This window comes from Pseudomonas sp. B392_1p, from assembly GCF_052245235.1.
Lineage (GTDB): Bacteria > Pseudomonadota > Gammaproteobacteria > Pseudomonadales > Pseudomonadaceae > Serpens > Serpens gallinarum.
Map to the genome: position 1 here is coordinate 167462 of NZ_JBQPXM010000005.1, position 111432 is coordinate 278893.

117 protein-coding genes, 1 tRNA gene and 1 pseudogene (2 of these 119 only partly in view) are annotated in these 111432 nt (G+C 61.7%); 80 read left to right on the forward strand and 39 right to left on the reverse strand.

The annotated features are described in order from the left end of the window. From cmoA to ACTV8E_RS09375, 3 genes are all read left to right on the forward strand, one after another. Positions 1–107, forward strand: the 3' end of a protein-coding gene (gene cmoA, locus ACTV8E_RS09365) for a carboxy-S-adenosyl-L-methionine synthase CmoA (RefSeq protein WP_443199295.1). 637 nt of this gene lie to the left of the window's left edge; the window shows 107 of its 744 coding nt (coding positions 638–744); its start codon lies off the left edge, out of view; it ends in the stop codon at positions 105–107. Further along, positions 104–1063, forward strand: coding sequence for a tRNA 5-methoxyuridine(34)/uridine 5-oxyacetic acid(34) synthase CmoB (gene cmoB, locus ACTV8E_RS09370; RefSeq protein WP_443199296.1), 960 nt, complete (start codon positions 104–106; stop codon positions 1061–1063). Before cmoA ends, cmoB begins: the two co-directional genes overlap by 4 nt. Before the next feature lie 129 nt (positions 1064–1192). Next, positions 1193–2269, forward strand: a complete 1077-nt coding sequence (locus ACTV8E_RS09375) for a GGDEF domain-containing protein (RefSeq protein WP_443199297.1) — start codon at positions 1193–1195, stop codon at positions 2267–2269. Between the two features lie 32 nt (positions 2270–2301). Here the strand turns inward: ACTV8E_RS09375 and pdxJ are convergent, their stop codons facing one another. The 12 genes from pdxJ to rpoE all read right to left on the reverse strand — a co-directional run bounded on the left by pdxJ (position 2302) and on the right by rpoE (position 12677). Further along, a complete protein-coding gene (pdxJ, locus tag ACTV8E_RS09380; RefSeq protein ID WP_443199298.1) occupies positions 2302–3048 on the reverse strand; it encodes a pyridoxine 5'-phosphate synthase in 747 nt (248 codons plus the stop codon). Beyond that, positions 3041–3724 carry a DNA repair protein RecO gene (recO, locus tag ACTV8E_RS09385; RefSeq protein WP_443199299.1) on the reverse strand — a complete coding sequence of 228 codons (684 nt, stop codon included), beginning with the start codon at positions 3722–3724 and terminating at the stop codon, positions 3041–3043. Before recO ends, pdxJ begins: the two co-directional genes overlap by 8 nt. Before the next feature lie 57 nt (positions 3725–3781). Next, entirely contained in the window at positions 3782–4678 is an 897-nt protein-coding gene (era, locus tag ACTV8E_RS09390; RefSeq protein ID WP_251835038.1) for a GTPase Era, read from the reverse strand. Continuing rightward, the gene (gene rnc, locus ACTV8E_RS09395) at positions 4671–5360 is read right to left on the reverse strand and encodes a ribonuclease III (protein ID WP_251835037.1); all 690 of its coding nucleotides are present in this window, start codon (positions 5358–5360) and stop codon (positions 4671–4673) included. The genes era and rnc overlap by 8 nt, the downstream gene beginning before the upstream one ends. Beyond that, the gene (locus tag ACTV8E_RS09400; RefSeq protein ID WP_251835036.1) at positions 5357–5734 is read right to left on the reverse strand and encodes a DUF4845 domain-containing protein; all 378 of its coding nucleotides are present in this window, start codon (positions 5732–5734) and stop codon (positions 5357–5359) included. Before ACTV8E_RS09400 ends, rnc begins: the two co-directional genes overlap by 4 nt. An 80-nt stretch (positions 5735–5814) precedes the next feature. Then, positions 5815–6672, reverse strand: coding sequence for a signal peptidase I (gene lepB / locus ACTV8E_RS09405; protein WP_251835035.1), 858 nt, complete (start codon positions 6670–6672; stop codon positions 5815–5817). 5 nt (positions 6673–6677) lie between these two features. Further along, the gene (gene lepA / locus ACTV8E_RS09410; RefSeq protein WP_443199300.1) at positions 6678–8477 is read right to left on the reverse strand and encodes a translation elongation factor 4; all 1800 of its coding nucleotides are present in this window, start codon (positions 8475–8477) and stop codon (positions 6678–6680) included. Positions 8478–8618: 141 nt separating this feature from the next. Then, positions 8619–10049, reverse strand: a complete 1431-nt coding sequence (locus tag ACTV8E_RS09415; protein ID WP_443199301.1) for a DegQ family serine endoprotease — start codon at positions 10047–10049, stop codon at positions 8619–8621. Positions 10050–10077: 28 nt separating this feature from the next. Next, positions 10078–10533, reverse strand: a complete 456-nt coding sequence (locus ACTV8E_RS09420) for a SoxR reducing system RseC family protein (RefSeq protein WP_443199302.1) — start codon at positions 10531–10533, stop codon at positions 10078–10080. Continuing rightward, complete coding sequence (locus ACTV8E_RS09425) at positions 10530–11465, reverse strand: MucB/RseB C-terminal domain-containing protein (RefSeq protein ID WP_251835031.1); 936 nt, start codon at positions 11463–11465, stop codon at positions 10530–10532. The genes ACTV8E_RS09420 and ACTV8E_RS09425 overlap by 4 nt, the downstream gene beginning before the upstream one ends. A gap of 12 nt (positions 11466–11477) precedes the next feature. Beyond that, entirely contained in the window at positions 11478–12062 is a 585-nt protein-coding gene (locus ACTV8E_RS09430) for a sigma-E factor negative regulatory protein (RefSeq protein WP_251835030.1), read from the reverse strand. Between the two features lie 30 nt (positions 12063–12092). Then, a complete protein-coding gene (gene rpoE, locus ACTV8E_RS09435) occupies positions 12093–12677 on the reverse strand; it encodes an RNA polymerase sigma factor RpoE (RefSeq protein ID WP_251835029.1) in 585 nt (194 codons plus the stop codon). Positions 12678–13039: 362 nt separating this feature from the next. On the opposite strand from rpoE, the gene nadB reads away from it, so the two are divergent. Beyond that, the gene (gene nadB / locus ACTV8E_RS09440) at positions 13040–14659 is read left to right on the forward strand and encodes an L-aspartate oxidase (RefSeq protein WP_443199303.1); all 1620 of its coding nucleotides are present in this window, start codon (positions 13040–13042) and stop codon (positions 14657–14659) included. Here nadB and ACTV8E_RS09445 read toward each other — a convergent pair. Further along, positions 14628–15080, reverse strand: a complete 453-nt coding sequence (locus ACTV8E_RS09445; protein WP_251835027.1) for a protein YgfX — start codon at positions 15078–15080, stop codon at positions 14628–14630. The two genes, nadB and ACTV8E_RS09445, sit on opposite strands and share 32 nt — an antisense overlap. Beyond that, a complete protein-coding gene (locus ACTV8E_RS09450; protein WP_443199304.1) occupies positions 15064–15318 on the reverse strand; it encodes an FAD assembly factor SdhE in 255 nt (84 codons plus the stop codon). The genes ACTV8E_RS09445 and ACTV8E_RS09450 overlap by 17 nt, the downstream gene beginning before the upstream one ends. A gap of 119 nt (positions 15319–15437) precedes the next feature. On the opposite strand from ACTV8E_RS09450, the gene ygfZ reads away from it, so the two are divergent. Together ygfZ and ACTV8E_RS09460 are read left to right on the forward strand one after the other, a co-directional pair. After that, positions 15438–16379, forward strand: a complete 942-nt coding sequence (ygfZ, locus tag ACTV8E_RS09455) for a CAF17-like 4Fe-4S cluster assembly/insertion protein YgfZ (protein WP_443199305.1) — start codon at positions 15438–15440, stop codon at positions 16377–16379. Positions 16380–16407: 28 nt separating this feature from the next. After that, positions 16408–17244: an HDOD domain-containing protein gene (locus ACTV8E_RS09460; protein WP_251835024.1), complete on the forward strand. Its 837-nt coding sequence runs from the start codon at positions 16408–16410 to the stop codon at positions 17242–17244. An 18-nt stretch (positions 17245–17262) separates the two neighbouring features. Here the strand turns inward: ACTV8E_RS09460 and ung are convergent, their stop codons facing one another. After that, positions 17263–17979: a uracil-DNA glycosylase gene (gene ung / locus ACTV8E_RS09465; protein ID WP_251835023.1), complete on the reverse strand. Its 717-nt coding sequence runs from the start codon at positions 17977–17979 to the stop codon at positions 17263–17265. Between the two features lie 122 nt (positions 17980–18101). Between ung and ACTV8E_RS09470 the strand changes: the two genes are divergently transcribed. The 5 genes from ACTV8E_RS09470 (at position 18102) to mmsB (ending at position 24045) form a co-directional block, all read left to right on the forward strand. Beyond that, positions 18102–19595: a CoA-acylating methylmalonate-semialdehyde dehydrogenase gene (locus ACTV8E_RS09470; RefSeq protein WP_443199306.1), complete on the forward strand. Its 1494-nt coding sequence runs from the start codon at positions 18102–18104 to the stop codon at positions 19593–19595. A 143-nt stretch (positions 19596–19738) separates the two neighbouring features. After that, entirely contained in the window at positions 19739–20905 is a 1167-nt protein-coding gene (locus tag ACTV8E_RS09475) for an isobutyryl-CoA dehydrogenase (RefSeq protein ID WP_443199307.1), read from the forward strand. A 41-nt stretch (positions 20906–20946) separates the two neighbouring features. Next, the gene (locus tag ACTV8E_RS09480; RefSeq protein WP_443199308.1) at positions 20947–21765 is read left to right on the forward strand and encodes an enoyl-CoA hydratase; all 819 of its coding nucleotides are present in this window, start codon (positions 20947–20949) and stop codon (positions 21763–21765) included. 107 nt (positions 21766–21872) lie between these two features. Further along, positions 21873–22976 carry an enoyl-CoA hydratase/isomerase family protein gene (locus tag ACTV8E_RS09485; protein WP_443199309.1) on the forward strand — a complete coding sequence of 368 codons (1104 nt, stop codon included), beginning with the start codon at positions 21873–21875 and terminating at the stop codon, positions 22974–22976. A 133-nt stretch (positions 22977–23109) separates the two neighbouring features. Continuing rightward, the gene (gene mmsB / locus ACTV8E_RS09490) at positions 23110–24045 is read left to right on the forward strand and encodes a 3-hydroxyisobutyrate dehydrogenase (RefSeq protein ID WP_443199310.1); all 936 of its coding nucleotides are present in this window, start codon (positions 23110–23112) and stop codon (positions 24043–24045) included. A gap of 232 nt (positions 24046–24277) precedes the next feature. On the opposite strand, the gene ACTV8E_RS09495 is transcribed toward mmsB, so the two are convergent. Genes ACTV8E_RS09495 through ACTV8E_RS09505 form a run of 3 tightly spaced genes read right to left on the reverse strand, consistent with a single transcriptional unit; the run spans position 24278 to position 29203 of the window. Next, positions 24278–25630 (reverse strand): HlyD family type I secretion periplasmic adaptor subunit, encoded by a 1353-nt coding sequence (locus ACTV8E_RS09495; RefSeq protein ID WP_443199311.1) that lies wholly within the window; start codon positions 25628–25630, stop codon positions 24278–24280. A 7-nt stretch (positions 25631–25637) separates the two neighbouring features. After that, entirely contained in the window at positions 25638–27794 is a 2157-nt protein-coding gene (locus tag ACTV8E_RS09500; RefSeq protein WP_443199312.1) for a type I secretion system permease/ATPase, read from the reverse strand. A 59-nt stretch (positions 27795–27853) separates the two neighbouring features. Then, positions 27854–29203 carry a TolC family outer membrane protein gene (locus ACTV8E_RS09505; RefSeq protein ID WP_443199313.1) on the reverse strand — a complete coding sequence of 450 codons (1350 nt, stop codon included), beginning with the start codon at positions 29201–29203 and terminating at the stop codon, positions 27854–27856. Positions 29204–29511: 308 nt separating this feature from the next. Here ACTV8E_RS09505 and ACTV8E_RS09510 point away from each other — a divergent pair, with 308 nt between their 5' ends. After that, positions 29512–32193, forward strand: coding sequence for a retention module-containing protein (locus tag ACTV8E_RS09510; RefSeq protein ID WP_443199314.1), 2682 nt, complete (start codon positions 29512–29514; stop codon positions 32191–32193). On the opposite strand, the gene ACTV8E_RS09515 is transcribed toward ACTV8E_RS09510, so the two are convergent. The 3 genes from ACTV8E_RS09515 to ACTV8E_RS09525 all read right to left on the reverse strand — a co-directional run bounded on the left by ACTV8E_RS09515 (position 32146) and on the right by ACTV8E_RS09525 (position 35239). Continuing rightward, positions 32146–34188, reverse strand: a complete 2043-nt coding sequence (locus ACTV8E_RS09515; RefSeq protein WP_443199315.1) for a bifunctional diguanylate cyclase/phosphodiesterase — start codon at positions 34186–34188, stop codon at positions 32146–32148. The two genes, ACTV8E_RS09510 and ACTV8E_RS09515, sit on opposite strands and share 48 nt — an antisense overlap. A 9-nt stretch (positions 34189–34197) precedes the next feature. Next, the gene (lapG, locus tag ACTV8E_RS09520; protein WP_443199316.1) at positions 34198–34863 is read right to left on the reverse strand and encodes a cysteine protease LapG; all 666 of its coding nucleotides are present in this window, start codon (positions 34861–34863) and stop codon (positions 34198–34200) included. A 106-nt stretch (positions 34864–34969) separates the two neighbouring features. Beyond that, on the reverse strand, positions 34970–35239 hold the full coding sequence (locus ACTV8E_RS09525; protein WP_443199317.1) for a hypothetical protein: 270 nt from the start codon (positions 35237–35239) through the stop codon (positions 34970–34972). Positions 35240–35399: 160 nt separating this feature from the next. On the opposite strand from ACTV8E_RS09525, the gene ACTV8E_RS09530 reads away from it, so the two are divergent. The 17 genes from ACTV8E_RS09530 (at position 35400) to ACTV8E_RS09610 (ending at position 51648) form a co-directional block, all read left to right on the forward strand. Next, positions 35400–35609 (forward strand): cysteine-rich CWC family protein, encoded by a 210-nt coding sequence (locus tag ACTV8E_RS09530; protein WP_443199318.1) that lies wholly within the window; start codon positions 35400–35402, stop codon positions 35607–35609. 3 nt (positions 35610–35612) lie between these two features. After that, positions 35613–36305 carry an RNA pseudouridine synthase gene (locus ACTV8E_RS09535; protein WP_443199319.1) on the forward strand — a complete coding sequence of 231 codons (693 nt, stop codon included), beginning with the start codon at positions 35613–35615 and terminating at the stop codon, positions 36303–36305. Between the two features lie 370 nt (positions 36306–36675). Continuing rightward, positions 36676–37533, forward strand: a complete 858-nt coding sequence (locus tag ACTV8E_RS09540) for an alpha/beta fold hydrolase (protein WP_443199320.1) — start codon at positions 36676–36678, stop codon at positions 37531–37533. Between the two features lie 82 nt (positions 37534–37615). Continuing rightward, a tRNA-Gly gene (locus ACTV8E_RS09545) sits at positions 37616–37689 on the forward strand. A gap of 239 nt (positions 37690–37928) precedes the next feature. Next, the gene (locus tag ACTV8E_RS09550; protein WP_443199321.1) at positions 37929–39794 is read left to right on the forward strand and encodes a tyrosine-type recombinase/integrase; all 1866 of its coding nucleotides are present in this window, start codon (positions 37929–37931) and stop codon (positions 39792–39794) included. Positions 39795–40142: 348 nt separating this feature from the next. Then, a complete protein-coding gene (locus tag ACTV8E_RS09555) occupies positions 40143–41042 on the forward strand; it encodes a LysR family transcriptional regulator (protein WP_443199322.1) in 900 nt (299 codons plus the stop codon). A gap of 487 nt (positions 41043–41529) precedes the next feature. Continuing rightward, positions 41530–41739: an AlpA family transcriptional regulator gene (locus ACTV8E_RS09560; protein WP_443199323.1), complete on the forward strand. Its 210-nt coding sequence runs from the start codon at positions 41530–41532 to the stop codon at positions 41737–41739. 32 nt (positions 41740–41771) lie between these two features. Beyond that, positions 41772–42632: a ParA family protein gene (locus ACTV8E_RS09565; protein ID WP_443199324.1), complete on the forward strand. Its 861-nt coding sequence runs from the start codon at positions 41772–41774 to the stop codon at positions 42630–42632. Next, the gene (locus ACTV8E_RS09570; RefSeq protein WP_443199325.1) at positions 42619–42852 is read left to right on the forward strand and encodes a type II toxin-antitoxin system HicA family toxin; all 234 of its coding nucleotides are present in this window, start codon (positions 42619–42621) and stop codon (positions 42850–42852) included. Before ACTV8E_RS09565 ends, ACTV8E_RS09570 begins: the two co-directional genes overlap by 14 nt. Further along, a complete protein-coding gene (locus ACTV8E_RS09575) occupies positions 42845–44521 on the forward strand; it encodes a ParB family protein (protein WP_443199326.1) in 1677 nt (558 codons plus the stop codon). Before ACTV8E_RS09570 ends, ACTV8E_RS09575 begins: the two co-directional genes overlap by 8 nt. 12 nt (positions 44522–44533) lie before the next feature. After that, on the forward strand, positions 44534–45094 hold the full coding sequence (locus ACTV8E_RS09580) for a DUF2857 domain-containing protein (protein WP_443199327.1): 561 nt from the start codon (positions 44534–44536) through the stop codon (positions 45092–45094). A gap of 3 nt (positions 45095–45097) precedes the next feature. Beyond that, complete coding sequence (locus ACTV8E_RS09585) at positions 45098–46273, forward strand: STY4528 family pathogenicity island replication protein (protein ID WP_443199328.1); 1176 nt, start codon at positions 45098–45100, stop codon at positions 46271–46273. Positions 46274–46543: 270 nt separating this feature from the next. Next, complete coding sequence (locus tag ACTV8E_RS09590; protein WP_443199329.1) at positions 46544–47329, forward strand: PFL_4669 family integrating conjugative element protein; 786 nt, start codon at positions 46544–46546, stop codon at positions 47327–47329. Continuing rightward, positions 47326–47853 (forward strand): DUF3158 family protein, encoded by a 528-nt coding sequence (locus tag ACTV8E_RS09595; protein WP_443199330.1) that lies wholly within the window; start codon positions 47326–47328, stop codon positions 47851–47853. The genes ACTV8E_RS09590 and ACTV8E_RS09595 overlap by 4 nt, the downstream gene beginning before the upstream one ends. Beyond that, positions 47850–48791 (forward strand): DNA-methyltransferase, encoded by a 942-nt coding sequence (locus ACTV8E_RS09600; protein WP_443199331.1) that lies wholly within the window; start codon positions 47850–47852, stop codon positions 48789–48791. The genes ACTV8E_RS09595 and ACTV8E_RS09600 overlap by 4 nt, the downstream gene beginning before the upstream one ends. A gap of 44 nt (positions 48792–48835) precedes the next feature. Further along, complete coding sequence (locus ACTV8E_RS09605) at positions 48836–49231, forward strand: single-stranded DNA-binding protein (RefSeq protein WP_443199332.1); 396 nt, start codon at positions 48836–48838, stop codon at positions 49229–49231. Between the two features lie 404 nt (positions 49232–49635). Beyond that, positions 49636–51648: a DNA topoisomerase III gene (locus ACTV8E_RS09610; RefSeq protein ID WP_443199333.1), complete on the forward strand. Its 2013-nt coding sequence runs from the start codon at positions 49636–49638 to the stop codon at positions 51646–51648. Positions 51649–52177: 529 nt separating this feature from the next. Here ACTV8E_RS09610 and ACTV8E_RS09615 read toward each other — a convergent pair. Next, positions 52178–52606, reverse strand: coding sequence for a winged helix-turn-helix transcriptional regulator (locus tag ACTV8E_RS09615; protein ID WP_443199334.1), 429 nt, complete (start codon positions 52604–52606; stop codon positions 52178–52180). Between the two features lie 100 nt (positions 52607–52706). Between ACTV8E_RS09615 and ACTV8E_RS09620 the strand changes: the two genes are divergently transcribed. From ACTV8E_RS09620 to ACTV8E_RS09770, 31 genes and pseudogenes are all read left to right on the forward strand, one after another. Continuing rightward, on the forward strand, positions 52707–53558 hold the full coding sequence (locus tag ACTV8E_RS09620) for an SDR family oxidoreductase (protein ID WP_443199335.1): 852 nt from the start codon (positions 52707–52709) through the stop codon (positions 53556–53558). 701 nt (positions 53559–54259) lie between these two features. After that, complete coding sequence (locus ACTV8E_RS09625; RefSeq protein WP_443199336.1) at positions 54260–55744, forward strand: hypothetical protein; 1485 nt, start codon at positions 54260–54262, stop codon at positions 55742–55744. A 295-nt stretch (positions 55745–56039) separates the two neighbouring features. Further along, positions 56040–56291 carry a hypothetical protein gene (locus tag ACTV8E_RS09630; protein ID WP_443199337.1) on the forward strand — a complete coding sequence of 84 codons (252 nt, stop codon included), beginning with the start codon at positions 56040–56042 and terminating at the stop codon, positions 56289–56291. A gap of 24 nt (positions 56292–56315) precedes the next feature. Further along, entirely contained in the window at positions 56316–56708 is a 393-nt protein-coding gene (locus ACTV8E_RS09635; RefSeq protein ID WP_443199338.1) for a hypothetical protein, read from the forward strand. An 88-nt stretch (positions 56709–56796) separates the two neighbouring features. After that, the gene (locus tag ACTV8E_RS09640) at positions 56797–57264 is read left to right on the forward strand and encodes a hypothetical protein (RefSeq protein ID WP_443199339.1); all 468 of its coding nucleotides are present in this window, start codon (positions 56797–56799) and stop codon (positions 57262–57264) included. 165 nt (positions 57265–57429) lie between these two features. Beyond that, positions 57430–58110, forward strand: a complete 681-nt coding sequence (locus ACTV8E_RS09645) for a hypothetical protein (RefSeq protein ID WP_443199340.1) — start codon at positions 57430–57432, stop codon at positions 58108–58110. An 81-nt stretch (positions 58111–58191) separates the two neighbouring features. Beyond that, on the forward strand, positions 58192–58905 hold the full coding sequence (locus ACTV8E_RS09650) for a DUF5983 family protein (RefSeq protein WP_443199341.1): 714 nt from the start codon (positions 58192–58194) through the stop codon (positions 58903–58905). Between the two features lie 335 nt (positions 58906–59240). Beyond that, entirely contained in the window at positions 59241–59597 is a 357-nt protein-coding gene (locus ACTV8E_RS09655) for a DUF3085 domain-containing protein (RefSeq protein WP_443199342.1), read from the forward strand. A gap of 191 nt (positions 59598–59788) precedes the next feature. After that, positions 59789–60034, forward strand: coding sequence for a hypothetical protein (locus ACTV8E_RS09660; RefSeq protein ID WP_443199343.1), 246 nt, complete (start codon positions 59789–59791; stop codon positions 60032–60034). A gap of 317 nt (positions 60035–60351) precedes the next feature. Beyond that, entirely contained in the window at positions 60352–60720 is a 369-nt protein-coding gene (locus ACTV8E_RS09665) for a DUF3085 domain-containing protein (RefSeq protein WP_443199344.1), read from the forward strand. Between the two features lie 132 nt (positions 60721–60852). Next, positions 60853–61695 (forward strand): annotated as a pseudogene (locus ACTV8E_RS09670) (phosphoadenosine phosphosulfate reductase domain-containing protein). A 301-nt stretch (positions 61696–61996) separates the two neighbouring features. Next, positions 61997–62887: a DUF3577 domain-containing protein gene (locus tag ACTV8E_RS09675; protein WP_443199345.1), complete on the forward strand. Its 891-nt coding sequence runs from the start codon at positions 61997–61999 to the stop codon at positions 62885–62887. 196 nt (positions 62888–63083) lie between these two features. Further along, complete coding sequence (locus ACTV8E_RS09680; RefSeq protein ID WP_443199346.1) at positions 63084–63911, forward strand: DUF932 domain-containing protein; 828 nt, start codon at positions 63084–63086, stop codon at positions 63909–63911. A gap of 73 nt (positions 63912–63984) precedes the next feature. Then, entirely contained in the window at positions 63985–64650 is a 666-nt protein-coding gene (locus ACTV8E_RS09685; protein WP_443199347.1) for a DUF3275 family protein, read from the forward strand. 89 nt (positions 64651–64739) lie between these two features. Continuing rightward, entirely contained in the window at positions 64740–65087 is a 348-nt protein-coding gene (locus ACTV8E_RS09690; RefSeq protein WP_443199348.1) for a hypothetical protein, read from the forward strand. A 103-nt stretch (positions 65088–65190) separates the two neighbouring features. Continuing rightward, positions 65191–65589, forward strand: a complete 399-nt coding sequence (locus ACTV8E_RS09695) for a hypothetical protein (protein ID WP_443199349.1) — start codon at positions 65191–65193, stop codon at positions 65587–65589. A 76-nt stretch (positions 65590–65665) separates the two neighbouring features. Then, the gene (locus ACTV8E_RS09700; protein WP_443199350.1) at positions 65666–66007 is read left to right on the forward strand and encodes a hypothetical protein; all 342 of its coding nucleotides are present in this window, start codon (positions 65666–65668) and stop codon (positions 66005–66007) included. Between the two features lie 103 nt (positions 66008–66110). Then, positions 66111–66758, forward strand: a complete 648-nt coding sequence (locus tag ACTV8E_RS09705; RefSeq protein WP_443199351.1) for a hypothetical protein — start codon at positions 66111–66113, stop codon at positions 66756–66758. Positions 66759–66825: 67 nt separating this feature from the next. Beyond that, positions 66826–67932, forward strand: coding sequence for a DUF6094 domain-containing protein (locus ACTV8E_RS09710; RefSeq protein WP_443199352.1), 1107 nt, complete (start codon positions 66826–66828; stop codon positions 67930–67932). Positions 67933–67988: 56 nt separating this feature from the next. Beyond that, positions 67989–68306 (forward strand): methyltransferase, encoded by a 318-nt coding sequence (locus tag ACTV8E_RS09715; protein WP_443199353.1) that lies wholly within the window; start codon positions 67989–67991, stop codon positions 68304–68306. An 88-nt stretch (positions 68307–68394) separates the two neighbouring features. Then, the gene (locus ACTV8E_RS09720; RefSeq protein ID WP_443199354.1) at positions 68395–68700 is read left to right on the forward strand and encodes a hypothetical protein; all 306 of its coding nucleotides are present in this window, start codon (positions 68395–68397) and stop codon (positions 68698–68700) included. Positions 68701–68852: 152 nt separating this feature from the next. Continuing rightward, entirely contained in the window at positions 68853–69098 is a 246-nt protein-coding gene (locus tag ACTV8E_RS09725; RefSeq protein WP_443199428.1) for a hypothetical protein, read from the forward strand. 101 nt (positions 69099–69199) lie between these two features. Then, on the forward strand, positions 69200–71485 hold the full coding sequence (locus tag ACTV8E_RS09730; RefSeq protein WP_443199355.1) for a helicase-related protein: 2286 nt from the start codon (positions 69200–69202) through the stop codon (positions 71483–71485). 233 nt (positions 71486–71718) lie between these two features. Continuing rightward, positions 71719–72669 (forward strand): hypothetical protein, encoded by a 951-nt coding sequence (locus ACTV8E_RS09735; RefSeq protein WP_443199356.1) that lies wholly within the window; start codon positions 71719–71721, stop codon positions 72667–72669. Between the two features lie 342 nt (positions 72670–73011). Continuing rightward, on the forward strand, positions 73012–73524 hold the full coding sequence (gene pilL2 / locus ACTV8E_RS09740; protein WP_443199357.1) for a PFGI-1 class ICE element type IV pilus protein PilL2: 513 nt from the start codon (positions 73012–73014) through the stop codon (positions 73522–73524). Further along, positions 73521–74159 (forward strand): hypothetical protein, encoded by a 639-nt coding sequence (locus ACTV8E_RS09745; protein ID WP_443199358.1) that lies wholly within the window; start codon positions 73521–73523, stop codon positions 74157–74159. The genes pilL2 and ACTV8E_RS09745 overlap by 4 nt, the downstream gene beginning before the upstream one ends. 44 nt (positions 74160–74203) lie before the next feature. Beyond that, on the forward strand, positions 74204–74899 hold the full coding sequence (locus tag ACTV8E_RS09750) for a TIGR03759 family integrating conjugative element protein (RefSeq protein WP_443199429.1): 696 nt from the start codon (positions 74204–74206) through the stop codon (positions 74897–74899). Further along, complete coding sequence (locus ACTV8E_RS09755) at positions 74884–75465, forward strand: transglycosylase SLT domain-containing protein (RefSeq protein WP_443199359.1); 582 nt, start codon at positions 74884–74886, stop codon at positions 75463–75465. The genes ACTV8E_RS09750 and ACTV8E_RS09755 overlap by 16 nt, the downstream gene beginning before the upstream one ends. After that, on the forward strand, positions 75462–76007 hold the full coding sequence (locus tag ACTV8E_RS09760; RefSeq protein WP_443199360.1) for an integrating conjugative element protein: 546 nt from the start codon (positions 75462–75464) through the stop codon (positions 76005–76007). The genes ACTV8E_RS09755 and ACTV8E_RS09760 overlap by 4 nt, the downstream gene beginning before the upstream one ends. Positions 76008–76017: 10 nt before the next feature. Continuing rightward, positions 76018–78189 (forward strand): type IV conjugative transfer system coupling protein TraD, encoded by a 2172-nt coding sequence (traD, locus tag ACTV8E_RS09765; protein WP_443199361.1) that lies wholly within the window; start codon positions 76018–76020, stop codon positions 78187–78189. Next, the gene (locus ACTV8E_RS09770; protein ID WP_443199362.1) at positions 78186–78935 is read left to right on the forward strand and encodes a TIGR03747 family integrating conjugative element membrane protein; all 750 of its coding nucleotides are present in this window, start codon (positions 78186–78188) and stop codon (positions 78933–78935) included. The genes traD and ACTV8E_RS09770 overlap by 4 nt, the downstream gene beginning before the upstream one ends. Before the next feature lie 16 nt (positions 78936–78951). Here ACTV8E_RS09770 and ACTV8E_RS09775 read toward each other — a convergent pair whose 3' ends face one another. Together ACTV8E_RS09775 and ACTV8E_RS09780 are read right to left on the reverse strand one after the other, a co-directional pair. Beyond that, the gene (locus tag ACTV8E_RS09775) at positions 78952–79329 is read right to left on the reverse strand and encodes a hypothetical protein (RefSeq protein WP_443199363.1); all 378 of its coding nucleotides are present in this window, start codon (positions 79327–79329) and stop codon (positions 78952–78954) included. 28 nt (positions 79330–79357) lie between these two features. Further along, positions 79358–80398, reverse strand: coding sequence for a DUF6710 family protein (locus tag ACTV8E_RS09780; RefSeq protein ID WP_443199364.1), 1041 nt, complete (start codon positions 80396–80398; stop codon positions 79358–79360). Between the two features lie 149 nt (positions 80399–80547). Between ACTV8E_RS09780 and ACTV8E_RS09785 the strand changes: the two genes are divergently transcribed. The 10 genes from ACTV8E_RS09785 to ACTV8E_RS09830 are packed head-to-tail and all read left to right on the forward strand — an operon-like array spanning position 80548 to position 88555. Then, positions 80548–80910 carry an integrative conjugative element protein, RAQPRD family gene (locus tag ACTV8E_RS09785; protein WP_443199365.1) on the forward strand — a complete coding sequence of 121 codons (363 nt, stop codon included), beginning with the start codon at positions 80548–80550 and terminating at the stop codon, positions 80908–80910. Next, entirely contained in the window at positions 80907–81140 is a 234-nt protein-coding gene (locus tag ACTV8E_RS09790; protein ID WP_443199366.1) for a TIGR03758 family integrating conjugative element protein, read from the forward strand. The genes ACTV8E_RS09785 and ACTV8E_RS09790 overlap by 4 nt, the downstream gene beginning before the upstream one ends. 12 nt (positions 81141–81152) lie before the next feature. Further along, positions 81153–81512, forward strand: a complete 360-nt coding sequence (locus ACTV8E_RS09795; protein WP_443199367.1) for a TIGR03745 family integrating conjugative element membrane protein — start codon at positions 81153–81155, stop codon at positions 81510–81512. Positions 81513–81516: 4 nt separating this feature from the next. After that, entirely contained in the window at positions 81517–81918 is a 402-nt protein-coding gene (locus tag ACTV8E_RS09800) for a TIGR03750 family conjugal transfer protein (protein ID WP_443199430.1), read from the forward strand. Then, a complete protein-coding gene (locus ACTV8E_RS09805; protein WP_443199368.1) occupies positions 81915–82589 on the forward strand; it encodes a PFL_4703 family integrating conjugative element protein in 675 nt (224 codons plus the stop codon). Before ACTV8E_RS09800 ends, ACTV8E_RS09805 begins: the two co-directional genes overlap by 4 nt. After that, positions 82586–83482: a TIGR03749 family integrating conjugative element protein gene (locus ACTV8E_RS09810; RefSeq protein ID WP_443199369.1), complete on the forward strand. Its 897-nt coding sequence runs from the start codon at positions 82586–82588 to the stop codon at positions 83480–83482. Before ACTV8E_RS09805 ends, ACTV8E_RS09810 begins: the two co-directional genes overlap by 4 nt. Further along, positions 83472–84884 carry a TIGR03752 family integrating conjugative element protein gene (locus tag ACTV8E_RS09815; RefSeq protein WP_443199370.1) on the forward strand — a complete coding sequence of 471 codons (1413 nt, stop codon included), beginning with the start codon at positions 83472–83474 and terminating at the stop codon, positions 84882–84884. The genes ACTV8E_RS09810 and ACTV8E_RS09815 overlap by 11 nt, the downstream gene beginning before the upstream one ends. Further along, positions 84865–85296 (forward strand): TIGR03751 family conjugal transfer lipoprotein, encoded by a 432-nt coding sequence (locus ACTV8E_RS09820; protein ID WP_443199371.1) that lies wholly within the window; start codon positions 84865–84867, stop codon positions 85294–85296. Before ACTV8E_RS09815 ends, ACTV8E_RS09820 begins: the two co-directional genes overlap by 20 nt. Continuing rightward, the gene (locus tag ACTV8E_RS09825; RefSeq protein ID WP_443199372.1) at positions 85296–88175 is read left to right on the forward strand and encodes a conjugative transfer ATPase; all 2880 of its coding nucleotides are present in this window, start codon (positions 85296–85298) and stop codon (positions 88173–88175) included. Before ACTV8E_RS09820 ends, ACTV8E_RS09825 begins: the two co-directional genes overlap by 1 nt. Beyond that, positions 88172–88555, forward strand: a complete 384-nt coding sequence (locus tag ACTV8E_RS09830; RefSeq protein ID WP_443199373.1) for a hypothetical protein — start codon at positions 88172–88174, stop codon at positions 88553–88555. Before ACTV8E_RS09825 ends, ACTV8E_RS09830 begins: the two co-directional genes overlap by 4 nt. 15 nt (positions 88556–88570) lie before the next feature. On the opposite strand, the gene ACTV8E_RS09835 is transcribed toward ACTV8E_RS09830, so the two are convergent. The 4 genes from ACTV8E_RS09835 to ACTV8E_RS09850 form a co-directional block, all read right to left on the reverse strand. Further along, positions 88571–89590, reverse strand: a complete 1020-nt coding sequence (locus ACTV8E_RS09835; protein WP_443199374.1) for a nucleotidyl transferase AbiEii/AbiGii toxin family protein — start codon at positions 89588–89590, stop codon at positions 88571–88573. Then, a complete protein-coding gene (locus ACTV8E_RS09840) occupies positions 89583–90194 on the reverse strand; it encodes a DUF6088 family protein (RefSeq protein WP_443199375.1) in 612 nt (203 codons plus the stop codon). Before ACTV8E_RS09840 ends, ACTV8E_RS09835 begins: the two co-directional genes overlap by 8 nt. Before the next feature lie 131 nt (positions 90195–90325). Beyond that, positions 90326–90895: an RES family NAD+ phosphorylase gene (locus ACTV8E_RS09845; RefSeq protein WP_443199376.1), complete on the reverse strand. Its 570-nt coding sequence runs from the start codon at positions 90893–90895 to the stop codon at positions 90326–90328. Further along, positions 90846–91049, reverse strand: coding sequence for an antitoxin Xre/MbcA/ParS toxin-binding domain-containing protein (locus ACTV8E_RS09850; RefSeq protein WP_443199377.1), 204 nt, complete (start codon positions 91047–91049; stop codon positions 90846–90848). Before ACTV8E_RS09850 ends, ACTV8E_RS09845 begins: the two co-directional genes overlap by 50 nt. Positions 91050–91425: 376 nt before the next feature. Between ACTV8E_RS09850 and ACTV8E_RS09855 the strand changes: the two genes are divergently transcribed. From ACTV8E_RS09855 to ACTV8E_RS09885, 7 genes are all read left to right on the forward strand, one after another. Then, complete coding sequence (locus ACTV8E_RS09855; protein WP_443199378.1) at positions 91426–92139, forward strand: DsbA family protein; 714 nt, start codon at positions 91426–91428, stop codon at positions 92137–92139. A gap of 412 nt (positions 92140–92551) precedes the next feature. After that, positions 92552–92977, forward strand: a complete 426-nt coding sequence (locus ACTV8E_RS09860; protein ID WP_443199431.1) for a JAB domain-containing protein — start codon at positions 92552–92554, stop codon at positions 92975–92977. Positions 92978–93143: 166 nt separating this feature from the next. Then, positions 93144–93584 (forward strand): TIGR03757 family integrating conjugative element protein, encoded by a 441-nt coding sequence (locus tag ACTV8E_RS09865; protein ID WP_443199379.1) that lies wholly within the window; start codon positions 93144–93146, stop codon positions 93582–93584. After that, positions 93581–94516 (forward strand): TIGR03756 family integrating conjugative element protein, encoded by a 936-nt coding sequence (locus ACTV8E_RS09870; RefSeq protein ID WP_443199380.1) that lies wholly within the window; start codon positions 93581–93583, stop codon positions 94514–94516. Before ACTV8E_RS09865 ends, ACTV8E_RS09870 begins: the two co-directional genes overlap by 4 nt. An 8-nt stretch (positions 94517–94524) precedes the next feature. Beyond that, positions 94525–95922, forward strand: coding sequence for an integrating conjugative element protein (locus ACTV8E_RS09875; RefSeq protein WP_443199381.1), 1398 nt, complete (start codon positions 94525–94527; stop codon positions 95920–95922). Between the two features lie 679 nt (positions 95923–96601). Continuing rightward, the gene (locus ACTV8E_RS09880; protein WP_443199382.1) at positions 96602–96943 is read left to right on the forward strand and encodes a hypothetical protein; all 342 of its coding nucleotides are present in this window, start codon (positions 96602–96604) and stop codon (positions 96941–96943) included. Positions 96944–96955: 12 nt separating this feature from the next. After that, positions 96956–98488 (forward strand): conjugal transfer protein TraG N-terminal domain-containing protein, encoded by a 1533-nt coding sequence (locus tag ACTV8E_RS09885; protein ID WP_443199383.1) that lies wholly within the window; start codon positions 96956–96958, stop codon positions 98486–98488. A 13-nt stretch (positions 98489–98501) separates the two neighbouring features. On the opposite strand, the gene ACTV8E_RS09890 is transcribed toward ACTV8E_RS09885, so the two are convergent. The 7 genes from ACTV8E_RS09890 to ACTV8E_RS09920 all read right to left on the reverse strand — a co-directional run bounded on the left by ACTV8E_RS09890 (position 98502) and on the right by ACTV8E_RS09920 (position 105012). Next, complete coding sequence (locus ACTV8E_RS09890; RefSeq protein ID WP_443199384.1) at positions 98502–98858, reverse strand: DUF3742 family protein; 357 nt, start codon at positions 98856–98858, stop codon at positions 98502–98504. 108 nt (positions 98859–98966) lie between these two features. Continuing rightward, the gene (locus ACTV8E_RS09895; RefSeq protein WP_443199385.1) at positions 98967–99248 is read right to left on the reverse strand and encodes a PIN domain-containing protein; all 282 of its coding nucleotides are present in this window, start codon (positions 99246–99248) and stop codon (positions 98967–98969) included. A gap of 356 nt (positions 99249–99604) precedes the next feature. Beyond that, positions 99605–100432, reverse strand: coding sequence for a hypothetical protein (locus tag ACTV8E_RS09900; protein WP_443199386.1), 828 nt, complete (start codon positions 100430–100432; stop codon positions 99605–99607). Beyond that, the gene (locus tag ACTV8E_RS09905) at positions 100429–100971 is read right to left on the reverse strand and encodes a hypothetical protein (protein ID WP_443199387.1); all 543 of its coding nucleotides are present in this window, start codon (positions 100969–100971) and stop codon (positions 100429–100431) included. Before ACTV8E_RS09905 ends, ACTV8E_RS09900 begins: the two co-directional genes overlap by 4 nt. A 198-nt stretch (positions 100972–101169) precedes the next feature. Next, positions 101170–101508 carry an MBL fold metallo-hydrolase gene (locus ACTV8E_RS09910; protein ID WP_443199388.1) on the reverse strand — a complete coding sequence of 113 codons (339 nt, stop codon included), beginning with the start codon at positions 101506–101508 and terminating at the stop codon, positions 101170–101172. A gap of 64 nt (positions 101509–101572) precedes the next feature. After that, positions 101573–103837, reverse strand: coding sequence for a Mov34/MPN/PAD-1 family protein (locus tag ACTV8E_RS09915; RefSeq protein ID WP_443199389.1), 2265 nt, complete (start codon positions 103835–103837; stop codon positions 101573–101575). Next, on the reverse strand, positions 103834–105012 hold the full coding sequence (locus tag ACTV8E_RS09920) for a metallohydrolase (protein WP_443199390.1): 1179 nt from the start codon (positions 105010–105012) through the stop codon (positions 103834–103836). The genes ACTV8E_RS09915 and ACTV8E_RS09920 overlap by 4 nt, the downstream gene beginning before the upstream one ends. 126 nt (positions 105013–105138) lie before the next feature. Here ACTV8E_RS09920 and ACTV8E_RS09925 point away from each other — a divergent pair, with 126 nt between their 5' ends. Together ACTV8E_RS09925 and ACTV8E_RS09930 are read left to right on the forward strand one after the other, a co-directional pair. Then, complete coding sequence (locus tag ACTV8E_RS09925; protein WP_443199391.1) at positions 105139–105978, forward strand: WYL domain-containing protein; 840 nt, start codon at positions 105139–105141, stop codon at positions 105976–105978. A 755-nt stretch (positions 105979–106733) separates the two neighbouring features. Further along, complete coding sequence (locus tag ACTV8E_RS09930; RefSeq protein ID WP_443199392.1) at positions 106734–107201, forward strand: hypothetical protein; 468 nt, start codon at positions 106734–106736, stop codon at positions 107199–107201. A 53-nt stretch (positions 107202–107254) separates the two neighbouring features. Here ACTV8E_RS09930 and ACTV8E_RS09935 read toward each other — a convergent pair whose 3' ends face one another. Continuing rightward, positions 107255–107503 (reverse strand): hypothetical protein, encoded by a 249-nt coding sequence (locus tag ACTV8E_RS09935; RefSeq protein WP_443199393.1) that lies wholly within the window; start codon positions 107501–107503, stop codon positions 107255–107257. A gap of 452 nt (positions 107504–107955) precedes the next feature. On the opposite strand from ACTV8E_RS09935, the gene mobH reads away from it, so the two are divergent. Then, positions 107956–109770: a MobH family relaxase gene (gene mobH, locus ACTV8E_RS09940; RefSeq protein ID WP_443199394.1), complete on the forward strand. Its 1815-nt coding sequence runs from the start codon at positions 107956–107958 to the stop codon at positions 109768–109770. An 87-nt stretch (positions 109771–109857) separates the two neighbouring features. Here the strand turns inward: mobH and ACTV8E_RS09945 are convergent, their stop codons facing one another. The 3 genes from ACTV8E_RS09945 to ACTV8E_RS09955 all read right to left on the reverse strand — a co-directional run. Beyond that, the gene (locus ACTV8E_RS09945; protein ID WP_443199395.1) at positions 109858–110052 is read right to left on the reverse strand and encodes a DUF7740 domain-containing protein; all 195 of its coding nucleotides are present in this window, start codon (positions 110050–110052) and stop codon (positions 109858–109860) included. Positions 110053–110322: 270 nt separating this feature from the next. Further along, positions 110323–110490, reverse strand: a complete 168-nt coding sequence (locus tag ACTV8E_RS09950) for a hypothetical protein (RefSeq protein WP_443199396.1) — start codon at positions 110488–110490, stop codon at positions 110323–110325. 13 nt (positions 110491–110503) lie between these two features. Next, on the reverse strand, positions 110504–111432 hold the 3' portion of the coding sequence (locus ACTV8E_RS09955) for an Lnb N-terminal periplasmic domain-containing protein (protein ID WP_443199397.1). The gene runs 97 nt beyond the window's last position; the window shows 929 of its 1026 coding nt (coding positions 98–1026); its start codon lies beyond the right edge, outside the window; it ends in the stop codon at positions 110504–110506.

Sequence of the window (111432 nt, forward strand, 5' to 3'; positions counted from 1 at the left end):
CAGACAGCCTGGAGCAACATCGTGAGCGCTTGCTGGCAGCCGGCTTTACCAAGGTCATCCCCTGGTTCCAATGCCTAAATTTCGCCTCACTGATTGCCCTGCCATGATTGACCTGACGTCCCTGATCCAGCGGCTGTCCGGCACACCCCTGTCCGGTTGGGCAAGCACCCTGCAAACACAGCTCGACGCCAAACTGACCATCGGCCATGGCGACCTGCAACGCTGGCAACGGGCACTGGATGCCCTGCCGGCGCTAAGCCCGAGCCACGTTGAACTGGCAGAGGCGTTCCGGCTAGACGCCGGCTGCGAAGCACCTGTACGCGCGCAGTTGCGTGAGGCCTTGCTGGGCCTGTCGCCCTGGCGCAAGGGGCCCTTTGAGCTGTTTGGCGTGCACGTTGATACGGAATGGCGTTCGGACTGGAAGTGGGCGCGTGTTCGTCCGCATCTCGACCTGACCGGCAAGCGCGTCCTGGATGTCGGCTGCGGCAATGGCTATTACATGTGGCGCATGTTGGGCGCTGGCGCTGACAGCGTGATCGGCGTGGACCCCAACTGGTTGTTCTTCTGCCAATTCCTGGCCATGCAGTGCTACCTGCCGGATCTGCCCGCCTGGCATTTGCCTTTCGCCCTCGAAGAGTTGCCGGAGAAGCTGCAAGGCTTCGACACGGTATTCTCTATGGGGGTGCTCTACCATCGCCGCTCCCCCATTGATCACCTGCTGGCGCTCAAGGACTGCCTCGTCAAAGGGGGTGAGCTGGTGCTGGAAACCTTGGTGGTGAAGGGCGACGCCAATCAGGTGCTGGTGCCGGAAGACCGTTACGCACAAATGCGCAATGTCTGGTTTTTGCCTTCTGTGCCGGCGCTGGAGCTGTGGTTACGCCGCGCGGGCTTTGAAAACGTGCGCTGTGTCGATGTCAGCCAGACCAGCCTCGATGAACAACGCAGCACCGAATGGATGCGCTTTCAATCGCTGGCCGATTTCCTCGATCCTGCCGACTCATCCCGCACCGTTGAAGGTCTGCCGGCCCCGAGACGTGCAGTACTGATTGCACGCAAACCTTAAGCAACACATGTGGCGCATCGCTCAATTCGAGCTGCCTGATAAGCCACTAATAGCACACGGCTAGTAGCAAGCATTGCGAGGCCAGGCGAAGCGCGGCATCCTTGATGCAAAAGCTCGATATAAAAAAACATGGATCGATTTTTTGCACGCTTTTTACAGCGCTTGCGCACTGATTTTCAGCTTTCGATCATCAGTCTGATGGGCCTATTCGGTGTTTTGGGGATTTCGCCCTACGCCGTATACCGCCTGTTGGAGGGCAATTATCTGGTTGGAATCTCTGACCTTGTGATTGTCCTGTCGACCGTGGCCGCCGTCATATTTGCCTGGGTAACCGGCAATACGACCAAGGCAGGCCTCTACGTGTGCTGCGTATTTACCTGTCTGGCCACGCTGATCGCCATCAATCTGGGTGTGAATGGCCTGTTCTGGATCTATCCCTTGATCCTGTTCAACTTCTTCATGGTTTCGCCAGGCAAAGCCAGCATTGCCACCCTGCTGGTGTTGGCCGGCCTGATCGGCCATTCACTGTGGCAACCGGGTACCGTCTTCGAAAGTTACTACCAGATGGGCTCTTTCCTGGTCACCAGCCTGATGGCGTGCATCCTGACCCTGATATTTGCCTATCGCACTCAGCTTCAGCGCGAACAATTGCAGGTTCTTGCCATCCAGGACGGGCTGACCGGCGCCCGTAATCGCCGGGCGATGGATACAGATCTGAAAATCGCTGCCTCACGCAAACGTCGCCACGGTAAACCGCAAGCACTGCTCGTCATGGACCTGGATCATTTCAAACAGATCAACGACCGTTTTGGCCACCCTGCCGGGGATCAGGTCTTGATCGACTTTGTCCGCTTGATCAAACGCTCATCCCGTCAGGAAGACCTGCTCTACCGCTTTGGTGGCGAGGAGTTTCTCCTGCTTCTGCAGGACACCGAGCTCAGCGGCTTGCAAAGTGCTGCCGCACAGTTGCATCAACAGGTCCGCAGCGGTCTGCTGGGTCCCGGTGGACCGGTTACCGTATCCATGGGTGGCGCCGTCTTGCAGTCGTGTGAGCCCTGGACCAGTTGGCTACAGCGCGCCGACCGCTGCCTTTATCAGGCCAAAAGCACCGGGCGCGACCGCATCATCATCGATACCCAGGAAAGCCAGCCGCAGGCTTACGTCGATCCGCAATCCACACCACTCGTAGCCTCGACCGATACCTAAGGCTGGCTCCACAGTTCGCTTTACTTGAGAAATTAACGGTGCGCTGCAGCAGCGAGAATCAGCGCTTTCATTTCCTGAACCGCCGGCTTGAAACCGACGAACAAGGCATGAGCGACAATCGCATGACCGATGTTGAGTTCGTTGATTCCCGGGATTGCCGCCACGTCGTGTACATTGTGGTAATGCAGACCATGCCCGGCATTGACGATAAGCCCTAGCCGGCGTCCCAATGCTACGCCCTGACGAATCCGCTCCAGCTCCAAGGCCATTTCGGCGGGTGTGGTGGCATCGGCATAGCGCCCAGTGTGCAACTCGATGGCCGGTGCGCCGATGCGGGCAGCCGCTTCGATCTGCCGGGCGTCGGCATCGATGAACAGCGACACTTCACTGCCCAGTTCGGCCAGCATGGCCACCGCATCCCCAATTCGCTCCTCTTGGCCAACCACTTCGAGGCCACCCTCGGTGGTCAATTCTTGACGGGTTTCCGGCACCAGGCAGATATGCTCCGGACGGATGCGCTCGGCAAATGCCAGCATTGCCTCGGTCACCCCCATCTCGAAGTTCATGCGGGTTTGCAGGCACTCCTTGAGCAGGAGCACGTCGCGGTCCTGAATGTGCCGCCGGTCTTCACGAAGGTGCACGGTAATGCCATCGGCACCGGCTTCTTCGGCGTCCAGTGCGGCCTTGACCGGATCCGGATAGCGCGTCCCGCGTGCCTGACGCAAGGTCGCCACATGATCGATATTCACACCAAGCAGAATGCGCTGATTGTCAGACACGAGGAGGCTCCTTGATATTCATGAACAACTCGCGGCTGACCAGTGGTCGGCCGCCCAAATGTGGGGCGAGCGCCTGACGCATCAGGCGTTTGGCAGCCGCCAGCACTGCAGGGTCATTCCAGTCAACGGCGGCCATGGCCAGCAGATCGTGACCATGGAACACGCCGGGCTGGAATTCAACTGTACGCTCCAGGCCTGCCTCCGGCTTCAAGCGATAATAGGCTTCGGCTTCTATGGGTTGGCCGTGACGATCGAGGTCCAGGGCAAAGCCATAGCCAAGCTGCTCAAGCAAGCGCCACTCGAATGCGCGTAGCAGGGGTTGCAGCGCATGGCCGGCGGCCAGGGCCTGAAGAGTCAGGGCATAGTGCTCGAAGATGATTGGATGAGGGTCTTGCATCGGCAACAGACGAATCAGCAATTCATTCAGGTAAAGCCCGCTGAACAGTGCATCGCCGTGTAGCAGGTTCGGAACGCCTGCCGACTCCAATCGTGCCACGGTCTTGAGTTCGCCGCGCCCGCGCAACTCGATATCCAAGGGTAAAAAGGGCCGCGCCTGACTGCCGGACTTGCTTCGAGCGCCGCGCAGCACGGCCCGCAGACGACCCTCTGGGGTAAACAGGTCCACCAGAGCGCTGGTTTCCTTGTAAGCACGGGCGTGCAGGACAAAGGCAAGCATCAGGGGTTGACAGCCCGGGCAACCCTTGGGACGTTGGCTTGCCCGGCGCCGCTCACATCACTGTTCTCGGTAACCGAGCGAATGCAGGGCTCGCTCATCATCGGACCAGCCGCCCTTCACCTTGACCCACAAGTTAAGCATGACCTTGGAGTCGAACAGCACCTCCATGTCCTTGCGCGCGTCCTGGCCGATCTGCTTGATCCGCTCGCCTTTCTCTCCAATGAGAATTTTCTTCTGCCCGTCACGCTCCACCAGAATCAGCGCATGGATATGCAGAATGCGCCCTTCCTGCTTGAACTCTTCGATCTCCACGGTGATCTGGTAGGGCAACTCGGCGCCTAGCTGACGCATGATTTTCTCGCGCACCAGCTCGGCGGCCAGGAAGCGGCTGGAGCGGTCAGTGATCTGGTCTTCCGGAAAGAAATGCTCGTTCTCGGGCAGGTGCTCGGCCACCAGACGCTCCAGGGTGTCCAGATTGTGCCCGTGCAAGGCCGAAACCGGTACGACCTCAGCGTTGGGCAATTGCTCGGTCAGCCACTGCAAATGCGGCAGCAGTTCGGCCTTGTCTTCCATACGGTCGGCCTTGTTGACGGCGATGATCAGCGGGCCCTGGACATACTGCACACGGTCCAGTACCAACTGATCTTCGTCGGTCCAGCGCGTACGGTCGACCACGAACACCACGACATCCACGTCCTTGAGCGCAGAGGCCGCACTCTTGTTCATAAAGCGGTTTAGCGCTTTCTCGTTGTTCTTGTGCAGGCCGGGGGTATCGACGTAAATCGCCTGCACCGCGCCCTCGGTCTTGATTCCGAGCATGTTGTGGCGTGTGGTCTGCGGCTTGCGCGAAGTGATCGCCAGCTTCTGGCCGAGAATATGGTTGAGCAGCGTGGACTTGCCCACGTTGGGGCGACCGACGATGGCCACGTAACCGCAGCGACTGATATCAGTCATGAGCATTCTCCACGCCCAGGGCAATCAGCGCAGCGGCGGCGGATACCTGCTCGGCGATCCTCCGACTGGCGCCCTGCCCGCGGGTCTTGTCATTCAGCAGACTGATCCGGCACTCGACGAAGAACGTCCGGCAGTGCGGATCACCTTGTATATCCACCACCTCATATTGAGGCAGTTCACAGCCGCGCGATTGCAGAAACTCCTGTAGCCGGGTCTTGGGATCCTTGTTGGTATCCACCAGCGTCAGGCTTTCAATCTCAGCATCCAGCCAGGCCAGCACGCGCTCGCGCGCCGGCTCCATGCCGGCATCCAGGTAAATCGCGCCGATCAATGCTTCGACCGCATCGGCCAGAATAGAGTCGCGCCGATAACCGCCGCTTTTCAGCTCTCCCGACCCCAGGCGCAGGTATTCGCCCAGCTCGAAGCCACGTGCCAACAAGGCTAGGGTCTCGCCCTTGACCAGGCGGGAGCGCAGCCGGGAAAGCTGTCCCTCGCGTGCCTGAGGAAAGCGCTCGAACAGCGCCTCACCTGCCACGAAATTGAGGATGGCATCGCCGAGAAATTCCAGACGCTCGTTGTTGCGACCGGCAAAGCTGCGGTGTGTCAGTGCCAGGACCATCAGATCCTGATTGATGAAGGTGTAGCCGAGCTGACGCTCGAGACGGCTTAAAGGTGAGCTCACGGGATTCTTACGCGAAATTCTTTATCGAAGTGAACCACAAGATCGAGACTATCAATCAACGGTTCGCGCTTTTCATATTTCAACCGAGCATGGAACTGGTTATTTTCCACCCGCACGGTCAGTGCTTTGTCCATGTCCAGGTCGCGAATGTTGTTTACTTGCATGCCTTTGCTGACATGCCGGTAAAAATCGCCCACGGTACGAATATCTGCCGCCTGATCAGTCTCGACCGAGGCTATGATTTTTTCCATCGACAGATTGTCGAGATAATGCGGGATGACCTTGAACGCAGTGCTGGCAATAAACGCCACCACTGCCAGTACTACCATCCAGCTCAGCAGCGAAAGTCCTTTCTGCGAATGCGAGAACGTCATGAATCGACCTCATGTCGGAATTATCGGCAGCCAAGCCTATATAAAGCGGGCGATACCGTATTGCACGGTACCGCACAAATTCAATGGATCAGGCCGACACGAGAGAGGTTGGGCAGGTTGCCGCCCTTGGGCTCAGGCCAACTAAGCCACACAGCAAAGGCCTTGCCGACGATATTGCGGTCGGGAACCATGCCACGCAATTCCACAGCAAGGGCCGTATCGTTCCAGTAACGGCTGTCGTTGGAGTTGTCGCGGTTATCGCCCATCATGAAATAATGGCCATCCGGCACAGTCCATTCGCGGCTGGGTTCGATGCGATACCGCCCCATTTCCTTGCGAATCATATGCTCGGCAGCGCCCAGCTTTTCCTGATAGAGCCCAGCGTTGCCCAAGGTGCCCGGCTCTTCGCCCAGCCATTTCTCAGCTACCGGCTCGCCATTGATGAACAAGCGCTTTTCACTGCTGTAGCGCACCGTGTCACCCGGCAATCCCACAACTCGCTTGATATAGTTGATATTCGGATCGCTGGGGTAGCGGAATACCATCACATCGCCGCGCTGCGGATCACCAATATCGATCACCTTGGTATCCAGCACAGGCAGACGGATGCCGTAAGCGAATTTGTTGACCAGAATAAAATCACCCACTTCCAACGTCGGCTTCATCGAGCCAGACGGAATCTGGAAGGGCTCAACCAAAAATGAGCGCAATACCAGCACAATGGCTAACACCGGAAACAGTGATTTTCCGTATTCGACCAGCATGGGCTCCTTGCTGAGTTTCTCAACCACCTGAGGATCAGGCTCGCCCTGCAACTGGCCCTGGTAGGTGCTGATCACCGCACGCCGACGAGGCGCCAGCACCAGCATATCCAGCAGGGCCAAGGCCCCGCATACCGCAACGGCAATGACCAGTAACAGCGGAAAATTGATCGACATGGGTCTTAGCTATCCACCTTGAGAACGGCAAGAAACGCTTCCTGAGGAATTTCCACGTTGCCGACCTGTTTCATCCTTTTCTTACCAGCCTTCTGCTTTTCCAGCAGCTTGCGCTTACGGCTCACGTCGCCGCCATAGCACTTGGCCAATACGTTCTTGCGCAGCGCCTTCACGGTCGTACGCGCAACCACCTGACCGCCAATGGCTGCCTGGATTGCCACGTCGAACATCTGTCGTGGAATCAGCTCTTTCATCTTTTCGGTCAGCGCGCGGCCTTTCTGGTTGGCACGGTCGCGGTGCACGATTAGCGCCAGGGCATCCACCTTCTCGCTATTGATCAGCACATCCAGGCGGACCAGATTCGCTGATTGGAAGCGATCGAAGCTGTAGTCCAGTGAGGCATAGCCGCGGCTTACTGATTTCAGGCGATCGAAGAAGTCCAGCACCACTTCGTTCATCGGCAAATCGTAGCTGACTTGTACCTGACTGCTGAGAAATTGCATGTCGCGCTGCACGCCGCGCTTCTCGATGCACAGGGTAATTACGTTACCCAAGTGCTCCTGCGGGACAAGGATATTGGCGCGCACGATGGGCTCGCGCATATCGTTGATCGCCGCTGGATCAGGCAGCTTGGACGGGTTGTCGACATAGATCGTCTCGCCGCTCTTCAGTTCCACCTCGAATATTACGGTAGGTGCGGTGGTGATCAGATCGAGATTGTACTCGCGCTCCAGTCGCTCCTGGATGATTTCCATGTGGAGCATGCCGAGGAAGCCAATGCGGAAACCGAAGCCAAGCGCATCGGAGCTTTCCGGCTCGTATTGCAAGGCGGCATCGTTAAGGGTCAGCTTCTGCAAGGCTTCGCGGAAGGCCTCGAAATCATCGGAGCTGACTGGAAACAGGCCGGCGAACACCTGCGGCTTGACGCGCTGGAAGCCAGGCAGCATCGCCACATCCGGCGTGGCAGCCAATGTCAGCGTATCGCCCACCGGCGCACCGTGAATATCCTTGATGCCAGCAATGATGAAACCCACTTCGCCAGCTTTCAGGTCGGCGGTTTCGGTGTGCTTCGGACTGAAAACCCCCACGCTGTCCACCTGGTGCAACTTGCCCGTGGACTTGACCAGAATCCTGTCACCCTTTTTCAGCCGGCCATGCTTGACCCGCACCAGCGACACTACGCCTAGGTAGTTGTCGAACCAGGAGTCAATGATCAACGCCTGCAAAGGTGCGTCGATCTCGCCTTGCGGCGGCGGAATCACCTTTACCAGACGCTCCAGCACATCATCCACACCCATGCCGCTCTTGGCGCTGCAGGCCACGGCATCCGTAGCGTCGATTCCGATGATATGTTCGATTTCGTCTTTGACCTTGTCCGGATCGGCCTGGGGCAGGTCCATCTTGTTGAGCACCGGCATGACTTCCAGGCCTTGCTCGATGGCGGTGTAGCAGTTGGCGACCGATTGCGCTTCGACACCTTGGCCCGCGTCCACGACCAGCAAGGCGCCTTCGCAGGCGGCCAGGGAGCGGCTGACTTCATAGGTGAAGTCGACGTGGCCGGGGGTGTCGATGAAATTCAGCTGATAGGTTTTACCATCCCGTGCGGTGTAATGCAGGGTAACGCTGTGCGCTTTGATGGTAATGCCGCGTTCACGCTCCAAGTCCATGGAGTCCAGAACCTGGGATGCCATTTCGCGCTCGGACAGGCCGCCGCACATCTGAATGAAACGATCGGCCAGGGTGGACTTGCCGTGGTCAATGTGGGCAATGATGGAAAAATTGCGGATGTGGCTAAGATCACTCACAGATCAACACTCGAAAGGGGCTGCGGGAACTCCCGCCGAGAAATAGCAGGGAATTCTACCCGAAGGCTGCACCCAGCGTCACGTCTACCTGCAGCGAACAAAAAAGGGCGATTGCTCGCCCTTGCTTTGGTTAGACAAAAACTATTCCGACAACTTGAAGGTAATAAAGCTGGCGCGACCCTGACGCAGCACACGCATGGATACCGAGCGATTCTTTGGCAGTTCCTTGGCCACCTGCGTGAAATGCTGAGCGGATTTGATTGCCTGATTGCTCAAGTGGGTGATGACATCGCCTGGTCGCAGGCCGATCAGCGCGGCCGGGCCGTTGCTTACTTCCTTGATCAGCACACCGCCTTGCAGGTCCAGCGCTTTTTTCTGCTCGCTGTTCAGGTCCACGACCGTGACACCGAGCCGATTGCTGCTGCTTTCGACTCCACTCCCCGGCGTGCCAATGGCAATCTCCTCGCCCTCTTCTGGCAAGGCGCCAATCACTACCTCCAGCGTCTTTCGCGAGCCGTCACGTACCACTTCCAGCTTGGCCTTGTCACCAGGCTTGATGCCGCCCACCAAGTGGGGCAGATCGGCCGACACGACGATCTGTCGTCCATTAAGGGTGAGAATTACATCGCCGACCCGCAGCCCACCCTTGGCCGCCGGACCTTCTTCCAGAACCTGCGCGACCAGCGCACCTGCCGGCTTGTCGAGACCGAAGGATTCAGCCAGGTCCTTGTTGACCTCTTGAATCACCACGCCTAGCCAGCCACGGCTGACCTTGCCGGTATCTTTCAACTGGTTGGCCACGTCCATCGCGACATCAATCGGAATGGCGAAAGACAACCCCATGAAGCCGCCAGACCGGGTGAAAATTTGTGAATTGATGCCGACCACTTCACCGTTCAGATTGAACAACGGACCACCACTGTTACCAGGATTGATCGCCACATCGGTTTGGATAAACGGTACATAACTTTCATTGGGGAGGCTGCGACCTTTGGCACTGACAATGCCTGCCGTCACCGAATAGTCGAAACCGAACGGTGAGCCAATGGCTAGCACCCACTCCCCGACCTTCAGGTTGTCAGACTTGCCCAGCTTGACCGTGGGCAGGTTGCGCCCTTCGATTTTCAACAACGCAACATCACTGCGCGGGTCGGCGCCGATCAGCTTGGCTTCCAGCTCACTGCGATCGGACATGCGAACGAGAATTTCATCCGCATCGGCAACCACATGGTTATTGGTCAGCACATACCCATCCGCAGAGATGATGAAACCAGACCCCAGCGATTGAGCTTCCTGCTGCCGACCGTTGGGCGAGCGCGGTATTTGTGGAATATTGCGTTCAAAGAATTCACGAAACAGTGGTGGCAGGCCTTCCAGATCCGGAATCAACTGCTGCCCAGCCTGATTACGCTCCGGTAATTTCTGCCGAGTGCTGATATTGACCACTGCCGGCCCAGCCTGCTCCACCAGCTCGGTAAAGTCAGGCAGATCTGCCTGCGCTACCGTTGCCAGGGCCAGCATTAGCATAGCCATCAGACCACTCAGATAAGACTTGACCTTCACTTTTGACATAAGACTCCCCTGCTAGCAGCAAAACTGCTCAGTAGACACTCGAAGTGCCTGCGAGCAGAGCACGCAGCACGACAGGCTGCAGTGCTGGATCATCCGCCGTGCGCCGACTGCGCCAGCGAATGTATAACCAGGAACACAGTAATCCGCCCAGACTGGCCATAATTATGTGCGGTTCGGAACCACCCAGCGCCTGCACCAACAAAGCACAGAGAAAGAGGCTGAGCAAAGGCAATAAATAAACCAACAGGGAGCCGCGTAACAAGAGCTCTTCACGTACGCCAATAGCCACGCTATCGCCAACATCCAATTGCAAATCGGTGAGAGCCCGCACATGCCCTCGGCGGCTTCCGACCCCCAACTTGTCCATCATTCCCTGACCACAACCGGCATTGGCCGAACAAGTGGAACAGGTGCTTTTGCGCACGGTCTCAACCCAAACCGCGCCAGGCTCGACTGCAACGACCCGCCCTTGCTCTTCGATCACTGCGAACTGTTCCCTGACTCCGAACGCATCGATAGCGCAATCCGCTCGGCAGTGCCGACAGGAATCTCGCCGACTACGGTAACCATCAAATCACCGTTTGCCGTGGAAAGGCGGCGCGAGACAGTTGCAGTCGGCCCCAACTGGCTGCGCACATCGGCGATTTGCGCATCGCCCAATGGCTCGAGGAAAATTGAAAATCGCGCCAAACCATCGCCGTACATCAGCCAGGCGACAGGGGCGGCTTCGGCAGAGGCACGCTGCTCGACAATCTGATTGAGAACAAACCCGGCAGGCAGCCAATCAGAACGCCAGGACTTTTCGGACAGCTGACGCGAATCGCGAACTTCCACCGGCTCGCATTGCTGGCTGGGCTGCACCATCGCCAACGATGCACCTTCCTGGAATTCAACATACTGGAAGCGCTCCAAAGGCTGGCCCTTTTCATTGAGCAACAACGACTTGAGCGGTAATGCCGTTTCGCGATCCAGATGAAGCTCAAAACCATAGCGATGCTGATCGCGCGGTATCAGCGCCAGCACCACAGCAGCGCGACCGGCAACCCGGGAATTGCCCGCCACACGCATCTCATACCATTGATTAAGCTGGCGCGTGTCCAGATTGCGTACCGACCACCGCTCTTCGATCAATGGACTGACCAAGCTGCCATTCATACAGGTGAGTCGACCATTGGTACGCAATGTTTCGTGAGCGGGGCCATCCAACTGCAACATACGTTCCTGAACGCTGTTCGAGGCGACATGACGCCAAATTTCATGGCTGGAAAAACTGCCATTGCGCTCATAAACGAAGGCTCCATGGAAGCCTGTTTGTTGTTCCGCTGCTTGTAGCCGTAGCAACCAATCCTGAGCATCTGCCCAAGCCGATTGCCCAAGCAGCGCACTGACTCCAAGCGCAAATGAAAGAAAACGCATGAGGTTCCTTTTTTAGCGATTTTCCAGACTAGCAGCCCGAGCGGAAGGCAAAGCACTTTCCTCGCCACGCCCCGATTGCTGTACATGCTGACGCAGGTAGTCGGCCAGACGCTGGTCATGCCAGCTCGGCTGCGCTCCTTGCTCAGCCATTACAGCTCCGGACTCACCCTCGGCGCTATACCCGGCCAGCACGGCAGGTCCCTGCACATGCGGAATGATTAGATTATTCGATGGAGCAGTTTGCTGCGCCATTTCAGCACCCGTGATCTGGTCCTGGTTGTAAAAGCGCACGCCTGCAAGGACGGCCAGCGTCACCGAAGCGGCAATAGCCAGACGCCCCAGTCCGCTCCAGCGCGACCGAGACCCAGACGGCTCTGGCATCTTTTCATCTGCCAAAGCAGCCATCACACCCGCTGCGATATCCAGCCGCGGCTCTTGCAGTTCCTTATGTATGACAGCGCGCGCGATTTGATAACGCGACCAAATGGCTCGCAACTCGGACTCGTCACTGGCGGCGAGCACTCGATGCAATTCCAATTCGTCCGCTTCGTTATCCATCACCGCGGACAGCGATTCCCGCAGAGACTCACGATTCATGGTTTCCTCTCTTGGCATTTGGCCGCCATCTCAGGCTTGTTCATGCAACAGGGGTTGCAAGGCTTTATCGATAACCTCTCGCGCCCGAAAGATGCGCGAGCGTACGGTTCCTACAGGGCATTGCATGACACTGGCTATGTCTTCATAACTCAGGCCATCAAACTCACGCAACGTCAGCGCCGTGCGCAAATCTTCCGGTAATTGTTGGATGGTTCGATGCACAGTGGTTTCGATTTCATCTCGCAACATGGCGCGTTCTGGCGACTCGATATCCTTGAGGGCATGATCACCCTCGTAGAATTCCGCGTCCTCAGCACTGACATCGTTATCTGGTGGCCGCCGACCGCGAGCAACCAAGTGATTCTTCGCCGTATTGATGGCGATGCGGTACAGCCAGGTGTAAAAGGCGCTGTCACCCCGGAAATTTCCAAGCGCACGATAGGCTTTTATGAACGCCTCCTGAGCAACATCCTGAGCTTCATGAGTGTCATGCACGAACCGTACGATCAGGCCTAAAATCTTGTGTTGATACTTCAGCACAAGCAAATCGAAAGCCCGCCTATCTCCTCGCTGAACACGCTCAACAAGCTGCTGATCCTGCTCCTGGGTTAGCATGAACGCTCCTCTCTGACCCCGGAGAACTTCCGCACTCGTTGGTGGCCTGGCTTACACAGATAGACCCAAGCGTTACGCAAAAGTTCTCCCCCTCCAAGCAAGCTTCGTGCAGGGTTTATCAATTCGTGGCACAAGCAAAAAGCGCCTGCGCGTGTATAAAAAGTCATCTCTGCACGAAATGCGATATTGAGCCCTCGCTAAAGGCCTCTTGTTTGTAGCCCTGATGCGCTCAGGTCTCCAGCATCCTTCTATGGAAAGCCGCCGTCGGCAAAAGTTCCATGACCCGATGCGACGCCATACAACTATTTTGTCGTTTCAGCCCTCGATATACTAGCGACCGCCATCTCGCCTAAGGCCCAGCCATGCGCCAACACTTGCAGCACGACGTCTTGATAATCGGCAGTGGAGCAGCCGGCCTCACGCTGGCCCTGACCCTCCCCGCGCACCTACGCATTGCAGTGTTGAGCAAGGGTGAGCTGGCCAATGGCTCGACATTCCATGCCCAGGGCGGAGTGGCTGCGGTTCTGGATGACCGCGACACCGTCGAGTCTCATGTTGAAGATACCCTGATCGCCGGCGGCGGACTGTGTCGCCAGGACGCCGTTCGCTTCACCGTGCAGCACAGCCGTGAAGCGATCCAATGGCTGATCGACCAGGGCGTACCCTTCACTCCCGATGATGGCAGCGCCGACAGCGAAGACAATGGCTTCGCCTTTCACCTGACCCGTGAAGGCGGCCACAGCCATCGGCGCATCATCCATGCCGCCGATGCCACCGGCGCGGCCATCTTTACCACGTTACTGCACCAGGCTCGCCAGCGGTCGAATATCGAACTGCTGGAACAGCGCGTGGCCATCGACCTGATCACCGAGCACAAACTGGGTCTGTCCGGACAGCGCTGCCTGGGTGCCTATGTACTCAATCGCGAGAGCGGCGAGGTGGATACTTATGGCGCCCGCTTTACGGTGTTGGCCACGGGCGGCGCCGCCAAGGTTTATTTGTATACCAGCAACTCCGATGGCGCTTGCGGAGACGGCATTGCCATGGCCTGGCGGGCAGGCTGCCGGGTCGGCAATCTGGAATTCAACCAATTTCACCCAACGTGCCTGTACCACCCTCGGGCGAAGAATTTCCTGATCACCGAGGCCCTGCGCGGCGAAGGCGCTCTACTCAAGCTGCCCAACGGTGAACGTTTCATGCCGCGCTTCGACAGCCGTGCCGAACTGGCACCACGGGATATCGTCGCCCGCGCCATCGACCATGAAATGAAGCGCCTGGGTATCGATTGCGTATACCTGGACATCAGCCACCGGCCCACGGACTTCATCAAGAATCACTTTCCCACCGTGTACGAACGCTGCCTGGAGTTCGGCATCGACATCACTCGCGAGCCGATTCCCGTAGTCCCGGCTGCGCACTACACCTGTGGCGGTGTGCTGGTCGACTCGTGCGGACACACCGATGTCCCGAACCTCTATGCCATTGGCGAAACCAGCTTCACCGGATTGCACGGGGCCAATCGCCTGGCCAGTAATTCGCTGCTGGAATGCTTCGTGTACGCCCGCTCGGCGGCTGCCGACATCCTCGAGAAGCTCGAACAGATCAGGTTACCCACCACCCTGCCCAGCTGGGATGCCAGCCAGGTGACCGATTCCGACGAAGACGTCATCATCGCCCACAACTGGGACGAATTGCGGCGTTTCATGTGGGACTACGTGGGCATCGTGCGCACCACCAAGCGCCTGCTGCGCGCCCAGCACCGCGTCAATCTGCTGTTGGACGAGATCGATGAGTTCTACAGTAATTACAAGGTGAGCCGAGACCTGATCGAGCTGCGCAACCTGGCCCTGGTAGCCGAACTGATGATCAGGTCGGCAATGGAGCGCAAGGAGTCCCGCGGGTTGCATTACACCCTGGATTATCCCCACCTGTTACCCGAAGCACGGGACACTATTCTGGTGCCACCCACCTACGTCGAGTGAACTTCAGGCGCAGGCGCAGGCGTCGATGATCATCACGCGCCAACGCATCGCGGGGAATGCACACCCCGCGCCGCCAGCGCTCGCCGGGCAGGCGGTAATGCAGGACGATCAGAACGGGCAAGGCCAGGCTATCAGGGCGCAGCTGCACCGGGCGCCAGCCGGCCTGTGCGCTCCACAGTTGCCAGCCACGCGAATCATGACGCAACCCGCGCACCGCGTGCCTTGAGCGCAACAGGATATGTCGTGGCAGCACCCATAGGGCATGCCCGCCGCACGCGATTACACCGAGCGCGACCCAGCCGCCAGGCAGGTCGGCAAGCAGTAGCGCGACCAGCGCCAGCAGCCAGGCGAACAGGTAGGCCGCCAGCAAGCTCCCAGAGGGCTGCCAGCGACACTCGAAAACGTCACTTGGGTTGGACACGGTCCAGAATGATTTTCACGATGCGGCGCAGATCCGGATCCTGAGGCTCTTCGCGCTGCATGAACCAGCCAAACATGTCCTGGTCCTCGCATTCCAGCAGTTGGCGATAGCGCGCCTGATCTTCGGCATCTAGGTGCGAGTAAGCCTCCCGCACAAAAGGCACCAGCAGCACATCCAGCTCCAGCATGCCACGGCGGCTGTGCCAGAAAAGTCGGTTGAGTTCGATATCGTCGGCCATGGGAGGCTCCTTTCACGTAAGAGCGGCAGTATAACGAGCCGGCTCGCCCTGGACACCCGCTGACAAGCCTCGCGCTGCGCTCTATGATGGTCGTCCCTGCCTTTTTATCAGCGACTGACATGGCCGACTCTGCTTTTTTCTGCCCGCTGCCCCATGAAGGCATCCTTGCCGTACGCGGCCCCGATGCCAGCAAATTCCTTCAAGGCCAGCTGACCTGCAACCTCAACTACCTCGTATCGAGCAGCAGCCTAGGCGCGCGCTGCACGCCCAAAGGGCGTATGCAATCGAGCTTTCGCATTCTGCCCCACGGTGATGGCTACCTTTTGGCCATGGCCCAGGAGCTGCTCGATGCGCAATGCGCGGACCTGAAAAAATACGCGGTCTTTTCCAAGGTACAAGTGCTTGACGAAAGCGATCAATGGTCGCGCTTTGGCCTCAGCCAGGCCGATGCCGTCCTGCACCAACTGGGTCTGGAGCTACCAAATGACGGAGCCGAACCGCTGACCCAGGCCGACGAACTGCTGGCTCTGCGCCTTCGCGACGGCCGTGCCGAACTCTGGGTGCCGGCCGCTCAAGCCCAAACCATCCAGGCGCGCCTTGCCGAACAGCTGCCGCAGGCGCCTCTGAATGAGTGGCTGCTGGCCCAGGTGCGCGCCGGTATCGGGCAGGTGTTCGGCGCCACCCGCGAGCTGTTCATTCCACAGATGATCAACCTGCAGGCTGTCGGCGGCGTGAGCTTCAAGAAAGGCTGCTACGCCGGGCAGGAAATCGTCGCCCGCATGCAGTACCTGGGCAAGCTCAAGCGGCGCCTGTATCGCCTCAGCCTGCCGGTCGAACAGGTACCGGACATCGGCACGGAACTGTTCTCGCCCGTGCATGCCACCAGTGTCGGCAACGTGGTGCTGGCTGCCCAAGCGGACGGTCATGTCGAATTACTCGCAGTGGTTCAGGAAGATGCCCTGTTGGATGGACGCCTGCACCTGGGTACCGCCGAAGGCCCTTCATTGACGTTGTGTGATTTGCCCTATCAGTTGGATGCCGACCGCGAAATCCAGCAGTAAATATCTCTTCTCGTCTACTGAGGAATGCATGAGCAAGCTTGCCGAGAAAGTCCAAGAAGAACTGATCCAGGCCCTAGAAAAGGACGAACTGGTTCTCCCCACCCTGCCTGAAGTGGCCATCCAGGTCCGCGAGGCGGCCGAAGATATCAATATCAGCACGCTCAGCTTGAGCAAGGTGATCGGCCAGGATGCAGCATTGACCGCCCGCCTGATCAAGGTCGTGAACAGCCCCCTGATGCGCAGCAACCGGGAAATCACCGACCTGCAGATGGCCATCGGTCGCCTAGGCATCCTCTATACCTGCAGCCTGTCCATCGGTCTGGCGATGGAACAAATGTTCCAGGCCACCACCGACGCGGTCGACAAAAAGCTACGTGAGGTGTGGAGCAAAAGTACCGAGATTGCCGCTATCAGCCATGTGCTCTGCCGGCATTTCACTAAATTGCAGCCCGATCAGGCGACACTGGCCGGCCTAGTACATCAGATCGGCGTGCTGCCCATCCTGACCTACGCCGAAGAGCGCGGTGACCTGCTAGGCGATCCGGCCAGCCTCGACCATGTAATCGAGCGGGTTCATCCCCTGCTTGGTGAGCGGATCCTGCGTCACTGGGAATTCCCGGCACACATTGCCATCGTCCCCAGCCAGATGCAGGACTTCACCCGCGACTCACCCTCGGTGGATTACGTCGACATCGTGCAAGTAGCAGCACTGCAGAGCTACCTGGGCAGCAGCCATGCCTGCAACCAGTTGGACTGGGCCGACATACCCGCGTTTGCCAAGCTGGGCCTCGATCCCAGTGTGGACGTTCAAGCCGACGAAGACCTCGGCAACGCCACGCTGGCCGCCATGGGCATGCTGCAATAACGCGACCACCGGCGCGCGTTAATCCGGCATGCTCTGCTGCACCGCAACAGGCGGCAAGCGCCAATCAATCGGCTCCATGCCGTTCTGTTGCAGATACTTGTTGGCCCGACTGAAATGTCCATTACCGATGAAGCCTCGATGGGCAGACAACGGTGAAGGATGTGGCGAACGCAGGATCAGATGCCTGGTCGGGTCGATCAGGCGCTGCTTGCTCTGCGCATGGGCGCCCCACAACAGGAACACCAGGTGTGGTCGGCTTGCGCTGACGACTTCGATCACCTTGTCGGTAAACGTCTGCCAGCCCACCTTAGCGTGCGAGCCGGCCTGCCCCTGCTCGACCGTCAACGAGGTATTGAGCAGCAGCACCCCCTGATCCGCCCAATGCTGCAGGTAGCCATGGCCGGGAATGTCGATGTTCAGGTCGCGCTTAAGCTCTTTGTAGATGTTCTGCAGGGATGGCGGCGCGGGCACTCCAGGCTGTACTGAAAAGCAGAGTCCATGGGCCTGGCCAGGGCCGTGATAGGGATCTTGACCGAGGATCACCACCTTTACCTGATCGAGGGGTGTGGAGTTCAGCGCGTTGAAGATCAGCCCCCCTGCGGGAAAGATCGTTTTGCCGGCATTCTTTTCATCCCGCAAGAACGCGCTCAGCTGGCGCATATAGGGCTTGTCGAATTCCTCGCGCAGTGCATTCTTCCAGCCCGCTTCCAGTTTGATGCGATCATCGTTGGTCATTGTTTCTCCACTGCGCTGTCAACAAAGCCGGCACGCTAGATAAGCCCCACCCTCAAGTCAAGGCAACCGCCTACCCTCTTCCTATACTCATGGCAAAAGTATGCGGGTGCGGAGACAGCACAATGAGCAAGGTGATTCCCCAACTGATCGATGGCGAATGGCGCGTCAGCGCGGACGCCGAACCTATCGAAATTCGTGATCCGGCTACACAGGAAGTCATTGCCCTGGCGCCCAGTGCCACCGCAGAAGAAATAGAACTGGCGGTGGCCAGCGCGCAGCGTGCCTTCCAGACCTGGCGCGAAGCGCCGGTGCCCGAACGCGCCCGCCTTATGCTGCGCTACCAACACCTGCTCAAGGAGCATCACGACGAGTTGGGCGAATTGCTCGCCCGCGACACCGGCAAGACTCTGGCTGATGCCAAGGGCGATGTCTGGCGCGGTATCGAGGTGGTTGAACATGCGGCCAACATTGCCAGTCTGCTAATGGGCGAAACCCTGGAAAACGTCGCCCGCGACATCGACACCGCCAGCTGGGTACAACCATTGGGCGTGTGCGCCGGCATTACTCCGTTCAACTTCCCGGCCATGATCCCGCTGTGGATGTTTCCGCTGGCCATTGCCTGCGGCAACAGCTTCATCCTCAAACCGTCCGAACAGGACCCGCTGACGCCCAATCGACTGGCCGAACTGTTTCTTGAAGCCGGCGCGCCCAGGAACATTCTGCAAGTGCTGCACGGCGGGCGCGAAGTGGTCGATGCGCTGCTTGTTCACCCGCAGATTCGTGCGCTGTCCTTCGTCGGCTCGGTGGCGGTGGCCCAGCATGTATATCGCATCGGCACCCAGCACCTGAAGCGCGTGCAAGCATTCGCCGGCGCCAAGAACCATCTGGTGGTGCTGCCGGATGCCAACAAGGAGCAGGTGCTGAGCAATCTGATCGGCGCCAGCTGCGGGGCCGCCGGGCAACGCTGCATGGCCATCAGCGCGGCGCTGTTCGTCGGTGAATCGCGCCAATGGATACCCGAACTGGCCGCCCGCATGGCTGAGCTGCGCCCCGGTCATTGGCAGGACGCCAACGCCGCCTACGGCCCGCTGATCAGCCCGCAGGCACGCCAGCGTGTGCAGCGCCTGATTGCCGCAGGCAAGGCCGAGGGTGCCGAGTGCCTGCTGGATGGCTCGGACTGCTCAGTGGCCGACTTTCCCGACGGCAACTGGGTTGGCCCCACGCTGTTTCGCGGCGTCACGTCACAGATGAGCCTGTACCGTGAAGAGATTTTTGGCCCGGTATTGATCTGCCTGGAAGTGGATACGCTGGCAGACGCCATCGAGCTGATCAATGCCAATCCGTATGGCAATGGCACCAGCCTGTTTACCCGCTCCGGCGGTGCTGCGCGGCACTTCCAGCATGCCGTGGAAGTGGGCCAGGTAGGCATCAACGTACCCATCCCGGTGCCGTTGCCGTTCTTCTCCTTTACCGGCTGGCGGGGTTCGTTCTACGGCGACCTGCATGCCTATGGCAAGCAGGCGGTGCGTTTTTACAGCGAGACCAAAACGGTGACCACGCGCTGGTTCGAAGACGATGCGTCAAGCGACCCGAACCTGACCATCCACCTTAAGTAACGCAACTTGGCAACGCTACCATCCGCTCCCTATGTAAACCTGTACAGAAAACAAACTGCAGGTATCTTCGGAAACGCGCCGTGCTCATGGAGTCCCTCCGGGCATTGCGTGTTCGGCTACCCATCAACTCAGTGAGACAAGCCATGGACTTCGAACCGAGTGACGAACAACGCCTCCTGATCGACAGCGCCCGCGCCTTTGCCCGCCACGAACTGACTCCACACGCCGCCGACTGGGACCGCGATCATTATTTTCCCGTCGAGGTCATCCGCCGTGCCGCTGCTCAGGGTTATCTGAGCCTGTACCTGAGCGAGGCGGATGGCGGCCTGGGGCTGTCGCGACTGACCTCCTCGCTGATCTTCGAGCAACTGAGCGCCGGCTGTGTATCGACCGCCGCCTACCTGACCATTCACAACATGGCATCCTGGATGCTCGCCCGCTTTGCCGACGAGGAACTGAAAGCCGCCTGGCTGCCGCGCCTGATCAGCGGCGAGTTGCTGGCCTCCTATTGCCTGACCGAACCCGATGCCGGTTCGGATGCCGCGCATCTGCGCACTCGAGCGCGCCGCGATGGCGATGAGTATGTGCTGGACGGCAGCAAGTGCTTCATCTCCGGGGCGGGCAGCACCGATGTTTTGATCGTCATGGCGCGCACCGGCGGGGACAGCGGCGCCAAGGGCATTTCCTGCTTTCTGGTCGCTGGCGATGCACCCGGAGTGAAGTACGGGCGCAACGAACTGAAAATGGGCTGGCGCTCCCAGCCGACCCGCAGCATCAGCTTTGAAGGCGTACGCATTCCGGCCAGCCAGCGCATTGGTCCGGAAGGCGAAGGCTTCATCTATGCCATGAAGGGGCTGGATGGCGGACGCATCAACATCGCCAGTTGCTCGCTGGGCGCGGCCCAGGCGGCGCTGGAGCAGTCCCTGCGCTATGTCGAGGAGCGCCAGCAATTCGGCAAACCGTTGAGTGGATTCCAGGCCCTGCAATTCAAGCTCGCCGACATGCTCACCGACCTCACCGCCAGCCGGCAGATGGTGCGCCTGGCGGCTCATCGACTCGACAACAATCATCCCGAAGCCAGCCTGTACTGCGCCATGGCCAAGCGCTTCGCCACCGACCACTGTTTCGAGGTGTGCAACCAGGCCCTGCAAATACACGGTGGCTATGGTTATCTCAACGACTATCCGCTGGAGCGCTGGGTGCGCGACAGCCGCGTGCACCAGATCCTCGAAGGCACCAACGAAATCATGCGGGTGATCATCGCCCGCCGCCTGCTGGCCCAGGGCGGCACCCTCGATCGCCTGCTGTAACTCGACAGATACTCTTCCTTGACGCGGAGAACACCGAAGCCATGAGCCACGCTGTTGAAACCTATCAGTCCGAACTCGTTGAGCTGACCCACAAGCTCACCGTGGAAAAGCACGGCCACACCGCCCTGATCACCATCAACCACCCACCAGCCAATACCTGGGACCGCGACTCGCTGATCGGTCTCAAACTGCTGATCGAGCATCTCAACCGCGACGATGACATTTATGCGCTGGTGATCACCGGTCAGGGCGACAAGTTCTTCAGCGCCGGCGCTGACCTCAAGCTGTTCGCCGATGGCGACAAGGCCCGTGCCCGCGACATGGCCCGGCGCTTTGGCGAAGCCTTCGAAGCCTTGCGCGACTTTCGCGGTGTGTCGATTGCCGCCATCAACGGCTACGCCATGGGCGGCGGTCTGGAATGCGCCCTGGCCTGCGACATCCGCATTGCTGCCAGTCAGGCGCAGCTGGCGCTGCCGGAGGCCTCGGTGGGTCTGTTGCCCTGCGCTGGCGGCACCCAGGCACTGGCCTGGCTGGTCGGCGAAGGCTGGGCCAAACGCATGATCCTTTGTGGCGAACGCGTCGATGCCCAGACCGCCTTGCGCATCGGCCTGGTGGAGCAGGTGGTGGAAAACGGCGAAGCCTGCTCCACTGCCCTGCGGCTCGCCGCCAAAGTGGCGCGGCAAAGTCCGGTCGCGGTACGCGCCATCAAACCGCTGATTCAGGGCGCCCGCGAACGCGCGCCCAACAGCTGGCTGAGCGAAGAACGTGAGCGCTTCATCGACCTGTTCGATGCTGACGACACCCGCGAAGGGGTCAACGCCTTTCTGGAAAAGCGCGAACCTCAATGGCACAACAAATAGAGGGCGGATTCGTTCACACGGGGTTTCAGACAGGCAGGGATGGATGACGCTTTTTTACATCCCTGCGCCCCGCTGCCCAGCGGGTAACGGTATTTACAGGAAGCTGTATGAACGTGCATTTCGAAGAACACACCGGCCAGCATGGTTTCCGCATCGCCGTCGCCAGCCTGGATGCGGAAAAGAGCCTCAATGCCTTGAGCCTGCCAATGATCGAGGCGCTGAATGTTCGCCTGCACGCCTGGGCCGAAGACCCGGCCATTGCTTGCGTGCTGCTGCGCGGCAACGGCGCCAAGGCCTTTTGCGCAGGCGGCGACGTGCGCCAATTGGTCGAGACCTGCCGCCAGCAACCCGGCGAAGTGCCCACTTTGGCGATGCGCTTTTTCGCCGACGAATACCGTCTCGATTATCGCCTGCACACCTACCCCAAGCCGCTGATCTGCTGGGGCCACGGCTATGTGATGGGCGGCGGCATGGGCATGCTGCAGGGTGCAGCGATGCGTATCGTCACGCCCAGTTCGCGACTGGCCATGCCGGAAATCAGCATCGGCTTGTACCCGGACGTCGGTGCCAGTTGGTTCCTGTCCCGGCTGCCCGGCAAGCTCGGCCTGTTCCTGGGCTTGAGCGGCGCTCAGTTGAATGGCCGCGATGCGCTTGACCTTGGCCTCGCCGACCGCTTCCTCCTAGATGGGCAGCAACCCGAATTGCTCGATGGCCTGACGCAGCTGAACTGGCAACTGCAACCGGCGCAGCAATTGCTCAGTCTGCTCAAATCCCTGGAGCAGGAAGCACAGGACCAATTACCACCAGCCCAGTGGCTGCCGCGTCGAGAGCGCCTGGATGCCCTGCTCGATGTTCCCGACCTGCCGGCCGCCTGGCAAGCCATCGTGGCGCTGCACAATGACGACGACCCGTTGCTGGCCCGCGCCGCCCGCACCCTGGCCGAAGGCTGCCCGCTCACTGCTCACCTGGTGTGGCAGCAGATCCAGCGTGCCCGGAATCTGTCGCTGGCCGAGGTGTTCCGCCTGGAATACGCCATGAGCCTGAATTGCTGTCGCCATCCGGAATTTGCCGAAGGCGTGCGCGCCCGCCTGATCGACAAGGACAACAAACCCGATTGGCGCTGGCCCGATGTGGAGCAAATACCCGACGCGGTGATCGAGGCCCATTTTCAGGCGACCTGGGAAGGCCCTCATCCGCTGGCGGACCTGTAGCGGAAACGGACAAGACCAGGCGCTACGCCCCACGGGGCGACCCGTTGGGGTCATTTAACGAGCGCAGGCTTTATTAGCGGCCTGTTAATGCCGGGCGGGCTATCTTGAACAGCACACACCCAAGGAACCCACCATGACCCGCATCGCCTTTATTGGCCTTGGCCACATGGGCCTCCCCATGGCCCGCAACCTGCTCAAGGCCGGTTATGCCGTGCAGGCATTCGACCTGATGCAGAGCGCCATCGACCAACTGGCCGGCGAAGGCGCTCAGCCCGCCGCTTCGGCGCTGGCTGCCACATGCAATGCCGAAGCCGTGATCAGCATGTTGCCGGCCAGTCGCCATGTAGAAGAGCTGTACCTGGGCGAAAGCGGCCTGCTGGCCCAGTTGCCCACCGGCACGCTGGTTCTTGAATGCTCGACCATTGCCCCCGAATCGGCCTGGCGTGTCCACCAGGCCGCCGCGCAACGGGGCATCGAGCTACTCGATGCGCCCGTCTCCGGCGGCACCGCCGGCGCAGCGGCCGGCACCCTGACGTTCATGATTGGCGGCCAGGCCGAGACTCTCGACAAGGCCCGGCCGATCCTCACTGCCATGGGCAAGAACCTGTTTCATGCCGGCGGTGACGGCGCCGGACAGATCGCCAAGGTCTGCAATAACCTGGTGCTCGCGGTACAGATGATCGGCACCGCCGAGGCCATGGCCCTGGGAGTCGCCAACGGGCTGGACCCCAAGGTTCTGGCCGAGATCATGCGGCAGAGCTCAGGCGGCAACTGGGTACTGGAACGCTACAACCCCTGGCCCGGCGTGCAGGAAAACACCCCGGCCTCCAAGGGCTACAGCGGCGGCTTCATGACCGAGCTGATGGCCAAGGACCTCGGCCTGGCCCAGGAAACCGCCCAGCACAGCGGCAACAGTACCCCACTGGGCGCCCTGGCCCTGCACCTGTATCGGCTACTGGTACAACAGGGATTGGGCAAGCAGGATTTTTCCGTGGTGCAGACCCTGTTCCGCCAAGGGGATTCCTCACAACAGCCCGAAAAGCAGCCCGTGGGCGAAAGAGACGTTTAGCAAGCTGTTGAAAAACCGTAGGCAAGACAAGGCGCAACGCAGTAACAACCGAAGGTTGGTCAAAACAGACGAGGAAGCGGACCGGGGCTCTCGTTCGAGTTTAGGCGTTCTAAATGAGCATGACTCACTTCGTTCGCCCTTCGGATCGTGCTGAAGCGCGTTAGCCGTAAGCGGCTTGCCGAGCCTGTTTTTAACGCAGTATTGCCAACGCAGGTAGTTTTTCAACGGCCTGTTAGCGCTCGCGCAACGCCTCGGCCCTGGCCCGCAGGATGGGCTTGAGCAGGTAACTGAGTACACTTTTGCGCCCGGTGATGATATCCACCGAAGCGATCATGCCGGGGATGATCAACAGCGGCTGTTCTTCGGTGCCCAGGTGGCTTTTGTCGGTGCGCAGGGTGATCAGGTAGAAGCTGTTGCCCTCCTCGTCATTCACCGTGTCGGCACCGATCTGTTCCAGGCGCGCCGACAAACCGCCGTACCGGGTGAAATCGTACGCGGTGAATTTGACCACCGCCTCCTGCCCCGGATGAAGAAACGCGATGTCCTGCGGACGAATGCGCGCCTCGATCATCAGAGTGTCATCCAGTGGAACGATTTCTACCAGGTCGCTGCCAGGCTGGATCACCCCGCCGATGGTATTCACTTGCAGTTTCTTCACGATGCCGCGCACCGGAGAGGTCACCAGCGTACGCTTGACTCGATCGAACAGAGCCTTGCCAGTGGAGTGAATCTTGCTCAGCTCGGTACGGGTCTCGTTGAGCTGGGCCAGCGCTTCGCTGCGAAAACGCCCGCGCGTTTCATCGATCTTGCGCTCGACTTCCTTGATTGCCGCTTCGGCTCTGGGAATCGCCAGGCGCGCGGCTTCCAGCTGGCCTCTGTTCTCGATTTCCGTGCGTTTTAGACGCAGGATTTCCACGGGAGAAATCGCCCCCTCGGCCACCAAGGGCTCGGACATACTGATCTCTTCGGTGAGCAGTGCAAGGCCATGGCTGTACTGGCTTTGTTTGGCCTGAATATCGCGCAGCTCCTGCTGGCGCTGGATCAGTTGTTCTTCAAGCCCGGCCACTTCATCGCGCAATTGCTGACGGCGGCTGTCATGCAACGCCTGCTCGCTGCCGGCCAGATGCGGTGCCGCCTCGCTGAGCAGCGGCGAGAAATGTAAGTCACGCCCCTCCACTTCGGCACTCAGCCGCTCCAGGCGCAACGACAGGGCCAGGCGGTCTGCCTCGGTTTCGTCAACATTGGAAGCGAAGCGCGTGTCGTCCAGGCGTAACAACGGGTCGCCGGCTTCGACGATCTGCCCTTCGCGCACAAAGAGTTCGGCGACGATGCCGCCTTCCAGATTCTGGATTTTTTGCAGGCGCGAAGTAGGTACTGCTTTGCCATCGCCCCGGGTGACTTCATCCACGACGGCAAAGTGGGCCCAGAATCCAGCGAACAGGAAGAATCCCAGCACGGCCCAGATGGTCAGCCGCACCACCCTGGGCGCATCGTCCACCAGTGCCTGACCGACATCGGGCAAAGGCGCACCGCTCAAGGCTCGGCCACCGCGAAAATAGCCTCGCTCGCCAGAGCGTGATTTCAAGCGTGGCTCAGCGGACATTGATCTGCCCTTTGGCCAAGGCATCCAACAGTGCATCCCTCGGGCCATCGGCGATCAACCGCCCTTGGTCGAGGATGATAATGCGCTCCACCAGACTGAGCAGCGAGGTGCGGTGGGTGACAAGCACCAGCGTCTTCCCGCGTACCACCTCGACCAAGCGCTGTTTGAGGCGCTCTTCACTGGTGCTGTCCAGGGCGCTGGTGGGCTCGTCGAGCATCAGCAGTGGCGGGTCCAGCAGCAGCGCCCGCGCCAGGGCGACAGTCTGTCGCTGTCCACCCGACAGGTGCTGGCCGCGTTCGCCGACTTGCAGCTCATAGCCCTGTGGATGCCGCTGGGCAAACTCGTGCACCCCAGCAAGCTCAGCCACTTCCAGCACCCGCTCGTCGTCGACGTAGCGGGCGCCACTGACCAGGTTGTCGCGCAGCGTGCCGCTGAGCAGCTGAATATCCTGGGGCACATAACCAATGCCGTGGCGCAGGTCGCTGACATCCAGCTGACGTATATCCAGGCCATCCAACAGCAGGCTGCCGGCATCCGCCTGATAAAGCCCAACCAGCAGCTTGGCCAGGGAGCTTTTGCCTGATCCGCTGCGACCTATGATGGCGACCTTCTCGCCAGGCCGGATACTCAGGCTCAGCCCCTTGAGAGCGAGGCTCTGCTGCCCTGGGTAACGAAAATCCAACTGACGGCATTCGATCGCACCGTTCAGATGCTGCCGCGTCAACGGCCGCTGATTCGCATGCCGCTCCTGTGGCAAGGCCATCATCTGATCGATGTTCAGCTTGGTCAGGCGGGCCTGTTGGTAACGGGTCAGCAACCCGGACAGCTGGCCCAGCGGCAACAAAACCCGACTGTTGAGCATGTAACAGGCGATCAATCCCCCCATGCTCAACTGGCCAGCGATGATCAGATACACCCCCAGTACGATCATCACCACACCGGCCAGCTGCTGGATCAGTTGCGTGAGGTTGAGCGCCAGGCTGGACAGCAGGCGCGCCCGCAACTCCAATCGGCTCAGCGTGCCGATAGTTTGCTCCCAGGCATACTGGCGCTCGCTTTCGGCATTGTTGACCTTGATGCCATCCAGCCCAGCCAGGGTCTCGATCAGGCTCGACTGCCGCTCCGCCGAGAGCGCCATACTACGCGCCAGGGTATCCGCCAGTGGCTTTTGCAACAGCCAGCCCAGCCCCAGCGCCAGCGGGAAGGCCAGCAAGGGTATCCACACCATCGGCCCGCCCAGCCAGGCAATCACCAGCAGGACCAGCACCGTAAAGGGCAGGTCGATCAGGCTCGTCAGGGTCAGCGAGGCCAGGAAATCGCGCAGGCTCTGAAACTCATGGATGTTCTGTGCAAAGCTGCCGACTCGCGCCGGACGCAACTGCAGCGGCATACCCAGGATGCGCTCGAACAGCGTGGCGGAAATGATCAGGTCGGTCTTCTTGCCGGCCAGGTCCAGACACAGCCCGCGCAGGGTCTTGAGCAGCAAGTCGAACAGATAGGCGCCGGCAATGCCGATGGCCAGCACCCAGAGCGTGGCCAGTGCCTGGTTGGGCACCACACGGTCATAAACATTCATCACGAACAAGGGGGCGAACAGGCCGATCAGATTGATCACCAGGCTGGCGGCGATCGCATCGACATACAACCAGCGCGAACGATACAACGTGTCACGAAACCAGGCGCTGACCCGCGGGATCAAGCTACTGCGCTGCAGGTCGAAGGCATGCCGCGGCTGGGCAAAAAAAACTTCGCCGCTATATTCGGCCTGCAACGCCGCAACGCCCAGACTGATTTCCCCACCTTCGCTTTCACTAAGCAGCAGACGCGCCCGACCGGCTTCATCCAGCCCCAGCCAGATGGCTGTGCGCCCTCCCTTGAGCAAGAGCAAGGCCGGCAAGGCCAAAGGCGGAATTGCATCCAGCGACCTACGCAACCATCGCCCCTGCAAACCGGCCCGCGCAGCGGCCCGCGGCAGCAGCTGTGCACTGAGGCGCTGCGCGGGCAACGGCAAGCCCGCCGTCAGCAGGGCTCGGCTGGCCGGGCGTTGATGCAGGGCGCAGAGCAGCAGCAAACCATCCAGCAGAGGGTCGTCATGACGGCTGCGCGGATCGAGGGCAGGCAGCGCGGAGTGGGCATTCACCCCCATATCAACTCTCCGCAAGCCAGTGGATGGCGGGCTGGTTTGCCAGGCTGAACATCAGCACATCACTGCAGGCGCGGTAGCTGGCGTCCATCATCATGAACCGCCAGCGCTTCCAGAGGCGCCACCACTCCCTGGCTCTTCATCAGCTCACCCGTGGCGGCCTTGATGCGGTATTGGCTGTACAGTTCGGCATAGGTGACATCCACCAAACGCCGCTGGGCGGCGAACAATTCATTTTCGTTATCCAGCAGATCGAGCAGGGTCCGGTCGCCGAGGCTGAATTGCTTCTGATAGGCCTCACGCACCCGCACACTGGAACGCACGTAGTTGGCGGCAATGGCTTTCTGCTCGCGGGCATTTTCGAGGGCATTCCAGGCCAGGCCCAGGTCTTCGGTGAGTACGCGCAGGGCATTGTTGCGAATATCGCGGGCCTGATTGACCTCATAGGATCTGGCTTCGAGCTGGGCTCGGTTACTGCCCCCGGCCAGCAGGTTATAGCGCATGCGCAACATCGCCTGCCATTCGTTGGTATGGCCTCGCAGGCCGTCGATGTTGTTGTCGGCACCACGTGACAGTTCAGCATCAAGGCGTGGGTAGAACGCCGCCTTGGCCGCCTCGTACTGCCGCTCGGCGGCCAGCACATCGGCCTCTGCCGAGCGTAACTGGGGATTGTTCTCAATCAGTCGCTGCCGGGCCTCATGGCGGTTGCCAGGCAACTGGGCCAGCACGCCCACAGGCTTGCTCAATCCTTGCGGGGCATGGCCGACCACACTCAAGAAATTGACCTGCGCATCGGCTAGATTGGTCTGCTCGGTCAGCAGGTTATTGCGCGCCTGGGCCAGGCGGGCCTCCGCCTGGTCACTGTCGGCACTGCTGCCCACACCTCGCCGACTGCGCAGGTAGATCTGATCGAATATGCGCTCATGGCTTTTCAGGTTGTCCTCGGCCAGTTGCACCAGCTCCTCGCGGCGCAACACATCCAGATAGACCTCTACCGCCTCCAGCGCTGTGCGCTCGGAGGTGGCCAGCAGACCATAAGCGCGCGCATTGACGGTGGCTTCCTGGCGCCCCACTTCACTGGACGTGGCAAACCCGTCGAAGAGCATCTGCTGGATACGCAGCGACGACTCACCGCGAGTCAGCGTGGTCCAGTGACTGTCGCGAGCGGCCCGGGTGGTCGGATCATCGGTGCCTTCGCGGCCATAGCCGGCGAAGACATCGATGCTGGGCAGGTATCCACCCCGTGCTGCCTTGAGTTGGTAATCAGCCGCCAGGCGACCATTGATGCCGGCCTGCACCTGTGGATGCGCTTGCAGCGCCTGCTGTATAGCCTCGGGCAGGCTCTGGGCATGCGCGTTATGTACGACAGCCGCCAAGGTGAGCGGTAAAAGGCAAAGCAAGGGCTTTCGCATGGTGACGTCCTTTTCAAAATAGAGCATTCCAGTGCTGACTTCGACTTCCGAGCGAATCGACTCTCCTGAGTCTTTTCTCCGACCGCTACGCAGAGCGTTTAGCCCGTCCAAGGATCACCGCAATCAAGCGTCAGCTCGTCGCGAAACATCGAGGTGTTTCAAAACCAAACGCACAAGGCATAGCCAACAAAACAACAGGATGTCAAGGAAGCAGAGCGCAACGCCAACATATTGACTATAAATGGCATGAAGTGCCGCACACCTTGTTCGGCAGGAAGCGCTTTTTCACGTCAAGGAGAGATAGTCCCATGAGCAGTGTCTTCGCCGTTGTCCACACCGTGATCGGCGTGGTTTTCTCCCGCTCTCCCGACGGCTTGCGCCGCCTGCTCTCGGAAGGAGATCGGGTGTACCAGGGCGATCAGATCATCTCCAACGACCACGACACCCGAGGAATGATCACTCTGGCTTTGCCTGACGGACGCATGCTGGACCTGGGCCGCGACACGCAATGGACGCAGCCTCTGGGGCCTCGCAACCCGGACAATATCGGCGAGGCCGTCCAGGAAATGCGCGAGATCTATGTGCCGGATGAATACGCGATGGACCCCAGCCTGTGGTTCGAGCCGACCGCGGCAGGCCCGGAAGCGGTGACCGACGAGCCCGGCCACCTGGCCGGAGGGCGGCGCAAGCTGATCATCCTCGAAACCACTGACGGTCAAGTGGAGGCAAGTACGGGCTACGCCACAGCGCAGACGTTTCAGTCCATACCTGACGCCGCCGATAATGACATCAAAGCCGGCCTGGACACGCAGGGCGCCACCCCGGAAGAGCCGGCCCCAACGCCAACGCCACCCGGCGAGCCTGATTTTCAGGTCAGCGATCTGCATATCACCACGCCTGAGGACACCCCACGCCAGGGGCAACTCGGCACCAGCGACACCGACGCTTCCGCGCTGACCTACAGCCTGATCCAAGGTCCGCAAATGGGCACTCTGGTTCTCAATGCCGATGGTTCCTTCACCTATACGCCGCAACAGGATTACAACGGCCCTGACGTCTTTACCGTCAGCGTGTCCGATGGACGGGGGGGCAGCGACACGTTCACCGTGACCATCGGCGTCACGCCCGTGAATGATGCTCCGACGTCAGCCGATCAGGCCGTCAGCCTGGATCTGTGTGAGCTGTACACCTTCACCCCCAACGACTTTTCCTTCAGTGATCCGGTGGACGCCGCGACCGGCCAGATACATACCGCGTTAAATTTGATCATCAGCGAACTTCCGGCCTGCGGCATGCTGCTTCTTAATGGTCAGCCGGTGAGCACCGAGCAGGTCATCAGCTTTGCCGATATCGCGTCCGGCAAGCTGCAGCACGAACCAGGAGCAGGAAGCGAGCCGGCCAGTTTCAGCTTCCAGATTCAGGATAATGGGGGTACGGCGGACGGTGGCTTGGACACGTCCGGACCCTACACCTTTACCCTGCACCAGGGCGGGCTGCATATTCCAGAACAGCCCAACGAGAACAACGAGGTCATTACCGACGGCGGCAACGATATTGTTCTCGGCGATGCTGGCGGCACCCACTATCCCCCGCTCCCTAGCCAGAACTTCAACATCGCCTTGGTCGTCGACACCTCGGGCAGCATGGCCGACCACGTCAGCACCAGTGACCTGTCTCGCATCCAGGACGCGTTACGCAGCCTGGCCGAACAGCTCAAAGGCTATCAGGGCACGGTAAATATCAGCCTGATCGGCTTCGCCTCCCAGGCCACCCTGCATACGGAGATTGCCGGCCTTAACGCCAGCACTATCGACCCTTTGCTGAGCGCCATCGGCAACCTGCAAGCCTCAGGCGGCACCAACTACGAAGCGGCATTCAACGAAGCCCTGCACTGGTTCGGCAAACAGCCGCAGAACGACTACGAAAACCTCACCCTGTTCATTTCCGACGGCAACCCGACTCAGTACTTCAACGACTATAACGGTAACCTCGCCGGGACTGGGACCGTCACCAGCGCCGAAACCCTGCAGCAATCGTTGGATGCCTTCGCACCACTCAGCGCGATCAGCCATGTGTTCGGCATCGGTGTGGGCCAGGAAGCCGGTCACGACTACTTGCGTTTTTTCGACAATACCCAGGGCGGCGGCATCGAGGAGGTTGTGCTGTTCGACGCCGACGGTGTTGCCCAGACACTGAGTGGCCCGGTGGGCGAAACGAACACACCGCAACAGGTCATCGACTTTGCCAAGACGCTGTATGACAGCCTGGCAACCCCGAAACCCGTCGCGGTGGGTGACGACACCCTGCTTGCTGGTGCAGGCAATGACATCATCTTCGGAGATGTCATCAACGCCGACCACCTGCCCTGGGGGCTCAACGGCAATCCACCCAAACCCACAGATCTGCCGGACGGCTCGGGGCTGCTGGCCTTGCAAGCGTTTCTCCAGCTGAAAAACGGTGCTCCGCCCACCACTGCCCAGCTGTATGACTACCTGAAGAACCACCACGCCAGTTTCAATGTCGAGGGCGATACCCGCGGCGGCGATGACCTGCTCGATGGTGGAGCCGGCAACGACATCCTCTACGGCCAGGGTGGCAACGACATCCTGATCGGCGGCAGTGGCAACGATTTGCTCTACGGCGGTACGGGTGCCGACACCTTTGTCTGGCAGGCTGGAGATGCCGGCACAGCGGGCAAGGCCGACGTCGACATCGTCAAGGACTTCAAGCTGCTCGAAGGCGACCGCCTGGACTTGCGTGGCCTGCTCCAGGGCGAACATGAGGGCAACCTTGAGCAATACCTGCAACTGCTCACAGACAACGGCTCATCGACCCTGCTGGTCAGCTCCACCGGCCAGTTCACGGCTGGCAGTGACTCGGCCGGCCAGGCCGATTTGCGCATTCATCTAGAAGGCGTTGATCTTTCGTTCAGCAGCCTCAATTCACTTATTGCCGGTGCCGACCCAACCATTCGTGTCGATCACGCCTGACTCCGACTGGGCCAGACGAGGTCGAGCGGGCTCATCACCGCTCGGCCTTTCAGCCCAAGGGGCCGGCTCGCCAAACAGTCGCCCCGCCACGCCCTGCATACCAAGTTTTTGCAACACAGCGAGCTCGGCTGGTGTTTCCACCCACTCGGCAATCAGGGGTAATTCAATACTGCTGGCGGCCTGCTGGATGGCCGCGATGAAGAGGCGTTTGTCTTCTTCCCGGTCAATGTCGTGGATATAGCTGCCATCGATTTTCAACCAGGCCAGTCCCAACCGAGACAAGTTTCCCAGCAGGCCAAAACGGCCGCCGAAATGCTGCAATCCCAAGGTGAAGCCAAGCTGGTTCAGGCTGTGGGCCAGGGACTCCAGGCGCGCGGCAGGGAGTACCTGGTTACTCGACAACTCCAGCGTCAAGCGTGAGCTCAGTTGTCCATGGCGACGCAACAAGGCCAGCAGTGCATCCTGGCCCTGAGCCGTTTCCAGGCTCGCGGTAGACAGACTGAGCGCCAGGGGCAATCGGTGCGTGGTCATGTGCTCAAGCACCAGTTCAACCATCAGTTGATCAAATCGCAGCAGCCAGCCAAAACGCTCCAGCCAGGGCAGGAAACGCCCGGCGGTGTAATAGTGCCCCTGACCGTCGGGCAATCGCGCCAAAACCTTGTAGTGCAGCAGATGCTCGGGATCTCGGGCCTCTACCACCGGTTGGAAATACAAGCTGAAGCGCTTGTTTTCCAAGGCGTGCTCAAGGCGCTCACGCCAGCCTTGGCGATCCTCAAGGCCAACCTGACCGGCACTGCGCTCCAGACGCAACCAGTGCTTGCCCTCCCGCGAGTCAATCCGTGATAGCCCTTCATTCATCAGGTGCAACAACTGCTGAACGTTATCGCCCGCAGCAAAAGGCACCAGAGCTATCCACACCACCGGCTCGACATCCGTGGTGCCCGTCTCGTGTAAAACATTGAGATCCTCACTGATCTTTACGGCCCACTGCTCAGCTTCTTCAACCAGCAGCCCGGGCAACATCAGAGCAAACTCGCCTCCTCGTATCCGCGCCAGCAACGGTGCTATCAGGCCTGCGCCTCTACAGCGCTTTTGCAACAGTCGGGCAATCGTCCGCAGCAACTCATCGGCCTGCTCACCGCCCAGGCGCTGATTCAGCCCGGATAGGTCATTGACTTGAACCAGGAACAGAAATCCCCGGCGCACCTCCTCCTCGTCTGACAAGCGCGAACGGACCTGCATATCGAAGGCACGTCGATTGGCCAGGCCAGTCAGGACATCCTGATACGCCTCGTCACGCAGCGCTTCGGTGTGTGCAGCCTGCTCCTGAAACTGCTCGCGAAGCGTGTTGACCATCCGGTTCATGGCCCGCACCACTGGCTGCAATTCGGGAGTGGCAGGCACGGCTGCCAGGCTGTGGAACTCTCGCCGACTGACCGCCTCGGCCTGCCTCACCAGATAATTCAGCGGCTGTAACAGACGGCGCAGCAGCCAGGCGCCCAGCAAGGCGCTGAATACGGCACATGACGTCAACCAAAACAGGCTGGCCAATGTGGTTCGCCATAGCCCTGCCAAGGCGAACTCGGGATTGCTCTGCACTTCGACGCGGGCCGCCTGTTGCCAGCCTCGGCTGACCAGCGCTTCGGCTTGCAGGGGCGGCAAGTTGATCAAAGACACAAACCAGCCCGGCGCAGAAAACGCCTCGACCGGCACGCTGCGCTCGGTCAGGATGTGCCCCGCGCTCGGATCGACCACCCGTATGTGCGTGAAATAGCCGCTGTCAAAGATCGAGCTGACTAGCAACTCAACCACTTGCGGATCATCGACATGACTGCCCAACGACAAAGCCAGCGCGGTAGCCGCATCCTGAGCATGTGCACGCAGCTGATCGACCCGCTGCTCACGGGAACTCTCCAAGCTGACCAGAACATTGCCGACACAGGCGACGAGCAGCACGGCACAGATGGCCAGCAGTAATTGTTTGAACAATGACATCCCTTTCTCCTAGTGCAGCTCCCCGGGGAAGCCCTCAGCTGCCATTTTTCTCAATAGATCTTGCCAGCGGGACAAACGCTTGCTGTCTCCTACCCGACGATTTCCGCTCTCCCCTGGAAACCAAAAGCCTTCGCCATTGAAGGCGTAGACGGGCAATAAATCATCCCGCTGCTCGGCGGGAAGGATCTCGACCTCAAGGTTGTCCAGTACCAGCGGCAACGCTTGCGGACTGGGGTAATACGCCAGCACCATATGGGCCTGGCTCAACTTCAGTGCTTTTACATAGGTAATGCGCAGCTTTTCGCTGGGCACGCCCAAGTAACGCAGGCTGATGTACTTGGCCAGGGCAAAGTCCTCGCAATCCCCCGCGCCTTGGTGCAAGGCCTCGACGGGGGTAGCCCAATAATCAGCCTGGCCCCACAGCCAGTGATCGTCTGCAAAAGCCAGCTGCTGGTTGAAGAAGCTATTCACAGCCTGAAGCTGTGCCGCTTCAGTCTGCCCCACCAGCTCACCCAGCAACTCTTGCCAACCTTCCAGGCGCTGTCGTCCTTCGCCAAGCGGCCCGTAAAGGCGCTCGGCGCTCGGAATGATCCGCGCAAAATTCCAGTCGGCCATTGCCAGGCCGGCCCATCCCCACACCAGTAACCCGAGCCCGGAAAGCCAAATCCTTTTCATGTGCAGCGGCATAGTCCTGCATCGGCGGTTGGTGGCCGTGTCTCCGACACTAACGCACTCAGCAGCATAGACGCTGCCGCCCAGGTCATCGGTTCGCCGTGCAGCTTCATCTGCCGTCAGGTTGTGGCTGGCGCACCCAGTTGTAATGGCTGAACTCGCCCCGTCCGTGATAACGGCGGGTGGGAACGAAGCGGTACTCCATGACTTGTGCGTCATCGAAGCGGGGGCGCACAAGCGGGCGATGATCGTCGTAGCGATAAGGGTTGCGAACCACGGACTCGGATTGATCGTTGATGGAAGCTGAAGGTTTGCTCTGCCCAGCGCATCCCCCCAGCAGCACGGTGGCACTGAGCACGACCATGATGAACGTCTGCATAACAGCTCCCACGTACAAGGACCGGACAATTGAGACTGCGCACAACCCTCGGCGTTTGCCGGCCTGTCACAAAAACGACCAGCGTGCGCCCGTGACGCTGACGCTGTGCCGCGCTAGGATGGCGCCTTTTTCCACAGGCTGATCCACCGCCAGGGCTACCATGACTTCAGATTCGCAATGCTGTCCGTTGTGCGGCCAGACCAACCTGTGCGAGGCCCAACGCGCCATCGAGACCGGGCAGCCCTGCTGGTGCTTTTCCAGCGTCATCGAGTCGGCTGCCGTGCTCCGCGTACCTGCCCAGCAGCGCAACCAGGCGTGCCTATGCCATGCCTGCGCAACCACGGCCGTTACCTGCCCAGGCGAGCGCTAACGGATGCGCCTTGACCGCTTTATTGCTCATCAACCTCACCTCAGCCGCCAGGACGCTAATCTACTGATCAGCGCAGGGCGTGTTCAGGTTGATCATCACGTGCGCCGCGACAGCCGTCTGGAGGTAAATGAATTCAGCCATATTGCGCTCGACGGCACCGTGCTGCAGAACGGCAAACCGGCGCGCTACTACATGCTGCACAAACCCGCCGGTTATGTAAGCGCCACCTGCCACGACGAACATCCCACCGTACTTGACCTGTTCACCGATACGGATACTCAGGACCTGCATATTGGCGGGCGCCTCGACCTGACCACCACTGGCCTTCTGCTGATTACCAACGACGGACGCTGGTCACGGCGCCTGACCCAGCCGGGCAGCGCATTGGGCAAGGTGTATTACGTAGAAACCGAAAAACCCATCGGCCCTGAGTACGCCGAAGCTTTCGCCACTGGCCTGTACTTCGCCTATGAAAACCTCACCACGCGCCCTGCCCAGCTGCAGGTGCTCGGCAGTCACGCCGCGCGCCTGACGCTCTATGAAGGCCGCTACCATCAGGTCAAGCGCATGTTTGGTCATTTCCGCAACCGAGTCACACGCTTGCATCGTGAGCGCATGGGCCTCTTGCAGCTCGATCCATTGCTTGAGTGCGGTAGCTATCGGGCACTCAATAGCGAAGAAATTCGCCAGGTCTGATGACCGCTGGGCGGATTAACCCGTATTTCTTCGACCTGACTTGTTGCCGTCACACTCCATTGCTTCACTGGGAGCGCAAACAAGAAGCGAGCGTAGTTCGCATCGCGTAAGCGAGGTACGAGGCGCAGCACGTCTCAAGCGGGATGCATTCATCGTATGCGGAGTGATCCGCCGATGCCCGTCACCCACCAGCTCCTGACCCGTTCGTCTTTGGTCATCAGGGGCATCTTTCACAAACCTGCCTACCTGTCTGAAGCCTGCGCAACGCCGACGGTCTCCGCTTGCGTCCAGCTCCAGGGGTGAGGCATGCCGGATGAAACAGAGAAATCACCAGATTTATCGCCAGTTGCCATTAAGGGAGGCACTCCAGATGAAAGCGGAAATCGCTGTACTGGATATTCAAGGAATTTACCGGATCTACACGGAGCTACATCGAGCAAAGACGCCAGCGGGCACCATCCTTCTGGTCAACGGCTCGCTCTCCACCCTGGCGTCATTCGCCCAGACAGTTCGCTACCTGCAACCGCACTTCAATATCGTGCTGTTCGATCTGCCCTATGCCGGCCATTCGCGGCGCTACAACACGCACCATCGCTTGCTGAGCCGCGACGACGAGGCGGACATCATCATCGAGCTGATCGAGCATTTCAAAACCGACTGCCTGCTGTCTTTCTCCTGGGGCGGCATTGCCAGCCTCAAGGCGCTGTCGCGCCATCCTCGGCATGTTCGCAAGGCTGCAATCAATTCCTTCTCGCCGCTGATTAACGGCGCCATGCTCGATTACCTCCAGCGCGGCTCGCAGGTTCTGGGTGCCTGCGACCGCGACGGTATCGGCGAGCTAGTCAATAGCACCATAGGCAAGCACCTGCCTTCGCTGTACAAGCGCTACAACCATCGCCATATCAGCTCGCTGGAAATCTACGAATACGCCCAGATGAAGTTCCATGTCGACACCGTGCTCCACCATGAGGGCCGCTCCTGTGTCAGCCATGCCGATGTCATTGAGATTCCACTGTTGTTTATCAACGGCGAGTGGGACGAATACACCACGGCTCAGGATGCTCGCCAGTTCGCCCGGCATGCACGCCACTGCGAATTTCACAGCGTGGCCAGAGCAGGGCATTTCATCGACATCGAGCACAGACAGGCCAACCTGGATACCCGCAACGCCCTGTTGGATTTCCTGTTTGCCCCCGCCATACCGCACCGCCAGGCCATGGCGGTATGAACTGAATCGCCGGGTTTTGAAAAACAGTTACACGCCGGACTTCATTTCTTCAATGCTTTCTGGTACAAAGTCGGCCTCCCAAGCGGGCGTCGTATAATGGCAATACCCTAGCTTCCCAAGCTAGAGCCGTGGGTTCGATTCCCATCGCCCGCTCCACTTCGACTTTCCATGGGGTTCCAGAGACATCCATGGAATGCTGCAAGTGATTGTCACGGTTCAGTTTTTTAGAAAATCTTGATCCAGTGACATCCAGCAAAATCCACTGACGGCCGCGCCCAAGCGGTACATTAAGTGGTACATCGCAATGCGGGGCTTCCCAATTCCGCGTTGTTGCTGGGAGAGGCAGGGGATCGTGCAGATTCTCGCATCCAACTCGCTATCCAAGAGTTGGACTCATGCTCTCAGACCTCATCGTTCGCCAGGCCAAGGCAACCGGAAAACCGTACACGATTGCCGATTCCGACGGCCTCTCGCTTTTCGTCTCAGCCACTGGCTCCAAGGCGTGGCACTTCCGCTTCTCGTGGGGCGGCAAGCGCGACCGAATGTCCTTCGGCAGCTATCCGGCCCTCTCCTTGAAGGACGCCCGCGCGCTTCGTGATGAAGCACACTCGCTGATCGCCAAGGGCCTCAACCCCCACTCCGAACGCAAGCGCAAGCGCCATGCCATCGTCCTGGCGGGTGAGCACACCTTCAACGCCGTCTACGAGCAATGGCTGGCCCACCGCCGGCTTTCACTGGAAGCGGGACGGCAGACCAGCCTGGAGCAGATCGGGCGCGTCTTCAAAAAGGATGTATTCCCGGTGCTGCGCCACCTGACCATCTACGACATCACACGCGCGCACCTGCTGGACATCATCGCCAAGGTGGAAAAGCGCGGCTCGCTGTCGGTAGCCGAAAAGCTCAGGACCTGGCTCTCCCAACTGTTGACCTACGCGACGGTGGCCATACCCAACATGGGCGAGAACCCGGCCAAGGATCTGGATGTGGTGGCAATACCGTTGCCGCCGGTCGAAAACAACCCGTTCCTGCGCATGAACGCGCTGCCAATGATGCTGCAGACGTTGCGCAAGTACCGCGGACGCCTCAACACCCAGCTGGGCCTGCGACTGCTGTTGCTCACCGGCGTGCGCACTGGCGAACTGCGCTTCGCTACCCCCGATCAGTTCGACCTCGATCGCGGCCTGTGGCTGATCCCGGTGACCCGACTCAAACAGCGCAAGCTGCTCACCAAGAAGAGACGCAAGCGCTACACCGATATTCCGCCCTACATCGTTCCGCTGCCCGTGCAGGCGCAGGAGATCATTCGCCACCTGCTAGACAACTTCAAGACCGCTCAGGTCTATCTGATCCCCGGAGACTGGTGCCTGAAGAAGGCAATCAGCGAAAACACGCTCAATGGCGCACTCAAGCGCATGGGCTACGAGGATCAGCTCACCGGGCATGGCATCCGCGCCACGATCTCGACCGCACTCAACGAAATCGGCTACCCGAAGAAGTGGGTAGATGCCCAACTCTCGCATGCCGACCCGGACAAGGTCAGCAAGACCTACAACCATGCCGAGTACGTCGAGCAGCGTCGCGTCATGATGCAGGACTGGGCGGATCGCCTGGATCTGTTCGAGCAGAATCAGGTGGAGGTCGCCAGCATGCACCTCACCATCACACTGCAGGGATTGCCGACCATCGCCGGACAAGCGGCCACACAGCCGCCGGTAGTAGACCTCGCCGCACCACAGTTGATCGTGGCCGCCCCGACCCCGGACATGCCAACCGCTCCGGCGTCGGTACAGCGACTGTCCGCCGTCCATCTGCCCGACTACGCACGGCCACGCCTTTCGCCGGTGCAGCGTGAGCGCCTTCGCCTGCTGGAGATGTTCGAGGCGCCCCACAACCTCTCGGTGGCCGACTACGCCAAGCTGGCGGGCAAGTCCCGCCGCTGGATCACCTACGAGATCCAGGCAGGCAACCTTCTGTCGATCCACATGGGCAATCGCGGGCAGCGAGTGCCGGACTGGCAACTCGAACCGCTCAAGCGCAAGCTCGTCCAGTCGGTGCTCAAGCAACTGCCCCGGGATATCGACAGCTGGGACATCTACCACGCCCTCCTGCGCTCCTACGAAGCCCTGGGATCACGCCCGGCCATTGAGGCCGTCTGCCCGACGAATCTCCACTTGGCCGCGCGGTTGGTTGCCGCCAAGTGCATGGACGCGGCCGATCTTGCGATGCCGACCGGGTTGTCGATGCGGATGGAGCACGCATGAGACGACATACCATCGCTATGCGCCATAGCCTATCTCATCCCGGAAGGGAGCCACCGGGGTGAGCCCCTATTCGACCCGCCTAAACGTAGGGCCCCCGCCCTGTACCCTGCAAAGCGCCTAAATCCCGACAGACGGCATGCTCCAGTAGGCGTCCATTGCGAAATGTCATCGGCAATCGGCGGCGATGTCTGCTTGAGTATCCAATAGGTAAGGGCCAGATATCACAACAAGGAACCTCAATGACTAGTGTTCGGCACACCATGAACCCGCTGATCCAACCGCGAGACCAGATGATGACGTTCTGTCCCTACGGAAATACTCTCAGCACAGTAAGGAGGCTACTGGTATATGAGGATTCGTCACCTTCGCTACTTCTTGATCGTCGCCGACGAACTTAGCTTCGCCCGTGCCGCGGCGAGGGTTCACATCGAGCCCTCGCCGCTGTCACGCGCCATCAAGGATCTGGAGGCCGAACTGGGCGTCTGCTTGCTCCAGCGCAGCCGAGGTCGCGTCAAGCTGACGTGGGCCGGCGAGGTTTTCAGGGAGGAAGCCCGTCGCATGCTGGCATTCATGGAGGGAGCGCGCTCCCGCGTGCAGGCCGCTGCTCGAGGCTACCGTGGGCGGCTACGGATCGGCCTGACGGATAGCCTCGCACAACCGCGACTGACCCGGCTGTTGGCCCGGTGCCGCGAGGAAGAACCGCTGACCGAAGTGAAGATCGTGGAAATGACCGTCAACGAGATGGTCAAGGCGCTGGATCACGATGAAATCGATGCCGGCTTCACCGTACACCCTGAGCGGACCGATGGCTTCGTCAAGGAGGTCGTCTGGACAGACCGCCCAGCCATCGCGATTCCTAGAAATCACCCTCTCCTTAGCCTCGATAAGATCCCCCTCGAAGAAGTCGCCCGGCACACCCTGATTCTGTGTGATCCCGAACGCTGCTCAGGCGGATACGACCTCCTCCGCAGTTGGTTCTGCAAATACGCGCTACCGCTTCCGTCGATCTCCGAATATGTCTCAGGTCACGAGCCGATGATGATGTTGGTCGCGGCCGGTTACGGCATCGGAGTTGGGCTGTCATCGCAAGTCGCCCTGTGCAACCACCCCGATGTGATTATCCGACCGGTGACAGACGATGTTCCCAATATCGCGACATTCCTCACTACGCTCAACAAGCCACGCTCCGACGAGTTGAACAGGTTCATCACCCGAGCCCAGCAAGTTGGTGAGCTGGCCCCCGCCTAAGAACCTCACAAAAGTAATAAGTATGGCCCTGGAAGTATCTACCGGAGCCATTTCTTTTCGTCGGAAATACGACCTCAATTGTCGTTCTGCCACCCACCGATCACAGCTCACCCTCCCCCACACCAAGCTGATCGCCGCCGTAGTCGGCCTCAGCCGCAAGGTGAAATCCCAACTGCAATCCAGAACGACATTTTTCGTCATCACTGCGACAAGAAAACGTACGCAACCCCAACATGTTAGTCGCGTGGATATTTCATCTCGCTTTTGATCTTGATCATGTTCAGGCCACTGCAAATAGTTGAGTGCCTGCGTCGGCTTGACGATGTATGCCATCCAATCAGTACAAAAATCGGTGCCTCCTTATGTAAGGGCATGCCGAAAAAACCGGTGGTCAGCTCGACCGATTGTTTGATGTGCTCAACGGAGTGACACTCATCTACTGCGGTCACGCCTTGCGAGTGCTAGCAAGCATTAAGGAGTGACCACCATGTCTACTGAACACGCCCCTGTTGCGGAACGCCGCATTCTCCGCCGCACCGAAGTTGAAGCCAAGACCGGTATTAAGCGCGCGCACATTTACAACTTGATGAAGGTCGGGAAGTTTCCGAAAGCCAAACGCCTCGGTATCCGAGCGGTCGGCTGGGATTCCACCGAGATCGACGCCTGGATCGCTGAACGTCTCGAAGAGCGCGTTTGACGACGCTCCACTAACACATAGAGGAGCGCGCCATGAACGTGATCGCGATCATTTCGACGAAGGGCGGAGTCGGCAAAACGACCGTCGCGGCCAACCTGGGAGCATTTATTGCCGATGCGGGCCGGCGGGTGTTGCTGATCGACCTGGATGTGCAGCCCACGCTGTCGTCCTACTACCCGCTCAGTCATCGCGCCAGCGCCGGAATCTACGAGCTGCTGGCATTCAACGAGCAAACCCTGACGGAGCTGATTTCGCATACCGCCGTCTCGGGCCTGGATGTGGTGCTGTCGAACGACGAGCACCAGCAGTTGGGAACGCTGCTGCTGCATGCCGCCGATGGACGCCTGCGCCTGCGCAACCTGCTGCCGTTGTTCCGGCCGCACTACGACCTGGTGCTGATCGACACGCAGGGCGCCCGCAGCGTCCTGCTGGAGATGGCCATGCTGGCAGCGGATATCGCCGTCTCCCCCATCACCCCGGAAATTCTGGCAGCACGCGAACTGCAGCGCGGGACACTGCAGCTGGTCGACGCGATTGCACCGTACCGCTACCTGGGCATCCAGCCTCCCCCGGTGTATCTGCTGATCAATCGCGTGCCAGCCATTTCCTCGAATGCTCGACTGGTGCAGCAGACGCTGCGCCTCATTTTCCGCGAGCACAACGAGATTCAGGTGCTTCGCACCGAGATTCCCGCCATCGAGGCCATTCCACGCGCCGCGACGGTCGGGCAACCGGTACACCGCATCGAATACCGCCGTCCGTCCGGGCGCCAGGCACCGGCGGCCCTGGAAACCATGCGCGCCCTCGCCAGCGAACTCTGCCCGCAGTGGCGGGAACAGTTTGCCCATGTGACCGGCCGAGCCGGTGGGAGACAACGCCATGAGCGCACATGAACTCTGCCGCGGCCACAAGCGGCTATTGCCGCTGATCGAATTCGCGCTGAGCGAAGGTTGGGAGGTCAGGCGGACGGGCGGCGGCCACCTGAAGTTCACCAAGGAGGGGTTGCCGCCGATATTCACCAGCTCGACGGCCAGCGACCACCGGTCCAGTCGAAACGCGTGGGCACGCCTACGGCGCGCGGCGCGCAATCTGCCTGGAGGTCCGAATGGCTGACCTCACGCCCCAAGAAATGGCCAGCAAGATGCTGGCCGACGGCTTCTCACGCAGCGGTCCCATCGCGGAGGCCCTCAGCGATCCCATTGCAGAGACGCCGATGGTGGTCACGCTGGACGATCTGCGTCCCTACGAACTTGATCCACGGATCACGCGCAATCCGCTGTACGACGAGATCAAAGCATCAATTAGGGAGCGCGGCCTCGATGCGCCTCCGTCGATTACCCGACGCCCAGGCGCGGATCACTACATCATTCGCAATGGCGGCAACACACGCCTGTCGATTCTGCGCGAGCTGTGGTCCGAAACGAAAAATGAACACTTCTTCCGCATCCCGTGCCTGTTCCGGCCGTGGCCCGAACGTGGCGAGATCATCGCGCTGACGGGGCATCTCGCAGAGAATGAACTGCATGGAGGACTGACCTTTATCGAGCGCGCGCTCGGCGTCGAGAAAGCCCGCGAGCTGTATGAACAGGAAAGCGGCAAACCGCTGTCGCAGTCTGAACTCGCTCGCCGTCTCAGCGGTGACGGCTATCCGGTCCAGCAATCACACATCAGCCGGATGCAAGACACCGTGCGCTACCTGCTGCCGGTAATTCCGAACGTGCTGTACAACGGGTTGGGGCGGCACCAGGTCGAACGGCTGGCGGTGCTGCGCAAAGCGGCGGAGTTGTCTTGGCAACGATGCGCCGCCGGGAAGTCGCTGACCACCGACTACGACACGTTGTTCAACGATGTCCTCGCGCCCTTCGACAGCCAGCCGGAAGCCTTTTCCGTGGCGCGGGCCAGGGACGAGCTTGTCGGTCAGATGGCAGACCTCCTCGGTGCCGACTACAACGTCCTGGAGCTGGAAATCGACAGCACCGAGCATCGCCAGCGTGTTGTGACCAGTGCGCCCTTGACGCTGAGTGACGCAACGCCCGATGCCGGCAAAGCCAACGTCGGAACTGCGCCGAAGCCTCAACCAAAGCCAGCACCAGCAGCGTCGCAGGGCAACGGTGCCGCGGCGCAGCCCCCTGCTGCCGCTACCGACACGCCCTCTTCACCATCAGCCGGGCAGGCGCCGACACCAAGCCCTCCGCCCGAAGGCGAGGCCACGGCTCGCGTGCAGGACCACATTGTCTCTCCCGCCGCCACGACGGAGCGCCTGCAGGCCATCCAGCAACTGGTGGCCGAGCAGACCGGCGACCCCTTGCCGGTGTTCGCGGACACGGTTCTGCAGGCGATTCCCGTGCAAGCCGGCGGCCTGTTTCCCATCACGGATATTTGGTACATCGAGCCGGGGCTGGATTCGCCGGATCGCCTGCGCATCCACATCGCGCAGTTCGCGCACGAAATCGCGGAGGAAGCCGAGCTGACCGACTGCATCGAACCACTCGATGCCGGCATTGGCTTCAGTTGCAAAGCGCCCCAATACACCGCGGCATCCCGTCCATTCGCTCGCATGGTGCTCACGCTGCTGCACGCGCTGAGCGTCCACTACGACGTGGAGCAGAGCGATCAGCGCCTGAGCGGCAACCTCGGCGCGCTGCTGCTCGGGGCCGACCTCGGCGACGCGGAAGCGCCGCCGCGCCTGAGCGACACGGGGCTGGTGAAGCTGTTCCGTCTGGTGAGACTGGCGCGGCGGCGGCTCGACCTGGAAGCCAATCCAGACGTGACCGACGATTGAACGGAGGCAACCATGTCGACACCTCATCCGCTGAATCAAGCTGTCGTTGCCCAAGCGCTGCATGACCTGCGTAACGGCCAGCTGCGCCGCTGCCTGTCCATGGGCTTCAGCGAACGCGAGCTGGATGTACTGAAGCAACCCGCCCTGGTCAGTCTGCTGGCCAACGCCCAGGTGCCGTGGTGCTCGGTGAAGGTGAATACGGATGTCCTGTGGCGTCTGGTCGGGCAGTTGAACGACATCGAGCACGAGATCGCCACCGTCGATCGCATGCTGAGGCTGGGGGCCAGCACGGAGATGGTCAGCCGGTTCTATGGGCTCACCCATCAAGAAGTCGCGCTTCGCCGCGACATCATCGGCCTGCCGAAGCGCAAGGGCCGGCATCCGGTGCTGAACGAAGAACAGGAGCTGACGCTGTGGCGACACTGGAAGGCCGGCGTCGCCGAGCGCGATGTGGCGCTCGACGATGACAGCGCGATGCTGGTATTGACCATGGATCTCGCCGAAGCACTGTCATTGCCCATGTCGGTGATCTGGGCCGCGATACGCAGTTGGATCGCCCAGGGTCTGGTGTGATCCATGGTGCCGCCAAGCTCCCCTTCGGCAGGCCCCACCCCGCTTTCAGCGCTGCTCGACAGCGCCCTGCAGCATTTCGCACCCGGTAGCGGTGCCGCTCCAGCCGGCGATGGTTTCCTGTTCAGCGGCAATCGCCATGAAAGTGTGCCCCGCGCGCTGTTTCTCGACCGGCGCCTCACGCCGCTGGAGCGCAATGCTTGGCAAGTGTTCCGGCTCATGCTCAACGACGACGGCGTGACCGCATTTCCGACCTACGACCAGTTGCGCCCGTATCTCGCGTCGACGCCCTGCGCGGAGCAGGCCTCCCATGAAACCGTGGCTCGGGCGCTGACACTGTTGCGCCTGACACGCTGGCTCAGCCTCGTGCGCCGCCGGCGCGACCCGAAGACCGGACGCATCCGGGGCAACCTCTACGTCCTGCACGACGAACCGCTCACGCCCTTTGAAGCGATGCAGCTTGACCCGGAGTACCTGGGGCTGGTGAGCCACGCGCTCACTCACGCCAGCAAGGCCATCCAGCGAGTCAGTTACCACGCCATCCAGGAACTCGGCGAAGACCCGATGCTGTGCGGCCGATCATTGCCGACGCGCATCCAGGTGCTGGCGCAGCGCATGGCTCAGGGCGGCATGCCCGCCGGCGAAAGTTATCCACAGGCGCAGCCCATTCACGATTCCGAAGAAGGTGCCGACGCCCTTCTTCGGAATCGTGAGGTGCCATCTTCGGATTCCGAAGCAGGCCCGCAAGCCAGTAAAACCGCCCTTCTTCGGAATCCGAAGTGGGACCGTACTGAAGTACATAGTAATCGTATAAATAAATCAGTACGTACAGTACCGCGCGCGCGAGAATTCCAGAATCTCCGGTTGCCCGAGCGATTTCTTTCGCTGAAGAACGAGCAGCAGGCCGGCGCGCTGGTCGCCCTCCAGCAGGTCGAGGCTGATCAGCGACAGGCGGTGCTCGACGAGTGGGATGTGCGTTGCCGCGACAGCGCGGTGCGTAAACCCGCCGGCTATCTGTTCGGCGTGATTCAGAAAGCCATCCGTGGCGAATTCAAGGCATGGGCCGCACCGGAGCAGAACAACGCCACCGCCCCACCACCCGCCACGGCGTATCACCCCGCGGACCCCGAAGTCGTCAAGGCACACCTGGCAAGCCTGCACGCCCTGCTCAACCAAAACTGACGCGAGGCATACCGCAGTGGATTTCCAGAGCGCTATCCCCAGGGGATAGTTGCAACAGCATGCCTTCCCGCGCACCACTGCAGCAGCCCCTCACCCGCCACAGCCCGCGCCAACCGACTGGAACTCCATAGCGCTATCCCCTGGGGATAGTTGCAACAGACAGCCTTCCGGCCAGCAAACGCGGCTGCCATCGGGTTCGGTTTGTTGACTGACCGCCTTCCGCCCGCTCCCCAAGCTGGCGACTCGTTTTCCACAGCGCGAGTCGTCCTCATGGCCAACGAAGAAAAACCACTGTTGCTCAATCTCGGCGCGCTGCGCAGCTCGATGGCGTTGACGCTGCACACGCACCACGCCTCGCGCATCTGGCACGGCCGCGCCGCCAGCGAGGGAAAGCCCGGCATCGTCGGGCTCAACGGTTTCATCGCCATCGCCAACAAAGTCAAACGTGGCGCCGAGCAAGACGATCCGTACAGCGACTGGTGGATGCTGCGCATCGAAGAAAAGCTCGCACAGACCAAAGACACGCTGCAGGTATTGCGTGAACAGGTCGACCAGGCTCTGGCCGATGTGCCGCCTGCCCTGAGCCTCGGCGAGAACATGAACGTACAGCCCGTGAAGTTGCCGTTGTTCGTGAACGCGCAGCTGGGCTTTCTCGCGGTGTACCTGCTGGCCGACTACGACGACCTGGCGCGCAAATTGATCTTGGCGCACCACACCGCGCTGATCGACCGCAGCACCCTCGAACGCTGGCTCAACGAGGGCGCGCACGCGCTGCGCAGCCTGTTCAGCCTGGCCCAGCAATACCGATTCTCCGGCTGCACCCGAGACGACTTCGCCGCGAAAAATGCCGCAGCCCGGGCGGCGATCGAGAAATTCGGCGAACTGCCGCAGGACGTGCTCGAAGGCGTCCGCCGCTCTCGCTATGCGCCACCCATCGTCCGGCGTTCGGCGCTGGCAACCTCTGCAGCACTCGCCGCAGCTGACGACGACTTTCCGATTGAAAGCGCCGATGGCGCGGTGACGGCGGCAGACGCCGGCGGGGATGCGTCGGCATGACCACCACCTCGGCATCTGCGGCAGCCCGCCGCTTCCATCCACTGGAACAGGCTGACTTCCAGCGCCTGGAACACACAGCCTCTCTAAAAGGCCTTTTTCCTTTTAAACCTTTTAAGGGTAAGGGGGCGCTTACCGAGTGGGCCAGCCAGTGCAATAAGTTGCGCGACGATCTGATCGAGCTGGCGCAGCGGCGCGTGCTGGCGCAGGCGATCGCCTACCCCTTCCGACTGTTGCCCGTTCAGCTGGCCCAACAGACCACTGGCGCAGGCACTGTATTTCTGCGCTGGCGCAGGTCCGATCGCTCGGCCATGGGCGTGGCGCTGTGGCAAGAGCTGATCACCAGCAGTTCCACACCCGATGCCCTGATCGACGACATCTACGCGATGGAGGTCCAGCGCATCGTCCTCAACATGCAGATCAGCCTGCTGCACACCCTGGGCCGACAGGCCGAGGCCTGCGCCAGCAAGGTAGCCGAAGCCGAGGCGATCTACCTGCGCCAGACGACTAGGGCGGCCATGCCATGACCGCCCACTGGCTCGACCACACCCACGTCGGCGATTGCCGATGCCTGCTACAGCTCATGCACGCGGCAGGCGTGAGAGTCCAGATGTGCGTGACCAGTCCCCCGTACTTCCGCCTGCGCAGCTACCTACCTGCCAATCATCCCGACAAGCCGCTGGAGATCGGCCAGCAGGATACGCCGCAGGAGTACATCGCCAGTCTCGTACAGGCGTTTCGCGTCGTCCGTGACCTGCTGTCCGATGACGGCACGCTGTGGATCGTCATCGGTGACACCTATGCCGCGCGCCGCTCCTACCAGGTGCCGAGCACTCGCGGCGGTCCCAAGCACGCCACCGCGCAAGGTGCCCTCGGTGCCATGCAGATTGCGCCGGGAGTCAAGCCCAAGGACTTGCTGGGTATCCCCTGGGCACTAGCGTTTGCCCTGCGCGACGATGGTTGGTATCTCCGGCAGGAAATCGTCTGGCACAAGCCAAATCCAATGCCGGAGAGCGTGACCGATCGCTGCACTCGTGCGCATGAACACGTATTCCTGCTCTCCAAGCACCCGCGCTACTACTTCGACCACGAAGCGATTCGCGAGCCATCTACTGATCCCCGTGGCTCCGGCAACCTGCGCCAAGTGCGTCAGCCACCTGGCGAGCGTGGGTCAGGCATCAATGCCAACCTGCGCGGCAGTCTGCACAAGATCGGCACCCGCCCGCTTCGCAACCGGCGCGACGTCTGGACCATTGCCAGCCGTCCCTTCAAGGGCAACCACTTCGCCGTGTTCCCCGATCGGCTGGTGACCCCCTGCATCTTGGCTGGTTCGCGTGTGGGCGATGTCGTGCTCGATCCATTCATGGGTAGCGGCACCACGGCCGCTGTAGCAACTCTCTTGGGACGGCATTTCATCGGCTGCGAACTGAATCGGTCGTTCGTCGACCAGAAACACCTGCTCTGATAGTCGTCGGCGCAGGCCTTTCCTAGCACCACGGAGGTTTCCATATGAGCACGCATTTTAGCGGTGAAGGCAATATCGGCTCAGCGCCAGACTACCGCGAGTTTCCCAACGGGAACGACGAGCCACGCAGGTTGCTGCGTCTCAATGTGTATTTCGACAATCCAGTGCCAACCAAAGACGGCTTTGAAGACCGCGGCGGCTTCTGGGCACCGGTAGAACTGTGGCATCGCGACGCCGAACACTGGAAGACGCTGTACCAGAAAGGTATGCGAATTCTGGTGGAAGGACGCACGGTGCGCGATGAGTGGGAGGACGACGACGAGAACGAGCGCGTGACGTTCAAGATCGAGGCGCGACGTGTCGGCATCCTGCCGTACCGGCTCGAAGTCGTGAAGCTGAGCCCGAAACAGGCTGGTGAACCGGCGCAGGCTACGGGCTAATCCCAACAGCAGACTTCGGTGGAGCTATCCCCAGGGGATAGCGCCACCGAGTTCCACTGAGTTCCAGTGCGCTGGCCTGTACGACGCTTCCGGCGATCGAGCCGCTGACGCATCGGCGACCTCTCTCCGCCACATCAATGTTCCACGTGTTTATCTCCAGCAGCAGACGTCAGTGGAACTATCCCCAGGGGATAGCTCCATGGAGTTCCAGTGCCCGGTGCATGGAGAAGCCGCTGGTGTTCGCCCTCCGCCTCTGAGCACATCGTTCTTCCATCTGGGCACCCTCCGCCAACACCTGCCGCGGTACAACCTGGGGCATACCGCCTCCACGTTGTTTGCTGCCGCGAATCCCGCCGCCGGGAATGCTGACGACCATCCAATGATCGTCAGCACCAGGAGACTTCATGCGCGTGATCTTGTGCGAGAAGCCGTCGCAGGGCAAAGACATTGCCCGCGTCCTGGGTGCCGGACAGCGCGGGGATGGCTGCTACAAGGGCTCCGGCGCTGTGGTCACCTGGTGCATCGGCCACCTGATCGAAGCCGCCCCACCAGAAGCCTACGGCGAGCATTACAAACACTGGTCCATCGACCAGTTGCCCATTCTTCCCGAACACTGGCGCGTCGAGGTCAAGCCCAAGACCGCCGCACAGTTCAAGATCGTCAAGCAGCTCGTCGGCCAGGCCAGCGAGTTGGTGATCGCCACAGACGCCGACCGCGAGGGCGAAATGATCGCCCGCGAGATCATCGATCTTTGCGGCTATCGCGGCCCCATTCAGCGACTGTGGCTGTCAGCGCTCAACGACGCGAGCATCCGCAAGGCGCTCGGCGCGCTGAAGCCGTCAAACGAGACGCTGCCGCTGTACTACTCGGCATTGGCGCGCTCCCGTGCGGATTGGTTGATCGGCATGAATCTCAGTCGGTTGTTCACGCTGCTCGGGCGCCACGCCGGCTACACCGGCGTACTGTCCGTGGGCCGCGTGCAGACGCCGACGCTGAAACTTGTCGTGGACCGCGACCGCGAGATCGCGAAATTCGTCTCCGTTCCGTTCTGGGCGATCGACGTGATGCTTGCCCACGCGGGCCAGTCCTTCACTGCAACCTGGACGCCTCCGGATGGCTGCACCGACGACGCCGGCCGCTGCGTGCAGCGGCCGGCGGCGCAGCAGGCCACCGACCGCATCCGTGCTGCCGGAATGGCGCAGGTGGTTTCGGTCGAGACCGGGCGCATGCGCGAAGGGCCGCCGCTGCCGTTCGACCTCGGTACACTGCAGGAGGTGTGCTCGCGCCAGTTGGGCCTCGACGTGCAGGAAACCCTCGACATCGCGCAGTCGTTGTACGAGACGCACAAAGCCACGACCTATCCTCGTTCGGACTCGGGCTATCTGCCGGAGAGCATGCTGGCCGAAGTGCCGGCCGTGCTCGATGCGGTGCTCGCCACCGATCCCAACCTGCTCCCCTTGATGGGCCAGCTCGACCGGAGCCAGCGCTCACGCGCCTGGAACGACGCGAAGGTCAGCGCGCACCACGGCATCATCCCTACGCTGGAGCCCGCCAACCTGTCCGCGATGAGCGAACGGGAGCTGGCGGTCTACCGGATGATCCGCGCCCACTACCTCGCGCAATTTCTTCCGCACCACGAATTCGACCGTACCACCGCACTGCTGGCGTGCGGCGGCCAGAACCTGCAAGCCATCGGCAAGCAGATCATCGTCACCGGCTGGCGCCAGGTGCTGGCCGAGCCGAAAGAGGAAGACACGGACGGCGAATCGCAGCGCGGCCAGGTCTTGCCCGCCTTGCGCGAGGGCCTGGCCTGCCAGGTCGGCCAAGTCGATCTGAAGGCGTTGAAGACGCTGCCGCCCAAGCCCTACACGCAGGGCGAACTCGTGAAGGCCATGAAAGGCGTCGCCAAGCTGGTCACTGATCCACGCTTGAAGCAGAAGCTCAAGGAGACAACGGGCATCGGCACAGAAGCTACACGCGCCAACATCATCGGCGGGCTGCTGGCCCGCGGCTACCTGCTCAAGAAAGGCCGCGCAGTTCGCGCTTCTGACGCAGCATTCACGCTTATCGACGCTGTTCCATCAGCGATTGCCGACCCCGGCACGACGGCGGTCTGGGAGCAGGCGCTGGATATGATTGAGGCCGGCACGCTGACCCTGGATACGTTCATCGAGAAACAATCCATCTGGATCACCCAGCTCGTGCAGCAGTACCGCGGCACGGCGTTGTCGATCAAGTTGCCCGAAGGGCCACCTTGTCCCCTGTGCGGCAGCGCCACCCGGCAACGCTCTGGCAAGACGGGTCCATTCTGGTCCTGCACCCGCTACCCCGAATGCAAGGGCACCGCCCCCGTCGACGGTCCTCAATCCGGCACCAAACGCCGCTCGGCACGCAAGCCGCGACAACGGCCGCAGTAACGCCGGCCGCTCCTCCCCCCTCGTATTGACCCTGGTCGATACGCATGCCTCGCCCCGGCGGGGAACCCAGCACGCTCATCCTTCTGCAACGTGTGCGCGCTGCCGGCAATCCTCCGGCCGGCGCGAAGGCCTCCTGATCGGCAGTCCGCGATTGCGGATCTCCTGCTCCACTTCTTCCGCTCCCCCGAGAGGTCCCCTGGCGCCTTGCCCTGACCAGCACGCGAGCCGCCAGGAGACCCCTCGGGTCGAACGGTACTCAACGCCGGTGCCCACCGGCGGAACAAAGGGCTCCTTTTGTGTGCGGATGCACGCCGAAGGATTTCGACCCCAGCCACGACAAGGGTCGAGTGCAATCGCTGCGACAGTGGATGGCTCTACCGACGGCCACGCCCTGAACCAGCCCACCGGTGGTTTCCTCTTCGCCAGCCGAAGGCCCGCGCCTTCGGCGCCTTTCTCCTGCCTGCCCGAAACGACGGCTCGACGCGATTCGGTGCCGAGCCCCTGAACAGGAGATGATCGAGGTTAGCCGCTACCGACACTTTTCCGAGGCGAATACCTTCTGGCGGCTCAGAACCTCAACGTAGTGATCTTCCACCCAATCGGCCAGGTCTCGCACCTTCGTGGCCGCGTCCTTACCCAAAGGCGTCAAAGCATATTCCACATGTGGCGGCACGATCTCATAGGCGTGCCTTTCCACAATGCCGTCGCGTTCCAGAAACTGAAGCGTCTGCGCCAGCATCCGCTCGCTTACGCCGCCGATCCTGCGGCGCAATTGACTGAATCGCTGTGTACCGGATAGCAGCGCAATCAGCACCAACACGCCCCAACGGCTGGTCAAATGGTTCAGAATTTCACGCGAAGGGCACAGCGGCGTCAGCACATCGCCACGCCTGAGCTGTTCGGACAATGGCGTCGCTGACGACATGGCCGGCGACCTCAGCGATGAACGTGTGGTCATACACTTACCTTTTTGTTCGTACTTACTAAAAGTTTGTTTAGTTTTTATAGTTGCTCATGACAATTTCTTCAACCCTCTCACTCACCAAGGAGTAACACCCATGGGCATTGCTGTTACTGGAGCCGCCGGCCAACTGGGCCGTCTCGTCATCGAAAAACTCAAGCTAAAGATTCCTGCAAGCGACATTCTTGCTCTTGTGCGCAAGCCGGAGCAGAGCGACATGCTGGGCGTCACGGCCAAGACGATCGACTATTCCAAACCTGAAACGCTAGACACCGCGCTGGCCGGTGTGGATACATTGCTGCTGATCTCCTCCAGCGAAATCGGTCAGCGCGCCACGCAGCACGCCAACGTCATCGCGGCGGCGAAGAAGGCTGGCGTCAGGCGCATTGTCTATACCAGCGTGCTGCACGCCGACGTTTCCGCTCTGCCTCTTGCCGACGAACACCGTGCGACCGAGGCCGATCTCAAGGCATCCGGGCTGGCCTACACGTTGCTGCGCAACGGCTGGTACACCGAGAACTACACCGGCTTCGTCGGTGCGGCACTGGCCAATGGCGCGCTGTTTGGCAGCGCGGGTGAAGGCCGGATTTCGTCGGCCCCGCGCGAGGATCTTGCCGAGGCGGCGGTGGCGGTGCTGAGCAGCGACTGCCATGACAATGCCATCTACGAACTGGCCGGCGATGCGGCCTGGACGCTCGCGGAACTAGCCGCGGAGATCTCCAAGCAGACCGGAAAGGACATCCCCTATCGCAACCTCCCGGAAGCCGACTATGCTACTGCGCTCGAAGATGCCGGCTTGCCGAAGGGGCTTGCCGCAGCCCTGGCGTCCTATGACATCAGCGCCTCCCAGGGAGCACTCTATGGTACCGAGCGTACCCTGTCCGAACTCATCGGCCGGCCTACTACGCCGCTGGCCGTCAGTGTCGAGCGTGCGCTGAAGGCGCTCTGACAGACATATCGCGGCATTAGGGATGGCGAGCCACAGCCTCCCATCCCTGCAACCGATTGGCTACCTCACCGCCATGGTGATGATACTCGATGCCGCCCCTGCGGTCGCCGACAAGAAGCCACATATCAGCGTCATCTAGGGCAACATCCCGGAACACTCAACACAGTGAATGAGTGGCCGCCCTCGATACACGCAGGTGCCGTACCGAGGCAAAGCGACTGCCGACGGGCCACGCTACCGAGCGATCAGCAACTCCATGGCAGTGCCCTGCATCGCCTGGCTGGGACAGCGACTGCTCCAAGCGTTGGCATGAACGAGGCTGGCAGCGCATTCCGATAGTCGGATGACCACGCCGCCCCACCCCGACAACGCTTCTCCCAGGTGCCGCTGAATCTTCAGCGCTCCCCGGCAACCACGGTCTTCAAGGTTGCGCTAACCACAGCGACCGGTCCAGTCCGCTCCGCATCACCTGCGCGGACGCACGCCTTCCCTCGGCGTGGATGCCCCTCTGTTCCTCCGCCATCGGCACCGGGTTCCGCCGGGTCCGCCATCGCCTGTCGCCTGTCGCCTTTATCCATACGCCCTCCGTGGGTATACCTCATACAGGAATCATCCCATAACCACGATTCGTCTCAGAACCAATCAGAACCAATCAGAACCAGCTGATCGCGAACCTGCGGCACGCGTTCACCCAGCACTCGATGCTGGGTGAGCTGCTGCAGAACGCGCGACGCGCCCAGGCCAGCCACATCCAGATCGTCGCCGACGGCGATACTCTGATCGTCAGCGACGACGGCATCGGTATTGCCGACCTGCAGACGCTGATCCACATCGCCGAGTCCGGTTGGGACCCCGCGCTGAAAGAACGCGAAAACGCATTCGGCCTCGGCGTGCTGTCCACCCTCTACTTCTCCACCTATCTGTCCGTGTATTCCCGCGGCCAGGCATTCGACGCCGCAACGGCGACCATCATCCGCGGCGATGCGATTGCGGTGTATCCCATAGCACCGCGTATCGGCACCGAAATCCGGCTGGATGGCGTGCAGTCGCCGATACCCGCCTTCACCCTGCTGCATTGGACCAAGGACCAGCTCAATCGGCTGTGCGAAGCGTTTCCCGTGCGGGTGTCGCTCAACGGTATCGACATCCATCGTCCGCTGGCCAATCCGAGCCTGCCATGGCACGACACGCCGGTGGGACGCATGTTGATCAATCTGGATGCGTACCCGACGCAATGGCGCTGCTTTCTCCAGGGTCTACCCATCGGCCGTGTACCGATTCATTCCAAGCACCAGATCGTGCTGTTGCGCAACGACATGATCGCCCGCCTCCCGGATAGGCAACATCTGCTCAACGAAGAGCAGGATCACCGGCGCATTCAGGCAGCGATCAACGATGCCTACCGACAGGCATTGATCGAAGCCAAAGGGCGGCTGGCTGGTAGCGAATTCGTGGAGCTGTACGCGGAGACCTGCCTGTCCTCGTCGAACACGGATCTGCTCAACGACGTGCCGTTCGCGTTGCGTGCGTGGTTTCGCAACTGGGAAGCCAATCCTCCCGGATACAGCCACTACGGGGAGCGCTACCCGCTCGACGGCATATCAGCCCGCGTTGCCCTGGAGGAAACCGGCGTCTGGTACATCGAGGACGAAGACGAGTTCGCAGCGCAAGCCTATCTGGAGGCACGAGAGGCCTTTCTGCTGGAGGAACATCGCCTTGACGTGAACCACTGGCTGAGGCAGATGCTCAAGACTATCGAGCCGAACCAGATACAGGTCTGGCACGGCGCGATTCTCCACCGCGAGACCCCGGCGTCGCTGGCCGATTGCATTGAGCTGGTCTTGGTCGACACGCTGGACGTCGGCATGCAGGGCGAACGCGGTAGGTATTCGGTGAACGCGTTGCGCCAGAACGACACGCTCTACCTGACGCGACACGCTGGCATCGTCACAGCGCTCGTTTCGGACTACATCTTCGACGACCGCTATGACGAGAACCGCGAAGATGAAGACGCGCAGACGCTCGCCACGTTCATCGCCGTGGGCTGCTCGCAGGTTCCAGGCGAGGTCGTCAAGGCGCTGCTGCCGCACACGCTACGCTACGGCACCCAGCCGAAGCTGGCCGGTGCGGTGGTGCAGCTGGTCTTCGACGTCGACGGGAAGCTGACGGAAGTCAGCTCAACCTGAGCTGAGCTCATCCCACGAACGCTCCTTCGGGAGCGTTCTTTTTTCCACCACAACCCACCACCGCACTACGCAATCGGGACGCCTTCGGCTTCCCATTTACCACTGACGCCATCCCTTCCCGCCTCGATGCTGTTCGCCATGTGTCGCTGACTTCGGTCAGCACCATGCCAGCAGCAAGGGTCCTCTGGCTGCGCCGCGGAATCTCCCGCGTTGATCCGACCAGTCCGTCTCGCACCGCTCCTACGGATGAGCGCCAACTCGGCACCGGTGCTTCCACTTCACTCGGGAGGCTTTCATGTCCGATGCGTCTTCACCCATCCCAATCAGCGCCGATCAGGCTCGCGCCGAATCCATCGGCTACCTGGCCTTGGCTCACCTTGGTGAGCGATGGCCCCTGCAGGTTCTCCGCAGTGCTGCCGGCTACTACATCGGCACCGTCGACCAAGGCGAGCCGGTATCGCGCGAGCCCGTCGAGTACTTCCCCTCACATCACGAAGCCAGACATGCCTTGGAAACCGGGCAGTGGCAGCAGCGGCTAACCCCCTAACTGCTTGTCGTAAGGAGATGAATCATGAGCCAGTCTCTTCCACCCGAACTACTGGACCAGCTCGCACTGGAGGATCTGCACTTCGCCCAGGCTCCCGAAGCGTTCTTCAAGGCCTGGAAACGAGGGGTCGAAATCGCCGGAGCAGAATGGTTCGGCGACGGTACGCGCGAAGGTCTTCAACGCGCCTCCAACAAGTGGCACCTGCGTCCTGACCTGCTGCAACTCAACGACGCCCTGGGTGTTCTTAGCGGCGGCCAGCGGATGTTCCTGTCCAGCATGGTGAGCTTCTACAACGCCCGCGAAGGCGGTGCGATGCTCAGGCGTTGCCAGTTCGAGGGATTCGCTGATCTCAGCGGCCTCGATCTGCAACGTCGCAAGGTCATCGCCGACCTGCTGCTCCACTACAACGGTTGGTGAGTTTCCTCACCCGCCATTCTTTTTCTTACCCCACGAGGGACATCCGTCCCTCGTGGCCTTGTCCCTCCTTCATCACAGGAGCGACAACATGCCCCAAGCCCCTTACATCGCTGTCGTCGTCGAAGGCGGCGTGATCCAAACCGTCATCACCGAACACTGGCCCAGCGATCTTCCGCGGCCGCGGATCGTCGTGGTCGACTACGACAAGGACGGCGCCGGAAAGAACGAGCTCACCGAGTTCTGTATCGGCGACGAAATCCTCGAAGCACTGTGCCACGTCGAAGTGCCGACGCCATTTGAAGCCTTCGACAAGCCCGCGCTATCGCCGCGGGCCGTGCTGACCGCGCTTGGCGAAGCTCAGGAAGATCCCGCTGGACAGTCACCACTGTCCATCGCGCGATCCGTTCGCCAGAGCGTCATCGAGCTTGATCAGCAGCTCATGCAGCAGGAACAGGCACCGACCGGCGACGACTACAACCAGCTGTATGTGCTCGCGAATAGCGGCCTGATCAACGTGCTGAAAGCACTGGGCGCCCCCACCGATTTCGGTGAGTAGCCCGTCGGTGAGGATGCGACCGCGCTATTCCACGGACGCCGACAACCTATAGCGAGGAAATCTACCCAACCACCCACCGCCCGATGCCGTCGGTATCGGGTTTTTCCATGCGGATGCCATCGTCCGCACGGGCCTGGCTCCGCTCATCCATCGAAAGGAGCCACCATGGCCAACAACTACTACGACGCTACCGGCGTCCTCATGCTCGACCGCGTTACACCGGTCATCACCGCACTGTTCGGTGCCTTCGCGCTGGACGAAACCTACCCGGGTGACGGTCGCGCATATATCGCTCGAATATCCGAATCCAACGACGCGCAGTGGTCCGACGTGCTGGATGGTCTCGGTGACCTCGCCGGCGCGCTCGATCTGGCCGTACAGGACGACGAACCGACCATCGAATCCCTGCTGTGGACGCTGGCCGCACACTTCGGCACCGATCAGGACGAAGAGCTCGCGCAGCTCATCGAACATCACTCGTTCGAGGACGCCGCCGACCTGGATGCACTGTTCCTGATCGCGTCGCGGTTCGACGATGGCCATCACCTATCGGCCATTCTATTCGAGGGCTGCTGGCACTGCGGCAAGCCGCGACTGTTCGAGTTCGGCGGAGACGCCTGCTTCCTGAGCCGAGAGGTGTCCCTATTCGGTGCTTCTTCTCACACGTTGGAGCTGGGCGCAGAGCTACGCGCGGCCTACCTCGCCGGTGACCTCGAATCCGCCTGCGCCAGAATCACGGGCGACATCTCGCGACTGATCTCGGCCTTCACCGACCAGCAGTTCCAAGCAAAAGTACGTGACGGCGTTGCCGAGCATCTGCTCAACGCCAAATCACTCGCTACCTGATCGAGGCACTGTCATCCACCCGCTGGGGCCAACCTCCAGTCGGGGATTGGCTCCGTCCACATCCCCTGCAGGAGAAACACCATGTCCCATCATCCGAACCCCTTCCGCCGCGGCTATCAGAATCTCCACATCTGCCGCGAACTGCTCATCACCGGCGAAGACCATCAGCCACCGGTCTGGCGTCCGCTGCATCCCAGCCAGGCGCATCTGCCCGACGACCAGATCACGCGCTGCCCGTGCATTTTCAGCGACGAGTTCGCACTGATCACCGAGAGTCAGCTCATCCCCCATGACCTGGAAGCCCAATGCCGTACCACCGGCGTTATTCAAACCGTGACCTACGCGATCCACGGCGACGACGCCGGCCAACCCATGCACATCGGCGATGCCTGCTCCAAAGAAGCCGCACGTGAAGTCGTACAGCGACTTTCGTTCGAGACCGGCCATTACAGTCGCAGTTGGGAAATCAGCGCCGCGCACGTCGACGAGAAAGCGATTGACTACCTGTTGGAAATGTCCAAGGTCGAAAGACCATCCGACCTGCTGTTCGTCGCCTTCCGCATTCCCGGCTGCCCAGCGATCGGGATGAAGCTGATCGCCACACCCTGGACGACCGCCAACCTGCTGCACATCGAAGGCATCACTGCCGAACAGCTACGCCAGGAGCACGAAGACGGAGGCGTTCCGCCATCGCTGGTAAACGTCCTGCATCAGGCCGCCGATGCCGATGTTCGCTTCCTGGTGCTGGACGCCGACGCCCCTGCGCTCGACGGATTACCGCTGTACGAGACGTAGCTCTGGACGACTGAAGCGTCCCCTGGCCTTTCCCACCAGCCCCTCGTCGAGGGGCTTTTTCTCGCCCCGAGAAAGGTGGTGACCACCGAAGTCGATTTGCCGGGCGCGATCTGATGGCAGTCGACGCATCGTCGCCCACGTGTTCGCTGGTGCCACCAGCAACATCCCAGGCAGTCGAGACCTTCGAGACTGCGGCGCAGGCACTGCGCTGGTCATTCCCTTCCCAGGACACATCGGTGGCCAGCGAGCATGCCCAACCGGCCTTCCTTGCCGGCAGCCACGCCCTGTTCGCTCCACCGCCCCGCTGTCCTCTCATCACCGTAGGAGATACCTCCATGCCTCTACGATTCAAAGGCGCAGACCTGCGCCCCGTGCTTGCCGAATCGATCGCCAATCGGTGCAGCCTGATCCTGGTCAAAGACCAAGGCGTGTACTTCATCGCTGAACATGGCGAACACCGCCCGGAGGACGGACGCCAGAAGTTGGTCGCCTATGCTGACGGCTGTAACCCCGACGTCGACCCGTTCGACGACTGGCGGGTGCGCTCTTGTACCGAACTGGGCGAAAACGACTTCCGCTGGTTCTTCAAGCCACAGCACGAAGTCTTCGACAGAAGCCTGAGCAGCACGGACGACCTGCAGATGGTCCTTGCCGGCCCGCTTCTCACGCTACAGGCGATTTCTTTGGCATAGCGGGCAGCCCCCACTCGCGGGAGCCTCTTCGTTTTCGCGCCATCCTGCGACTGAACCCTTCCCGTATCCAGGCCCGGCCGACCTCCGTCGCCGACCTGCGCCTGGAGAGGCACTTGATCCAGGCACCTTCATCCACCCGCTGGGGCCAAACTCCAGCTGGAGGGCTCCGTTCACATTTTTGGAGAGCGATCATGGCAACAGCCATTGGCACACCCCACCCAGACCTCATGAATCCCATTCGCAACCTCAAATGTTGCTGCTGCGGAGGCCGGTACGAAGGTCGGCAGTTCCACAACCAAGACACCGGCTGGGGCCTGGGCGACTGCTGCGTGGAGTACGTGAGACCGCACATGGATAGCATCGAAGACATGGAACGCACCTACGGGCTCCGTGGCGTCCACTACAACCTCGACCCTGAGCACTCTGAACAGTCCTGAGCCGTAGCTTGGCCCCTCCCACCAGCCCCTCGTCGAGGGGCTTTTTCTCGCCCGAAGAAAGGCGGTGAGCAGCGAAGTCGATTTGCCACACGCGAACCGACTGCAGGCGCCGCATCGTTGCCCACGTGTTCGCTGGCGTCGCCGGCAACATCCCAGGCAGTCGAGACCTTCGAGGCTGCAGTGCAGACACTGCGCCGGTCATTCCCTTCCCAGGACGCACCGGGGCTCAGCGGGCACATCCAACCGGCTTTGCCTCGCCGGCAGCCCTGTCTGCTCCACGGCCCCGCACTGCGCTCACCACCGTAGGAGATACCTCCATGCCTCTACGATTCAAAGGCGCAGACCTGCGCCCCGTACTTGCCGAAGCCGTCGCCAATCGCAGCCGCGTGATCCTGGCCAAAGACCAGGGTGTGTATTTCCTCGCCGAAGGTGGCGAGCGCCGCCCCGAGGACGGACGCCTCAAGCGGCTCGCCTACGCCGTCGGCTGCAACCCTGACGTCGACCCGTTCGACAACTGGTGGGAGCTATCCCGCGCTGAGCTTGGTGGCGACGATTTCGGCGAGTTCTTCGATCCGAACGAACGCGTGTTCACACGCATTCTGAACAGCGAGGACGACCTGGAGCTGTCGGCTACCGCGACGCACCTGAGCTTCAAGCCGGTTCCCCCCACGCCAGACGGCCACTGACCGCCACTCCACCGCCCCCGCTCGCGGGGGCTTCCTCTATTCGCGCTTTCCTCTCGATCGCGCACCCACCGTCTCCAGGCCGCACCGGCCTCCGTCGCCGGCTGACGCCGGCCTGCCCCTGGAGACGTCCGCATGCGCGATCCGTTCAAGATCGATTCCCCCACCTGCATCAGTTTCAGCGGTGGCCGCACCAGCGCGTACATGCTGTGGCGGGTACTACAGGCGAATGCCGGACTGCCGGCGGAGACCATCGTCTGCTTTGCGAACACAGGAAAGGAAGTCGAGGCAACGCTGCGCTTCGTGCGCGACTGCGCCGAGCACTGGCATGTGCCCATCCACTGGCTGGAATATCGCACCACCCCGCCTGGGTTCGCGGTCGTCGATTTCGCCACAGCCAGCCGCGAGGGCGAACCGTTCTAGGCGCTGATCCGCAAACGCCAATATCTGCCGAATCCAGTGGCGCGAGGTTGCACGACCAGCCTGAAAATCCGGCCGATGCACAAGTTCGTGCGCAGCCTGGGTTGGACTTCCTGGGACCAGTTCATCGGTATTCGTGCGGATGAACAGCGCCGCGTCGCCAAGATTCGGGCGAGAGGCCATTCCACGGAGTCGGCCAGCGAGACGATGTGCATGCCCCTGGCCGAGGCCGGTATCAGCGTGCATGACGTAGGTGCCTTCTGGGAGCGCCAACCCTTCAACCTGGAGCTGCTGACCGTCAACGGCAGAACGCTGGAGGGCAACTGTGACTTGTGTTTTCTCAAACCACGCGGCCAGCGGCTTGCGCTGATCAAGGCGCGACCGGAAGCGGCCACCTGGTGGATTCGCATGGAATCGCTGAATCTGGCGAGCAAGCCCAGCGGTGCCCGTTTTCGCGCCGATGGCCCCTGCTATGCCGAGCTGGCGCATTTCGCCGCCAGCCAGGGAGACCTGTTCGATCCCTGCGACGAATCCATCTCCTGCTACTGCGGCGACTGACCAATGCGGTCCAGCGCTATTGCCGATTCCCCCTGGCCCCAACACATATGCAGCGCCAGGCTGACCCCATGTTCCGCTGACGTCGTCAGCGACATGCCAGGCAATCAAGGTCTTCAAGATTGCCGCGCAGCATCTGCTGCGCGACCGCCAGTTCGCACCGCATCCCTTGCGCGAACGATCACCGGCCTGCCGGTGAAGGATGCAGATCCAGCTGTTCGTCAACCCACCGCGGGGTTACTCACCTCCCGCAGTGGGTCGGTGTGCCTCCGCTTTCTTGTTCTCAAGTCAATGGAGAATCGCCATGACCAGTACTGATTCCAATCGGAAGTACTTCGACATCCACACCTCGGGTATCGCCTACATCCAACGCGTCCGCGAAGTGCAAGTGAAGGGCAAGCAGAACATGTCGTTCTTGGCATGCACTGTGGCAGCACTCGTCGGTCCTGCAAAGGACCCGACTCGGCGCTACTTCGATGTACGCGTGTCCGGTGCCGACGCCAAGAAACTCGTCGAGCCGTACATCGGTATCGATGATCACAAGAAGCGGCCTCTGGTTCGCTTTCGCCTCGGCGACGTGTGGATCGATCCGTTCCGCAAGCCTTCGGGTGACCCCGCTGCAAGCATGAAGGCCCGGCTACTCAAGGCCGAATTGCTGGACCGCAGTGCCCTGGAGGAAATCGAGTATCACCAGTTGCTCACCCGCGGCATCGGCTATCTCAAAAACCCGAAAGTGGTTCCCAACGGCGGAGACCCGTTCCTGTCATGCGCCATCGCGGCGCTGACCGGCCCGGTCGACCTTCCGCCCGGTCAGCGGGAATACCGCTACTTCGACACCACCGTCACGGACGATGGCGCCCGGCATCTGGTGCAACGCTGCATCCAGGCCGTTGAAGCGGAGAAGAAGGTGTTGTTGGCCTTCACGCTCAACGACATGAAGGCAGAGGCCTACATCCGCACCAGGGGCGAACACGCCGGCGAAGTGGGCGGCAGCCTGAAGTCGAACCTGATCCAGATCGGCCTGATCAAGGTCGATGGCCAACAGGTCTATCCGCTGAAATCCGAGGCGACTGCCCCCGAAGGTGCTCCGGCACCGGAAGAGACAACTCCCGCCGAAGACGACAACGATAGCCCGCAACCCTCCGCACCCGAGCAGGCCCCTGTCGAGGAGCCAGCGCTGGCTGCATCGTTCTGACCCGCAGGCCACCCCAGGCCTTGCATCCACCCCAGGCCTCCATGCCCCGTCACTTCGGTGTCGGCGGCATGCGTGGCCGGTTCCTCGTCATCGCCCAATCAGCCCTGTCTCTCGGGGTTTCTTTCATCCCATGCAATCACCGCTGCTGGCCTTGCAGGCCCGTGCGCGATTGCCGCAATTCTCAAGGAGAATGGCCATGCAACTCGCCTCTCGTTTCGCTCCCCGCTCGCCAATACTGCGCGCTGACCGTCCGCTGTCCGACGACCAGATTCGTGCGGTGGCCCCCTCCATCTTCGCCGAAGCCGCGCACGAAAGCCGGTCGCAACGCTACAGCTACATCCCTACCGCAGCGGTGCTCGCCGAACTACGCGGAGAAGGTTTCCAGCCTTTCATGGTGTGCCAGACCCGTGTGCGTCATGAAGACCGCCGCGAGTTCACAAAGCACATGATCCGCCTCCGCCACGCAAGCCAGATCAACGGTGACGAGGCGAACGAGGTGATCCTTCTCAACTCGCACGACGGCACCAGTGCCTACCAGATGCTGTCCGGAATGTTCAGATTCGTCTGCCATAACGGTCTGGTTTGCGGCGACACGTTCGCGGATATCCGCGTGCATCACAAAGGCAATGTCGCCGGGCAAGTGATCGAAGGTGCCTATGAAGTCCTGAAGGGCTTCGAGCACGTCCAGGAGTCCCGCGATGCAATGCGCACCATCACGCTTGATGACGGTGAAGCTACGCTGCTGGCCCGCTCCGCCCTGACCCTCAAGTACGACAGCCCCGACAAGCCGCTGCCGATCACCGAGGAACAGGTACTGATGCCACGCCGCTACGACGACAGGCGCAGGGACCTCTGGTCCGTCTTCAACCGTGTGCAGGAGAACCTGGTGAAAGGTGGCCTGTCCGGTCGCTCGGCCAACGGCCATCGCCAGCGCACCCGCGCCGTCCAGGGGATCGATCAGAACGTGCGGCTCAACCGTGCGCTCTGGATGCTCGCCGAGGGCATGCGCCAACTGAAGGCATGAGTGCCACGCAGACCTCGCCCCTGGTGGGCGTGGCCCGCTTTCTTTCATCCACGTCATCACGAGGAGATTCATCATGGAGCCAACCGCTGATCCCTGGTTATTCACCATCACTGTCCCCGGCAAGCTCGCAGTCCGCAAAATCCACGGCCGCAACGGGCCGTTCAACGTCGGGCACCTCGTCACGCCGATCGGCAAGTTCGCCGTCAAGGACGCGATGTTGGAGCAGTACCCCGAAGGAAAATACGACGGGGAATTCGTCATCAGCTATATCGACGTGAAAGCCTATCCCTCCGGGGGCGGCTTTCGTTTGGAAAACCGCGCCACGCTGGACAGCATGGCGCTCTCAGGCATCGACAAACTGAGCAGGGCTGAAGCCCGCGCTATCTCCAATCAGGAAGTCGACCCGCTCGATGAGGAACTGGGCATACAACCGGCGATGCCGGCGACAGCCCCGCCACCAGAACCTGCACCGGTGCAGGCATCGAAGGACCCGCTGATCGATACCACGCCGTTTGGGGTGGAAACGCCATCCGCCGCAGTCGCCGCCTCCGACGGCCCCGACAGCGACGACGCCGCATTGTTCGGCCTGCTGTGGCCGCTGGAAGAGTCGGTGAAACTGGACTCGACCATCGACCGCCGCACATTGCGCGCGCAAATCGCTCGCCTGAGCCAGCTCGGCTACGCGCTCGACTTCAAGTCGCAGCTGTGGAGCGTCGGGGCTGACCAGCAGGCAGCGTAATCCTCATCGCCGCATCCGCGGTGTTTCATGCACCCGCCGGGGTTCCTCCCCATGCGGGGAAGACTCCGGTTTTTCTGGAGGACTCCAGCATGTCAACGATCGTTTGCAATACACCCTCACAACCCACCGGGGATACCTGCTCCACGTTCGATGAATCGGCGTGGCAGGCTGTCTGCAATGCAGCAGCCACACAGGCCAGCGCGGGTTGCGGATCGTCTCACGACCACTACGTCAACCTCTTCAGTTCGGCAATTGATGCGCAAATTGATCAACTGCCCGAACACCAGCGCGCACAGGCCCTGGAAATCGCCAAAGAGGAATGGGACTACGCGACACCTGCCGAAAGACAGGAAACCCGGGACTGGAATACTGATAACGGCTATTGCAGTCACGGGCTCGATCCGGATTGTTGTCCGGCCGGTTGCGGTGAGTATTGATGGCTCGCACTTGAATCCATAGCCGTTCACGCGGCACAACATCACCCGCCGGGGTTCCTACCCCGAAGGGGAGGACTCCGGCCATTTTCAGGAGGCCTCCATCATGGGCTGGCTCTTTTCTTCTTGGTCCCGCTCCGAACTGATCCACCACCTGATCCAACCGGAAGACAATCCGCGCGTCAGCACCCGTGTCATCGCGCATGCTCTGCGCGGCAATGTGCTCTGGTCCGTCGTCGAACTCACCGCGAAGGTCGAAAGCATCCACCAGGATCTCGCCCCTGGCGAGTCCCTGCGCTACATCCGCTGCGACCTGCTGCAACGCAGCGGTCACCAGTGGGGATACAAGGACCTGTGCGAGTCCGTACATCCGTTCTACTACACCTGCCCACTGAGCTATCTCGATATGGTGCCGGTGGCATCTCCCGAGTGGCGTGAACGTGTTCGCGCCTACCATGCCGAGCGGCGCAGGCCGAAGGCCACCGTCGCGGTGCTGACCGCCTGAGCGGTTCCCATCCACCCATAGGGGCGGCATCTGCCCCTTCGGGCGGTGCTGTTCCCGATCCTCCGAGGACATCACCATGAGCCGGCACTACTTCGACACCTTGCACAAAGGATTTCCCGTCACCGTCGTACTCGGCTGGGACCGGCCGATGGCTTATTTCTTCCTGGTCATCGAGAAGCCCCCCGAGCTGATCGACGACACCATGAAGGTCGAGGACGAGGACTTCTTGTATAGCAATCTGCAGGAGAGCGATCCGTTCAGCCATGACCTGGGCTACTACCGTGAGGTCTTACGCCATTTTCAGATCGTTGTGCCGGAGAGCATGTTCATCGAGGTCCAGCGTGACCTCGAAAGGAACATCGGCAACCGCGTAGTCGATCATCAAGCCGACGGATCGTTCAGCGAACGGGAACTGTAACCGCCCACGCGGACGGTCATCTGGTCCGTACTCTTTCATCCCTAACGGGGCATTCGCTGCCCCTGCAGGTAGTGGTGCCCCTCCTTTCATCGAGGACACCACCATGCCTGCACCAACTTCCCAGCACACCTTGTACCGCATCGACGAATGCAGCGACCTGATGGCCGATGCCTGCGTCTGCAGCGACCAGGGCGACCTGATCTTCCTCTCGGTCTGGGCGCGAGACACCGCGATCCAGCAATTCCTGGCCCGGCTCACGTTGGGCCGCGACGAAGATGGGTTGGACCAGTTTCATCTCATCACCGAGCAAGGGGGCTCCGTGCCCGCCTTCATCGGCACCGTCGACCGTCTCGAAAAGCGGTTGACCCGCACTTATCGACGCACGCTTTTCGGCTCGATGGTCAATCTGTGGTTGTTCGACCGTCGCTGCATCCGGCCCGACAAGAGCACGGCCAGCGCCTTGGCGCTGTTACCGCGCTCGGAGACCGATCCCACGCCGCGCCTTTGGCAACTGGTCAGGGACACTTGCCCACTGCCGTTGCTGGACCACTGGCAAACGCCGGTACTGGCACTACTACGCGAGCGCGACATGCTCCAGAACCTGCCGGTGGCCCTCGGTCCGCTGCAGGGCTTCCGCCTGGGACTGGATGTCCCGGTGCTCACCGACGCGCTCGGCGAGCTCATCCGCAGCAATGTCCTACCGGCCTATCCATATCCGACCCGGATCTGGACACAGGAAACGGTGGCCTGACCCACGGCAGATGCGTGCGCTCGGCACGCACTGATTTCTTTCATCCCCGCCAGACAGGAGACTTCTTATGGCACTCATGTTCCCCCGGCTCGCCCGGAATTTCGTCAAGGCGGGATACTTCCCGACCGACGAAGACACGCTCGAAAGAGCACTCAGCGCACTGGCGCCCAGCGATGGGCCAATGTGCATTCTCGATCCGTGCGCCGGCGAAGGCGTTGCCATCGCGGAAGCCGCGCATGCCCTCGGGCAGCAGGTCACCGCGTATGCCGTCGAGTACGACCAGGAGCGCGCGAACCACGCGCGGCTGTTGGTCGACCGGTGCATTCACGGCGATCTGATGGACACGCTGATCGCGCGCCAGAGCTTCGGCCTGTTGTGGCTCAATCCGCCATACGGAGATCTATCAAAAGATGCCAACGGCAACATCGGCTACGACGGCAAAGGCCGCGCACGGCTGGAAAAGCTGTTCTATCAGAAGACGCTGCCCCTGCTGCAATACGAGGGGATTCTCGTCTTCATCGTGCCGTCCTACGTGCTCGACCAGGAGCTGGTCGGCTGGCTGACGCGACACTTCGCCGATCTGCGCATCTACCGAGCGGAGGAGACGCAGTTCAGGCAGGTCGTCGTATTCGGCCGGCGGATTCGCCAACGCGAGTTGGTCGGTGACGACGTGAAGAGCATCCGTGCCCGGCTGCTGCAGATCGGACTCGGCGAACTCGACGCGGAGGAACTTCCGCCCGAGTGGCCCGTGCTCCCCTACGTGATTCCCGTCGCCCTCGCCGAGCCGGAGCACTTCTACCGGCTCAGCCTGGAGCCCGAGCAGTTCGCCGACGAAGTTCGACGCCTGCGAGGGCTGTGGCCATCGTTCGAGACTCATCTCGGTGCCACGCAGCAGTCATTGCGTCCACCGGCACGCAGCTTGTCTCACTGGCACCTGGCGCTGGCCCTCGCGGCTGGCGCGATTTCAGGTGTCGTGCGCGCCAAGAACGGTCGCACCCTTGCCGTCAAAGGCGACACCCACAAGGGCAAGACCACGACCACGGAGTATCGCGAGCGCGACGACGGCTCGATCGCCGAAACCCGCATCCTCACCGACAAATTCGTGCCGGTCATTCGTGCGTGGGACCTGTCCCCCGACTCGGCCACGCTCGGCCGAATCATCACCATCCACTGATCCCACCGGACGGCTTGCCGTCCTGCTGCCTCTCATCCACCCAAAGGAGAACCGCCATGTTTCGTTTTCGCAAGCGGCCTACGCCGCAGACGCCACCACTCTTCGCGATAGGCTCACTGCAACTGAGTGAGAAGGTGTATTGGCTGGCCGCCAAGGGCCTCATCGATCCGTTGCCCTATGTGCAGCGTCATCAGCGCTGCGATTGGGGCGATGTCAGCGAAGCCGAGCGGCAAGCCAACGTCGTTGCCCTCGATCAGGACGCGCCGATGCGCTCTCGTTTTCGGATCACGCACAACCTGACGCTGGACGTGATCACCAGCGATGACCATCGCACCACCATCGTCCAACTGCCCGAGGAAGAATATCTGATCTGACGGCACGCACTCATCGTTTCACCCACCCAGAGGGGCATGAACCCCGATGGGGTCATGTCCCGCGCATTCCACAGAAGGAGCACGAGTCATGACATCCCCACCTCCCAGCGACAACCAACGCCCCCTGCTGTTCATGGTCGGCGCACTGATCTTCAGCCCCGGTATCGACCGCTGCATGCGCGAAGGCCGGCTCGATCCCATTCCGTACTTCCAGCGCCACGCCCGCGCCGATTGGGGCGACGTCAGCGATGAGAAGTGGCAGGCGAACAACGACGCTCTGCAATCGAACGGACGGCTCGAATCGTTCTACGTGGTTCACCGCGAGCTGAGCATCTGCATCTTCACCGAAGCGGATCGCAGCGAAACCCACATCGTGCTGGCTGCCGAGCGCTGACTCGTCCGCCACCGATTTCTTCCACCCACCGGGGTCATGGCCCCGACGGGTGCCATGGCCCCTTCTTCTCCGAAGGAACAAATGCCATGTCAATCGAAGCACTGTCCATCCGTCAGGTTCCCAACGTGCGCTTTTCACCCGGCGCGATGGTGATGACCAACGGCGTGGAGAACCTCGTCGTTACGGGGCGCCTCAATCCCAGCCCCTATCTGCATCGCCATCTCAGCGGTGATTGGGGTGATCTCAGCGAAGACGACTGGCGCCTGAACGACGCCGCGCTGAAATCAGGCGAGGATCGTCTGTTCTCCTCCTACCAGGTCGATACCAACCTCAAGCTCTGGATCATCACCGAGTGGGATCGCAGCGTCACCACGCTGCTGCTACCCAGCGAGTACTGAAACCTCCCTGGCGGCAACACGCCGCCATCTCCCGTTCATCCCCCAGGGGCACGTCATTGCCCCTGGGGGTAGTGCGTGCCCCACCTACCTGGAGCACCACCATGAGCCATCAACTGGAAGCGGCACCCGCCGCAGAAACCTCATCCGACACCGATGATCTGCTCGACCTCGATACGGACAGCGACGATCTGACACTGACCCTTCAGGACTTCGTTCAGGAGTTCGGCGACGAGCTCCTGGATTCTCTCAACCGCGCCAACCCACCGGTCTACAGCGGCGTGCCTCGTGCGAACCGCCAACTGGTGCTGGCCGGCCTGAAGCGTCAGCTGTTTCCCGCCCAGGCCGAGGTTGTGCATGCGGCGGCGGAGCTGCTGGTCAACCACGGCGAGCGCGCAGCATTCGTCAACGGCGAGATGGGCACCGGCAAGACCACCGTCGGCATCGCGCTGGCGGCGGTCCTTCAGGCCGAAGGCTATCGCCGTACCCTGGTACTGAGCCCGCCGCATCTGGTCTACAAGTGGCGGCGCGAAATTCTCGAAGTCGTCCCCTCCGCGAAAGTGTGGGTGCTGAATGGCCCGGACACGCTGCTCAAGCTGATCAAGCTGCGCGAGCGCTTGAATGTGCCGGACATGGGGCAAGAGTTCTTCGTCATCGGCAGGGTCAGGATGCGCATGGGTTTCCACTGGAAACCAGCCTTCGTGCGCAAACACACCCGATATGGCGTCGTGGGGGCCTGCCCGCATTGCGGAGCGGCCGTCAACAACCTCGACGGCGAACCGGTCAATGTCATCGAGCTGGAAGCCGAAGAAACCCGTCGCAAGTGCAGCGTCTGCGAGTCCGCGCTGTGGACGCTGATGCGCCCGCGCACCTTGTCCGGCAGCGACCAATCCGCCGCCGTACTGCGTGCGCTGAAGCGGATTCCCACCATCGGCGAAGCGACGGCCCGCAAGCTGATGAAGACATTCGGCGATTCGTTCCTCGCGTCGATGCTCGGTGACAACCTGCACAACTTCATCAACCTGATGAATGCCGATGGAGAATTGGTGTTCTCGGATCGCCAGGCGCAGCGCATGGAACGCGCGATGTCCAGCATGGAGTTCGGCTTCGGCGAAGGCGGTTATCAACCCTCGGAGTTCGTGAAGCGCTATCTGCCGCAAGGCACGTTCGATCTGCTGATCGCAGACGAAGCCCACGAGTACAAGACGGGTGGATCGGCGCAGGGCCAGGCGATGGGTGTGATCGCATCCAAGGTTCGCAAGGCCTTGCTGCTGACCGGAACCTTGATGGGCGGGTACGCAGATGATTTGTTCCATCTTCTGTTCCGCGCATTGCCTGGTCGCATGATCGAGGACGGTTACCGTCCGAGTGCCAGCGGCAGCATGAATGCCGCCGCGATGGCGTTCATGCGCGACCACGGCGTCCTCCGGGATATCTACTCCGAAAGCGACGGTCCTGCGCACAAGACCGCCAAGGGCAGCAAGATCAACGTCAGGACCGTCAAGGCGCCTGGATTTGGACCGAAAGGCATTCTGCGCTGCATCCTGCCGTACACGATCTTCCTCAAGCTCCGCGACATCGGCAGCGTGCTGCCGCCGTATGACGAAGAGTTTCGCGAAGTCGCGATGGATGACGAGCAGGCCAGTACCTACGGCGAGCTGTCCGCCACCCTGACGGCAGCGCTCAAGGAGGCCCTGCGCAAGCGGGACACCACCTTGCTTGGCGTGGTTCTCAACGTGCTGTTGGCGTGGTCCGACTGTTGCTTCCGGGCAGAGACGGTTCGCCATCCGCGCACGCGTCAGGTTCTGGCCTTCACACCGGCGCAGTTCAACGAGCTGGAAATCATGCCCAAGGAACGGGAGATGATTGACATCTGCAAGCAGGAAAAAGCAGAGGGTCGCAAGACGTTGGTCTACTCGGTCTACACCGCTACGCGCGACACCACCTCGCGACTCAAGATGTTACTGGAGCAGGAAGGCTTCAAAGTCGCGGTATTGCGCGCGAGCGTGGATGCCAGCCGCCGCGAGGACTGGATCGCCGAGCAGCTCGATCGCGGTATCGACGTGCTGATCACCAACCCCGATCTCGTCAAAACCGGATTGGACCTGCTGGAGTTCCCGACGATCGTGTTCATGCAGTCCGGGTGGAACGTCTACACGCTGCAGCAGGCCGCGCGCCGTTCCTGGCGCATCGGCCAGACACTGGCGGTCAAGGTCATCTATCTGGGCTACGCGGCGACGTCGCAAATGGCCTGCCTGGCTCTGATGGCCAGAAAGATCATGGTGTCGCAGAGCACGTCGGGAGACGTACCCGAATCCGGGCTCGAGGTCCTGAATCAGGACGGAGACTCGGTGGAAGTGGTCTTGGCGCGACAACTCGTTGCAGCATGATCTATGCGCCCTGCCGGCGGCCCGTTCGGGTCGCTGGACTCCTTCTGTCCATCCACCAACGGCCCCTCGCGGGCCGTTTCTTTTTCCTCGACACCTACGGTTAACTATTCGTACTGAATCTGGAGTATTGTTGGTAAGTTATTTTCGTGGCCATCCTCTCAGTCTGATGGCCACAGAAATTTCAGGACGAATGAAGTGCTTGTCGTACGAAATAGCTAGCAAGGAGCAGCGTCATGATCTCGGTAAACTCTCTTTCTGGCTCAACCACCAGCTCATCTAGCTCGGTTGAATCCAAGTCAAACAAGTCTTCGGTTACTGGCTCCTCCTCTCAGGAGGCCGCTACTGTCAAAAAACAGGAGTCGGCCACGGTCAGCATCAGCGGGAGAGCCATCATGCTTTCTCGTCTATTTAATTCGGATGGCTCTGTGGAGCCAAGAATTGAAACCACGACCACCACAAGCAACGCTTCTGGCAGTGTTTATAGCTTTCTCACGAAAAGCGACAGGGAAATGCTGGCAACCGTTTATGAGTATGCAAGCGCGAACGGAATAGATCCACTCAAGGTCGATGGTTTGGCTTTTGATCTGGGGGTCTATCGAAGGGCCGGCCCTGGAGGGCCGCTGGACAATGCGGGAAAGGCATATGATCTTCAGGGCACCCCCTTCATTGCTGAATTCAATGCAGAGGATGAGGCTGTTGCACAGAGAGTGTTAACCAGTAAAGCAATGGGCGACACATTGATTGACCGCGGATTTCTGGATGCCGTATTCAGCCCAACCAGAATGTCTGTACATGCGTCGAACTTCGCGTTTCTGGAAGACGTCGCCTATGCCTTCTCGGCATCAGGTTCTGATGGCGCTACGAATCCCGATGCCAAACCTGTTGTCCGATATAAAGCCGAGGATTTCCCACCATTAAAGCTGGATAACCAAGCTGTAGAGTCAGGCGACAAGACGATGTTATCCCGACTATTGGAAAAAGAGCTGACAGGTAATACTGGCGCACTGGGCACATTGTCCGCCAACAAGAGCGCAACCAGACTTCTGGATCTGTTAAGTGCCAATGACAAAGACATGCTCAGCAGGCTTTATGCTATTGCGCAGACCAGAAATGAAGACCTCTCGAAGTTCGATAACATAGCGATTATGCTTGGAAGCTATCGCATGATTGGCCTGCGCTCATAAGCACGACAAGGCATAGAGCGACGAGCTGCCGGGCAGCTCCAATCATCTGCGGAACCTGCGCCGATCGCAGCCGCGCGGGCGCCAGGTCGGGATACAGGCCGAAAAACAGACCTCCCCCCTAGGCCGCCGCGCCAGCACTTACTCACAAAATCTGTGAATAACTCTCTTGATAAACACTGCATTGCAAACAACGCCGGTGGCTCTACACAACTGGCGCTTTTCTGATCAGTGATACGAGCCTGCAGCGCTCATGGAATCGGCAGAACAGCAGTTCCCTTTGTTTACTGATACAGCTTCGCAGAATGGCGATGGTCTCGGCTCGACCTTACCGAGAGCCGAGCCATGCACGCCATCCCTTCCTACTGCAGTTGCCTACTGCTGGCCGCGCTGGCGGCCGGCTGCGCAACACCTCCAGCGCCCTCTCCCGTTGCCGATGAGGTAGCGGCGCCAACACCGGAGTACATCCCGGTCGTTCGCTACGGTCGCTACACCCTGGTCGAGCTGCACCCGACGGCCGGCCAGCAGGACCTGCTGCTGCAGGTCGTCGACGTGTCCATGCCCGACACGCTGCACGCGAGCGTCGGCGATGGCCTCCGGCATGTGTTGCAGCGCTCCGGCTACCAGCTCTGCGACGGGCCGGAAACCGCCGCGCTGCATACCCTCCCGCTGCCGGCGGCGCACTACCAGCTCGGCCCCCTGCAACTGCGCGACGCGCTGCTGACGCTGGCCGGGCCGGCTCGCACTCTCCACGTCGATCACACCGCGCGCCGCATCTGCTTCGCCCAGCCCCTCGATACAGCGGACTCGACACCCGCTGCCAGCGCGGACAGCGCCGTTGTGGAGGGCCAGCCATGACGATGCCCGGACGTGAACGTCGCACGACGCTGATCCGCGTCGCCGCCGTTGCGTGGCTGCTGCTCATCAGCGCCGCCGTCGTGATCGACCATGTGGCGCTTGCGCGCTTGGCCGAGCAGTTGGAGACCGTCGCGACGATTCCTCGCGTCGAGGTCCTGGAGCGACAGCTGGCCGAGCAGATCGCACACGATCGACAACAGCCTGACGCTATTACACAGGCGCGATACGAAGCAGACCGAATCGCGCTGGAGCAGCGACTGGTCGCCATTGAGCAGTCGCTCGGCGACCGCCATGCGGCGGAGAGCCTGCTGCCGCGGCTGGCCCGCATCGAGCAGTTGGAGGCGCGGCTCGCCGCTGCCCGGCCCGCAACGCCGGTCCCGACGCGTCCACGCCAGCCCGTCGCAGCCGCACGGCCCACACCAACCGGACCGCCGTTCGCCATCGTCGGCGTCGAGCTGCGCGCCGATGAACGCTTCCTGGCCATCCTGCCCAGCGACGCGTCGGCGGTCTCGCAGGTGCGGCTGCTGCGCACCGGTGAAGCGGAAGCCGGGTGGCGATTCGACGCCATCGACGGCACGGTCGCGCTGTTCCGGCGTGGCAGTGAAACCCTCCGCCTCGCGATCCCCGTTCGGTAGGAATCGCCGTGAAGCGTCCACGCGCCACCGCCCTCCCGATCGCCCTGCTGCTCGCGGCGTGCTTCGTCGAAGCCGCGGCGGCGCGGGGTGCCGCCTCCGCCCTCGCCCCCAGCCAGGATCGGCCAACGGCCATCGAGCGCAGCGACGAGCAGCGCGCGCAAGACTGGGGCCTGCGTATCGACGAATGGGCGCGCTACCGCGATCTGATGCAGGGGCATCTGGGCACCCACTCGCCGGGCATCGATCCGCTCACCGCGCTCGGCATCGAGGCGCGCTCCGAGGAAGAGCGGCACCGCTATGCGGAATTGCAGGTGCAGGTCGAGGCGCACCGCGTCGAGAAATTGCTGGCATACCAACGAGCCTACGACGAGGCGTGGCGTCGACTGCACGGGGACATGCCGCGCGTCGTCCTGCCCGATGCCGGCCCCGCCCACACCGCCACCGCTACAGCGGCCAGAGAACGGCTCGCGGTGTTCGTCAAGGACACCTGCGCCGCCTGCGAGCAAACCGTCCAGCGCCTCCAGGCGGCCGGCACGGAATTCGACCTCTACGTCGTCGGCAGCCGCAACGACGACGCGCACATCCGTGCCTGGGCGCGCCGCACCGGCATCGATCCGGCCAGGGTCAGCCGCGGCGCGATCACGCTCAACCATGATGGCGGCCGCTGGCTGTCACTCGCGCTGCCCGGCGAGCTGCCAGCCGTAGTGCGGCAGGTGAACGGCCAATGGCAGCGCCAGTAGCGGCATCGCGACGCGTCCTGCCGGCACTGCTCGCCATGGTGTTGGCTGCGGCGGCGCGCGCCCAGGAACTGCCGCCACCCGCGTATCAGGTCGCCGCGCAACGCGCCGGCGTCCCATCCACCGTCCTCTACGCCGTCGCGCTGCAGGAGAGCGGCGCACGACTCAACGGCCGGCTCATTCCGTGGCCGTGGACGCTCAACGTCGCCGGTGCATCACGGCGCTTCCCCACTCGCGCCGAGGCCTGTACCGGCCTGCGACAGGCGCTGCGCGAAGTGCCACCAACCCGTATCGACGTCGGCCTGGGCCAGATCAATCTCGGCCATCAGCGGCATCGCTATCGCAACGCCTGCGACGTCCTCGACCCGTACCGGAACCTCGATCTCGCGGCCGAAATCCTGCGCGAACAGCACACGCCGGGCGACGACTGGCTGCTCGCTGTTGGCCGCTATCACCGCCCTGCCGGCGGCGCTCCCGCCGCGCGCTATCGCACCAGCGTCAGCCGGCATCTGGCCCGCCTGCTCGGCGAATCGAAGCCGGGCGTTCACCCTCGAAGCACCTTGCCATGAAGCCCTACCACCGCCACGCCGCCGCACGGCGTATTGGCGTGCTGTCGCTCGTCCTGACGCAGACCGTCCTCGCGCAGCCGCCGTCGCTGACCGTTGTCGAGGACCGCGGCGGCACTTCGGCCTTGCCGTACTACGAGGCCCTGAAGCTGCAGCCACGCAACGGCCTGCGGTCACCGCGCATCGAAATCCCACGTCCGCCCGCCGAGCCATTCAGCGAGGCCGACATGCTGCCGGTACGGTCGACGCGACTGTCGCCGGGCGAGGTAGCGCGCCGCACGATCGAGGCTCCCGGCATGCCGCCGTTCTTCCTGGTCGGCGACGACGCGCGCTCACGCGACTGGCTGAGCCAGCGGGCACCACGTCTGCGCGAGCTCAACGCGGTGGGGCTGGTGGTCAATGTCGACAGCGCCAGCGCATTGGCCGCGCTGCGTGCGCTCGCACCGGGGCTGTCGCTGGCACCGACACCGGGCGACGACCTGGCCGGACGCCTGGGATTGCGTCACTACCCGGCGCTGATCACAGCGACCGGCATCGAGCAGTGATGCACCGGCCATGGCGCAGCCCCACGCGATCGAGGTGCTGCTGCGGCCAGCCGTAGAGCTGTACACCGTCGCGGTTTGCACCGTCGCCGCGGTGCTGTGTCTGGTGGCGCCGTGGTCGCTCGCACTGAATCCGCTGCTCGGCCTCGGCTCAGCGCTGGCCTTCCTGGCCTTCGGTTCGATCCGGCTGCACGACGCCTGGGTGATTCTCCGCTATCGGCGCAACATCCGCCGGCTGCCGCGCTATGTGATGACCAGCCGCGACGTACCGGTCAGCCGGCAGCGCCTGTTCATCGGCCGCGGATTCCGCTGGGAACAGCGCCACACCCACCGCCTGACGCAAACCTACCGGCCCGAGTTCCGTCGCTACGTCGAACCCTCCCGCACCTATCACGCCGCGCGGCGCCTGGAAGCACGGCTGGAGTTCGCGCCGTTCCCGCTGTCCCAGCTGGCCAGGCTCACCGCCTGGGACATGCCGCTCAACCCGGTGCGTCCGCTGCCGCCCGTTGGCGGCCTGCCGCGACTGCACGGCATCGAACCCCACGAAATCGACGTCGGCCTGCCGCTGAGCGAGCGCGTCGGCCAGTCGCTCGTCATGGGCGCCACACGGGTCGGTAAGACAAGGCTCGCCGAACTGTTCATCACCCAGGACATCCGGCGCCGCAACGCCGCAGGCGAGTTCGAGCCGGTGATCGTGTTCGATCCAAAAGGCGATGCGGACCTGCTCAAACGGATGTACGTCGAGGCGAAACGCGCCGGCCGCGAAGGCGAGTTCTATGTGTTCCATCTCGGCTGGCCGAATATCTCGGCGCGCTACAACGCGGTGGGGCGGTTCGGACGCATCTCCGAAGTGGCGACGCGCATCGCCGGCCAGCTCTCGGGCGAAGGCAACAGCGCCGCGTTTCGCGAGTTCGCGTGGCGCTTCGTCAACATCATCGCCCGCGCCCTGGTCGAGTTGGGTCAGCGCCCGGACTACCTGCTGATCCAACGGCACGTCGTCAACATCGATGCCCTGTTCATCGAATACGCGCAGAGCTATTTCGCGAAGCACGAGCCAAAGGCGTGGGAAATCATCGTCCAGCTCGAAGGGAAGCTGAACGACAAGAACATTCCACGCCACATGGTCGGCCGCGAAAAACGTGTGGTCGCGCTGGAACAATACTTATCGCAAGCCCGGGTGTACGACCCGGTGCTCGATGGGCTGCGCAGCGCGGTCAGGTACGACCGCACCTACTTCGACAAGATCGTCGCGTCGTTGCTGCCCTTGCTGGAGAAGCTGACGACCGGCAAGACCAGCCAGCTACTCGCACCGAACTATTCGGATCTGAACGACCCGAGGCCGATTTTCGACTGGCTACAGGTGGTGCGCAAACGCGCCGTAGTCTACGTCGGCCTCGACGCGCTCTCCGATGCCGAAGTCGCGGCGGCGGTCGGCAACTCGATGTTCGCCGACCTGATGAGCGTGGCGGGACACATTTACAAATTTGGCGTCGACGACGGGTTACCAGGTGCCAACGGCAACACGAAGCTGCCGATCAACGTCCATGCCGATGAATTCAACGAGTTAATGGGCGACGAATTCATTCCACTGATCAACAAAGGCGGCGGCGCGGGTATGCAGATCACCGCCTACACGCAAACGCTGAGCGACATCGAAGCGCGCATCGGCAATCGAGCGAAAGCGGGACAAGTGATCGGGAATTTCAACAATGTGATCATGCTGCGCGTGCGCGAAACCGCCACCGCAGAGCTGCTGACCAAGCAGCTACCGAAAGTCGAGGTGTACACGACCACGCTGGTCAGCGGCGCGACCGACAGCTCCGATATTCACGGCTCCACCGATTTCACCTCGAACGCACAGGATCGGGTCAGCACCACGAGCGTGCCGATGATCGATCCATCGCACGTCGTCGCACTCCCGAAAGGCCAGTGTTTCGCGCTGCTCGAAGGCGGGCAGCTCTGGAAAATCCGCATGCCGCTGCCAGCGCCGGACGCCGATGAGGTCATGCCGGAGGATCTGCAGCAACTCGCGGGGTACATGCGCCAGCACTACACCGAAGCCAGCGAATGGTGGGACAACCACAGCCTGCCGGGCCTGCAGGATGAGCCGCTGCCCGAGGACCTGCTCGATGGCTTCCGCCACCTCTCCGCCACCGAGGTGGCCAACGACGAGATGCGCCCATGAGGGACCCGGCCAACACCGCGCAGCGCCAGCAGATCCAGCAACGAGGGCTGGTCGCCAACCTAATCACGCTGCCGCTGCGCATGCTCGGCGTGCTGCTCGGCTCGCTGCTGCTGTCGATCATCATCGAATGCGGCGGCATGCACCTGTTCTGGCCCGAGCAGGGCTGGAGACACGCGCAGAACATGCTCAACTACGAGCTGAACCATCTGTCCAGCCACTTCGTTCGCAGCGCGGTGGTCCAGGAGCCCGGCCACACCGCACACCAGCTGGTCGATGGCGCCTACGAATGGGTCTTCGTGAAAACCGGCCTGCTCGACTGGATGAGCCAGGCCGCCACCCAGGCCCGCGCGCCCAGCCAGACCGCGACCCGGGACTTCCGCTACTACATCAGCCAGGTCTATGTGTGGAGCGAGAGCTACCTGATCGCCGCGGCGTTCACCGTGCTCACGTTCATCGTGCGTCTACTGGTCCTGGTGCTGACGTTGCCGCTGTTCATCATGGCCGCCTTCGTCGGCATGGTCGACGGGCTGGTGCGGCGCGATGTGCGCAAGTTCGGGGCGGGGAGAGAGTCGGGCTTCGTCTATCACCGCGCGAAGGCGAGCCTGATTCCGCTGGCAGTGCTGCCGTGGATCATCTATCTAACGCTTCCAATCAGCGTTCACCCGCTGCTGGTACTGCTGCCGAGCGCGGCGCTGCTCGGCGCGGCGGTGTGCATTACGGCGAGCAGTTTCAAGAAGTACCTCTAGGCGCGCGCCAACATCGCTACTCTGCCTGCAACTGCTGCAACACCCTCTCCCACGCGACGGTTACTTCGACCTGGGCGGCCGACATCTCCGCCCTGATCCGCTCCACCATTTCGGCATGTCCCGCCTCGGCTTCTTCCCAAATGAAATAGCGGTTCGTGGAGTGGATCTCATCGCCGACGAACACCATTGTCTCGAACAATATGGGATCGCCCGTCGGTAGCGGATTGTGGTCGAGACCGAGAAACACCGTGGAAATCCGCACGTCGTCGATCAGGGTCTGCGCGACGCGGCTATCCGCGCAGGCGTACCACCTGCTCCATTCGAGGGGGTCTTCGCAGGCCACGGCCCGACGGTCGACCAGCGTGTACATCAGAGGGCGCGGTAGACGCAACATGCGATACCTACCTACAGAGAAAAGTGCCTCAATCTTCGCCGCTCGGGAGCCATGGGGCAACTCGTTCCAGGTCATCGACCAGCGGACGCCGGCCATAGTGCGCGAGCACCACCCGCACCGGCTTGCCCGTGCGATCGCGGTGAATGAATTCCGCACCCTCGACGATGACCGCGCGCGCCTCGGCACTGCCGGAGGCAATACCGGCCTGCGCCAGCGCCCGCGTCGCCCCGCTGCTGGATAGCGAGTATCCGGTATCCCGTCCATCGAAGAAGACACGGTAGCAGATGGGGTACTGCTCGCCCTCTTCGTCATTCCCCTCATCGTCTCCCACGGCTGGCGCGTCGTAACGCACGCCGCGCTCCAGCATCAGGCGACCGATCTCGAACAATACCCCCAGCTCTTCATCGAACGGTTCCCACAGCGCGCTGCTGTCGTGCGTCCTGATCATGCTCAGGCCGTCGTAGCGCAGGTGCGCATAGAGCGGCGACAGGTCGGTCACCGATTCCGTCACGACCGAGCCTTCGGCATTGACGATGCCTGCAGCCAGAGAATGATTGCCACCATGCACCAGGGCGAGCCCGAACGGCAGCAGCAGCTCCACCCGATGATTGATATCCGCGCGCCACGCGCCCATGACACGCGAGAAGCCGATATTGGCGAGCGCATTCACCAGTCGCGCACGCGTCCAGGGAACCGCCACGATGGGATCGCGCCCGAGGCGCAGGCGATAACGCTCCGGTCTCGAACGCTCGATCACGCTGTCGACGGAATCCCCCGCCGGCGTCACCCGCGCGGAAGACTCGCCGAAGAAATCGGACAGATCGTAGGCATCGCGCGCACCGTGCGCTGAACGAAACGCCGCGCACGTCAACGCTCGCGCCTGCAACGGCGCCGCCACCAGTCGCACCATGCTGGGCAATCCGAGCGGATCGTCGTCGGCGACGTTCCTCGCCAGCGTCATCACCTGCTCGAAGCGCTCCCGGCGTATCGCCACCTGCTCCTGCACCCGTCCGCGCAACATCCTCCCCAACCATCTCGTCCCCTGAGTTCTCTCCGTATTCACGGTCATCGTTTCGCTCCTTCTTATCCGCTGCACTGGCCGGTGCCACGCACCGCCTTCGTTCCACAAATCCGGTGACGCAGAGTGCCCATTGTTTAAGGCGTCACCACCGCCCCATCGAGAGCATTTCGCCATTCCTCGCATTCGTGGACTGGCAAATGTCGAAGCGCTTTCCCCTCCCAGCCGACAGGCAGCATGCAACGGGTTTGATTGCCGTGCTGACGCTGCTCGGCCTGTGCATGTCGGCACCCGTCGGTGCCGATACCGCAGAGCATGCGCGCCTTGCCACGGCGCTGCGCCAGCTCGATGCCATCGAGCGACTGGTTGCAGAACAGCCCGGCGATGAACGCACCCGCTACCACTTCGACTACGCCCGCCTGCGCGCCGATCTCGACCGCGTGCGCGGCGGCATCCGCGACTACCTGAGCCCTTCCCGCGCACAACCGCGCGACCCCGTGCAGCTGCTCGGCGACTACCGCCAGAGCTATGGCGCGGCCACCGACACGGAGGCCGCGCCATGAATCCCGCGCAAGTCAGCGCCTTCCAGGCCAACAGCGGCTTCACCGCTGCCGACGTGTCGGTCGTGCTCATCGGCGCGGTGTTCGCCGTGCTGCTCGCCTGGGGCGTGTGGGCGATGCGCGCCGCCTACAGCGGCTGGGCGGACGAACAGCTTTCCCACCGTCAGTTCCTCGCCGTCGTGGTCCGCTTTGCCGCGATGTACCTGGCGCTGACCTTTTTTCTGCTCTCGTAAGAGGTCGCCACCATGAAGCCGTTCTTCCGCATCTTCCGTCCCGATCGTTTCACCCGCCTGGCAGCGTTGCCGGTACTCGCCCTGGCACCGCTCGCCTATGCCGACCTGCCCACCATGGAGGACCCGTCCCGCGGCACCGGCTCGGGCCTGATGGAAACACTGCGCAACTACGGTTACGACATCGTGATGCTGGTGGCGCTGCTGGTCGTCGCGTCGATGTTCGTCGGTGTCTGCTATCACGCGTACATCCGCTACGCGGAAATCCACATCGGCCGTTCGACCTGGGGCCAGTTCGGATTGACCGTCGCTGTCGGCGCGATCCTGCTGGTCGTCGGCATCTGGCTGCTGACTCAAGCCACCGGCGTTCTCTAACGCTATCGCCATGGCTGACGGCATCCTCATGGACGGCACGGTGGCGTTCCTGCCCCACCGTCTCAATCGCCACCCTGTCGTCGTGCGCGGATTGACTGCGAACGAGCTGTGGGTCTGCGCCGGCACGTCCGGCGCTGCCGGCTTCGTCGTGGGCATTCCGCTCGCCGCGATGTTCTCCACCATCGCCCTTCTCCCCACCGCCATCGTGCTCGCCGTCGCCACCGGCGTGTTCGTCGGCGGCGGTGCGCTGCGCCGCCTCAAGCGCGGCAGGCCCGACGTCTGGCTGTATCGCCAGATGCAGTGGCGGATCGTGTTCAAGCTGCCGCTGTTCGCTCCCTTCGTGGGCGGCCACGGGCTGGTGACCCGTTCCGGCTACTGGACCACGCGCAGGAGCAACGTGCTGTGAGCCGGTTCAAGAACGAGGTCATGCACCTGCAGGCGCACGTCCGCACGCTGCGTATCGGTGCCGGCGTGTTGGTCATGCTGGCCCTGGTGATGGGGCTTGGCTGGTGGAGCGCGCCGCGCGACCTGACCATCCATGTGCCGCCGGATCTGCGCTCTGGCAGCACGCGGCTCTGGTGGGATGTTCCGCCAGAGTCGGTCTACGCGTTCACCTTCTACGTGTGGCAGCAGCTCCAACGCTGGCCAACCAACGGCGACGACGACTACCCGCGCAACCTCTACGCCCTCTCGAACTACTTCACGCCGGCCTGCCAGGCGTTCTTGCAACAGGACTACGAGTTTCGCCGCAACGCCGGCGAGCTGCGCCGGCGCGTGCGTGGCATCTACGAGATTCCGGGCCGCGGCTACGGCGACAACCCGACGCTGCGCGTGCGCACCGTTTCCAGCCGCGAGTGGGTGGTGACGCTCGATGTCACCGCCGACGAGTACTACGCCTCGGAGCAGGTCAAGCGCGCCCTGGTGCGCTACCCGCTGAAAGTCATGCGCATCGACGTCGACCCGAAGCGCAATCCGTTCGGGCTCGTCATCGATTGCTACGACGGTGCCCCGCAGCGCATCGCCACACCCTCCGACGACAAGACGAAAACCACCCCTCTCCCGGAGGACACGCCATGAAACGCCGAATGCCGGCCATCGCGGTATTTGCGCTGGCCCTGGGCGGGTCCGCCCATGCCACCGAAATCCTGCGCTGGGAGCGCCTGCCGCTGGCCGTACCGCTGGTGGTCGGCCAGGAGCGCATCGTCTTCGTGGATCGCAACGTGCGCATCGGTGTGCCGTCCGCAGTCGGCGCGCGGCTGCGCGTGCAGAGCGCCGCCGGCGCGATCTACCTGCTCGCCAGCGAGCCGATCGAGCCGGCAAGGCTGCAACTGCAGGACGCCGACACCGGCGCGGTGATCCTGCTCGATATCGCCGCCGAGGCTGCGCAGGAGGGTCAGCCGCCGCTGGAGCCGGTGCGCATCGTCAACAGCACATCGGCCGGGACTCGGCAGCACGTTGACGAACAGGAAGCCGACGATGGCGATGCCAGCGCTGCATCGCCTATCAACCGCCAGACACCGGTGCCGGTAGTCCTCACCCGCTACGCCGCGCAGCACCTCTATGCACCGCTGCGCACCGTCGAACCCGTACCGGGTATCACCCGAGTCAACCTTCGCCGCGAGCTGGTGCTCGACACGCTACTGCCCACCCTGCCGGTACAGGCCCAGGCCCTCGCCGCCTGGCGGATGGACGATCTGTGGGTCAGCGCGGTGCGGCTGCGCAACACCGCCGCGCGCTGGCTCGATCTGGACCCGCGTGCGCTCCAGGGTGCCTTCGCCACCGCCACCTTCCAGCACCCGACGCTCGGCCCCGCCGGTACGCCTGAAGACACCACCGTCGTCTACCTCGTCACCCGCGGACACGGGCTGGCGCAGGCCCTGCTGCCCGCGGTTGCCCCCATCGACGCGGCGCTCAACCTGCCAGTGCCGCCCCATTCCAGCCTCGAAGACGGAGGCGGCAATGCACAGTAATGGCCTGCTCAAGTGGTTGATGATCCCGATGGTACTGTTGCTGGTATTCGTCGGCGTCAAGCTGTTCTCTGGCGGCGGCGATGCCACCGCGCCGCAACAAGCCGACAGCCGCCTGACAGCTGAGGAAGCCAAGGCGCTCGGCATCGAGGGCGACACGCCGCGCGACACGGTAGCGACGTTAGTCGCGCAGGTCCGTCAGCTGCGCACCGAGCTGCAGACCGCGCTATCCGACAACAAGACGCAGCGCGAAGAAAACGACCGGCTGCGCCAACGCGAGAGCGCCATCGACCGCCGCATCCAGAGCGCGCTGGACACCGAGCGCAACCAGCTGCGCCAGGACCGCGAGCAGGTCTCTACCGAGCGGCAACAAACCCAGGGCCTGCTGCAGGAACTTCAGCAGCGTCTCGACGGCATCGGCAGCAAGGACAGCCATGCCGACCTGCCGGTGGGGCTCGGGCTGGAGCCCGCCGACAGCGCCGCGGTTCTGCGCTGGGTCGAGCCGGATGACAGGCGCGACGACGGCAAGCGCGGCAACACTGGCAGCCCCAACTTTCCGACCCACTTCGGCCCGGCACAGAAAACGCTCGAAACCAAGGCCAACGCGGCCATCGACGCCGGCCAGCGCGCGGCGGGCGCGCCGAAGACCAAGGCCGTCTACACCGTGCCAACGAATTCCACGTTGATGGGTTCGGTCGCGATGACCGCGCTGATCGGCCGCGTGCCGGTGGACGGCACCGTCAACGATCCCTTCCCGTTCAAAGTGCTGATCGGGCCGGACAACCTCACCGCGAATGGCATCGACATTCCCGACGTTGCCGGCGCCGTCGTCAGCGGCACCGCGTCGGGCGACTGGACGCTCTCCTGCGTGCGCGGGCAGATCCGTTCCATGACGTTCGTCTTCAACGACGGCACGGTGCGCACCATTCCCGAGGACAGCAAAGGCAGTGGCGGCCGTCAGCAGCGCAACAGCGGCGACACCACCCAGGACGGTCTCGGCTGGATCAGCGATCCCTATGGCATCCCGTGCGTGTCGGGCGATCGCCGCAGCAATGCTCAGCAATATCTCGGCTCGCAGGCGTTGATCACCGCCGCCGGCGCCGGCGTCGCCTCGTTGATCGACTCCGACAGCGGCCAGGTCTCGTACATGAACAGCGACGGCTCCATCGGCACCGTCGGCATCGGTGCGAACGAAGCGATGGGCCGCATCCTCGCCGGCGGCGTGCAGGACATGTCGGCCTGGGTCAACAAGCTGTACGGGCAGGCCTTCGCCGCCGTCTACGTCAAACCCGGTGCCCGCGTCGCGGTGCATCTCGAAGAACCCCTGCTGATCGACTACGACCCGGCCGGGCGCCGCGTCGATCACCGACTCGGAGGACGCTCCCATGCCCAGGACCTGGACTGACGGCGTGGCACTGCTGGCCGTCGTGCTCGCGCTCGGCGGCTGCGCCACCAACAAGGAAGAACTGCTGCCGCACGACAACACCACGATGCTCGACATCTGGAACGTCGAGACCGGCGGCAGCGGCGGCGGCCAGGCCGCGCGACAGTTGCTCGATGCGCGGCAGTCGCTGCGCCGGCCGCTGACCGAAGCGGACGTTCAGGCAGCGCCGGGCGTGCAGGCCCGCTACACCCGCACGGCACAGAACGAGATCTACCGACAGTTCCACCGGCTGCCGAATCCCGACTTGCTGATGTACGTGTTCCCACACCTGGCGGGTAGCGATCCAGTGCCCGTCCCCGGCTACACCACGGTGTTCCCGCTGTACCAGCGGGTGCAGTACGCGCTGCCCGGCGAGCGGACCGAGGACTACTGATGGCCTGGTCACTGCGCAAGCCGCGCCAGGAAGACCCGTCGGCGCTCGAAGACGCCTGGAGCCGCCACGTCGCCGAGCTGCGCGCGCACGGCATTCCCGAACCCGGCGCGGCGATGCCGCGACGTCGGCCCGCCACGCAGGCTGACGAGCAGGCGCTCTACGGTGTGGCGCCCTCCTTCGTCGATCTGCTGCCGTGGGTCGAGTACCTGCCCGACTCGAAGTGCATGCTGCTCGATGACGGCGCTTCGGTGGCCGCGTTCTACGAGCTGCTGCCGATCGGCACCGAAGGGCGCGAGCCGGAATGGCTGCTGCAGGTGCGCGACACCCTGGAAAACATGCTGCAGGATTCGTTCGACGAACTGGAAGACAACCCCTGGATCGTTCAGCTGTACGCCCAGGACGATCCGAGCTGGGACCGCTACCTCGACGAACTGCGCGCGTACATCCAGCCCCGCGCGCAGGGCACGGCGTTCAGCGAGTTCTACCTGCGCTTCTTCGCCCATCACCTGCGCGCGGTGGCGAAGCCCGGTGGCCTGTTCGAGGACAGCACGGTCACCCGCCTGCCCTGGCGCGGGCAGACCCGACGCACCCGGCTGGTCGTGTATCGACGGGTCGGCCAGGCACCGAGCCGGCGCGGGCAAACACCGGAGCAGGCGCTCAACCTGGTCTGCGACCGCCTGGTCGGCGGACTGACCAGCGCCGGCGTGCGCTGCCGACGTCTCGGCGCGGACGACATTCACGCCTGGCTTCTGCGCTGGTTCAACCCGCACCCGACACTGCTCGGCCCTACGGCCGAAGACCGGGAGCGCTTCTACGCCCTCACCCGCTACCCGACAGCGGCCGACGACGACGAGATCGAACTGGCCAGCGGCCGGGATTTCAGTCAGCGGTTGTTCTTCGGCCAGCCGCGCTCCGACGTCAACAAGGGGCTGTGGTACTTCGACGGACTGCCCCATCGCACTATTTCGGTGGACCGCCTGCGCACGCCACCCGGAACCGGCGCGGTCACTGGTGAAACGCGCAAAGGCGATGCGATCAACGCCCTGATGGACCAGATGCCCGAGGACACCGTGATGTGCCTCACCCTTGTCATCACCCCGCAGGATGTCCTTGAGGCGCAGCTGAATCACCTCGCACGCAAAGCCGTCGGGGATACCTTGGCCTCGGAACAGACCCGCGCCGACGTGCGCCAAGCCCGCGGCCTGATCGGCAGCGCGCACAAGCTGTTCCGCAGCGCGCTGACGTTCTACCTGCGCGGCCGCGACGATGCCGAGCTGGACGCCCGCGGCCTGCAGCTCGGCAACGTGCTGCTCAGTGCCGGGCTGCAGCCGGTGCGCGAAGAAGATGAAGTCGCGCCGCTGAACACCTACCTGCGCTGGTTGCCCGGCGTCTACGACCCCGCGCTCGACAAGCGCCAGTGGTACACGCAACTCACGTTCGCGCAGCACGCGGCCAACCTCGCGCCGCTGTGGGGGCGCAGCCAGGGCACGGGCCATCCGGGAATCACTCTGTTCAATCGTGGCGGCGGACCGATCACCTTCGATCCGCTGAACCGGCTCGACCGGCAAATGAACGCGCATCTGTTCCTCGCCGGCCCGACCGGCTCCGGCAAGTCGGCCACGCTCAACAACCTGCTCAATCAGGTGACCGCCATCTACCGGCCTCGCATGTTCATCGTCGAGGCGGGAAACAGCTTCGGCCTGTACGGCGACTTCGCCGCACGGCTGGGCCTCACGGTCCACCGCGTGAAGCTCGCGCCTGGCGCGGGTGTGAGTCTCGCGCCGTTCGCCGATGCCTGGCGCCTGGTCGACACGCCGAGCGAGGTACAAACGCTCGATGCCGATGCGCTCGACGACGAGAACGATGCGGCCGACAGCGGCGACGAACAGCGCGACGTGCTCGGCGAACTGGAAATTACCGCGCGGCTGATGATCACCGGCGGCGAAGACAAAGAGGAGGCGCGCATGAGCCGCGCCGACCGCAGTCTGATCCGGCAGTGCATTCTCGATGCCGCCCAGCGCTGCGTCGCCGAGCAGCGCACCACGCTGACGCGCGACGTGCGCGATGCGCTGCGCGAGCGCGGCCGCGACAGCACGCTGCCGGAGATCCGCCGCGTGCGGCTCCTGGAGATGGCCGATGCGATGGATATGTTCTGCCAGGGCGCGGACGGCGACATGTTCGACCGTCCGGGCTCGCCGTGGCCGGAGGCGGACATCACCATCGTCGATCTCGCGACATACGCTCGCGAGGGCTACAACGCGCAGCTCTCGATCGCCTACATCTCGCTGATCAACACGGTCAACAATCTCGCCGAGCGCGATCAGTTCCTGGGCCGGCCCATCATCAACGTCACCGATGAAGGGCACATCATCACGAAGAACCCGCTCCTTGCGCCCTACGTCCTGAAAATTACGAAAATGTGGAGGAAGCTCGGATGCTGGTTCTGGTTGGCAACCCAAAATCTGGATGATCTGCCGAAGGCCGCCGAACCGATGCTGACCATGATGGAGTGGTGGCTCTGTCTTTCGATGCCGCCGGACGAGGTGGAGAAGATCGCGAAGTTTCGCGAGCTCACGCCCGCGCAGAAAGCGCTGATGCTGTCCGCACGCAAGGAGTCCGGCAAATTCTCCGAAGGCGTGATCCTGTCGCGCAGCATGGAATTGTTGTTCCGCGCGGTCCCGCCCAGCCTGTATTTGGCGGTCGCTCAGACTGAACCGGAAGAGAAAGCCGAGCGGTATCAGCTCATGCAGCAGCACGGCATCAGCGAGCTGGACGCCGCCGTCAAGATCGCCGAGAACATCGACCGAGCGCGCGGCATCACGCCCCTGCCGATGGATTGGGCCGCCCCGGCCGGGGCGCATCGAGGCGCACGCGCATGAAGAAAGCTCGCCGCATCTCTGGCAGAATTCGCCGCTTCCCCGGCAACCGCACCATCGCCATGCACTACGAGGTCACGCGTCTGTTTTCATCGCCACAGGGCTACCTGGTCGAGGTAGGACTTCCCAGGCGACAAGCCGACGCACCAGAACCGATCCGCGAATGGCTGTGGGTCACCGACCAGGCCGTCACCAGCCTGCGGCTCCTGCACACCGATGACGATCTGCGGGGAGTGCGAGGCTTCCGCGAAGCCCGCGTGCAGCTCGACGACCAACAGGCCCATCTGGCCTGGCCCAACGGCGAACAGCTCACCCTCGCGGCCAGCTCGATGCGGGCGCTGCCCGCCGAGCAACGCCAGCTCATTCACAACCATCTGAGTTAAGACCGGGCGACGCGATCAACGTCCCTGATTGATCTGCTGCTCCAGGGCGGCCAGACGCTCGATGATCTGATCGAACGACAACAGCGTCTCGCCGTAGAACATCTGCGCGGACAACATCGCCTGGTAGTCCTCCCGCAGGGCGTCGAGCAGCGCGGCCTCCGGCACCAGCGTCAATCCACCCGTCGCGCAGCGGTCGTAGTGGCTGTAGCCGCTGCGGTAGAACGTCTCCTTGATGCTCAGCACGTCGCGCAACAACTCGATGTCGGCGATCGCGCCCCGGCCGACCTCGTGGTCCGCCAGGCGCGCTAGGTCGTACCAGTGCCGGGACAGCCGCTCGGCGCCCAGCCGCAGGTCCGGGCGGTGGCACTCGACATGGATCAGCGTCGCCTTCTCCCAAAAGGTGCGCATGGCCGACAGCACGGCAACCTCGGCGCTCGGGAAAACCAACCCCGGCACGTGCATGGCCACGTCCGGCACGATGGTCAGCGTGTCCTGGGGCAAGGTGGCGTTGCGGCCGCCGAACTCGATCAGCACGCTGGGGCGCAGGTAGGCATCCATGTTCTCCACGGCGCTGGGGTAGTAGAGCCAGAGCTTTTCCGCGTCGTCGCTGACCTCGATCGTGATTTCCCGCCCCGGCAGCGCCTGTGCCAGCGCCTCGCGCAGGGCCGGCACCAGTTCGCCGGTCACATGCTGGGCCAGCGCGGCCTTGAGCCGGTCGGAGAGTTTGCGGCGCTGGTTGCTGCCAAGCGTGGACAGCTCGGGCACGTCGTCGACCAAGCTGCGGTAATCCACCGTGACGTCGATGTCCTCGGAAAAGCGCTCGATGGCCTGGTAGACCTTGGACAGCGACGTGCCGCCCTTGAATGCCATCGGCTTGCGGCACGGCAGGCTGAACAGCAGGCCCAGCGCCTGGCACAGCCAGATGTCCTTCTCCAGGATTTCGGCACGGCGGCCCAGCACCGGTGCCAGGCCGCGCAGCAGCTCGGCCTGCTCGCTCAGGGACAGGTCGAAATAGCGCTCGGGGGCATCAGCCATGTGCCAGCTCGCCCCGCTCGTAGCCGATCAGTGCCGCCACCATCCAGGCCGGCATCGTGGCCTTGGCCTTGCGCAACGCCTCGAACTCGATGCCCGACAGCTTCTCGGCGATACGCCGGAAGGTGGCAGGCGTGACCTGGTGCCGGCCAAGATACCACAGCGCGGACAACGCTTGCCCAGCCGGGCGCCCCGCCAGCGCCAGCTTGCGCGGCGCCACGTGCTGCAGGTGAATGATGGTCTTGCCCAGGCGCACCGTGCGCGACGAACCGGTGGTGTAGAACACCGGCTGCGCCGGCACCTGGGTCGACAGGCCGAAGCGCCGTGCCGCCTCGGCACCGTGCACTTCGATGGTCGCGCCCTCGCTCTCGGCCAGCGCCTGCGCCACCTGCTCCGGGGCGGGCATGGCCTTGAGGCCGAAGCGTCCCACCTTGAGCACGCTGTACAGGCCGTGGCCGAGGCGTTCGATCTGGCCGGACTTGGCCAGCCGCATCAGGGTCTGGTCGATGGACGCACGCGAGCCCAGACCGGCGAACAGCGCCGGGGTAAAGGGCTCGCCGGCAGGCTGCGCCGCGATGCGTTCTCGAATGGCTTGGGCTGTGCTCATACCGACCTCCGTTTGTTAGATATTTTGATTAAAAACCTAACAAACTGCAAGCCAGCATACCGGGATGAACGGGGAGCCCGCCATGCACCCCCTGATCCACAACCATTTGAGTTGAATCGGCAGAACGTGGCTCAGCGCTGTGTCAGCCGTTGCAGCGCACCGTCCGGGTCGTAGACCCGCAGCTGGACGGGTGGCCTGGCCGAGCTGTTGTAGACCACCAGGTTGGTGCCGCCCGGTCGCGCCTGCGAGGGGAAGAGAATCCCATCCAGCCCGGCCGCCACCACATCGTCGGCCATGTACCAGGTCGGTGGCTCGATCGACTTGTCGAACCACTCCGCGCGCCAATCCACCGCGAAGTCGGCCCACAACGGCGGCCAATGCTCGGGGTCGAAGCCGCCGCTCAGATCTGCCACACGCAATCCGCTGACGAAGAAGGTATAGATCGTGCCCGGACGCAGCCAAGGATTGTCCTGCTTGTACTCCGCCAGCGCCGTCGCCTCGTCCAGCGACAGATACAAGACTTCCTGATCGGGGCAATTGAACCGGCCGCCCTGGCGCGCCGCGCCCATGCCGAACAGCGGCGTGCCGGCGTGAGCCGGCACGATGACGCGGTAAAGGGTGCGTCGCCGCCCTCGTCGAGCGTCCTCGAAATCATCCGGCAGCGCCGCCAGCGAGGGATTCCAGATAGGCGATGACCGCATCGGCCCGCCCTTCCTGGATCAGCGCATCGGCGGTTTTGTAGCCGAAGGTCCGCAACGGCTCATTGCGCAGCAGGAAGGCAGCACGTTCGAGGCCGCCGGTCATCTCGGTGGCCACCGCCAGCACTCGCACCATGTCCTGCAGGTACTTCTGCAACTGCGGTGCCTAGGGCCGCGCCGTCGGGGTGTTGCGATGCACATGCGCACGCTCGGCCAGCTCCTGCACCCGGAAACCGAAGAAGTCACCCACTCTGGAGGGTGATAGCTACGGGGTGTTGGGCTCGCGGAACCGCTCGACGAAGGGTTCTTGCAACACGGTATTCATGGCGTTTCAACTGACGCAGGAAACATGCACTTGTTTTGCACCCGAAACGCTCTTCATGCAAATCAGCCAGTGCTCTCGTCGCCGACAAGCGCCGCTACCATCCAAGCCACACACCGGGATGAAGGGGGAACCCGCCCTGCCGGATTGCCGCCCCTGCGGGGCTCGGCCCTGTGCTGCACTAGCTAGACCGCCCCAACCGGAGACCGCCATGCACATCCCGAAGGATCGCCCTCGCCGCCCCGCAGTTCGCCTAGCCTGGCTGGCGGTGGCCGTGGCGCTGGTCCTGGTGGTGGCCTGGCGCTTCACCATGCCGCCCACAGATCGAGCGGACGGCAGCGCCGATACCGCCGAGGCCGGGCCGCCGTGGCGCTACGGTGCCACCGACGCCCGCTTCACCATCACCCTGTACGCGGATCTGGAGTGCCCCTATTGCGGTGCCTACTTCCCGCGCTTGCGGGCCTGGGTCAACCTGCACCCGGACGTGCGCCTGCAGTGGCACCACCTGCCCCTGCCAGACCACGAGCCGCAGGCCTCGGCGCTGGCCAGCGCAGCCGAGTGCGCCGGGGCGATCGAGGGCCAGGCTGGCTATTGGGCGACGGTGGATTGGATTTACCGGCATACCCGCGGCGGCGGCCAGGGCCTGCCCGAGGGCACGGCGCTGCCCGGCCAGCGCGCCGAGCTGGCGGCCTGCCTGGAAAGCGGCCGGCCCCAGGCGATCGTCCGCGAGCAGGCCGGCGAAGCCCTGCACGATGGCATCAGCGCCACGCCGGCATTGCGCCTGCACGACAGCATCAGCGGCCAGACCCTGCTGCTGCCCGGTCCGGTGGAGGGTGACGCGCTACTGTCCGCACTCGACCTGCTCTCGGTCAGCGCGGCATCCACCCCGCTCCTGGCCCCAACCGCAACTACCTGGTCACCATGACGCCGCAACAACCACACCGCACCTGACCCACATCGCCCTACCTGGGCTGCGCTGCGCCCGAACCTGAAATCGGTCGAGGCAATGCCCGATTCTTTGTCGTGTTTCGTCAGCACCCGCGCTCGACTAGCGCTGCCATCAGGTAGCCACGGTCTTCGAGGCTACGGTGCGGCATTGCCGCGCTGACCACTCCCGTTCGCACCGCATCCTCGCGCGAACGGCCATCGCCGCCCGGCGGTGGCGGATGCCCTGATCATCCCCGACACCACCCATCATCCCCGGAGGGACACCCCTCCGTGGGCAGACCTCCGACCGCTCCCAACGAGGTTTACCCATGGCTACGTCCCTTGCCCTGATCGACTCCCCATCACCATCACGTCGCTCGTCAGCGCTCTCTCGCACGCGCGAAGACCGCATGATCAAGCAGGCCATCGACATTCTGGAGCGCCGCCTGTTTACCCACGGCCCCAAGCTGTCGGGACTGGAGGCGACCAAAGACTATCTGCGCCTGACACTGATGCCCGAACCCAGCGAAGTCTTTGCCGCGGTATTTCTGACGTCGCAACACGACGTCATCGCCTGTGAAACTCTGTTCAGGGGCACCATCGACGGTTCGCAGGTGCATCCGCGCGTGGTGGTACAGCGCGCGCTCGCACACAACGCCGCCGCGATGGTCGTCGCGCACCAGCACCCATCCGGTTGTTCGGAGCCCTCCGAGTCGGACAAACGCATCACCCAACAACTGCGTACCGCACTGGATTGCATCGACGTGAGATTGCTGGACCATCTCATCATCGGCAAAGGTGAGCCATTTTCGTTCGCCCTGGCTGGCTGGTTGTAGTCCGGCGGCGCATCCGATGTTTTCCTCTCAGACGGGAGCCTTCTGGCTCCCGCTCTTTTTTCTGCGAAGCGCGTTAAATCGGTGCGCCGCGATTCCCGATTGTTTGTCGTTGCACTCCCCGCCTTCCACTCAACTACCGCAACGCCCAACGCCACGGTAGTTCGACATGACAACGCCGCACACTCGCTTTCCCTTCGCGTGGAAATCCCCTCTCGCCCTTGCCGCCGGGTTCTGCGCCGCGCTGCTCGGCTCGCTGGCGTTGGCTGACGACATCCTGGTCGTCACCGACAGCCACCACCCCGTGCAGGCTCCCGCTGGCGTGCGGGTCATCGAGCTGGACCTGCCCGCGCGGATCAAGGCCGAATTGGCCGCCGACCTCTCCAGCGACGCACGACGCAGCGCCGCGCTGGCGCAGCAACGCCTGCGTGACGGCGGCGTCGCGCTGCAGCAGCGCATCGGCACCGCTTACCAAGGCGTGGTCGACGCCTGGAGCCTGGGCATTACGACCATCCCCGCCGTCGTGGTCGATCACCATGTGGTTTATGGCGAGCCGGACGTCGCAGCGGCCGTTGCGCTCATCGAAGCGCACAGGAGGGCACAGCCATGATGTGTTCTCGCCGCCTGCGCGCCGGCATCGCAGCCATCATGCTGGCGACGGCCTCGCCGTCGTTCGCGCTCAACACCGCGACCATCACGTCGTCGGTACTTTCGCCCGACTGCCTGGAGTACCGCGTCGTCGGGATTTGTTACTGGCTGTTCTGCACGTATTTCAGCTGCTCCGTGGAGACGTCCGTCAAGGTCAGGCATTACGTGCCGGACGCGGTGGTGTCCAGCTACTCGAATACCGGTGAGAACCCATGGCTGGAGGTGCAGTCGATGAGTCGACCCACCGCCACAGCTCGGGCCGGTGGGGACGGGACGACGAACCACGACAACGAGAACAATCTCGCCAAATTCAAAAACGCGGATGTGATCGGCCACCCTGGCGGCTACGTGTTCAGCCAGTTCGTGTCGTCCTCCGGATATGCGTGCGAAGGCGCCGGCACCGCCTTCATGCCTTACCTGCTGAGCGTGTACGACACGATCGCCTGGCGCTACAACGTGCCGGAGATGTTCTATCTCGAAGCGCTGACGCCGGGCATGCGTGAGATCGGGACGCGCTCGGAGCGCAACCTGTGGGGCAACGTGTACCCGCGCGGCGGATTCCTGCATCAGGCCGATGACTATAAAGCGGGCGCGGTCGTCGCCCAGCGCGCCGGCGATGTCGTTACCCGCAGCGGGCAACTTCACGTCTACCAACCCCTGCTTGCCGACGAGGAGGACGGCTACTGGCCGGCCGGCGAGTTGGTCGAAACCGACGCGACGACGGGCAAGTGGCAGGAGCTGACGCCCACGTTGTCGAACACCTGCGCCGTCTTTCCGCACTCTGACGGCACTGTGCAGGCGCAACAGGGTGACTACGCGTGGGCGTTATGGCGGCCTTACGCATGCTGCGAACGTGAAGGCCAAGTATTCCTGGGCAGCACGGACTTCCAGTGAGGTGAGTGATGAAGCGCCTCCCTGCCCCCTCGCCTCTCGTTCATCGACCTCTTGCCTTGCTGGTCTGTGCCCTGGCGCTGGCATCGCCGGTCGTCAGCGCGCAGACCCAGGTCAACCAGTACGGTGTACAGCATCAGGGGTCGGTCATCGGCGATGACGTGCTGTACAGCATCGGGGGCGGCCGCGCGGTATCGATGACGCCCGCCTCCCACATGCGTTCCATCGGCGTCGGCATTGGCTGGAACGCCAACCTGATCTGCGGGAACATGTCGCTCTCGACCACGATCCAGAACCAGCTGAACGGCCTGACCAACGGTTTCCAGACGATCATGTCGAACGTCATCCAGAGCGCCACGTCAGCCGTGGCGTCGCTGCCCGCGCTGATCATCCAGCGTGCAGACCCCGGCTTGTACAACCTGTTAACCAACGGAATCCTCCAGGCGCGGCTCGATTTCGATCGGTCGAAACTCACCTGTCGCGCGATGGCGGAGAAGATGGCCGACATGGCCGGCGGCCAGACGGGATGGAGCCAGATCGCCGACGGCATGGTGCTCAAGGAAGCCATCGCCAGCACCGATGCCGTGTCGGCCATCGAACAGACGGAAACGAGCCGCGGCAACAATGGCGTGACCTGGGTTGGCGGCGACAATGCGGGCGGTGCGGGGCAGCCCCCGATCCGCGTTGTCGGCGACGTCGTTCGTGCCGGCTACAACCTCGTCAACGGGCGCGATGTCGACGACACCAGTTCGATCGACTCGAACAGCTGCGGTGGCAACCTGACCTGCCAGACCTGGAGCTCGCCCGCTGCTGCGGCCACCTGGGCCGTGCGAGTGCTCGGCGAGCAGGAGCAGCGCACGTGCGAGGCCTGCGCCAAGACCGTGACCACGCCAGGCGTCGGTCTCACTCCCCTCATTCAGGAAGAGTACGAGGACAAGCTCGAAGCCCTGCAGGAGCTGATCACCGGCAGCCGGTCGACGAGCGTCGACAACCTGCAGGCGGCCGGCAGCGCGTCGTTGCCGATCACCCGCGGCCTCGTTGAAGCGCTGCGCGACGAGCCCGACCAGGACATCCTCGCTCGTCGCCTCGCCTCGGAAATCGCGCTCGCCAGCGTGCTGGAAAAAGCCCTGCTGCTCCAGCGCACGCTGCTGACCGGGCGCAAGGAGCCGAACGTCGCCGCCAACGAGCTAGCGCAGAAAGCGGTTTCACAGGAGAGCGACCTGCTCGATCGCGAGATCCACAACCTGAAAACGGAGTTGGAACTGCGCCGCGAGCTGGCAAGCAACTCGCCGACAGCGATCATCCAGCGCCACAGCGCCCGTGCGGCAGGCTCGCGCGGTGTCTATCAGGGTGATCCCACGCGCGACCGGCTCGATCACTTGCAGCGCCCACCGGGCAACACGCCCTGAGCCGGAGAAGCAGGCGGACACATCCAGCCCAAGCGGGGCTGGAACGCTCTTCTACCCTTCCGTTCTGTATAAAACAGTACTGCACTGGTTACATCTGTGAATCCTGCGGTTATCGGCTCGCTCGCTCCAGCCATAGTTCCGTGTATGGCGCGATCCGCATTTGTAACACTTAACTCCGTTGCCTGTTCGGCAGTCTGGATGTTGTTCCCAGTACTGTTCCAACGTGGGCCAGGACGACCAGTTCTGATGCGGCTTTATCCACTTGAAATAGATAAACAGGCCGATAAAAACAATGATGATGAGCGTGTCCAATTTGTCCCCCCGATCGCGCTAAAGCCTGAATCAGGCCGTGCCGCGAAGTGGCGCTCCCAGAAGACAGAGCGATCAAACCTCCCTCGTGAGCGAATGTACCTTGTTCGGCTCTTCCTTGCAGGAGAGAGGCAAAGGTGATGCTGATCGCCCCGCCAGGTGGCGTGTCCGCCCTGTAGGCTTTCTCCACCTCCACATGCTCCCCCGCCCCCGGAAGAAATCGGGCGAAGCGGCATTCCCTTTCTTTGTCGCAACGGCATGCCATCGCAATTGAACTGAAGCCTTCATCGCTCGCCAGGCAGCTGGACATGATGACATTCGAGGATCACCGCTCGATCTATCCACGCCCCAACATCGTGGGAACACGTCCGTGAGCTGGGTCGTGCTGCGTCAGCATGGGCGTCGTCTGGGCCTGGTGCTGCTGTGGGTCAATATGCTGCTGGTGGTAACAGTCACGGCCAATGCCATCGGCATTCGGTTGACCGGCAGCCTCGAAGGCTGGCAGCAGTGGCTGACGGCGCATACCGGCCACCTCCTGGCCTGGCGGCTGCTGCTCTATGCCGGCACTGCCTGGGGCTGGGTCTGGATGCGCCGCCGGGTGCTGGCACGCGAACCAGGCACCGGTACTCGGCGGCGTCTGCTGAGAGCTGAAATGGCCGCCGTCGTTGCAATAGCGGCACTGGAAATCAGCCCGTTCGCGCAAGCGAGATGAACGGAGGCAACGATGCCCCTCTACACCACCGACTACCTCGAGTATTACCTCACGCTACTCGCCTGGCTGGTGAACAACGGTATCTGGGCCGTACTGGTCGCCAGCGGGGTGATCGGCCTGCCATTCCTCGCCATCGTGTTGCAGGAGTGGCTGCGGGCTCGTGGCGAGGGTGCCGACGAGGGCAACAAAGGGGCCCTGTCGGCAGTACGCATCGAGAATCGGGTATGGGTGGCCATCGTGGTCATCATGTTCGCCTGCGTGCCGTTCATCGACGTCAATTTCAATACGCTACGCTTCGACCGCACCCGCTCCCTCCAATGCCAAGTCAGCGTCCCCGAGCCTGCACAGACAGGCTGGTCGCAGTCCTTCAGCACACTCAACAACCAGCCGGCCAAGGTGCCGGTCTGGTGGTTCTTCGTACACACGCTTTCGCGAGCCGTGACGGGTGCATCAGTGGCCGCGATCCCCTGCGGTACCGATCTGAGGCAACTGAGGATGGAGGTCGACGCCACGCGTATCGACGATCCGCTACTGGCGCAGGAAGTGAGCGATTTCACTCGGGACTGCTATGGACCGGCGCGTGCCAAACTGTTCATGAATCGCCCTGTTCTGGGCGAGGAGCAGATGCATGATGTGACTTGGATAGGCTCGAAGTTCTTCCTCGACACGCCGGGGTTCTACGACACCTACCGCGCGAAGACACCCCGCGAGGGCTGGCCCTATGACGACACCCGCGACGCAGGGCTGGCGGAAGTGCCCAGTGGTGCGGGCTACCCGACTTGCCAGCAATGGTGGACCGACGGCAATGGCCTGCGGGCACGGTTACTGGAGCAGGTCGACCCGAGCCTGCTGGTGCGCATCGGCGGCTGGGCCAGCTTCCTGTCTCAGGATGAGGTCAACGATTCGGTGATTCGCACCGTGGCCGCACCCCGGCAACAGAAGCTCAATCAAGGCGCGGTCTACACCGACTACGGAGGACAGATCGGCATGACGGAGCCGAATCGCGCTACGCGCGTCGCCAGCGATGTGGGACTGGCCATGGGCTCACTGGCCTACTTCCCTGCCATGGATGCCGTGCGCCAGGCCCTGCCTATGGTGCTGTCGTTATTGAAAATGGCCTTGGTCATCTGTGTGCCATTGGTACTGACGCTGGCGACCTACAGTCTCAAGACCCTGGTGACGGTGAGTTGCGTATTCTTCGCACTGTACTTCGTGGAGTTCTGGCTCGAGTTGGCCCGCTGGATCGACAGCACTATCCTCGACGCCCTGTATGGATGGGGTTGGGGCTGGAACCGTCCGCACATGAATTTCGATCCGCTGATCGGGCTCAACAATACCTTCGGGGACATGCTGCTGAGCTTCGTGACAGCAGCGATGTTCATCGTGCTGCCTACGTTCTGGGTCATGGCCTTGGCATGGGCGGGAATTCATGCCGGAAACATGCTACAGGGCATGGCGACGGCCACAGGAGATACCAAGGCTGCCGGAGGCAAGGGGAGCGGAGTTGCCATAGGAAGTGCGTCGAAGATTGTCGGCAAGGAATAACGGGGCAGCTCGGCTAGTCGTCGTCGGACAGGTGCGGATCGATGCGATGACCATCATAGGTGTAGAGCCCAAATCCGGCCGTGCCATTTCTCCATTCCGGTTCAGGCGGCTCCCAGTCCAAATTACGGGGTGCACTTGCCGCTACGATCGCGAGCACCAGCAAAAGCGCCAGCCAGAAAGCCACATACAACAGCACGCCAAGCACTGCCAGCTTGAGGAGCAACAACGCGCCCCTGGCAATACCTGCCGGCACCCCCTTGGCAACCAGCCAGCCACTCACCTTCCGCTCCTGGCGCATATATGCCTGCCACCCCTGGCCCAACCTTTGCCCCAGGCGTTCCGCGGATGAAGTGCGTGCAGAAGGTTTCATGGTGGTTACCTCATGGAGATCCTGTCATGTTCTCTCAATATCGGTGTTGTTGCGTTCTGGATTATTGATGCTCGCCTAGTCACACAACTTGTATTCCCGCGTGCCTCATCAGACACCGTGGCGTGCCCAGAACTCCGCGGGTGTCACGATGGAATACCGATCCGCCAGCGCCAGCAAGTCCTTGTCGCCGGTTATCAGATAATTGGCCTGTGCCGCCAACAGCGTGAGCAGCACGGGCTGATCAGCCGTCTCGCGCAGTTCTGTAGCATCGGCGCCCTCTGGCTCGACGATATCGGCCAGAAACATGAGGCTATCGACGAGATCGCGGACTTCCACCGGCGTCAGGCCGATCCTGGGCAAGCGCGGCAAAACCCTGGCCAGCTCGTCCATACAGCCTCCAGGCCGCCTTGACGCCAAGCCGTCACGATACGCCCCGGCACACTGCCCGGATACTCCAGGCCCGACACCAGCACGCCGGTGTCGAGCACTGCACGCAGCCCTGCCATCAGCCTCGCTTCCGCTCGGCCGCAACGGCTGTCTCGATCTCGGCCCCGCCCTCCTCAACCGGTACGCCAGCGTAGGCTCGCCGATACGGCTGCTGAGCGCATCGAAGCGCTCCTGCATGCTGCGGATGCGGGCGAACTGTAGGCGCTGCACCAACTTGAACGCCGTGCCGGTACAACCTGAATTACCCCGGGTTTCCTGGAGAACTTGCACTTAGGGGCGTCGCCCTCGCGGCAGCGTCACTACTTGGATGCGGTCTCTCTTTTGGTAGCTTTTGTAGTCGCGCGAAGAGGAAGAGCTTCACATGCCAGAATGAGACGGCAAGCGTATGAGTACGCAGCTTCATGTACGCGGGACTTTGAAAAGTAGAAGAGCCAGATGAGAGCCATTAACAGAGCCGCTCCAAGCGAGGCAACTTCACCGGCCCCCAAGAGCGCTTCCGGGGTAACCGCAGCACTTAGTCTCTGCTCCCAGGAACTGAGGCCTAGCCGGACTATAACCCAGCCCACGACCCCCAAGCAGATCAGAAGGCCGAGCCAACGCACGCCAAAACCATTTCGGCGATAGCCGTAGGTCACGTTGGCTCGGAACAGTAAGTCGAACCTTTTCTTATCGCGCGTGGCCTCCCGAAGCCAGTTGCCTGCTGCCGCATAGACCGCATCTGCTGCTGCCGGATCCGCAGCCTCTGCATCCTTAGTCGGGAATGTCACTTTGATCTTTGACGCTAGGATTTCGTGGTAGCGTCCCTTAGATACTGAATCTAAGACACCATCTCGGTGACGCAGGATCTGGATGCTAGGGGCGCCACCCCATTCCTGCCAGAGAGCTTTCTCCTTTTCCTTACCCTTACTACGCACGATGTCGGCTAGGAGGTACATCAAGCCCGCTCCTCCAGCAAGCGCGAAGATCCCTTTCATATCAAGCAATTGATTGCCGTATAGCGTGATGGCCATAACCACGAGCGGCAAGATGCAAAGAAAAGCTGGATATAGGCGCGCTTGGCGCTCATAAGGGTCGAGCAAAAGCGCAGCTTTGGACAGCCCTGCACCTAATCCCTGTAGACTGCTCATTCTTCAACCTCGTAGTGAAAAGGGACGAAAGTCATAGCACCGTAGCCTTCTCGTGCCGGCATGTTGTGGTAGTGGCAGATAGCAAGGCCCTTGGTCTGGCCAATCTGGAAGCCGCGACGGATGAAAGCGTTGGTGACCACGCGCTTTGGATGGGTCGGTGCTTTTTTCGAAGCAGAGACATAAGCTGTCCGCTGCAGCGAGTGACTTTCTGGCACAGGTTCTCCAACAATCACATTTAATGCATCAGTGGACACATTGTGGCGGCCACCGTGATGTGGGATCTGTACGAAATGAACGGCGGACGGAAGATGAATGCCCTGGCCAGTAGCGAACTCAGCAGCTGCCTTGAGTGACTCAACTCCCGCATCGCCGATCAGCAAATAGCCGCGCCCCCCATTGACCCCGAACAGAATGGCGCTACTTTCGTTTTCGGCACTCGTAGTGACGCTATCGGGCAAATATTCAATGTCCCAAGCACCTGCGATGAATTGAATGGCTTTACGACCGAAGTCAAAAACTGCCTCTATAGCACTCTCCACCTTCAGTTCAGGGGACTTCCCGAATGCTGGAATAAGGTCGTGAACATATCGCTCCCGTGTGGGTGACAGGACTTGGAAAATTCCAATTCGACTACCCGCGAAAGGCTCGTTCTCTGCAGAGCAGCTTCTTCCCAGTGAAAAGCAGCCGTCATTTTGCTTTTCAAGCGCTCAGCTAGGCTGTCGTCAGTAATGCGTCCATCATGGAAGTAATGACGAATCTCGCTGCCGATGCATCCACACCTCCCCCACAGAGAGATTCTTCACTATATTTGTTAACTCTCCAGCATGGTCGTTGTCCGGGTGGGAGCTAACAAGGTAGTCGACGTGGTTAGTGCCAAAGTGCTTCTGGATGTGCTCAACCAGGGCGGTACCATACTCTTGAGTACCACCGTCATAAACCAGCACGCGAAACACATCTCCCTCACGCCAACGAATAGCGATTGCATCTCCGCTGTGCTCTCCGTTACCTACAGGTAAAAAATCGATCTCTATACCTTCTGCCATTCCTTTTGCCCCCAATAGCTCTGTCAAAGCCATGAGCTAATCCAGCCAGTTCACTGCGTGTTACGCGTATGGTGCTGCCTACTTTTAAATAACAACCTCAAGCGAGGTGTAGGCTGACCTCTTTATCAGCCATGATCAGCATAAGTGCGGGTAGCCCTTCTCCAGACATCAAGTCGGAAAGCGAAGCCAAAAGCTTTTGGTCATCGGCGCTGGCATTTGCAGAACATCCCTGAGGGTGGGAATGCCACTCCCCCACGTAATCCACCACATTCGCGGTACGCCGATGGGCCTCTTTTAGAATTTCTTCTTGACCTTCTCGTCCACGTACAAAGTGGCTCGGACTAGATTGGCTATCAGTAGGTGCAGGAGGCGCGTCGACCAAAACAATGGTTTTGCTTTTAAGGTCTGTCACTCCTAATAAAATGCCCCCAGTTTCGCAAGGAAGGGCTCGCTCACGGAGCTGGCAGAGCAAAGCGATCAGGCCATCGTCATAGATAATCGACCACCCATTGACCTGTTCCACATGTACAGGTTGAAGCTCAATTTCTGAGGCTATTACCGAGTCAGACCGCTCGTCGATGGTCCACACGCAAGCTCTAGCACTAAGCGCTAGGAGGCTTTGCCTAAGCTGACGAGAAAGGATCCCTGCGTGCAGATGGACACGCTCGACAGGCAAGCAAACGGAAATATCACGACACCCGCCGCCAACCCACATATCGCCATAATGATTATCAAGATGGTGCGCCCCCCAGTCCGCCCCAAGAATGGCCCGGTAATACTGCCCCTCTAATGCAGGGGTTCGTATCGTTCTATCGGCATCCTCAAGCAGTAAGACGCACGCCCCACCCGATGGCGTAAGGAACAGACTGGCGGTTCTCGGCACATTGTCTCGTTGAGCTAGTTCTCTAGGTGCGCTGAATGTAGTGGTCACATCAACAAGAAGGTTCGCATTTGCGATCGCCGCCAGAACTGCCTCACCCTGATCAACGATGCTTTTCGATATAGCTACAGGCACACGCTCGTTTGGATAGACGCTACGTGCCAATGCCTGCACAGAGTCAACCTTGCTGTATCCAAGCTGATCATCGAAGCCAACATGGCGGGCTAGGTTGTGGGGTAACAATTGATCAGGATCGACATATACCCACTCTCCCCATGCTTGCCGAGTCCAGATATCGGCTAGCATGCTACCAAGTGCCCCAGCCCCAGCCAGCACACCTTTGAAATCTGCTGTTGCTGGATCCAGAGCGGAAATTTTCCGCGCCCTTTCTGCATCTAGTGCAATGCGCACTTCGACCGGAACCAACGCAGTGGAGAGCCAATCGGATGCCGGCATTTCACCCGCCGGTAGACCGATCAGTGGAGAATGAAAATATCGCCCGTCTGCATCAGGATGTGAGATCACTCCACATGCTTTGGCAAGCTCAAAGAAAGAGCTCATAATCAGGTACCCCAGAGCGTCATACCGCTCTACCTGGCTATCTCGGAGCCGAGGAATCCAGACGACAATTAACAGCCCTTCATGCTTCATCTCCGACAATGCAGAGAGGCCATTGGCAGGAATCCCATTAACTAAGGTTTCGTATAGATTGGTAGCCAGATCGCTCCCCCAAGCACCTAGACGCTCATGCAGCTGGCCAAGTGTCTGAGGGAATTCCAGCACCGCGGATGAACCAACCCCATCAACAGCAAGCGATAGCAATCTGTAGCCCCGCAGCTCCTGTTTGGCAATCTTCGCGGATGAGGTAGGCGTAACACGGAGTGTTGTCGAACCGCTGAAATCTCCCGCAACCAACTCAATGACGCAGCTATCATTGCGACCGGCGAGCTCTGAAAAGTTGGCAGGGAGCAATACCTGATAAGGGCTCATATAGAAGAGCTGCTCCAAAGGCTGATCTTCACGATGAAGCTTCAGCGCAGCGGATTCACGCAGCCACCAGAAAAGCCTGGAAAGGAATCGCTCAGCTGTCCATGTGCGCTCCACTGCACTCCACGCAATGTTGTAGAGACACAGTGCACGAGGAGCATCAGGAGGTGTCGGATGCTGGTGAGATAGGGCAGGAAAGTCCTTACGCAATGGGCGAACGATTACCGGCATGCGGAGGCCATCACTGTGTCCTACCGTGATAGCAAGCCGCTCATTACGATGGATGCCCCCGGGATTCGTTCGCGGAACAGTCCCATCGCAGGCATCAATGATGATCGCCTCTACAGGCCCCAAATCCTCCCCTACTCGCAGCTCAATTACTTCGATGTAGGGGTTACTCTCGCAAGCTTTGAGCAATGACTGGGCTAGCAGACTCAACGATCGCTCAGCATCTTTCCTGCTAAGAGGGCTTCCCCAATCGAAGTACTCGATCATGCTCGGCCTGCCCGAGGCGCAGCCGCCGCAACAGCGCTACCTGCTGCGCTTCCCAGCCCAACAATAACCCGAGCTAAAGTTCCATCTGATTGCGATTCAAGCTCAAGTGGCTCCGGCCCTTTGAGATCCCCTGTGCACAGAAAGCTGCCATCGACCGGCTGAAGAATAGACTTGTACTCTCGCTTAGCGCGAATGCAGGGCGGATCGATATCATCGTCAAGAATCTTCTTGCTGCTAGAGACGATGGTTGCCCCCTCACGTGCCTGCCCTAAAGCATTCCGAGCCTCCTGACAGACCTCAGCTTCCTCGCCATAGGTTGACCAACTATCGCAAGAGAGCGAGTGCCATGAACAGTGGTGGGGCGTCTGGAGTAGGTCGTATGCCAATACTTCAGGAGTGAGTTCGTACTTCTCCCAAAGCCGCTTCCAGATAGCCACCTCCGCATCCCCTCCAGTGAGAAAGCGAGTGGGATTGGCTGCCCACTGATACGGTGAGAGGTGAATATTGAGGATCACACTGGAATGGTTTTTCGACAGCGTCTCCTCCAGCTCTGCGTCATCCTGTTTGGGGTAGGGTGCCAACAGGCGTGCGGTGAAGAGCCCCGCAGTTGACTGGCCATTGATCTGCTCGAAAGTTTCTCCAGCTTTCACCAGGATTGGAGTCAGGTCATCGGTTTTACCATTCTCATCCTCTCCCATGATGCGAATTCGATTGCCATCCCCGGCAGACCGATAGGTCCGCCAGTAGGCCACGCGGCGCCTAGCCTCAGTATTGAATGCCTTCGCGTCATCGCAGAGCGTATGGCTCTTCGAAGCCCGTCGGAAAACCATTGGCGACGACCAGAGCTCACGAATCAAGATTCGCTTCTTTGTCATCTCCAGGTCATCGTCCGGGTAGTCCTCTGGCGCGCCCAGCCAGAAATGATTGCGCAGTCCCGAGCAGTGATCCTTGTCGGGATGGCTCAGAAGAAATGCATCTACAAATGGGCGGCCATTGCTGTCGTACTGGAGACGCTTTCGCAGCTCGCTTGCCACATCGGGAGTAGGATCCGCTGGGTCGTCTGCAGCCTGGCGTATGTGGATATCGATCAGCAATGTAGTGACCCGGGTATCAGCCAGGCGCACTAGAGTCATGTCCCCGTTGTCTACGGGAAAAAAGGTTACTTTCGCAGTCATGGATCCTCCCGGGCGTTGGTTGATAGGCCACCCTTGAGGAGCTAAGATACGACTAGAAATTAGTCTAGTCTAGTTTTTGTGCGAATATTTTTTATACCAATTAAAAATTGAAGGAAAATCAAAGACATGAGTGATATCTCGCCGCGTGCAGGCCGCTGGGGGCAGGAGCGCCGCCTTGAGTTCATCGACTTCAGGTTGCTTTGGGAGGGGCGCCTCAACCGATCTGACCTTACGAATTTTTTTAAAATCTCCATTCCTCAGGCCTCCTTGGATCTGTCGAGATACCAAGAGATTGCTCCTCAGAACATGGTCTACGATCGAACCCAAAAGACCTATGTCGCCACGGAAAATTTCGAGCCGATTCTGAATAGACCTGATAGCACCCAATATCTAAATGAGTTGCTGTGGAGAAACTCCGGGACGGTGGCACATAGCGATAGCTTCGTCGGTTGGTCCCCGCAGGTGGATACATTGCCGTTCCCCAACCGAAATGCTGACATCGACGTGATGCTTGCCCTACTACGTGCAATCCAACAGCAAGCGGTGATAGTGATTGGGTACCAATCAATGGAGCATCCACTCCCAGAGGATCGACAGATATTCCCACGAGCATTTGCCTTTGATGGATTCCGCTGGCATCTCAGGGCCTTCTGTTTGAGATCTGAGAAACATAAGGATTTTGTCTTAGGGAGAATTTATTCGACAGGCGAAATTCTTGCTCCGATATCTGAGATCCCCGAAGATAATGATTGGAATGCGTTCGTCACTCTATTCATCGGTCCGAACCCAAACTACTCAGAGCCTCGAAGGCAAGCTATTGAGCGCGACTATCAAATGGTAAATGGTCAGGCAGTTATAAAAACGCGACGGGCGTTACTTTTTTACCTAAAAAAGCGGCTCAATTTAGGCATGCCCGGACAAGAGGCGGCAGACCACCAGCAAATTGTTTTACTTAAGGAAGAGTAAGCCCCTAGGAGTGTTCTCCTTGATTTTAGTGGAGTGAATAGCAGTCTTTTAGAGGGCCTCGCGCCTGTATCGACCTCAGATACTCGGCAGCCGAGGTAGCAGCAAGGTGCTCATGTTTTTCCGGTTCAGGGTGCTAGGTCAAGCCAGCAGGTTATATTAAATCTTCCGGCCCCTACAGGCGAACAGCTTTGCATCCACAAGCACGGCGACCAGCTTATCATCCTTGTTGATGACGATATTGTCGTTGCGATACTGCACCTAATTGAGCATCTCGCCCAGATTCTGGCGGAAATTCACAGCGCTGACTTCGCTAATCACAATGCGCCCATAATCATAATGATCGATATACCCATAATAGCCTAAGATCGCCGCAGTCGGTGGTTCTCGCCAGCCCAAGTTCCCATCTCCACCGAAGGGTCGCTGCCTCCAAGAATTCGGGAAGGGAACATTGCTCATTGATGGATGCCTAGCCGCTTCCCTGCATGCGTAGATGGCCAGACAGTTCGGTCGCTCCCCGCAACCTCGCCGCCAACTCCCTGCAGCAGCCTCATCCGGCGCCATTCGGCGCGGCTGCGACCCGCCAGCAACCCTGGCGAGTTTCCGGAATCGTTGTTCTCCCCCAGTGGGGCATTCGTGCCCCACTGGCCCGGACGCCCCGTTTCGTCAACCTGGAGCATCCGTCTTCCTCATCCTGATACCAGGCGGCTATGCCCGCCTGCCCTGACGCCTGCTCCCTCCGTACAGGAGCATCGACCATGGGTATGGACGTTTTCGGACAGTCCCCTGTCTCCGAATGTGGTGAGTACTTCCGCAACAACGTGTGGTGGTGGCGTCCCTTGTGGGAATACTGCGAACGCCTCGCCCCCGACCTCATCCCACCGGACAACCTCGGCCATTCCAACGATGGCTGGGGTCTCGCCGGGCCGGCCTCGCTCATACTGGCCGACCGTCTCGCCGCCGCCTTGGAGTCCGGCGAAGTGGAACGGTATGCGAGGGATTACACCGCCTTCCTCGAAGCGCTTCCCGACGAGCCCTGCCATATCTGCGCGGGCACAGGGATGTGCGCCGAGCCACCGCAGTGCGGCCCAGGCACGCGCCCCTGCAATGGCTGCGAAAGCACCGGACGAACGCCGCACTTCGCAACGCGCTATCCGTTCTCGGCCGAGAACGTGCGCGAATTCGAGGCGTTCCTACGGAACTGCGGCGGATTTGAAATCTGGTAGTGCTTGTCCCACGAGCCGCGCGCTGCGCGGCTCTTCTATTTGCACGCCAGGCTTCAGTGCTGCGTCGGTGGCATCAGGTCTCCGATCGTGTCGAAGTCGACCTGCTTCAGGCGCTCAAGCAACGCGTGAAACTCTCGCTCGCCGTTCAGCAGGCGTGCGAACAAGGCACATTGGCACACCAGCGAATCCAGAAAGAGACGCTGATCCTCGGGAGAGTGGCATTGCTGTACGCCCGAAAGAATGAGCTGGTAAGCCTTCTCGGCGTAGATACTGGACTTGGGAATATCGCTCAACCGATCCATGTCGGCCCCTCCCTGGTCTGAAGCGTTATACCGCCTCCGGCACAGGGGGATGGCGGCGACCCGCAGGGGTGACAAACCGGCAGGAGTCCGGCCGGCCAGGCGCGAACGCCTGCCCTGCGGGCCGCCATAACGCGACCCGCAGACTCCTTTTTCGGGTTGTCACCCCCGACGCCGATATGCGGCGCGCCACGAGCATTGCATATCGACCTTTCTCAGTGCAATCAGAAACTTACGCTACTCGATCACCACCACCTGACCAGCGAAAGCAGATGGCAGCGAGCACTGCCGCCAAAAGGAAAGCGCGCAGTGCGCATTGAAGCTCGCGGCGGATTGTCGGCTCTCGCTATATCAAAGGGTTCCCGCAAAGGCCGAAGGGAATGGGCTTCAAGGGAAACGGGCCTACCTGGAAAAGGAAAAGGCTCCCCCGCTTGCCGCAACGTCAGGTGCCATCGATGCTCGCGCTGTTCCAACGAAAACGCCCCTCGCCGGCACCTTCCACACTCCCGACCGAAGGCAAGGGCAAAGGGTTGATTCAGCCGAAGTCGGCGACCTCCCTGCTGTCCACCCCGCGCCGGCAACGCTTGCTGGAACACATCTGGCAACGCACCTCGCTCTCGCGCAAGCAGTTCGCCTCGTTATACCTGGCACCACTGGAGCGCTACGCCGCACTGGTCCAGCAGTTTCCCGCCTCCGAGAACCACCATCACGCCTATCCCGGCGGCATGCTCGACCACGGCCTTGAAATCGTCGCCTATGCGCTCAAGCTGCGGCAGTTGTACCTGTTGCCCACCGGCACAACGCCCGAGGATCAGGTCGTGCAGGCCGAAGCCTGGAGCGCTGCCATTGCTTATGCCGCACTGCTGCATGACATCGGCAAGATCGCCGTCGATCTGCACGTCGAACTGGCCGATGGCAGCCTGTGGCACCCTTGGCACGGTCCGCTGACGCGCCCCTATCGCTTTCGGTATCACCCGGATCGCGAGTACCGGCTGCACGATGCAGCGACTGGCCTGCTGTACCGGCAGGTGCTCGATGGCGAGATCCTGGATTGGCTCAGCACTTTTCCCCCACTCTGGTCTGCCCTGCTGTACGCCCTGGCTGGCCAGTACGAACACGCCGGCGTCCTCGGCGAACTGGTGATTCAGGCCGATCGCGCCTCGGTTGCTCAGGCACTCGGCGGCGACCCCGCGCGCGCGATGGCGGCACCGACGCACACCCTGCAGCGCAAGCTGCTCGACGGGTTGCGCTACCTGCTGAAAGAAGAGCTGAAGCTCAACCAGCCCCAGGCTTCGGATGGTTGGCTGACTCAGGACGCGCTCTGGCTGGTCAGCAAAACCGTCTCAGATAAACTCCGTGCACACCTGCTGGCACAGGGCATCGACGGCATTCCTGCGAACAACAGCGCAGTGTTCAACGTGCTGCAGGACCACGGCATGCTGCAGCCCACGCCGGACGGCAAGGCGATCTGGCGGGCCACCGTCACGAGCGATGCTGGCTGGTCGCACGCGTTCACGCTGCTGCGGTTGGCCCCCGCCCTGATTTGGGAAGGCGATGATCGACCGGTGCCGTTCGCCGGCACTGTCGTCGTGGAGCTGGAATCCAGCGACGCCCCGGCAGCGGCACCGACCGATGCCGGCAGCACCTCACCGGCGACTGGCACACCACCCGCTCCAGCTGCGACACCCGGTGCAGATAGTGTCGACGCCCTGCTGGCACTGCTGGGCACCTCCGATCCTGAACCAACCCCACACGAACCGGAGATTGAACCGCCCCCGACCACCCGCGCCGATGAGCTGCCCGCCGACTCCCTGCAGGGCGATTCAGCACCGCCGTCAGCCCCCGCCATTCCCCCCATTGCGGACAGCGGAAATTCGCGGGAACCACCGTCGGGCGAACACTTCATGGGCTGGCTGCGTCAGCGCATCCAGAGCCGCCGCCTCATCATCAACGACGCCCGAGCACTGGTGCATACCATGAGCGACACGGTGTTTCTGGTCAGCCCTGGAGTATTTCAGCGGTACGCTCAGGAACATCCGCAGACGGCCTCGCTCGCGAAGCAGGATCATGTCGCGGACTGGCAGTGGGTACAGAAACGCTTCGAGAAACTGCAGCTGCACCGCAAACAGGACAACGGACTGAACATCTGGATGTGTGAGGTGATGGGGCCACGCAAGTCGAAGCGGTTGCATGGCTATCTGCTCAAGGAGCCGCAACACCTATTCGAAGACGCGCCGCCCAACAATCCCTATCTACAGTTGCAGCGTTGACGGATCGCCGGTCGACCACACCAAAACGCCGGCAACGGCTCAACCGCGAAGCTCGAGCAGTTCATCCAGCCACGCGGTCACCGTCCTCTACAACTCCAGTTCTCGAGCCATCAAAACCACCAACTCGAGCGGGCTACTGCTGTCCACTACCTTGTAGAGCAGATCACGTTTGCTGCGTGGCAATAGTTTCACGCACCGTTTCGCCGTCACCCTGACTGCGGCGTCGGTTCCGTGTATCCGAGCTGCCAACAGCAGCGCGAGCGTGGCATCAGAGAGTGTCATGAATAGGCCTACGAGAAATAGCCACTAGCTTAACCCCCTGCCATTGCAGCACTACGAAACTCTCTCAAGAGAGCCACCCACAGTCGGATCGTCACCGACCAGATGCCTCCCCCTACCCAAGGAGCCATCACGACACTCTCCGAATCTGAATGTTGCTGCGGGACGGTGACGTATTCCAGTTTCAGCGCGACTCCGATGCTCCGTATATTGGAAGCCGAGATCCTCATGACCTTTCCGATATACAGAGTGCCCTGCCGGGAGAGAGGGCGGTTATGCCCCGAACTCCAGATAGAGTTTGTAGGCAAGCGTGGAGAACATGATCAGGATACCCAGCAGGATGGTGATGACACCGGAATCACGATCGCGCCTGGAATAGCCGATCGTCAACAGCAGGAATCCCACTACGATCAGGACGATCATCGTTTCAAGCTCGTTCATTTTCCATCCTCATTTATCTGTGCGTTTCGCTCGTCCAGCCTGGTATGCCCTGACGAACCAGCGCGGAGAAGTCTGGTGCGTCGTCTGCCTGTTTGGCGCGCTCGGTGATGCGTCCCCGGTCGCGCAGCTCGTCCAGGCTGTAGCCCTGTTGCAGACCGCCTATATCCTGCACGTAGCCCGGCAGGTAGCCGGTCAGCAGCAGGCGGTGATCGACCGGCAGGCCGCCGATGATGCTCTGCACCATGCCGAAGACGATGGTCGTGCAGTTGGCGGTCAGGGTGTTGTAGAAGCGTGGCCGCTCGGCCAGGGCGTTGGCCTGTTCGACATAGGAAAGCAGCAGCTCGCGCATGACCGACCTGGGCATGTCAATGCGGTACAGGTAGACATCCTCGTCGCGCACATTGGTACGCACGCGCACGGCGTCGCGCTCGTCGGTGGCGACGATGCTCAGTTCAAACTCCTTGAAGAAGCCGCCCAGCTCCGAGTAGAGCTCCCCCCTTTCCTTGCGCGTCTCCACGGTGAAGACCAGATGTCGGCCATCCTCGAAGCCGAAGGACACCAGGATATGGGCGATGGCCGGCATGCCCCAGTAGGAGGTCAGCAGATCGACCGAGGTCAGTTGGCGCAGGTCGTAGGCGCGGCTTTCCCAGGCGATGTCGTAGTCCTCATCGCTGCGCCAGACGAAGTTGCGCACATTGTCCAGCAGCAACTGTTCATCGACCACCCGCCCCCGGGTCATGCGCGCCACGTCGTCGGCCCAGGCGCGCTGATTGGAGGGTTGCAGGTTGTGCCACCAGGCCAGCAGCACGGCGAACACCAGTAGATGACCGGCCAATGCCGGCCATGCTGATCGCCGCCATAGCAGGACGAGCGCAACGGCCCCGAATAGACACCAGAGCGTGACCAGGGCGTACCCCGCCAGGGCAACCCAGTCCAGCCGGT

What these genes read in the sequence shown, in the direction of transcription:
- cmoB (WP_443199296.1), top strand. Translation starts at nt 104, where the DNA reads ATGATTGACCTGACGTCCCTGATCCAGCGGCTGTCCGGCACACCCCTG.
- ACTV8E_RS09375 (WP_443199297.1), top strand. Translation starts at nt 1,193, where the DNA reads ATGGATCGATTTTTTGCACGCTTTTTACAGCGCTTGCGCACTGATTTT.
- recO (WP_443199299.1), bottom strand. Translation starts at nt 3,724, where the DNA reads ATGCTTGCCTTTGTCCTGCACGCCCGTGCTTACAAGGAAACCAGCGCT.
- era (WP_251835038.1), bottom strand. Translation starts at nt 4,678, where the DNA reads ATGACTGATATCAGTCGCTGCGGTTACGTGGCCATCGTCGGTCGCCCC.
- ACTV8E_RS09400 (WP_251835036.1), bottom strand. Translation starts at nt 5,734, where the DNA reads ATGACGTTCTCGCATTCGCAGAAAGGACTTTCGCTGCTGAGCTGGATG.
- lepB (WP_251835035.1), bottom strand. Translation starts at nt 6,672, where the DNA reads ATGTCGATCAATTTTCCGCTGTTACTGGTCATTGCCGTTGCGGTATGC.
- ACTV8E_RS09415 (WP_443199301.1), bottom strand. Translation starts at nt 10,049, where the DNA reads ATGTCAAAAGTGAAGGTCAAGTCTTATCTGAGTGGTCTGATGGCTATG.
- ACTV8E_RS09425 (WP_251835031.1), bottom strand. Translation starts at nt 11,465, where the DNA reads ATGCGTTTTCTTTCATTTGCGCTTGGAGTCAGTGCGCTGCTTGGGCAA.
- ACTV8E_RS09430 (WP_251835030.1), bottom strand. Translation starts at nt 12,062, where the DNA reads ATGAATCGTGAGTCTCTGCGGGAATCGCTGTCCGCGGTGATGGATAAC.
- rpoE (WP_251835029.1), bottom strand. Translation starts at nt 12,677, where the DNA reads ATGCTAACCCAGGAGCAGGATCAGCAGCTTGTTGAGCGTGTTCAGCGA.
- nadB (WP_443199303.1), top strand. Translation starts at nt 13,040, where the DNA reads ATGCGCCAACACTTGCAGCACGACGTCTTGATAATCGGCAGTGGAGCA.
- ACTV8E_RS09450 (WP_443199304.1), bottom strand. Translation starts at nt 15,318, where the DNA reads ATGGCCGACGATATCGAACTCAACCGACTTTTCTGGCACAGCCGCCGT.
- ygfZ (WP_443199305.1), top strand. Translation starts at nt 15,438, where the DNA reads ATGGCCGACTCTGCTTTTTTCTGCCCGCTGCCCCATGAAGGCATCCTT.
- ACTV8E_RS09460 (WP_251835024.1), top strand. Translation starts at nt 16,408, where the DNA reads ATGAGCAAGCTTGCCGAGAAAGTCCAAGAAGAACTGATCCAGGCCCTA.
- ung (WP_251835023.1), bottom strand. Translation starts at nt 17,979, where the DNA reads ATGACCAACGATGATCGCATCAAACTGGAAGCGGGCTGGAAGAATGCA.
- ACTV8E_RS09470 (WP_443199306.1), top strand. Translation starts at nt 18,102, where the DNA reads ATGAGCAAGGTGATTCCCCAACTGATCGATGGCGAATGGCGCGTCAGC.
- ACTV8E_RS09475 (WP_443199307.1), top strand. Translation starts at nt 19,739, where the DNA reads ATGGACTTCGAACCGAGTGACGAACAACGCCTCCTGATCGACAGCGCC.
- ACTV8E_RS09480 (WP_443199308.1), top strand. Translation starts at nt 20,947, where the DNA reads ATGAGCCACGCTGTTGAAACCTATCAGTCCGAACTCGTTGAGCTGACC.
- ACTV8E_RS09485 (WP_443199309.1), top strand. Translation starts at nt 21,873, where the DNA reads ATGAACGTGCATTTCGAAGAACACACCGGCCAGCATGGTTTCCGCATC.
- mmsB (WP_443199310.1), top strand. Translation starts at nt 23,110, where the DNA reads ATGACCCGCATCGCCTTTATTGGCCTTGGCCACATGGGCCTCCCCATG.
- ACTV8E_RS09500 (WP_443199312.1), bottom strand. Translation starts at nt 27,794, where the DNA reads ATGGGGGTGAATGCCCACTCCGCGCTGCCTGCCCTCGATCCGCGCAGC.
- ACTV8E_RS09505 (WP_443199313.1), bottom strand. Translation starts at nt 29,203, where the DNA reads ATGCGAAAGCCCTTGCTTTGCCTTTTACCGCTCACCTTGGCGGCTGTC.
- ACTV8E_RS09510 (WP_443199314.1), top strand. Translation starts at nt 29,512, where the DNA reads ATGAGCAGTGTCTTCGCCGTTGTCCACACCGTGATCGGCGTGGTTTTC.
- ACTV8E_RS09515 (WP_443199315.1), bottom strand. Translation starts at nt 34,188, where the DNA reads ATGTCATTGTTCAAACAATTACTGCTGGCCATCTGTGCCGTGCTGCTC.
- lapG (WP_443199316.1), bottom strand. Translation starts at nt 34,863, where the DNA reads ATGAAAAGGATTTGGCTTTCCGGGCTCGGGTTACTGGTGTGGGGATGG.
- ACTV8E_RS09525 (WP_443199317.1), bottom strand. Translation starts at nt 35,239, where the DNA reads ATGCAGACGTTCATCATGGTCGTGCTCAGTGCCACCGTGCTGCTGGGG.
- ACTV8E_RS09530 (WP_443199318.1), top strand. Translation starts at nt 35,400, where the DNA reads ATGACTTCAGATTCGCAATGCTGTCCGTTGTGCGGCCAGACCAACCTG.
- ACTV8E_RS09535 (WP_443199319.1), top strand. Translation starts at nt 35,613, where the DNA reads ATGCGCCTTGACCGCTTTATTGCTCATCAACCTCACCTCAGCCGCCAG.
- ACTV8E_RS09540 (WP_443199320.1), top strand. Translation starts at nt 36,676, where the DNA reads ATGAAAGCGGAAATCGCTGTACTGGATATTCAAGGAATTTACCGGATC.
- ACTV8E_RS09550 (WP_443199321.1), top strand. Translation starts at nt 37,929, where the DNA reads ATGCTCTCAGACCTCATCGTTCGCCAGGCCAAGGCAACCGGAAAACCG.
- ACTV8E_RS09555 (WP_443199322.1), top strand. Translation starts at nt 40,143, where the DNA reads ATGAGGATTCGTCACCTTCGCTACTTCTTGATCGTCGCCGACGAACTT.
- ACTV8E_RS09560 (WP_443199323.1), top strand. Translation starts at nt 41,530, where the DNA reads ATGTCTACTGAACACGCCCCTGTTGCGGAACGCCGCATTCTCCGCCGC.
- ACTV8E_RS09565 (WP_443199324.1), top strand. Translation starts at nt 41,772, where the DNA reads ATGAACGTGATCGCGATCATTTCGACGAAGGGCGGAGTCGGCAAAACG.
- ACTV8E_RS09570 (WP_443199325.1), top strand. Translation starts at nt 42,619, where the DNA reads ATGAGCGCACATGAACTCTGCCGCGGCCACAAGCGGCTATTGCCGCTG.
- ACTV8E_RS09575 (WP_443199326.1), top strand. Translation starts at nt 42,845, where the DNA reads ATGGCTGACCTCACGCCCCAAGAAATGGCCAGCAAGATGCTGGCCGAC.
- ACTV8E_RS09580 (WP_443199327.1), top strand. Translation starts at nt 44,534, where the DNA reads ATGTCGACACCTCATCCGCTGAATCAAGCTGTCGTTGCCCAAGCGCTG.
- ACTV8E_RS09585 (WP_443199328.1), top strand. Translation starts at nt 45,098, where the DNA reads ATGGTGCCGCCAAGCTCCCCTTCGGCAGGCCCCACCCCGCTTTCAGCG.
- ACTV8E_RS09590 (WP_443199329.1), top strand. Translation starts at nt 46,544, where the DNA reads ATGGCCAACGAAGAAAAACCACTGTTGCTCAATCTCGGCGCGCTGCGC.
- ACTV8E_RS09595 (WP_443199330.1), top strand. Translation starts at nt 47,326, where the DNA reads ATGACCACCACCTCGGCATCTGCGGCAGCCCGCCGCTTCCATCCACTG.
- ACTV8E_RS09600 (WP_443199331.1), top strand. Translation starts at nt 47,850, where the DNA reads ATGACCGCCCACTGGCTCGACCACACCCACGTCGGCGATTGCCGATGC.
- ACTV8E_RS09605 (WP_443199332.1), top strand. Translation starts at nt 48,836, where the DNA reads ATGAGCACGCATTTTAGCGGTGAAGGCAATATCGGCTCAGCGCCAGAC.
- ACTV8E_RS09610 (WP_443199333.1), top strand. Translation starts at nt 49,636, where the DNA reads ATGCGCGTGATCTTGTGCGAGAAGCCGTCGCAGGGCAAAGACATTGCC.
- ACTV8E_RS09615 (WP_443199334.1), bottom strand. Translation starts at nt 52,606, where the DNA reads ATGACCACACGTTCATCGCTGAGGTCGCCGGCCATGTCGTCAGCGACG.
- ACTV8E_RS09620 (WP_443199335.1), top strand. Translation starts at nt 52,707, where the DNA reads ATGGGCATTGCTGTTACTGGAGCCGCCGGCCAACTGGGCCGTCTCGTC.
- ACTV8E_RS09625 (WP_443199336.1), top strand. Translation starts at nt 54,260, where the DNA reads ATGCTGGGTGAGCTGCTGCAGAACGCGCGACGCGCCCAGGCCAGCCAC.
- ACTV8E_RS09630 (WP_443199337.1), top strand. Translation starts at nt 56,040, where the DNA reads ATGTCCGATGCGTCTTCACCCATCCCAATCAGCGCCGATCAGGCTCGC.
- ACTV8E_RS09635 (WP_443199338.1), top strand. Translation starts at nt 56,316, where the DNA reads ATGAGCCAGTCTCTTCCACCCGAACTACTGGACCAGCTCGCACTGGAG.
- ACTV8E_RS09640 (WP_443199339.1), top strand. Translation starts at nt 56,797, where the DNA reads ATGCCCCAAGCCCCTTACATCGCTGTCGTCGTCGAAGGCGGCGTGATC.
- ACTV8E_RS09645 (WP_443199340.1), top strand. Translation starts at nt 57,430, where the DNA reads ATGGCCAACAACTACTACGACGCTACCGGCGTCCTCATGCTCGACCGC.
- ACTV8E_RS09650 (WP_443199341.1), top strand. Translation starts at nt 58,192, where the DNA reads ATGTCCCATCATCCGAACCCCTTCCGCCGCGGCTATCAGAATCTCCAC.
- ACTV8E_RS09655 (WP_443199342.1), top strand. Translation starts at nt 59,241, where the DNA reads ATGCCTCTACGATTCAAAGGCGCAGACCTGCGCCCCGTGCTTGCCGAA.
- ACTV8E_RS09660 (WP_443199343.1), top strand. Translation starts at nt 59,789, where the DNA reads ATGGCAACAGCCATTGGCACACCCCACCCAGACCTCATGAATCCCATT.
- ACTV8E_RS09665 (WP_443199344.1), top strand. Translation starts at nt 60,352, where the DNA reads ATGCCTCTACGATTCAAAGGCGCAGACCTGCGCCCCGTACTTGCCGAA.
- ACTV8E_RS09675 (WP_443199345.1), top strand. Translation starts at nt 61,997, where the DNA reads ATGACCAGTACTGATTCCAATCGGAAGTACTTCGACATCCACACCTCG.
- ACTV8E_RS09680 (WP_443199346.1), top strand. Translation starts at nt 63,084, where the DNA reads ATGCAACTCGCCTCTCGTTTCGCTCCCCGCTCGCCAATACTGCGCGCT.
- ACTV8E_RS09685 (WP_443199347.1), top strand. Translation starts at nt 63,985, where the DNA reads ATGGAGCCAACCGCTGATCCCTGGTTATTCACCATCACTGTCCCCGGC.
- ACTV8E_RS09690 (WP_443199348.1), top strand. Translation starts at nt 64,740, where the DNA reads ATGTCAACGATCGTTTGCAATACACCCTCACAACCCACCGGGGATACC.
- ACTV8E_RS09695 (WP_443199349.1), top strand. Translation starts at nt 65,191, where the DNA reads ATGGGCTGGCTCTTTTCTTCTTGGTCCCGCTCCGAACTGATCCACCAC.
- ACTV8E_RS09700 (WP_443199350.1), top strand. Translation starts at nt 65,666, where the DNA reads ATGAGCCGGCACTACTTCGACACCTTGCACAAAGGATTTCCCGTCACC.
- ACTV8E_RS09705 (WP_443199351.1), top strand. Translation starts at nt 66,111, where the DNA reads ATGCCTGCACCAACTTCCCAGCACACCTTGTACCGCATCGACGAATGC.
- ACTV8E_RS09710 (WP_443199352.1), top strand. Translation starts at nt 66,826, where the DNA reads ATGGCACTCATGTTCCCCCGGCTCGCCCGGAATTTCGTCAAGGCGGGA.
- ACTV8E_RS09715 (WP_443199353.1), top strand. Translation starts at nt 67,989, where the DNA reads ATGTTTCGTTTTCGCAAGCGGCCTACGCCGCAGACGCCACCACTCTTC.
- ACTV8E_RS09720 (WP_443199354.1), top strand. Translation starts at nt 68,395, where the DNA reads ATGACATCCCCACCTCCCAGCGACAACCAACGCCCCCTGCTGTTCATG.
- ACTV8E_RS09725 (WP_443199428.1), top strand. Translation starts at nt 68,853, where the DNA reads ATGACCAACGGCGTGGAGAACCTCGTCGTTACGGGGCGCCTCAATCCC.
- ACTV8E_RS09730 (WP_443199355.1), top strand. Translation starts at nt 69,200, where the DNA reads ATGAGCCATCAACTGGAAGCGGCACCCGCCGCAGAAACCTCATCCGAC.
- ACTV8E_RS09735 (WP_443199356.1), top strand. Translation starts at nt 71,719, where the DNA reads ATGATCTCGGTAAACTCTCTTTCTGGCTCAACCACCAGCTCATCTAGC.
- pilL2 (WP_443199357.1), top strand. Translation starts at nt 73,012, where the DNA reads ATGCACGCCATCCCTTCCTACTGCAGTTGCCTACTGCTGGCCGCGCTG.
- ACTV8E_RS09745 (WP_443199358.1), top strand. Translation starts at nt 73,521, where the DNA reads ATGACGATGCCCGGACGTGAACGTCGCACGACGCTGATCCGCGTCGCC.
- ACTV8E_RS09755 (WP_443199359.1), top strand. Translation starts at nt 74,884, where the DNA reads ATGGCAGCGCCAGTAGCGGCATCGCGACGCGTCCTGCCGGCACTGCTC.
- ACTV8E_RS09760 (WP_443199360.1), top strand. Translation starts at nt 75,462, where the DNA reads ATGAAGCCCTACCACCGCCACGCCGCCGCACGGCGTATTGGCGTGCTG.
- traD (WP_443199361.1), top strand. Translation starts at nt 76,018, where the DNA reads ATGGCGCAGCCCCACGCGATCGAGGTGCTGCTGCGGCCAGCCGTAGAG.
- ACTV8E_RS09770 (WP_443199362.1), top strand. Translation starts at nt 78,186, where the DNA reads ATGAGGGACCCGGCCAACACCGCGCAGCGCCAGCAGATCCAGCAACGA.
- ACTV8E_RS09775 (WP_443199363.1), bottom strand. Translation starts at nt 79,329, where the DNA reads ATGTTGCGTCTACCGCGCCCTCTGATGTACACGCTGGTCGACCGTCGG.
- ACTV8E_RS09780 (WP_443199364.1), bottom strand. Translation starts at nt 80,398, where the DNA reads ATGACCGTGAATACGGAGAGAACTCAGGGGACGAGATGGTTGGGGAGG.
- ACTV8E_RS09785 (WP_443199365.1), top strand. Translation starts at nt 80,548, where the DNA reads ATGTCGAAGCGCTTTCCCCTCCCAGCCGACAGGCAGCATGCAACGGGT.
- ACTV8E_RS09790 (WP_443199366.1), top strand. Translation starts at nt 80,907, where the DNA reads ATGAATCCCGCGCAAGTCAGCGCCTTCCAGGCCAACAGCGGCTTCACC.
- ACTV8E_RS09795 (WP_443199367.1), top strand. Translation starts at nt 81,153, where the DNA reads ATGAAGCCGTTCTTCCGCATCTTCCGTCCCGATCGTTTCACCCGCCTG.
- ACTV8E_RS09810 (WP_443199369.1), top strand. Translation starts at nt 82,586, where the DNA reads ATGAAACGCCGAATGCCGGCCATCGCGGTATTTGCGCTGGCCCTGGGC.
- ACTV8E_RS09815 (WP_443199370.1), top strand. Translation starts at nt 83,472, where the DNA reads ATGCACAGTAATGGCCTGCTCAAGTGGTTGATGATCCCGATGGTACTG.
- ACTV8E_RS09820 (WP_443199371.1), top strand. Translation starts at nt 84,865, where the DNA reads ATGCCCAGGACCTGGACTGACGGCGTGGCACTGCTGGCCGTCGTGCTC.
- ACTV8E_RS09825 (WP_443199372.1), top strand. Translation starts at nt 85,296, where the DNA reads ATGGCCTGGTCACTGCGCAAGCCGCGCCAGGAAGACCCGTCGGCGCTC.
- ACTV8E_RS09830 (WP_443199373.1), top strand. Translation starts at nt 88,172, where the DNA reads ATGAAGAAAGCTCGCCGCATCTCTGGCAGAATTCGCCGCTTCCCCGGC.
- ACTV8E_RS09835 (WP_443199374.1), bottom strand. Translation starts at nt 89,590, where the DNA reads ATGGCTGATGCCCCCGAGCGCTATTTCGACCTGTCCCTGAGCGAGCAG.
- ACTV8E_RS09840 (WP_443199375.1), bottom strand. Translation starts at nt 90,194, where the DNA reads ATGAGCACAGCCCAAGCCATTCGAGAACGCATCGCGGCGCAGCCTGCC.
- ACTV8E_RS09845 (WP_443199376.1), bottom strand. Translation starts at nt 90,895, where the DNA reads ATGCGGTCATCGCCTATCTGGAATCCCTCGCTGGCGGCGCTGCCGGAT.
- ACTV8E_RS09855 (WP_443199378.1), top strand. Translation starts at nt 91,426, where the DNA reads ATGCACATCCCGAAGGATCGCCCTCGCCGCCCCGCAGTTCGCCTAGCC.
- ACTV8E_RS09860 (WP_443199431.1), top strand. Translation starts at nt 92,552, where the DNA reads ATGATCAAGCAGGCCATCGACATTCTGGAGCGCCGCCTGTTTACCCAC.
- ACTV8E_RS09865 (WP_443199379.1), top strand. Translation starts at nt 93,144, where the DNA reads ATGACAACGCCGCACACTCGCTTTCCCTTCGCGTGGAAATCCCCTCTC.
- ACTV8E_RS09870 (WP_443199380.1), top strand. Translation starts at nt 93,581, where the DNA reads ATGATGTGTTCTCGCCGCCTGCGCGCCGGCATCGCAGCCATCATGCTG.
- ACTV8E_RS09875 (WP_443199381.1), top strand. Translation starts at nt 94,525, where the DNA reads ATGAAGCGCCTCCCTGCCCCCTCGCCTCTCGTTCATCGACCTCTTGCC.
- ACTV8E_RS09885 (WP_443199383.1), top strand. Translation starts at nt 96,956, where the DNA reads ATGCCCCTCTACACCACCGACTACCTCGAGTATTACCTCACGCTACTC.
- ACTV8E_RS09890 (WP_443199384.1), bottom strand. Translation starts at nt 98,858, where the DNA reads ATGAAACCTTCTGCACGCACTTCATCCGCGGAACGCCTGGGGCAAAGG.
- ACTV8E_RS09895 (WP_443199385.1), bottom strand. Translation starts at nt 99,248, where the DNA reads ATGGACGAGCTGGCCAGGGTTTTGCCGCGCTTGCCCAGGATCGGCCTG.
- ACTV8E_RS09900 (WP_443199386.1), bottom strand. Translation starts at nt 100,432, where the DNA reads ATGAGCAGTCTACAGGGATTAGGTGCAGGGCTGTCCAAAGCTGCGCTT.
- ACTV8E_RS09910 (WP_443199388.1), bottom strand. Translation starts at nt 101,508, where the DNA reads ATGGCTTTGACAGAGCTATTGGGGGCAAAAGGAATGGCAGAAGGTATA.
- ACTV8E_RS09915 (WP_443199389.1), bottom strand. Translation starts at nt 103,837, where the DNA reads ATGATCGAGTACTTCGATTGGGGAAGCCCTCTTAGCAGGAAAGATGCT.
- ACTV8E_RS09920 (WP_443199390.1), bottom strand. Translation starts at nt 105,012, where the DNA reads ATGACTGCGAAAGTAACCTTTTTTCCCGTAGACAACGGGGACATGACT.
- ACTV8E_RS09925 (WP_443199391.1), top strand. Translation starts at nt 105,139, where the DNA reads ATGAGTGATATCTCGCCGCGTGCAGGCCGCTGGGGGCAGGAGCGCCGC.
- ACTV8E_RS09930 (WP_443199392.1), top strand. Translation starts at nt 106,734, where the DNA reads ATGGGTATGGACGTTTTCGGACAGTCCCCTGTCTCCGAATGTGGTGAG.
- ACTV8E_RS09935 (WP_443199393.1), bottom strand. Translation starts at nt 107,503, where the DNA reads ATGGATCGGTTGAGCGATATTCCCAAGTCCAGTATCTACGCCGAGAAG.
- mobH (WP_443199394.1), top strand. Translation starts at nt 107,956, where the DNA reads ATGCTCGCGCTGTTCCAACGAAAACGCCCCTCGCCGGCACCTTCCACA.
- ACTV8E_RS09945 (WP_443199395.1), bottom strand. Translation starts at nt 110,052, where the DNA reads ATGACACTCTCTGATGCCACGCTCGCGCTGCTGTTGGCAGCTCGGATA.
- ACTV8E_RS09950 (WP_443199396.1), bottom strand. Translation starts at nt 110,490, where the DNA reads ATGAACGAGCTTGAAACGATGATCGTCCTGATCGTAGTGGGATTCCTG.